Genomic DNA, 114,801 nt, shown 5'->3' on the forward strand with positions numbered 1-114,801 from the left:
CCACGGTCCCGGTATCTCTCGTGCACGGCACGGTCGCGGGGAACATCTGCACGTTGTCTTGCCCGACCTCCGAGTTCAAACGGCCGACCGGCTACCAGGCCAACCAGGGAGTCGCCGAGTGGCCGCTCTCGATGCTGGCGCTGCCGAACAACGGAAACGACCAGTTCTCGCTCGCGCTCACCTAACAACTGCCGCTCGATCGAGTGGCGGTGTCACCAAAGGCCGATCATCTGTCAGGAGGATTTGAAGCCATGTTCAAGATCTCGACCGGACGAACGTTCACCCACGACGTCAAGGTCCTCATGCCGTCCGACGTCGGCCATACCGAGGAGACGTTGCGAACGAAATTCGTCTATCTCGACGTCGACGAGATCAACAAGTTCGACCTCACCACCATGGACGGCACGAGCAAATTCCTCGACGCGGTGGTTGTGCGCTTCAATGACCTGACCGACGACGACGGCCAGTCGATCCAGTGCAACGACGAGATCCGTGAGCAGCTTCTGCGCAGCCCGAACGTCCGGCTCGCGCTGTCGAAGCACTATCTGCACGCGGTCACGAGGGCACCCGAGGGAAACTGAAATGGGCTGCCCGGCGCTGGGTCGGCGGCGCTCCGGCAGCCGCTTCGCAGGATCAAGAGCTGATCGAACAAGGCCAGCGCTCCGGCATGGACGCGGAGTCGCTGGATCATCTGCGCCGGGCGCTGATGGCGGACGATGCGGAGGCCACAGCAGCCCAGGAGTTCGACGGGCTGTGGCCAGAGAACGTGCCGGTGGTCGAGGCCTTCCTGGCCGTTGCCTCGCAGTGGAGGGTCGTGCCGCGGTCCGCCGGCGGGATGATCACGCCGGTCGGCGGCCACATCGCGCCGACCGTGCCGCTCGTGGTCGGGCTGGACTACGCGGGCGTACGGGCTGGGCTCGATGCGGAAGGAATTGCCGTCACGCCAACTCTCTGGCGTGGCCTGCGCGCGATGGAAGCCGCGGCTTGCGCCGCATTCAACGAGGTTAGCTAGCTGATGCGCGTCTCCCTGGTCATTGCAGGCGATGCCTCCGGCGCCAAGCAGGCGGCGCAGGAGACGAAGGCTGCGTTAACGGATCTCGGCGCCAAGACCGTCTCGACCTCGAAGGGCATCCAGGACTCGATCTCAAAGGCCACGGGCTCGCTCGGTAACCTCGGTGGCGCCGCGAACGGCGCCGGTGCCGCGAACGACAATCTGACCAAGCGCATGGGCCTGGCGCGGCACGAGATGATCAACCTGTCGCGCCAGGCGCAGGACATTGCCGTCTCGCTCGCTTCCGGCCAGTCGCCCTTCACGGTGTTGATGCAGCAAGGCACCCAGGTCGCGGACATCTTCTCGACCTCGAAAGGAACGCTCGGCGGCTTTGCGCAGCAGGTGCTCGGCCTGTTGACGCCGGCGCGGCTGCTCGGCGGCGTCGTCGGACTCGGCGCGGCTGCGTTCGCGGGCCTGGCAATGAGCGGCGTGAAGAGCAGCCTGGCGCTCGACGATCTCTCCCGCTCGACGGACACCACGCTCGCCAAGCTGCATGGTTTGCAGCAGGCCGCAGCATTCAAGGGCATCGACACCAAGTCTTTCGCGGAGGGAATGACGGGGTTCGCCGACCAGGTCGACCAGGCCAATAAGAATTTCGGCTCGCTCAACGGCCTGATGATCGCGAACGGCAAGAGCGCCAAGGATCTGCAAGGCTATCTCGGGTCGGTCGCGGATCTCGTGGCGCGTGCCACGAGCGACGTGCAGAAGCAGAAGATCCTGCGCGAGGCCGGGCTGCCGAACGATATGGCCTGGGTCCGCTTTATGGAGCAAGGTAGCCGCGGCATTCAGGCGGCGATCGACGCCTCGGTGCAGTTCAACACCTCGGCCGAGGCCAACCTGATCAAGAAGGCCCGCGACTTCGACGAAGCCTGGAACACGGCGACGACGAAGATGGTCAACTACATGAAGGCCGGCGTGATCGAGGTGATCGGCGCGCTGTCCAGCATCAAGGTGCCGGATTGGCTCGGCAAGATCGGCGCCGGCGCGGCCACCGCGGTATCGAGCGTGCCCGGCCTTGGCGGGCTCGCGGCGGCGGCGCGGCTCGCCGCGGGCGCCGCCAGCAGCAGCTCCGACTCCCCGGACTTTGCCGGCCGCTTCGGTTCGTTCCAGAAGGCGGCCAACGACAACGCGCTGTCGACCGCATACAGCGCCAAGGCGGCGCAGCTGCGCGGAGAGACCGCGCCGAAGACGAGCCAGGAGCTGCTCGTTGCCAACCAACAGGCGCAGCAGCGCATCGGCCTGCTGGGCCAGCTTGCGACAGTCGAGGACCAGGTCCGATCGAAGCAGCTCGAGCTCGATGCGGCCGCGCTGCAGGGCGTTGGCGTGTCGCGCCAGCAGCGCGATGCGATCCTCAACGTCGTGCGGGCGCAGGCGGAGATGGCGCGGGTCAGCCAGCAAGCGTCGATCGGCATCTTCGACCAGGCGAAGGCGCAGCAGGCGGCCAATGATCAGCTGAGGGCGTGGATCGACCAGAAACTGGTCGATCCCACCAACACACAGCAAATGACGGCCGCGCAGACCGCGCTCGGCAAGGCGATGCGGGACGTCGCCGATTCGGCGAAGGTCGCGGGCTCGGCGCTGCCGGGGCTTCAACAGGCTTTGAACGAGATCGGCAACGCCAACAAGCAGGTCGACTCCTTCCTGCTTGAGACGCGCAGCACGTTCAGCGGCGCCTGGGTCGAGATCGGCCAGGGCATCCGCAACGGCGCCTCGGCGATGGATGCGTTCGGCAAGGCCGGGCTGAACGCGCTCGGCAAGATCGCGGACAAGCTGATGAGCATGGCGGCCGACCAGCTGTGGTCCGCGGCGCTGGGCGGCGGCTCGGGGGGCGGCCTGCTGTCGCTGCTCGGCCTTGGCGGCAGCGGCGGCGCCGCGACGGGCTCGCTCGCGATCGGTGACTACATCATGCCGACGGTCGGCTTCGACGCCGGCGGCTACACCGGGCCCGGCGGCAAGTACGACCCTGCCGGCATCGTTCATCGCGACGAATTCGTCTTCAACAAGGAAGCCGTGGCGCGTGTTGGCTTGCCGACCTTGAGGCGGCTGCAGCGAGGCTTTGCCGACGGCGGCTTCACCGGCGATGGCGTGACGCAGTCGGGCGGTCAGATGGCGCCGATGAGCTTCACCTATGCGCCACAGATCGATGCGCGCGGCGCCGATGCGGCGGCCGTCGCGCGGCTTTCGGCGGCGCAGGAGTCCGACCGCAAGAACCTGAAGAAGTACGTGCAGGCGATCTTCGTCGACATGAAGCTCAACACGCCGGGGCTGTTCAGATGAGCACGATCTTCACATATCCGCCGGAGTGGTACCAGTTCTCACGGATTTCGTTCAAGCTGCTCCCGGCGTCGCAGACTTCGCCGCGGCCTTGGGCCGGTGGCAACTCCGCCTATGGTCCGCACGCGCAATTGTTCATGCCGAAGTTCACCGTTGGCACCGTGCACGACCCGCGGGTGTGGCGCGAGATGGACGCGTTCTTTTCGCGCCTCGGCGGCCAGTCCGGGCTGATGCGAATCGGCGACTTCTCGCGGCGACAGCCGGCCTACAATCTCGACGTCGCCACATCGAAGGCGAAGTTCTCGGACGGGTCAGGCTTCTCGGACGGCAGCGGATTCGTCAGCGGCCTGCTGCCGCCCACGGCCTATCTGACTCAGGACGGGGCGCGCGGCGACGACTCGATCGTGATCGGCGGCCTGCCGGCATCGACCGCGCGTGTACTCAATCGCGGCGACCTGGTCGAGATCCGGCCAGCCGGCATCGCTGCCGACTTCCCGCACCTGTATCAGGTCATGGTTCCCAGCGGGACGGACGCGAGCGGCGCCGCCGGCGTCGAGATCCGGCCGCGGCTGCGCCGTGGCGTTGCGGCCGGCGACATGGTGGTCCTCACCGATCCCACGTCGGTCTTCCATCTCGTCGACGACAACCAGGGCGAGATGGGCATCACGTCGCCGATGCGGTCCGACTTCGGCTTCTCGCTGGTCGAAGCGATCGAGAGGACGGCATGATGGCGCGGCTTCTCTCAGAAGGAATGGCGCAGGCGTTGCGGGATCGCAAGCCGCTGGTTCTGCTGGCCGAGATCGAGCATCCCGACGGCACCGCGCGCATGTGGACCGGCGTCGGGCCGCTGTTCTGGAACGGCTACGTTTGGACCGGGACCTCGCAGCTCGGCACCATCACGCCGATCAAGAACACCAGCGACCTCATCATCCAGGAGATCAAGTTCACGCTCGTCGGCGCCGATCCCGAGGTGGTCGCGACGCTGAACGACAACGTTCGCAACCGGAGCGGCAACGTGTGGCTTGGTTGCCTCGAAGACAACGGCACGGTCGTGCCAGACGCCTTCCAGGTGGTCGACGCCACGCTCGACTATCAGTCGTTCTCGGCCAGCGAAGACGGCACCGTCGCGGTCACGATCGCGGCCCGCACCGGCTTCTACACGCTCGATCGAGCACTCGACGAAGCCTGGACCAGCGAAGAACACAGGCTGGAGTATCCGGACGATTCCGGCTTCGACCTGATCTCCGGCCTGCAAAACCAGACGCTGCAATGGACCCAGAGCTGATGGCGCGGGAACGGCTGGAAACCTCGGTGTTGGCGGCGATGGCTCGGGACGAGCCGATGGCCTGGGGCGTCGACGACTGTGCACTGTGGTGCGCCAACATCCTCCGCGAGGCGCTCGGCTACGACGCCGCCGCCAGCTATCGCGGGCGTTACAAGACGCGGCGCGGCGCGCTGCGCGTGCTCGGCCGCGGCGGGCTGGAAGCGGCGATCGAGCGCGCCGCAGCGTTGCACGGCTGGCAGCCCGTCGTTCGAGGCGCCGAGCGAACCGGAGACATCGGCATCATCGTCAACGAGGGCATCACCTCCACCGTGATCTGCCGGGCTCCCGGATGGTTCGTCGGCCGCAACGAACATGGTTGGAGCGCCGTCAAGGCCGAGGCCGTGAAGTCGATGTGGAGCGTGGCATGATCCCGGCTCACGTTGCCGCCTGGGCGATCGAGCGGCTCGATCGAGAACCACGGCTGGCGGCCATGGCGGCCCGCGAGGTCGTGCGCCAGACGCGCGGTCCCGGCGAGCGCGTGATAAAGGCCGAACCGATCACGATCGGCACAGCGATCCTGTCAGTGATCGGCATCACGAGCACCTCTGCGGTCGTCGCCGGTGCCGTCGGAGCCGCAGTCTTGATCGGCGCATCGATCGCCGTCAACTACGCGATCTCGGCGCTGACCCAGAAGCCCCGCGGCACCGGCGCGATCGATAGCGGTGCCGGCATCTCGTCGGTCGAGTCCTTTGGTGGCGCGTTGACGCCGCAGGCCATGCAGGTGGTCGAGCGGCAGCCGATCCCGCGCAAGCGCATCATCTTCGGCACGGCGCTGGTGTCTGGGCCGTTGTTCTTCGAGGCGGTGAAACCTCCTTACCTGTACCAGGGGCTCCTGCTGTGCGCGAAGAGGATCACGCGCTTCCGCTCGATGCAGGTCGGGGCGCAGCAGCTCGTCTTCTCCGAGCTCAAGCCGAACGCCATCCTGGCGCCGATCGGCCGCGCCGGGCAGCCCGACTATCCGACCCGCCTGCGCGCGTCGCTGCGTCTCGGCGACGTCGACCAGGCGATCGACCCGTTGCTGGCGCAGGACTTCACCAGCCTGGACTCCGGATTCCGCCAGCGAGGAACCGCGACCGCAGTGGTGCGCTACGACTACGGCGCCGACATCGATGAATACACCGCGCTGTGGGGCCAGGTGGCGCGGCCCAACCCGATCTTTCTGGTCGACGGCGTGGCCGTGCCGGACCCGCGCAATCCCGCGCATATCCTGCAGTACAACCCATCCGATCCGGACGAGACCGCGGCGGCGGAAGCGAGCTGGAGCTACAGCAACACGGCAGCGCTCGTTCAGACCTACTACCTCATTCAGCGCTTCGGCGGCCGAATCCTGCCGTCGCGTATCGACTGGGACAAGGTGGCGCGCGCGGCCGATTGGGACGAAGGTGCGATCGTCTGCGCCGACGGCACCTCGATCAAGCGCCACACCATCGATGGCGTCATCACGCTCAACCAAAGCCCCGCGACCGTGCTGTCGAGCATGATCAGCGCCAACCGCGGATTCGTGCTGTCGAGCGCCGGCCGCGTCTGGCCGTCATCGTCCTATCCGCGCGATCCTGTGGCCACCGTCTATGACGGCATTCTTACCGGCGGTGTCGACTATCGCGCGGCCAAGCCGAAGCGCGACTTGGTGAACCGGTTGAAGGTGCGTTTTGTGGCAGCCGACCGCGAGTATCAGCAGGTCGACGGCCCGGTGCTGGTGCGCTCGGACCTTCGCACCGCAGACGGCGAGCTGCTCGACGCAACGCTTGACCTGCCGTTCACGATGGACCACCGCCGCGCGCAGCGGCTGCAGAAGGCGTTCCTGGGCAATGCAAGACTCGGCCGGCAGCTCACCGTCACCTGCGACGTGGTGCTGCTTGCCGATTGCTCTGACGATCCGATCGGCAATCCGATCCGCTTCGACAGCGTGCTGTTCGCGAAGGCGAACGGGATCTATCTCTGCCTCGACTGGAGCTTCACCGACAACTTCTCATCCGTGATGCTGTCGCTGGTCGAATACGATCCGTCGATCGAGACCGACTACACCGCAGCCACCGACGAGCAGCCGTTCGTGCTGACAGACCTGGACCTGAGTTGAGCCGATGACAGTCAATCACGCCGCGGTCGCGGCGCTCCCGACCTCAGGAGACACCAACAAGGGCGCGTTGCGCAACCTGCTGGTCGCGCGGATGGCCTATGTGCTCGCCGACGTCGAGGACTCGCGGGACCTGGTCGCGGTCGATCCGTCGACGGGTGCAACCATCATCGATCTCGTGCTGTTCGGCCGCTACTTCCACCTCGACGCGACGGACACCACGACGGCGCACGATGGGACCAGCTGTCTCGTGAGTTCGGATGGATTGCGATACAAGCTGGCGGCCGGTACCGACGTCTTCGCCTATTCGGTGCTCGACAACACGCTGTCGGCTCCGCCGGGATCTCCGACGCGCGGCGATGCGTATCTGGTTGCAGCCGGCGCGAGCGGGGCCTGGGCCGGGAAGAGCAACCAGATCACGGTCTACACCAGGCGCGGCTGGGAGTTCATCAACTTCGGCATCGGCCGCTTCATCTACGTGAGGTCGATCGACACGTACTATCACAAGAACGCCGGCGGCTCGTGGGTGGTCGGGCTCGGCAACCAGACGTTTGCAGCCAACTCCGTCCCGCTGTCCGCCGCGATCAATTTCGGCCGGCGCATGATCGTCGAAAACCAGACGACCACAGTGCCGCCGGCGAGCCCAAGCGTCGGCACCGCCTACATCATTGCTCCGTCGGCAACCGGTGCATGGGCCGGGGCCGACGGCAAGCTGGCGATCTGCGAGATCGCCGGCACCTTCACGCTGTACACGCCAGGACCGGGATGGCTCGCCTTCGACAAGGCGCAAGGTGTCGAGTTCCGCTTCGACGGCACGAGCTGGGTGTCGACCTCCAACCCCGTCAAACGTATCAACTCCGCCACAGATCCAGTCTACAACGTCACGAGCGCCGACAACGGCCTGACACTCAGCTTCTATGGCGGCGCGTTTGCCGTGGTCCTGTTCCCGTCGGCGACGGCGCTCCCGGTCGGCTTCAAATGCACGATCCACAACGAGGAGACTGGCTCAGTCGGCAAGGGTGTCGGAGGCACAAATGTCGGCAGCTTCACGCTGTATCCGACCCAGAGCTATGACGTCGAGCGGATCGCGACGACGGTCACCCTCATGGGCGGTCTGCGGCCGTGGATGAGGAACGGCGTACAGCTCTACGTTCATGCTACCAACGGCAGCGACGACCCACTCGTTGCCGACGGCCTCGCAGATTCCGCGCGGGCCTTCAAAACTGAGGCCGCCGCCTGGCAGGCACTGAACAAGAACTTCCTGCACTGTGGTGGCCAATCGACCGTCACATTGACGGGAGACTTCCCGGCCCATCACGAATTCCACGGCCAGCCACCGGGCTGCCAAGCGTTCTACTGGGTCGGCGCTGCGCCCGGAGCCTTCACCAAGACCTATACGTCGGGAGGGTCGTGCTGGACCATCGGTGACGGCTGCTGCATGTTGTTTGGCAACGTGACGTTCTTCGGCGGCGGCGCCAATGTCAAAGCGATTCAGCAGCATCAGAAGTCGATCGTCGATCAGCTTGGCGGCGTCGTCTTCGACAACTTCGGTTCCGGTACTGGTGCACATTACTCAAGCGACGGCTCCGGTTGGACGTACAATCAGAATGCGAGCTACACGATCGCAAACGGTGGCAACGCCGGAAGTCACATCGCCGCTCTCGGCTCTGGTGTCGTCAATGTCGTGGGGGGCATTACGGTCTCGATCAACGGGCCGACCTCCGCAGTGTTCGGGAGTTTCTACAACGCTTCGGGCCCGGTCCTAATCAACCTTGGTGGTGCCATCACGTATGGGACGACCGGGAGCGGGACGAAACAGTGGACCGTCGCACCGGGGGCCTATTTAAGCCGCAACGGCAATACGATCCCGGGCAACCTTCCGGGGACACCAGCTGCGGGTTCAGCGCCAGGTGCAGGATCAGGATGGGTGAGCTAGATGCCGATCTACAAGATCTCCAAAGACGATCGTTGCAAGCTCTTCAACCTCTCACCTGATCTGTACGACCAGGCGCAGCGGCTGATCGCCGAACGCGACAACGAAATCGAGAGCGCATTGGCCGAGCAGCGCCGGCTGGACGCGGCTGGAGTTCCTCAACAAGAGTGGCCGCAGGTGCCTTCCTTTCTGTCGTGGTACGACGCCTGTCGAGCTATCGACCCGAATGTCAACTTCGGCCGATGGCACTTCTTCGTCGACTGCGCCAGCGGTGACCAGGGTGGGCACCTGACGATCGCGCTGCCGGAGATTTCCGCCACAATGCTGCAGCGAGAGCTCGGCATCGAACTTGAGTACGTGCACAAGGTTCACCACCGTCCGCAGGACCATCCCGAATGAGTGCGAACCCCATCGATAGTGTCGCGGGACTGGCCTCGGCGGCAGACGTGTCGAAGTCCGATTTCCGAACCTGGGCGAAAGGCCGCGTCTCCCAGGTGTTCGCCGACGCGACCGAAATTCGCAACACCACCCTTGCTGGCCAGTCGGCCATCTGTCTGAAGACGACCGGCAAGGACTACTATCTCGACGGCACCGACACGACTACGGCCGACGACGGGCTCACCTGCATCATCTCCAACGACGGCAAGCGGTTCAAGCTGGCGTCTGGTCAGTTCGTTCTCGATACGGACGCGGCACTCGGTGCCAACAGCGACGCCCGCGTTGCCTCGCAGAAAGCGGTGAAGTCGTACGTCGATCAGATCGTCGGCGCAGCCGACGCGATGGTCTTTAAAGGGGTCATCAACTGCTCGGCAAGCCCGAATTATCCGGCCGCCGATCGCGGCTGGACCTACAAGGTGTCGGCCGCCGGCAAGATCGGCGGAGCATCGGGGACCAACGTTGAGGTCGGAGACACGCTGTTCTGCATCACCGATGGCACGGCCTCGGGCACGCAAGCTGGCGTGGGAGCGAGCTGGAATATCATCCAGGCCAATATGGATGGTGGCGTGACAGGGCCAGCAACCGCGGTGGGCGACAACGTAGCCGCATTCAATGGCACGAGCGGCAAGATCGTGAAGGACAGCGGTAAGCCGCTTGCCGCGCTGCCCTCGGCTGTCGGCCAGCTGCCGGGGACGACCACGAACGACAACGCATCAGCGGGCAACGTCGGGGAGTTCCTCTCGTCGTCGGGGACCGGCGTCGCCTTGACGCCAGGCGGCAGCGTCAACATCGCGTCCCGTTCGTTGCCGCCTGGCGACTGGGACGTCGAGGGCATCATTGCATTCGGAAACAGCGGAGCCACCACCTATACGGCCGTGCTGGCGTCGGTGAGCACGACGAGCGCGACGCGTGGCTCGCTGGAGGCTGGCGGCAACGTCAACATCGCCGGCGCGACTCACAACCTCATTGCACCACGAACGCGGCTATCGCTTGCGTCGACGACGACGGTCTACCTGGTGGCATTCAGCCAGTCATCGGGCGGCTCGCCGACCGGCGCTGGAACCATATCGGCACGTCGTGTGCGTTAGCTCAATGGAGCCGACGATGCCCGGTCATCCGCAAGCGGCAGGAACTCAGGCGGCCGGCGAGCTGTCGACGACCGTGAATCGGTCATCATCTCGTCCAGCCAATAGCCGACGCGGCGCGACACGCGTACGGCGCTCACGTCTACTACTGGAGTTAGGAGAACTGACGAACCCAGGCAGACGAGCAGAACGACGGGCAGGCCGATCGCAGCAGCGGTCGCGTTGCCGGCCGTCGCGAGTTCCACGATCAGCCAGGCGCCAAGGCTACAGAGGATCGGGACATGGATCAGGTAGAGCGTGAAGCTGATTCTGCCGAGGCTTTTCGCCACCGGCGACGCCAGGATCTGTTGAGCAGAAGAGGACGTCAGCACACCCCCGAGCAAAAGCGTCGCGCCAATGGAGTGCCAGATCCGGGTATTGTCGAAGCTGAATTTCGGCAGCGGGTAGACCAGCTCAAGCTTCCCACCGGTGACGTCCGGGAGAGTGCAAAGATAGAGGCCGAAAAGGCAGAGTGCCGCAGGCAACCAAGGCATCCGTCCAAGGCGGTGAACTTCGACTTCATACTCTCGCAGGAGGGCACCGACCGCAAAGAGAGGAAGATAGTCGAACAGGTGCACAGCTATAAGGCAGCCATACAGCGCGGTGCGCCATCTCCTTGTTGCTGGGATGGCGTTGATCAGAAGGATGTAGAACGATCCAACCATCTCCGGATGCATGGTCCACAGGTTCGAATTGTAGGCGTTGGATCCTGTGGCAAATGTGCCAACGAGCGCCTCGTATGTCATCGCTGTGAACGAAGCATCGAACTGGTACCACGCGCCGGCCCACTCTCCGAAGATGCGGGCCGACTCGGCATTGCGGAAGAGACCGAATCGAAGCAGGCAATAAGCAAAAGTCGAGGTGATCAGGATCGGGATGGCGAGCCGAAGATACCGGCGCACAACCTGAGCCGGAAAGCTAATCGTCGCTCCGCGAGCGAAGTCGGCCAACACGAAACCGCTGAGCAGAAAGAAGATGCAAACCGCGGAGTTGCCGTTCGCCACAAGGCCCACGACCTTGAGGAGCATAGCCGGAATGGCTGCCACGCCGTCGCCCGACGAATAGCTGGAGATCGGTTGGCTGAACATCATCCAGGAATGACCGATCAGGACCACCAGGGCGGCAACGCCGCGCAGACCGTCCAGATACTCGACGCGACGAGTGTCCCCAAGCCGTTTCACATTCATAGCCGCCCCCCGACTGCCCACCCTTGCCCGACCGTATCCATGTGGAACAAAGGTGGCAACCGCTGGGGGATGACCACCTTAGAGGGATTTAAAGCGGGACGCGTCAAAGCCTGGTTCCGGGTGGTTCCCGGAGCTTCTTTTTGGGGGGTGACATTTGAAGTTGCGCGGGGTGACATTTGAAATTGCGCGCTACACGACGCTGAGGTCAAGTCGGCGGACGATGACGCTGACGACGGGGGCAAGAACGCCGGTCCCCGGGGAGATCACGTATAAGCCGTAAGCCCATTGCGCAGGGAAGGCCGGCGTGTCGCGGCCAATCCTGTGGTGACTGCCGCCTGCTTTTCTTTCTGCAGGCGGGCCATGGGTGCGGCCTGCACCCGGCCTTCCCTGTGCCCTCTCTGGTTTCGAGGGCCTTCAACTGGCAAAGCTCGGGCAGATGCTGCCGCGAGAACGATGAGACTTGTCATGCGTGAACGCCCCTCCTCCCGCCTCCTCATCGTCGATCCCGACGACCGGCTCCTGCTGTTCAAGTTCGTGCATCTGGCGGGCGCGCTGAAAGGGCAGCAGTTCTGGGCGACGCCGGGCGGCGGGGTCGATCCCGGCGAGAGCTACGCGGCCGCGGCCTGCCGCGAGATGTTCGAGGAGACCGGCATCCGCATCAGCGATCCCGGCCCCGAGATCGCGCAGCGTTCGGTGACCTTCACCCTGGTCGACGGCGAGGAGGTCAGCTCGGACGAGCGCTACTTCCTCGTCAGGGTCGCGCATCCGGATCTAAGTTCGGTGAACTGGACCGAGCTGGAGCGCGCCGCCATTGCCGCGCAGCATTGGTGGCGGCGGGCCGAACTTACGGCCACGGGGGAGACGGTCTACCCCGAGGACATCGTGGAGATGCTGGCCCGTGCGGGCGTGTGGTGAGGCGCTGCGCGGCTTACAGCCGTCCGCCCGCCAGCGCCGCGGCGCGGGGACGACCGACATCCTCGAGCACGTCAGGCATCGGCGAGACCGGAAACACCGCGTTGATCTGGCCGGTGCCCGACGACGGGAAGAAGGGCGTGACCACCTCGACGCCGCGGTCGTAATGATTCCAGCCGAGGGCGCCGAGCAGCATTGCGGTGTCGTGCATGAAGCCCTCGCCATGGCCCTTGCTGGCGTATTCCGGCAGCATGTCGCAGAAATCCGGCCACTCGCCCTGCTCCCACATCTGGATCACCTCGTGGTCGAGACGCTCCAGGAACGGGCTGAACATCTTGTCGCGATACTCGTCCGCGGTGCCGTTCTGCGCGAAACGGTGGCTGAGCGAGCCCGAGGCGAAGAACGCGACCGTGCCGTCGTAATGCTCCTCGACCGCGCGGCGGAACGCCCAGCCGAGCCTGGCGCTGTCGGCGAGATAATGCGAGGTGCACAGCGCCGACACCGACACGACCTTGAAGTGGCGATCAGCGTTCATGTAGCGCATCGGAACGAGCGTGCCGTATTCCAGGGCCAGCGAGGTCGCATCATGCGCCATGGTCGCGACGCCATGCGCGTTAGCGCCCTTGGCCAGGATGTGGCCAAGCTCCGGATTGCCGTCGTACTCGTAGGTCATGTTGGCGATGAAGTGCGGCAGCTCGTTCGAGGTGTAGAGCCCCTGGAAATGCGGCGCGCAGTTGATGTGGTAGCCGGCATTGACCAGCCAATGGGTGTCGAACACCACGATGGTGTCGACGCCGGCCTCGCGGCAGCGCCGCCCGATCTCGAGATGTCCGTCGATCGCCGACTGGCGCTTGCCCTTGGCCGGGCCATCCAGCTCGCTGAGATACATCGACGGCACATGCGTGATCTTGGCCGCCAGTGCGAGCTTGCCCATTGCTTCGTCTCCCATCCCATGCTTGTCCGGCCCGTATCGCCGGCCGCTTGCTTGCGATGCAGATTAGCCCCGCGGCCGCTCGAAAAAAAGGGCCGCGGATGCGGCCCTTCAGCGGGAATCGAATTCATCCGCCGTCCCATGGCCGGGAACGGCTGTTCGCGGTCAGGCCGCCTTGATGTCGATGGTCTTGGCCGCCTTCTGCGCCTCCGGCTTCTTCGGCAGGGTCACCTTGAGCACACCCTGCTTGAACACCGCCTCGATCTTGTCGGTGTCGACGCCGTCGGGGATCTGGAACGAGCGCTCGAAGGCGCCGAAGCTGCGCTCGCGGACATAATAGTCCTTCTTCTTCTCTTCCTTGTCCTCCTGCTTCTCGCCCTTGATCGACAGCACGCCGCCCGCGACCTTCACCTCGACGTTCTTCTCGTCGAGCCCCGGCAGTTCCGCCGAGACCTCGTAGGCATTGTCGTGCTCGGCGACATCGACCGCCGGCGCGACCGCGAAGGACCTCGTGCGCGCCAGGCCCGGCAGTTGATCGAACAGCGACGGCGTGCGCCAAAGTCCGCCGTGGAAGTCCTCGAACACGCGATCGATCTCGCGCCTGAGATTGTCGAACGGCCGCCATCCTTGCAACGACGGCGCGTTCGCAGTCTCGGTGTTCACAGGCAGCTTGGTGGGTTCAGCCATGATGTCATCCTCCTGCTTCACGCGAGGATCGGCTCTTCAGCGGCACATGCGCGACCGGCACGCTCGATGAGACCGGCAGGCATCCGCTCCCTCGCGCTCGACGGGAAGACCATACCGGGCTCGCCCGTGTTCCCTCTTGATCGCGATCAAATTCGCTTGCCGGAGGCGGCGTCACGCCGCGCCATGCTGACGCGCCTGCAAGCACGAACGGGCATGCGGCCGACCATCGATCCTGGCGCCGCCGCCGAACTAACATGGCTTATGCCGAGCCGTGGACATGGTGAACCGAGAGTTAATTCCACCAGCTCGCGCAACGCTTGAGGACAGGATGCAGAAACCTTTGTGCCACAAGGCGTTATGCCAGGTTTGGGAACCGGCGTCAGAGCGCTCGGCCACGCGCCTCGCCGCCACGAAAAAGCACCGGCCCGATCGCAAGTGTGGCCCGCTTAACAAATTCTCCAGTCACTGCGGAGAAGGTGTCGGCTCAAACAATTTCACCACAGGTTTCATGACCGTGACATCCTTTGGACGTGTGATCTCGGTGCGCGGCTCCCAGGCTCGCGTCGGCATTCTGTCGACGCAGCAGATGACCGTCTCCGACATCCGCGCCACTGTCGGCCGCTTCATCAGCATCCGCTGCCCCAACGCCACGATCATTGCCATCATCACCGAGGTCACCAGCGAAGACCTCTCGCAGGCCAACGAGTACGTCGCCACGGCCTCGGTCGACCTGCTCGGCGAGATCCTTGGGCCCGCCGACAAGCCGAAGTTCCAGCGCGGCGTCACCCACTATCCGACCATCGGCGACGCCGTCGACATGATCACCAGCCAGGAGCTGCGTACGATCTACACGCCGACCGCCGGCGATCACATCGACATCGGCGCCCTGCAGCAGGACCCGTCCGTGCGCGCCTGCGTCAATGTCGAGGAAATGCTGTCGAAGCACTTCGCGGTGCTCGGTTCGACCGGCGTCGGTAAGTCGACCGGCGTGTCGCTGCTGCTCAACGAGATCCTCAAAGCCCGCCCGAACCTGCGCATCTTCCTGCTCGACGTCCACAACGAATATGGCCGCTGCTTCGGCGAGCGCGCGCTGGTGCTCAACCCGCGCAATCTGAAGCTGCCGTTCTGGCTGTTCAATTTCGAGGAGATCGTCGACGTCCTGTTCGGCGGCCGCCCCGGCGTGCCGGAGGAGCTCGACATTCTCGCCGAGGTGATCCCGCTGGCGAAGGGCATCTACACCCAGTACCAGAACACGGACCGCATCGGCCTCAAGCGCATCGATCCGAAGACGATCGGCTACACCGTCGATACGCCGGTGCCGTATCGCCTCGTCGACCTGATCAATCTGATCGACGAGCGCATGGGCAAGCTCGAGAACCGTTCCTCGCGCATCATCTATCACAAGCTGATCTCGCGCATCGAGACCGTGCGCAACGACCCGCGCTACGCCTTCATGTTCGACAATGCCAATGTCGGCGGCGACACCATGGCCGAGGTCATCAGCCATCTGTTCCGCCTGCCAGCCAACGGCCGGCCGATGACGGTGATGCAGCTCGCCGGCTTTCCGGCCGAGGTGGTCGATTCCGTCGTCTCGGTGGTCTGCCGCATGGCGTTCGACTTCGGCCTGTGGAGCGACGGCGTCTCGCCGCTGCTGTTCGTCTGCGAGGAGGCGCACCGCTACGCCTCGGCCGACCGCTCGATCGGCTTCGGGCCGACCCGCAAGGCGATCTCGCGCATCGCCAAGGAAGGCCGCAAATATGGTGTCTATCTCGGCCTGATCACGCAGCGTCCCGCCGAGCTCGACGCCACCATCATCTCCCAGTGCAACACGCTGTTCACGATGCGTCTCGCCAACGAGCGCGACCAGTCGCTGCTGCGCTCGGCGGTGTCGGACGCCGCCGCCAACCTGCTGTCCTTCGTTCCCTCGCTCGGCACCCGCGAGGTGCTGGCCTTCGGTGAAGGCGTCGCGCTGCCGACCCGGCTGCGCTTCAAGGAGGTGCCGCCGCATCAGATGCCGCGCAGCGAGGCGACGATTGCCACGGTGCGCTCGGTCAACGCCGGGCACGACATGCATTTCGTCAGCGCGGTGCTGGAGCGCTGGCGCGGCGCGACCTCGAGCCGCGACGCGTCGAATGGCGACGGCGGCATCAGCGCGAGCAGCGATCGCGGCAGCCTGCCGAACTCGCTGGATGCCCCGATGCTGCAGCCCTCGATGGGCCTCGATCCCGACCGGTTCTCGCTGTTGAAGAAGCCGCTGCGCTGAGGAACCGGTAAAATCCAATCTGGCGCGGGTTCCAGTCGGCGCCAGCGAAACAAAAGGAAGATCAAGCCGCCTGTTTCTCGGCCAAATAGATTGCAACCTATCAATTTTATTCCTATCTAAATTGCATGTCACTTCCCCAGAGTACCATCCAATCGGAAATCGGCCTCCTGATCGCCCGCGTCGCGCGGTTGTGGCGGCGCGAGGCCGACCAGGCCCTGGCCAACCACGGCCTGTCCCAAGCCACCGCGCACCCGCTGCGGGCGTTGGCGCGGCACGGCACAGGCGAGACCGGCGGCATCCGCCAGGGAGCGCTGGCCGAGGAGGTCGGCATCGAGGGCCCCTCGCTGGTCCGGCTGATCGACCTGCTGCAAACCGAAAAGCTGGTCGAGCGCCGGGAAGACCGCACCGACCGCCGCGCCAAGACGCTGCATCTGACCGCCAAGGGCGCGGCCAAGGCCACGGAGATCGAGGCGGTCCTGGGGCGGGTGCGGAGCGTTCTGCTCGCGGACATCGCGCCCGAGGACCTCGCAGTCACCTACGACGTTTTGCATCGCATCGAGCAGCGCATGACGCGCCTGACCGACGCCGTCCCCTCCAGGCCTGGCCCCTGATGCGAACCATGCCCACCTTCCCCCTCCGCGGCGCCGACCTGGCCTTCTCGGTGAAGACGTTCGCCGCCGCCGTGCTGGCGCTGCTGATCGCGCTGTGGATCGACCTGCCGCGGCCCTATTGGGCGATGGCCACCGTCTACATCACCTCGCAGCCGCTCGCCGGCGCCACCGCCTCCAAGGCTCTCTACCGGGTGCTGGGGACGCTCGCGGGCGCGGCAGCGGCCGTTGCGATCGTGCCGAGCTTCGTCAACTCGCCCGAACTGCTCAGTCTCGTCATCGCGCTGTGGACCGGCGCCTGCCTCTACGTCTCGCTGCTCGACCGCACCCCGCGCGGCTACCTGTTCATGCTGGCTGGCTACACGCTGGCCTTGATCGGCTTTCCGGCGGTGACAGATCCCGGCAGCATCTTCGATGTCGCGGTCTCGCGCGCCCAGGAGATCACGCTCGGCATCATCTGCGCGACACTGGTCTCCACCATCGTGCTTCCGCGCAGCGTCGCGCCTGTGGTGGCCGCCAAGGTCGAGCGCTGGCTCAGCGATGCGCGCGGCCTCAGCCGTGACGTCCTGCTCGGTGGCGGCGGCAGCGACGCCGATCGTGCCCACCGCCTCCGGCTCGCCGCCGAAGCGCTGGAGATCGATGCGCTCGCCACCCACCTCGCCTTCGATCGGCAGGCCGACCATCATGCGGTCGAAGGGCTCCGCGCCTTGCGGCTGCACATGCAGTTGCTGCTGCCGCTGCTCGGCTCGATCCACGACCGCCTCGCAGCGCTCGACGGCCATGTCGGAGGCGAGCTCCGCGCTCTCCTGCGACACCTCGCCGACTGGGTGATCGCGGCAGACGACCGCGAACCGGCCGACCGCCTGCGCACCGACATCGACGCGCTTCGCCCGTCGCTTCAAGGCAACTCCTCGTGGCACCAGATCATGACCACGAGCCTGCTGATCCGGCTGCGCGAGCTCGTCGATATCGCCGAGGATTGCCGGGCGCTGAATGCGGCCATTGCGGCCGGCACTGACACGTCCAGGGTGCCGCTCGCCTTCCGCACCGAGCAGGGCATCGCGCCGGCGCGGCATCGCGATCCTGCGCTGGCGCTATGGTCGGCGGCCGGCGTCGTGATCGCGATTCTGGTCTGCTGCGCGTTCTGGATCGCGACCGGCTGGGCCGATGGGGCCTCGGCGCCCATGATGGCGGCGGTCGCCTGCTCCTTCTTCGCCACGCAGGACGATCCCGCGCCGAGCATCGTCCGCTTCGCGGCCTGGTCGCTGGTCGCGATCGCCGTCGACGCGGTCTATCTCTTCGCGATCATTCCGGCGATCTCCGACGTCGAGCTGCTGATTGCCGCGCTGGCGCCGGCTTTCCTGCTGTTCGGGGTTCTGATCGCACGTCCCCAGACCACGCCGATCGGCATGGCGCTGGGCGCCAACGGCGCGACCTTGCTGGCGCTGCAATCGACCTACAGCGCCGATTTCCAGAGCTACGCCAATTCGTCGATCGCCTTCATGGTCGGGATGGTCGCGGCCGTCGTGCTGACGCGGCTGGTTCGCTCGGTGCGCGCCGAATGGATTGCGCAGCGATTGCTGCGCACGAGCTGGGACACGCTCGCTTTGACCGCCGAGCGGCGCGGCCACCACGATCGCGGCGCCTTCGTCGGCCTCATGCTCGACCGCCTGGGACTGCTCGCGCAACGTTTTGCTGCGATTCCGGAGGACGACCGCCGCGAGCTCGACAATCTGAGCCATCTCCGGGTCGGCCTCAACATCATCGATCTCCGCCGCGCACGCCATGGACTGACGGAGACTGCGCTCGGCGCCATCGAGACGATGCTCGACCGTCTCGCCGCCGCGTGCCGCGGCCGGGGCATCGGGACCGGCGCGATGCCTGCCCATCTCTTGTCCGCGATCGACGTGGCCTTGCTGAAGACGCTGGACGAGCCGGTGGCGGCAGCGAAGGAAGATGCGCTGATCGGGCTGGTCGGCATCCGCACTGGCCTTTTTCCAGACGCGCCAGCCTATCGTGCCGACAGTGCCGCTCGACGGAGCCTCGTCGCATGAAGCACGACATCGACATCGCCGGCGTGCTGGTGCCCTCGCTGCTGCTCTGGCTGATCATCGCCTATGGCTGCATCGCCGTGCTGCGCGTCCTGCTGCGCCGGCTCGGCGTCTACCGCCTAGTGTGGCACCCCGCGCTGTTCGACTTCGCGCTGTACGTCTGCGCGCTCAGCGGCATCGTCTATCTCGCTTCGGAGTTCCTGTCGTGAAAGGCATCTTTCCTCTGCTTGGCCGCGTCGCGGTGACGGCCGCCGCCGTCGCCGCGGTGATCCTGGTCGGCACTTATCTGTGGGGCTACTACATGAAGGCGCCGTGGACGCGCGACGGCCGCGTGCGCGCCGACATCGTCCAGATCGCGCCTGACGTCTCCGGCTTCGTCACCGAGGTGCTGGTGCGCGACAATCAGCCGGTGCATCAGGGGGACGTGATCTTCCGCATCGATCGCGCCCGCTTCAAGCTCGCGCTGCAGCAGGCCGACGCGGTCGTGGCCGGCCGGCTCGCGACGCTCAACCAGGCGAATGCCGACCTCGACCGCTACCGTTCGCTGACAACCGAGGCCGTGTCACAGCAGAAGCAGGAGCAGGTGCTCGCCACCCAGCAGCAGGCGCAGGCGTCCTATGACCAGGCTCTGGCCGACCAGGCCGTCGCCAAGCTCAATCTGGAGCGCAGCGAGGTGCATGCGCCGGTCAGCGGCGTCATCACCAACATGGACCTGCGGCCCGGAACCTATGTCGGCGCCGGGAAAGGCGTGATGGCGCTGGTCGACAGCGACACGCTGCATGTCGAGGGCTATTTCGAGGAGACCAAGCTGCCGCGCATCCGTGTCGGCGCACCCGTCCGCATCCGCCTGATGGGCGCCGGCGAGGTGCTGACCGGCAAGGTCGAGAGCATCGCCGCGGGCATCGAGGACCGCGACCGCGCCGAGGGCGCGAGCCTGCTCGCCAACATCAATCCGACCTTCAACTGGGTGCGACTGGCGCAGCGCATCCCCGTGCGCATCGCGCTCGACGACATTTCGCGGCGGAGCGAGCTGGTCGCCGGACGCTCCGCCACCGTGGAGGTCCTGAACTGAGCCTGAGCCGTTGCGCCCCCTCCGCGATCGACTAAGGTTCGCACCCCAACGCCACGCCGGACCCATCGCCCATGACCCAGCCCGCCATCAGCCGCTTCCCCGTCCCCGCGATCGACGCGCTGCCGGAGGACATCCGCACCCGCCTGTTAGGGGTGCAGGAGAAGAGCGGCTTCGTGCCCAACGTGTTCCTCACCCTGGCGCACCGGCCCGACGAGTTCCGCGCCTTCTTCGCCTATCACGACGCGCTCATGGACAAGGACGGCGGCCTGACCAAGGCCGAGCGCGAGATGATCGTGGTGGCGACGTCGAGCGCCAACCAGTGCCAGTATTGCGTGATCGCGCACGGCGCGATCCTGCGCATCCGCGCCAAGAATCCCCTGATCGCCGACCAGATCGCGATCAACTACCGCAAGGCGGATATCACTCCGCGCCAGCGCGCGATGCTCGATTTCGCGATGAAGGTCGCGCTTCAGGCGCAGACCGTCGGCGATGCCGACTTCAAGGCGCTTGCGGAGCAGGGCTTCAGCGACGACGACATCTGGGACATCGCCGCGATCGCGGCCTTCTTCGCGCTGTCGAACCGGCTGGCCAACGTCACGGGCATGCGCCCCAATGACGAGTTCTACCTGATGGGGAGGCTGCCGAAGGCGAAGTGATCGATCAGTCGTCCGCGGCCGGGCCGCACCAGCCCGGCAGGTAGACCGCGTCATGGCTCTTGGCGAACGCCAGCGCGTGCTCCATGGCCGCCTCGAAGCGCTCCTCGACGGTCTTGCGCTTGACCTTGCGGCGCAGGAAATCCGCCCACAGGAACTCGCTGAACGGCGTGGTGTCCTTGGCAAAGCCGCCGGCGCGGCGCAACTCGCCGGCGAGGCTGCGGTACGGATCGTCCTTCAGGTCCGCCACGCTCTTCGGCAAGTCCTTGAATGGCCGCCGCTCGCCCTTGGCGTCATAGGGATAGACCCAGCGCTTGTTGTCCATCACGTTCCAGAAGCCGTCGGGATCGACCATCGAGAGGTCGCCGATCACGGTGACGAGCACGTCCTTGACGCCCTCGTCGTGCAGCGCGCGGGTCAGATGATGATGGTCGACGACGTAGTGCCGCCTGTCCGGCCCGAGCACGACCGGGATCATGTGCTTGCCGAGCAGCTCGGCCCTCTTCTTGGCCTTGTGCGCGCGCCAGCGCTCCCGCTTCTCCATCACCTCGCGCATGCCGACCGTCATCTGCGTCGGCCGCAGCGACAGGATTGGAATGGGATGCAGCAGCGGCTCTCTCATATTCGCCATGCGTCAGCTCCGATGAACGACCGGCAATATGCCACGTCCGCCCTGGCCTTGCAGCGCCTCCTGCGAAGCAATTCCCGACTGGTTCCAGGGATCGCATCTACAGAGTGAGAGGCTTTGCTGATGCAGCTCAATCGTGGCAAAGTTTCTTTGTGAGAGGTTGTGCCCGCGTGCTAAGAAACAGCATCGGAGTCGAGGCATGAAGTCCCAGCGCCCCATTGCAGCGGAGGAAGAGCATCGCGTGGTGCCGTTCCGGCCCCGCAATGGCCCGGCGCGGCGCGTCGCCGAGGGCGGCAGTCCGCCCATGAATCCCCCCGTGCCGCTGCGGCGGCCCGAACCGGCTGCCCTCGACCTGTCCCGCTACGAGCGGCCCCGCGAGGAGCCGGACGATTTCCGCCATCGCATCCTGGCCAATATCGCCGCTATCGCCTTCACCATCGCGCTGACCGCGATCGGAATCTGGCTGGCGATGAGCATCGCCGATCTGCGCAAGACCCAGGACTGCCTGCTCACCGGACGGCGCGACTGCGCCCGGATCATCACCGAGACCTACACGCCCTGACGGGCGCCTCCGACCTCCCGACAGGGCATCACAATCCCGCCACAACCCGCGCGCCCGGCTCCATTGAACTCACCGCGGCGCTCCGATATACGGGCACACGACTCCTGGGCGACGGGGGTAAAAGGGCTCGCATCAGACGCCCCCGGGGCGGTGTCCCCTCGTTGCCCTTCTCCGGATTAGCTCCAAAATATCAAAGGCTTAGTGATGTCCTCAACATTCGATCAGGTCGCCACGATCATCGCTGAAACCTGCGACATCCCGCGCGACACGATCACGCCGGATAGCCACGCCATCGACGATCTGGGCATCGACAGCCTCGATTTCCTCGACATCGCCTTCGCGATCGACAAGGCCTTCGGCATCAAGCTGCCGCTCGAGAAGTGGACGCAGGAAGTCAACGACGGCAAGGCCAGCACCGAGCAGTATTTCGTGCTCAAGAACCTGTGCGCCCGCATCGACGAGCTGGTCGCCGCCAAGGGCGCCTGAGCGCCCGCCATGCAGATCGAATACTTCCTGCTGATCGACCGCATTCTCGACCTCAAGCTGGACGAGAAGACCATCACCGTCGAAGCCAAGGTTCCCACCGAGAGCACGATCTTCGAAGGGCATTTTCCGGGCTATCCGATCATGCCCGGCGTTCTGCTGATCGAGTCGATGGCGCAGACCTCCGGCTGGCTGTTGCTCGCGCTGATGAAGTTCGAGCGGATGCCGTTCCTTGCCGCGGTGAAGGAAGCCAAGATGCGCGGCTTCGTGCAGCCGGGCGAGGTGCTGACCGTCGAGGCCAACGTGCTGCATGAGGGCTCCGGCTACGCCATCACCGAGGCGCGCGTGAAGGTCGGCGGCAAGCTGCGCTCGAACGCGACCATCACGTTCAGCCACGTCCCCTTCCCCAATCCGGAGCTGCGCGGACACATGGACGCCGTCGCCGAGCGCGTCGGTTTTCCGCAACAGATCCTGCAGCGATGAGTGAGACGCCTTCCGTGACATCAGCCCCCGTCGAAGTCTGGATCACCGGCATCGGCCTTGCGACCTCGCTCGGCGAGGGCCTCGATGCGAACTGGGAGGCTCTCAACGCCGGCCAGATCAATGTCGATGAGAAGGGCTTCGCGCCCTACATCGTGCATCCCTGGGCGAAAGTGAATCTCGAGGCGCAGATTCCCAAGAAGGAACAGCGCCAGATGGAGGCGTGGCAGCGCATCGGCACCTACGCCGCCGGGCTCGCGCTGGATTCGGCTGGCCTCAAGGGCAACAAGGACATCCTGTCCCGGATGGACATGATCGTCGCCGCCGGCGGCGGCGAGCGCGACATCTCGGTCGACACCGCAATTCTCAACGCCGAGGCGGAAGGCAACTGCACGCCGGGCTTCCTCAACGACCGGCTGATGAGCGATCTGCGCCCGACGCTGTTCCTGGCGCAGCTCTCCAACCTGCTCGCCGGCAATATCGCGATCTCGCACGGCGTCTGCGGGACGTCGCGCACCTTCATGGGCGAGGAAGTCGCTGGTGTCGACGCGTTCAAGATCGCGCTGGCCCGCATCGCGGGCGGCCAGAGCGACATCGCGCTGGTTGGCGGCTCGCATAATGGCGAGCGCAAGGACCTGCTCGTGCTCTACGAGTTCGGCGACTACAATCTCAAGAACGAGTTCAAGCCGGTGTGGGCGCGCCAGGAGCATCCGGGTTTCGCGCTCGGCTCGGCCGGCGCCTTCCTGGTGCTCGAGTCCAAGCCGCATGCCGAAGCCCGTGGCGCCAAGCCGCTGGCGCGGCTGAGCAAGGTCGTCGCCGACCGCGCCCGCCGCAAGGAAGCTGGCGCCGTGACCGGCACGCTCGACCGTCTCTGGTCGGCGCTCGACGTGCACGACGCGCCCGGCGCGATCATCACCGGCGCCACCGGCGCCGAGCCCGTGACGTCTGAGGAGCGTGCGTTCCTCGATCATCACAAGGCCTTCGCCGTGCGATCGAGCGGCACCCGCTTCGGCCATACGATGGAGGCGCATTTCGCGCTCGATCTGGCGCTCGCCGCTTTGTCGATCTCGCGCGGCGCGCTGTTCGCGCCCGGCGACACGTCCGGCGTCGAGAGCGAGATGAAGGAGGCTCCGACCCAGATCGTGGTGGTCGGCGCCGGCCATTACCGCGGCGAAGGCATGGCCTTGGTCGAAGCTGTCAAGTGAACGCGGCGCGCGGCTGACGACGCGACGGGGGACATCATGAGTGTACGCGACAAGTTTGGACGCCCCGTCGTGGTCGTGACGGGCATGGGCATCGTCACCTCGCTGGGTGCGGGCAAGTCCGACAATTGGACCAAGCTGGTGGCCGGCGAGTCCGGCATCCGCACCATCACCCGCTTTCCCATCGACGGGCTGAAGACGACGATGGCCGGCACGGTCGACTTCGTGCCGGTGGCGCCGTTCACCTCGACCGGCCTGTCCGAGCGGCTCGGCCACATGGCCGTCGAGGAAGCGATCGCGCAGGCCGGCATCGGCTCGAAGGGCGACTTCCCGGGCCCGCTGTTTCTCGCCGTCGCGCCGGTCGAAATCGAGTGGCCTCAGCGCCTCGAGCTCGCGCATGAGGTCGGCGGCACGCAGTTCACCTATGACGACCTCCTGAAGGTCTGCGGCGGCGGCAAGTTCGTCAACTATCACCACCGCTTCCTGTTCGGCTCGGTGGCGGATTCGCTGTCGGACACGTTCGGCACCAAGGGCTCGCCGATCTCGCTGTCGACCGCCTGCGCCTCCGGCGCCACCGCGATCCAGCTCGGCGTCGAGGCCATCCGCCGCGGCGAGACCGACGTGGCGCTGTGCGCGGCCACCGAAGGCTCGGTCAATCCGGAAGGCCTGGTGCGCTTCTCGCTGCTGTCGGCGCTGTCGACGCAGAACGATCCGCCGCAGGCCGCCTCCAAGCCGTTCTCCAAGAACCGCGACGGCTTCGTCATGGCCGAAGGCGCCGGTGCGCTGGTGCTGGAGAGCTACGATGCGGCCGTGGCGCGTGGCGCCAAGATCCTCGGCGTCGTCGCCGGCTGCGGCGAGCTCACCGACTCGTTCCACCGCACCCGCTCGTCGCCGGACGGCAAGCCGATCATCGGCTGCATCCGCAAGGCGCTGGCCGACGCCGGCATGGCGCCGGAGCAGATCGACCACATCAACGCCCACGGCACCGCGACGCCCGAGAACGACAAGATGGAATATGTCGGCGTCTCCGCCGTGTTCGGCGAGCACACCGGCAAGATCCCGGTGTCGTCCAACAAGTCGATGGTGGGTCACACCATTTCGGCCGCCGGCGCCGTCGAGGCGATCATCTCGCTGCTCACGCTCGAGCATCAACTGATCCCGCCGACCATCAACTACGACATCCCGGACCCCGCGATCCTGTTCGACGTCGTCGGCAACAAGGCCCGCGAGGCGCGGGTCACCGCCGTGATGTCGAACTCGTTCGGCTTCGGCGGCCAGAACGCCTCGCTGATTTTGACCCGCGAACCGGCCTGATCCGCCTGTCGCATCGATGAGTCTCATTCCCCTCCGGACCAAGCTCGTCATCCGCCAGAAGGTGAAGTCGCTCGGGTCCTCGGCCGTCGGCGCGCTGACGGTCGGCATGCTCAAGACCACGCGCTATTTCGATCCGCAGAAGACGGCCGACCGCTTCGCACGCATCGCGCAGTGGATCGGCCCGAAGCTTCGCGAGCAGCGCATCGGCCGCGACAATCTCACCAAGGCCTTCCCCGAGAAATCGCCCGAGGAGATCGAGCGGATTCTCGCTGGCGTCTGGGACAATCTCGGCCGCGTCGGCGCCGAGTTCGCGCATCTCGACAAGATCTGGGACTACGACGAGGAGCATCCCGAGCGCAGCCGCATCGAGCTGACGCCGCGCACCCACGAGCTGTTTCATCAGCTCCGCCTCGACGGCAAGCCGGCGCTGATCTTTGCGAGCCACCTCGCCAATTGGGAAATGCCGGCGCTCGCCGCCGTCGCCCACAAGCTCGACACCGCGATCCTCTATCGCCGCCCGAACATCGCCGCCGCCGATCGCATCATTCAGGAAATGCGCCAGGTGAAGATGGGCACGCTGATCCCCGCCGGCCGCGACGCGCCGCTGCGGCTGGGCCAGGCGCTGAAGAACGGGCAGCACGTCGCGATGCTGGTCGATCAGTACCTGACCGGCGGCGTCGAGGTGACGTTCTTCGGCCGCAAGACCCGCGCCAACCCGATGCTGGCCCGCCTGTTGCGCCAGGTCGAATGTCCCGTGCATGGCGTGCGCATTATCCGCCTGCCGAGCAATCGCTTTCAAGCCGAGCTGTCGGAGGAAGTGAAGCCGGTGCGCGATGCGAATGGGCAGATCGACATTCAGGGCATGACACAGGCCGTGACCAACGTCGTCGAGAGCTGGGTGCGCGAATATCCGGAGCAATGGCTCTGGCTGCACCGCCGCTGGCGGTAAGCCCCCTCGCAGTGAAATTCCACCGCAAGGAAGAAGATCGGTAGTACGATCTTCCGTCAACAAGCCATCTGAAGAAAACTCTTACCTCATGAAGCGACGCTCGCTACCTTGGCGCCGTATCCGACACGCTGTTCGGAATCTCCAGGGAGGATAAGCGCTGATGTTTTCGCACATCATGATCGGCACCAACGACCTCGACAAGGCCAAGGCCTTCTACGACAAGCTGCTGGGGACGCTCGGCGTCCGCCCCGCGAAGGTCGACGGCCACCGGATTTTCTACATCACCCCGACCGGCGTCTTCTCGGTCTCCAAGCCGATCAATGGTCAGCCGGCGACGCCGGCCAACGGCGGCACCATCGGCTATGCCTGCAGTTCGTCCGAGCAAGTCGATGCCTGGCACGCAGCGGGCCTGGAAGCCGGCGGCACCACCTGCGAGGATCCGCCCGGCGTCCGTCAAGGATCGACTGGCAAGCTGTATCTCGCTTACTTGCGCGATCTCGACGGCAACAAGCTGTGTGCGATGCACCGGCTGGCGTAATCTCGCCGGCGTCATTGCGAGGAGCAACGCGACGAAGCAATCCAGAGTCGGGGTCTCCGCCCTGGATTGCTTCGCTTCGCTTCGCTCGCAATGACGATAGTGACGACTACCGTCCCGTCTTCACCTTGGTCCAGAGCCGATTGATGATCCGCTGCGTGGCCGGCTCGCGGGCAGTGATGACGAACAGCTTCTTCAAGGTCGCCTCGTCCGGATAGATGTTCTTGTCGCCGAGGATCTTCGGGTCGATCAGCTTCTGGCTGGCCAGATTGCCGTTGGCGTAGGACAGGAAATCCGAGTTCTTGGCGGCGACCTCCGGCCGGTAGAGATAGTTGATCAGCGCATAGGCTTCGGGCACGTGCTGGGCGTCGGCGGGGATCGCAAAATTGTCGAAGAACATCTGCGCGCCCTCTCTCGGGATCGCGTAGCCGATCTCGATGCCGTTCTTCGCTTCCTCGGCGCGGCTCCTGGCCTGCATGATGTCGCCGGACCAGCCGACGACCAGGCAGATCTCGCCGGTGGCGAGCGCGCTTAAGTATTCCGACGAATGAAACTTCCGCACGGAGGACGCGACCTTGCCGACCACCTCGGCCGCCTTTTCCAGATCCGCCTGCTTGGTCGAGTTCGGGTCGAAACCGAGGTAGTTCAGGGCCGCCGGAAAGATGTCGTCGGCAGAGTCCAGCATGTGGACGCCGCAATCCTTGAACTTGGCGAGGTTCTCCGGCTTGAACACCATGTCCCAGCTGTCGATCCGCGCGCCAGGTCCTAGGATCTTCTCGATCGTCTTGACGTTGTAGCCGATGCCGGTCGTGCCCCACATGTAGTTGGCGGCGAACTGGTTGCCGGGATCGTAGACGGCCAGACGCTCGGTGACGACCGGCCAGGCATTGGCGAGGTTCGGCAGCTTCGACTTGTCGAGCGGCTGGAAGATCTTGGCCTTGATCTGGCGCTGCAGGAAATACGCGGTGGGAACGACCACGTCGTAGCCGGACTTGCCGGCGAGCAGCCGCGTCTCCAGGGTCTCGTTGGCATCGAACGTGTCGTAGACGACCTTGATCCCGGTCTCTTTGGTGAAGGCGTCGAGGACCCCCGGCGCCATGTAGTTCGACCAGTTGTAGAAGTTGACGACGCGCTCTTCGGCGCGGCTGGCCGCAACCGAAAACGTCAGCGCGGCCAGAGCCAACACGATACGAATGCGGCCGCGCATCATGTCTTTCGTCTCCTAGCGGCGGTGAATGGCGTCGGACAGGCGCTCCAGCGCCGTGTCGAGCGTGGCATCCTTCTTGGCGAAGCAGAACCGGACGACGGAGGTGACCGCATCCTTCTCGTAGAACGCCGACACAGGAATCGCCGCCACCTTGTAGTCGTGAACGATACGTCGGCAGAATTGCTCGTCGGTTTCGTTGAGGCCGAGCGGCGACAGGTCGACCGTGAGGAAGTACGTGCCTTGCGCCTTCAGCACGGGAAAGCCGAGGCTCTCGAGCCCGGCCGTGAGCCGGTCGCGGCTGCGCGACAGCTCGGCGCGCATGTTGACGAAGTAGTCGTCGGACTTGCCGAGGCCGTAGGCCACCGCCATCTGCAGGTTCGGCGCGGTCGTGAAGGTCAGGAACTGATGCACCTTGGCGGCGACGCGCAGCAGCTGCGGCGCGGCGCAGACGAAGCCGATCTTCCACCCCGTGAGCGAGAAGATCTTGCCTGCCGAGCCGACCTTGATGGTGCGGTCGCGCATGCCGGGAATGGTGATCAGCGGGATGTGCTCGCGGCCGTCGAACACCACGTGCTCCCAGACCTCGTCGCAGATCGCGACCGCATCGAACTCCTGGCAGAAGCGCGCCAGCAGCTCGAGATCCTCGCGCGGATAGACCACCGCCGCCGGGTTGAGCGGGTTGTTGAACAGCACTGCCTTGGTCTTCGGCGAGAATGCGGAGCGCAGCATCTCCTCCGACAGCCGCCAATGCGGCGGCTCCAGCCGCAGCAGCTTCGGGATGCCGCCGGCCTGGCGGATGATCGGCAGATAGGAGTCGTACACCGGCTGGAAGCAGATGACTTCATCACCCGGCTCCACCACCGACAGGATCGCCGAGGTCAGCGCCTCGGTCCCGCCCGAGGTGACCATGACCTCGCTCATCGGGTCGAGATCGAGCTTGTGCCAGTGCTTGTAGTGCGCGGCGATGGCCTGGCGCAGCTCCGGCAGGCCCATCATCGACGGGTACTGGTTGTAGCCGTTCAGGACGGCGTCCGCGGCGGCGCGGCGGATGTCCTCCGGGCCCGGATCGTCGGGAAAGCCCTGCCCCAGATTGATGGCGTCGTTGTCGCGCGCGAGCTGCGACATCTGCTCGAAAATGGTGACCGGCAGGTCGGCGAAGACCTTGTTCTGCGAGACCATGATCGCGCGTCAGCCGCCGGTCTTGCTTGGCAGACCGGCCGCCTTCCAGCCCAGCATCCCGCCCTGAAGGTGCTTGTCATAGGGCAGCCCGGCCGCCTGCGCGGCGAGCGAGGCTGTCACCGAGCGCTTGCCCGAGCGGCAGGCGAACACGACGTCCTTGCCTTGGGGGTCCGGGATGAGCTTCGGGTCGAAGGCCGACAGGGGAACGACGACACCGTCGGGATAGGCTTCCGCAGCAACTTCGTTCGGCTCGCGCACGTCGACCAGAAGAATTCGCCCTTCGGCGATCCCCTTGGCCACGTCCTGCGGGGTCAAATCGTGCACAACAGCCACGCCCATCCTCCAAGCCTTCGAGGGAGCCGCACACGGCTCCGAACAGGCGCCAAACTCACCCCAGACGCCGCGAAAATCAAGCGGTTCGGCAGCCGTCCCGCGCACGCGCCAGCCGCCGAGCCGGGAGCGATCCGGTCAGATCGTGACCTGTCAGATCGTGACCTGGGTGCCGACCTCGACCACGCGCCCGCTCGGGATCTGGAAATAGTCCGTCGCGTCGTTGGCGGAACGGCTCATCGAGATGAACAGGTGATCCTGCCAGCGCGGCATGCCGGAATGCGCCGCCGGCTTCAGCGCGCGGCGCGACAGGAAGAACGAGGTCGACATGATGTCGAACTGCCAGCCGAGCTTGCGCGCGATCGCCAGCGCCCGCGGCACGTTCGGCGACTCCATGAAGCCGAAGCGCAGGGTGACCTTGGAGAAGGTCGGGCTGATCTGCTCCAGGCGGACCCGCTCCGAGGGATCGATGCGCGGCGTCGGCGCGGTCTCGATCGTCAGGATCACGTTTTTCTCGTGCAGCACCTTGTAGTGCTTCAGGCTGTGCATCAGCGCGGTCGGCGCGCTCAGCGGATCGGAGGTCAGGAACACGGCAGTACCGGGCACGCGCTGCGGCGGGCGCTTCTCGAGCATCGCGACCAGGTCGGCGAGCGGGAATTCCAGCTTGCGCGACTTGTCGAACAGCAGCCGGCTGCCGCGACGCCACGTGTACATCAAGGTCATCACGAAACCGCCGAGCGCCAGCGGCACCCAGCCGCCTTCGAACACCTTCAGAAGGTTCGCCGACAGGAACGTCAGATCCAGGAACAGGAATGGCGCGATCAGCGCGGCCGCCGCGAACGGCGACCATTTCCAGACCTTCCAGATCACGACGAAGCCCATCATCGCCGTCACCACCATGGTGCCGGTGACCGAGATGCCGTAGGCGGAGGCCAGCGCGCTCGACGATTTGAACAGCAGCACCAGCAACACCACCGACAGCAGCAGCAGCTTGTTGATGCGGGGGATGTAAATCTGGCCGGAATGCGCCTCCGAGGTGTGGCGGATCTCGAAGCGCGGCAGCAGGCCGAGCTGGATCGCCTGCCGGGTCAGCGAATAGGCGCCGGTGATCACGGCCTGGCTGGCGATGACGGTCGCCACCGTCGCGAGCGCCACCATCGGGATCAGGGCCCAGTCCGGGAACATCAGGAAGAACGGATTCTCGATCGCCTTGGAATCGGCGATCACCAGCGCGCCCTGCCCCAGATAGTTCAGCGCCAGCGACGGCAGCACGATAAACAGCCAGGCCGTCTGGATCGGCCGCTTGCCGAAATGGCCGAGGTCGGCATAGAGCGCCTCGGCGCCGGTGACAGCCAGGAAGACTGCGCCGAGCGTGATGAAGCCGATGACGCCGTGATGCAGCATGAAGGTCACGGCGTTGAGCGGGTTGATCGCCCAGAGCACTTCGGGATGGCGCATGATCGGCGGCAAGGCGGCGATGCCGATGATCAGGAACCAGGCCAGCATGATGGGGCCGAAGAACGCCGCCACCTTGGCGGTGCCGCGCACCTGGACGGCGAACAGCGCGACCAGGATGACGATGGTCAGCGGCACGACGTAAGGATCGAACGCCGCGGTGACGAGCTTGATGCCTTCGATGGCCGACAGCACGGACAGCGCCGGCGTGATGACGGCGTCGCCATAGAACAATGCGCCGCTGATGATGCCGAGCAGCACGATGACACTGGCGCCGCGCGCGACGCCGCGCTGGGCCAACGCCATCAGCGCCAGCGTACCGCCCTCGCCATTGTTGTCCGCCCGCAACAGAATGACCACGTATTTGAGCGTCACCACCACCACGAGCGCCCACAGGATCAGCGAGATCACGCCCATGACGGCGTGCGGCGCTGGATCGCCGCTGCTGCTGGCTGCCGCAACGGCCTCGCGGAGCGCGTAGAGCGGGCTGGTTCCAATATCGCCATAGACGACGCCGATGCTGCCAAGCGTGAGTGCGCTGAAGCTGGCGGTCGAATGGGTCTCGCCATGACCGTTGGTCGCCGGCGTTTCCGCGGGCGTAGCTGCGGCTTCAACTGTCATGGGTAGCCCCCTCGAGGACTTGTTAATGCTTCACTGCACAACTGGCAGAGCGCGCGGCTTATAGCGACAAGCTTTGACAGCGGACCGGACGAGATTGCGGATCAGCCATGCAATCCAGCATACATTGTCCGAAGTCCATGCGCCAACAGCTCAGATCGTTACCTGAGTACCAACCTCCACGACCCGTCCCGTCGGAATCTGGAAGTAGTCCGTGGCATCGTTGGCGGAGCGGCTCAATCCGATGAACAGGTGATCCTGCCACGCCGGCATGCCGGATTGCGATGACGGCTTCAGCGAACGGCGCGAGACGAAGAACGACGTCGACATGATGTCGAACTGCCAGCCGAGCTTGCGCGCCACCGCGAGCGCGCGCGGCACGTTCGGCGACTCCATGAAGCCGAAGCGCAGCCGCACCTTGGAGAACTTCTCGCTGATCTTCTCCATGCGCACCCGCTCCGACACGTCGACTCGCGGCGTCTGGGCGGTCTCGATGGTCAGGATCACGTTGTGCTCATGCAGCACCTTGTTGTGCTTGAGGTTGTGCAGCAAGGCGGTCGGCACGGAGGTCGGGTCGCTGGTGAGGAACACCGCCGTGCCCTTGACGATGTGCGGCGGCCGCTTCTCCAGGCTCGCAACGAGGTCGTCGAGCGGGACCTCGATCTTGCGGGTTTTCTGGATCAGGATCGCCGAGCCGCGCCGCCAGGTCCAGATCGTCACCGCCATCACGACTCCGAACAGCAACGGCACCCAGGCGCCTTCAAAGAGCTTGAGCAGGTTCGCGGCGAAGAAGCTGGTGTCGACCACGACGAAGGGGACGATGATCGCGGCCGCAACGGCGGCGCGCAGGTTCCACAGCTTCCAGATCACGACGAAGCCCATGATGCCGTCGGCCACCATGGTGGTGGAGACCGCGATGCCATAGGCGGAGGCGAGATTGCTGGACGTCCTGAACAGCAGCACCAGCAGCATCACGCCGATCAGCAGCAGCCGGTTGACGCGCGGCAGATAGATCTGCCCGGCGTGGCTCTCGGAGGTGTAACGCACTTCGAAGCGGGGCAGCAGGCCGAGCTGGACCGCCTGGCTCACCAGCGAATAGGCGCCAGTGATGACGGCCTGGCTCGCGATGACCGTCGCGGCGGTGGCGAGCACCACCAGCGGCAGCAGCAGGATCTCGGGCACCATGCGATAGAAGGAGTTCTCGATCGCGCTGGGATCCGACAGCACCAGCGCGCCCTGCCCGAAATAATTGATCAGCAGGGCCGGCAAGACGAAGAACAACCAGGCCGACTGGATCGGCTTGCGGCCGAAATGACCGAGATCGGCATACAGCGCTTCGCCACCGGTGACGGCGAGAAAGACCGCCCCCAGCGTGACCAGGCCGACGGTGCCATGCGAAAGCAGGAACTGCACCGCGTAGTAGGGATTGATCGCGGCGAGCACGGACGGGTCATCGCTGATGTGGACGAGACCCATCACCGCAAGGCACGTGAACCACGTGACCATGACGGGACCGAAGGCGGAGGCCACCCGCGCCGTCCCCTTGCTCTGCACCGCGAACAGCACGACCAGGATCATGACGGTGAGCGGCACGACATAGTGCTCGAGCGCCGGCGCCGCGAGCTTGAGGCCTTCCACCGCTGACAGCACCGAGATCGCAGGCGTGATCATCGAATCGCCGATGAACATCGAGGCGCCCACGACGCCGAGCGACAGCAGGAACAGGCTGCGCCTGCCAAGCGCGCGCTGGCCGAGCGCCATCAGCGACAGCGTTCCGCCCTCGCCATTGTTGTCCGCCCGCAACAGCAGCAGCACATATTTCGCGGTCACAACGATGAAGAGGGACCAGAGGATCAGGGAGAGCACGCCGAGCACGATCATGCGCGACACCGGCTGCCCGTGAGCAGCGCCATGTGCCGCCTCGCGGAACGCGTAGAGCGGCGAGGTGCCGATGTCACCGAAGACGACGCCGATGCTGCCCAGCGTCAGCCCCCAGAACCCCGACGTGCTCGCGGTTTCCTGTCCTTCGGTCGGTGTCGTGGTGGCCGTCATGTCGCTTGGAACGCATCTTTCCCGTTTGGCCCGGCGCGTGTGGACGCAGACCGACCGCAGGTCAAGTCTCTACCGTAGCAGACCTTCGTTCCAGGGCCGCACGCGAAGCGACCGCTACACAGATGTCTTTTGACGCAGCGCGGCCTGTTGATCGGCAGGACAAGGTTGCCGGAGCCAATGTCGGGTCCGCTGGCGGCGAATCAAGGGCGCGCCGGCCGGCTGTCTGTCCCGGCTGCCCGGCCGGGCGCGGTGCGGCTACGGCTTGAGGTCCGGCGGCAATGGCGGATCTTCCCGCATCAAGGTGATCGTGACCCGACGATTGGCGGCCAGCGAGGGGTCGTCAGGGAACAGCGGCTGGGTGTCCGACTTGCCGGACACCGCATAGATGTGGCTCGGCGGCAGCCCTTCCCGCTCGAGGATCTGGCGGACGGCATTGGCACGATCGGCCGACAGGTCGAAGCCGCCGTAATCGCTGCGGGACGGGACGAAGCCGGCAGCAGTATGTCCGGTAATCTGCACACGCAGCGGCGTTGCCTTGAGCGGCGCCGCCAGCTTCTCGATCAGGCGCCGGGTGCGATCATACGGCACCTTGGAGCCGTCGGCGAACATCGAGCGGCCATCCTGGTCGACGATCTCGAGGTTCAGACCCTGCTTGGTCTCCTCGAACATGATGTGCTTGGAGATTTCGGTCATCTCCGGCATGTCCTGCAGCGCCTGGCGCAGCGAGGCGGAGGCCAGCGCGAACTGCCGGTCGGTCTTGAGCCTGGCGCCGTTGGTATGCTGGCGCTCCTCCTGCTCGGGGCTCGGATCGCGCGCGGTTTCTTCCGGCGAGATATGGGCGGCGTTCTTCAGCTTCGGGCGCGTCGGCAAGCCGTCGGATTCAACGATGCCCGAGTAGCGCGACTCGGTCTGCATGCCGAAGGCGTCGCGCATCGAACCGGCGACGACTTTCAGCTTGTTGTTGTCCATGGTCGAGAACGCGACCAGCATGACGAAGAAGGCGAGCAGCAGCCCCATCAGGTCGGCGAAGGTCACGAACCAGCCGTGACCGCCACCATGCGCATCGCCTCGTTTCTTCTTGGCCATCGTTCACCCCGCCCCGGAACACCCCCTGCCCGCCGATCAGGCCGGCACGGGCTCGCCTTCGGCATGGCGATGCTTCTCCGGCAGATAGGCCAGCAGCATTTCGCGCACGAGCGCCGGGCTCTTGGAGTCGCGGATCATCAGGATGCCGTCGATGATCAGCGTGCGGTTGGTCTCTTCGTCGAGCAGCTTGCCGTGCAGCTTGTCGGCGATCGGCAGACAGATCAGGTTGGCGACCAGCGCGCCGTACAGCGTCGCGAGCAGCGCGGTCGCCATGAACGGGCCGAGCTTCGAGGGGTCGGTCATGTTGGCGAACATCTGCACCATGCCGATGAGCGTGCCGATCATGCCGAAGGCCGGGGCGCAGTCGCCGACGGCGCGATAGATCTTGCTGCCCTCGTCGAGATGCATCAGGAAATTGTCGCGGTCACGCTCGAGATTGTCGCGGATAAATTCGAGGTCGTAGCCGTCGGCCACGTAGCGGATGCCTTTGGCGAGGAATGGCTCGTCGGTCTCGACCTTTTCCAGGCCGACCGGGCCCTGCTTGCGGGCGATCTCGGCGATGCGGGCGAGCTCGTCGACGAGCTCGCGGGCCGACAGCCGGCTCATCGTGAACACGAACTTCATGCCGAGCGGGACGCCATGGGCGATCGCACCGAGCGGAAAGCGGATCATGGTGGCGGCGGTGGAGCCGCCGAAGATGATGATCGCAGCGTGATCGCTGACGAACATGCCGAAATCGCCGCCCAGCAGCATCATCACGGCGATGACGATCACGCCGACCACGAGCCCTGCGCCCGTCATGATATCCATGAGCTTACTCCACCCGCATACGCGAACAACCGGCCATCCTGGACGGGCGCGCGGCCCTGCCCCACGCGCAATTTAGATTAGATGCGCGCCATTAAGGACGGGTTACCGAATTTGGTAGGCATAATGAGAGGTAAACAGACGAAGAGAAGCGATGCGCATCTCTACGCGCGCTGCACTCAGGCCGCGGCCGCGCCCGACTTGAGCAGATTCGCCTCGGCGAACAGGACCGCCTGTTCGAACGATTTCTCCATCTTATGCACCATCTCCAGCATCTGCGCCGGCTCCATCGTCGCCGAGCCCGCTTCGAGCTCGCGCGACAGCCGCGACAGCGCCGAGAAGCCGAACGTCGCCGACGAACTCTTGATGGAATGCGCCTCGCGCCTGAGCTCCTGGCGATCCTCGAACTTGGAGGCCAGCTTGCCGAACTTGCTGGAGGTGTCGTCCAGGAAGGTCCTGAGCACCTCGAGCGCGTCTTCCTCACCTAGCTCGGAGATCAGGATCTGGTAGACGGTTTCATCGAATTGCACCAGGTCGGTCATGCGACAAGCCTTTCCTTGTTCGTGGCAGCGGCCGCGCGGAGCAGAGCGGCGTTCAGTCGATCCCGCGTGACCGGCTTGGTCACGAAGTCGTTCATGCCGGCATCGGTGCAAGCCAGGTGATCCTGGCTGGTGGCGTTGGCCGTCAGAGCGATGATGTAGATGTCCTGGGCGGGCGGCGGCAGCGAGCGGATCATCCGCGTCGCGGTGAGGCCGTCCATCTCCGGCATCATCATGTCCATCAGGATGAGATCGTAGGTCTGCTTCTGCACCGCCGCGATGGCCTGGGTGCCGTTCTCGACGATGTCGTAGGCGTGGCCGAGCTTGTCCAGCAGCTTCTTGATCACGAACTGATTGGTCAGATTGTCCTCGGCCACGAGGACCTTCAGCGGCTCGGCGCCGGCCGGCCGCTCCTCGGAGATGGTCGCCGCGCTAGCCGGCGCGATCGTCGCCTCGGGAGCGCTCACATGCTCGACATCGGGGTGCGGCTGCGGCTGCACCTCGATGGAGAAGGTGAAGGTACTGCCCTCGCCCACCTTGCTCTGCACCTTGATGTCGCCGCCCATGCAGGTGACCAGGCGCTTGCAGATCGCGAGCCCAAGGCCCGTGCCGCCGAACCGGCGCGAGATGGAATTGTCGACCTGCGAGAACTGCTTGAACAGGCGGCCGACGGCCTCCGCAGGGATGCCGACGCCGGTATCCGCCACCGAAAACACCAACGTGAGATTTTGGCCGGTCAGGCCCTCGGCCCGCACGTCGACATGCACGCTGCCGGCCTCGGTGAATTTGAGCGCATTGCCGACGAGGTTGAACAGCACCTGACGCAGTCGCGCGGGATCGCCGACCACATAGTTCGGCACGTCGGGCGCGATCGAGGTGGTGAGCTGCAGGCCCTTCTCCTTGGCCCGCGACACCAGCAGTTCGGCGGTGGCGGTCACCGAACGATGCAGATCGAACTCGATGTGCTCGATCTCCAGGCGATCGGCATCGAGCTTGGAAAAATCGAGGACGTCATTGAGGAGTTGCAGCAGATAGTCCGCCGATTCACGCAATGTCATGGCGATCTTGCGCTGCTCCGGCGCCAGATCGGCAGACAGCAGCAGATCGGCCAGGCCGATGACGCCGTTCATAGGCGTGCGAATTTCGTGGCTCATCATCGCCAGAAATTCCGACCGCGCCCGCGTGCCCGCCTCGGCCGCGTCGCGCGAGGCGGCAAGACCTGCCTGATAGCGCGCGATGAGGATCGTGACGATCCCGATGATCACCGTCAACAGCGCCCCGACCAGGAAATCACGATCGCGATCGCGCTTGAACGCGGCGAAGACCTCCTCGGTGGCCTGACCGACGACGACGACCAGCGGGTGACCCTTCACCCGCTGAAACGAATAGATCCTGGCGATGCCGTCGACCTGGCTGCGCGCCGTGTAGGAGCCGCTGCTCTTGTTCTGAATGGCCGACATGATCGGGCTGCCGGCAAGAGAGGTGCCTACGCCGCTCGAGGCGGCCGAGGCCCGCGCGCGGATGATGCCATCCAGACCCGCAAGCGTCACATTGCCCTGCTTGCCGAGATCGACCGAATTGTAGAAGCTCGAGAGATAGGCGGGATCGAGCGATACGACGACGACGCCTCCGAACGAGTTGTCCGGCATGATGATCCGGCGCGTCAGCTGGATCGACCATTTATTCGAGACGCGTCCGAAGATCGGCTTGCTGATGAACAGGACGTCGTCCTTGCCGTCAGCATGGACGCGGAAGTGTTCGCGGTCATGCAGGTCGAGACCGCGCATCTTCGGATCGATGTTGCTGGACAGCATGATGCCGTCCTTGCCGATCACGACCACCTGGAACGAGAAGTCGGACAGGAACTGACTGTGCTTCGCCCACAGCGACATGTCGAAATTCTGCGGGTCCTTGGCGTAGGTATCCCGCACATAGAGCAGCGTTTGATCCGCGGCGCGGATCGAGCGGATGATCTGCTCCTCGAACGCGCGCGCGAGATTGGCGCCGTTCTTCAAGGCCGACTGCTCGGTGCGTGAATACTCTTCGGAAACCGTGTAGAAGATGCCGGCCCAGACCACCGCGATCGCCGACAGGCCGATGACGGCGCTGCCGAAATGTCCAACCAGCCGCACGATCCTGTCGACGGTCTGGTCGAGCCACTCGAACAACGGCATCGATTTGGAGATCAGCCTGCGCATGTCTTTCGCCCTCGAGCGACATGCCTATCCGTCCAGGCTCGCCATCAGGTAAAGCTTGATGGATAAAATCTTCTGAACGCGCCGTCATCGCTTAACTCTCGGCCCTTCCGGCCCGTTTGCAGGTAATAGGCGACCACGATCGATCAATACCTCGATGGGCAAGGCTCGCCCCCCGTAGTCATCCGGACAAGCTCGGATACGATCCTGCGGCCGAAGGCGGCGATCGTTCGTGATGATCGAAGCCCGCACCGAGTCCACGCGAACCAGCGATCCGCCGACCGTCCGGCAAGCCCGGTCTTATTTCAGCTTGATCTTGGGGATGGTCGATTGGCTCAGCCGTTCCATCGACGGCAGGCGATAGACCTCCAGGACGGTGTCCTGATCCCGCTGATAGAGCAGTAGCATCTTGTCATCCGCAACCTGCTCGACAGCATCCAGGCGACCGACGCCGTCCAGCAGCTTGCGGTAGTTGGCCCCGCTGATGTCGCTGACGGCCACCGAGACGGCATCCTTCTCGGTCAGCCGTCCATCGCCATTGGTATCCTTCTCGACGACGGTGTAGACCATCCCGACCGCTTCGCGCTGGTCTGCGCCGAGCCGTAGCTTGTTGAGCATCAGCTGGGTAGAAACGATCAGTTGGGCCCCGGTGTCGAACAGCCATCGCGGCTGGTTGATCGCCGGATCCAGGAACAGATAGTTCACGACGTTCCTGTCGCTTGTCTTGTCGTAATAGGAGGCCGCGCCATAGGTCTGGCTCCGGTACAGCGGAATGCGGACATAGCGCGTGCCGTCGACGACGATCGCGCGGCCCAGGAGGAGATCCTCGGAGATCCGGTCCTGGCCACTGACATTCACGACATTGGTGACGCGGCGCTCGCGCGTCTCGTCCTTGAAGATCCGCAGCGCCGCATAGGCGCCGACCGCGATGAGCAAAATGGCGGCCACAGCGATTGCCAGCGCATTGAAGCGCCAGACATACCTGAAGAACACCCGGCCGCCCCGGCCCGCGATCCGTTCCATCGCCCATCACCTCGAAGACCAGCCCTCACGCCCGCGCGTGAGGGCTCATGTTTGCGCCGCGCGCCTCAATGAATCTCTGCCGAGCGCTTGAGCGCGGCCTTGAGCTTCTCCAGCGAGAAATCGGCAGACCGCGCGATCTCCAGGATCGGCGTCTCGCGCCGGGCACACAGTTCGGCCGCCTCTGGCAGGCTGGCGGCGATGTCGTGGGGGATCACGATCGCGCCGTGGCGGTCGGAGTGGATCAGGTCATCCGAACGCACCGTCATGCCGGCGACACGGACCTCGCCGCCAAAGCTCTCGGCATGCACCCAGGCATGCGACGGGCCGATCGAGCCGGCCAGCGCCTGGAAGCCCGGTGCCCATTGCGGGATGTCGCGGATCGAGCCGTCCGTGATCACGCCGAGGCAGCCGAGCGCCTTGTGCACGTTGCTCTGCACCTCGCCCCAAAAGGCGCCATAGCCGATATCGGGGCCGTCGATGTCCTGGATCACCACGATACGCGGACCGTGACCGGTGCCGACATATTCGTAATAGTCGGTACGCCGCCGTGCCTGCTCTTCGGCCGGCAGGCCGGACTTGACCACGGAGCGGATCGTCGCGGTCCGCGCATAGCCGACCATGGGCGGCAGATCGGGAAACGGACAGACCAGCGGCTTGGTGGTGTAGCCGATCAGGCGGCGATCAGGCGCCACGATCTCCATGGCGTTGCAGATGGTCGGCGTGTCATAGCGCGCGAGCGCCTCGAGAACGGATGGAGCGACCGGCGCGGCGGAATTGGTCAAGGCGTTGTCTCCGGATGTGAGGGACGGATCTCACGTCCGTCCTTGCACCCGGTATAACTGACGCGCCCCGAGCCGGCAAAGCGCGGGGCCATGTGCTGAGGTCAATGCAGCCGCTCAGGCGGATGCTGCTCCTGCTCGGCAGAAGGTGGCGGCGGCGCAAAGGCGGGGCTCGACGTAGCAGCGGCCTGAGGCGCCGCCGAGGCGCCAAGCGCCGCGGCATGCCGCGCGGCCTGCTGGCGATACAGCCGCCAGCCGAACGGCAGGCTCAGGATGTAGAGGATCGAGCCCGCCGACAGGATGTGCCAGGGATAGACCACCAGCAGCGCCACGAAGAACACCACCGAGGCGAACACCGGCAGCACCAGCTCGGGCGAGACGCGCATTCGCGTGGTCTTGCCGGAGAACACCGGCAGCCGTGACACCATCAGGAAGGCGATCAGCAGCGTGTAGAAGGCCGTCACCAGGGCGGGCGGCTTGGGCAGATCGAGGAAGGCGAGATAGACCGGCAGCAGCACCGTGATGGCGCCGAGCGGCGCCGGCACGCCGGTAAAGAAGTTCGCAGCGAAGGGCGGCTTGTTGGGATCGTCGATGCTGGCATTGAAGCGCGCCAGCCGCAGGCCGCCGCTGATGGCGTACATCATGGCCGCGATCCAGCCGCCGTCGCGCAGCTCGTGCAACTGCCAGAAGTACAGGATCAGGCCCGGCGCAACGCCGAAATTGACGAAATCGGCGAGGCTGTCGAGCTCCGCGCCGAACTTCGACTGCCCCTTGATCATGCGGGCGATGCGGCCGTCGATGCCGTCGAGGAAGGCGGCAAACACGATCGCACCGACCGCGAGCTCCATCCGGCCCTCGGTCGACAGCCGGATCGCGGTCAGGCCGGCACAGATCGCCAGCAGCGTGATCATGTTCGGGACCAGCAACCGCACCGGGATCGGCCGGAAACGCCGGCGGCGCAGTTCGGGAGAGTTCGGATCGAAGCTCATGATCACACCAGGGATGGTTTTGCCGGAACCTTGTGCCTGAACTTGGCTCAAGGCCTCCTTAATGGGTCGTCATCGGGCGAGGACGGTTCACTGGCTTCGGAACGTCAGGCCCGGCACCGGAACGTCGAAATCGGCCAGGATGGTTTCACCGGCGATGGCCGTCTGTCCTTCCGAGACCAGAACCTCGGTGCCATCGGGGAAATAGACGTCGAGCCGCGACCCGAAGCGGATCAGCCCGAAGCGCTCGCCTGCGCCGATCGTCTGCCCTTCCCGCACGAACGACACGATCCGGCGCGCCACGAGGCCGGCGATCTGGACCACGCCGATCCGGCCATGCGGCGTCGAGATCGCGAGCGAGTTGCGCTCATTGTCCTCGCTCGCCTTGTCGAGCTCGGCATTGATGAAGGCCCCCGGGCGATAAGCGATCTTCTCGATCCGCCCGGCCACCGGAGCCCGGTTCACATGGACGTTGAACACGCTCATGAAGATCGAGACCCGCAACAGCGGGCGGTCGCCGAGGCCGAGCTCCGCCGGCGGCAGCGCGCGGGTGATCATCGAGATCTTCCCGTCGGCCGGCGCCACCACCAGCCCTTCCCGCTGTGGCGTCACGCGGATGGGGTCGCGGAAGAACAGCGCGCACCAGACGGTGAGCAGCGTGCCGATCCAGCCGAGCGGGGTGAAGATCCAGAACAGGATCAGGCTGACGAGGGCAAATCCGCCGATGAAGGGGTAACCCTCGGGATGGATCGGCGGGATCTGGGCACGGATGGAATTGCTGATCGACATGGCCTGCTTCGTTGAGATGATGTCCCTCTGACCTCAGAGCGGACCGCCGCCTTGACTAGGTCGCCGGACGGCGAAGGTCAAAATGAATCCTTAACGAGTCCTTGCGTTCGGATCACGGCAACCGCCGAGAATTCACTCGGCCGCACTGGCAACGGACCCGGGCAGTTCGGGTCCGCTCATGTCGGGCTCGCCCCGCGCCGGCGGATTGCGGTTGGGCGCGGCGGCGTCGTCGCCGATCTTGGCCAGCTTTTCGCGCGCCTCCTCGGCCTCGCGCTGCCGGTTCCACATGCTGGCATACAGCCCGCCTCTGGCCAACAGCTCGCCGTGGGTGCCGCGCTCGGCGATCCGGCCGCGGTCGAGCACAATGATCTCATCGGCCGCGACGATGGTCGAGAGCCGGTGCGCGATGACGAGGGAGGTGCGGTTGCGCGACACGCGGTCGAGCGCATCCTGGATCTCCTGCTCGGTATGGCTGTCGAGCGCCGAGGTTGCCTCATCGAGCACCAGGATCGGCGGCCCCTTGAGGATGGTGCGGGCGATGGCCACGCGCTGCTTCTCGCCGCCGGACAGCTTGAGACCGCGCTCGCCGACCTGGGTTTCGTAGCCCTTCGGCGCCATCTTGATCAGCCCGTCGATCTGGGCGAGGCGCGCCGCTTCCTCGACGGCGGCATCGTCCGCGTCCCAGCGCCCGTAGCGGATGTTGTAGCGGATGGTGTCGTTGAACAGCACGGTATCCTGCGGGACCATGCCGATCTGCGCGCGCAGCGAGACTTGGCTGACCGCGCGGATGTCCTGCCCGTCGATCAGGATGCGGCCGCCGGAGACGTCGTAAAGCCGGAACAGCAGCCGGGAAATCGTCGACTTGCCGGCACCGGAAGGGCCGACGATGGCGACCGTCTTGCCGGCCGGCACCTCGAAGCTCAGCCCCTGCAGGATCGGCCGATCCGGCTCATAGGCGAAACGGACGTCCTCGAAGCGCACCGCGCCCGAGCTCACGACCAGCGGCCTGGCGCCCGGCGCGTCTTTCACCTCGGCATCCCGGGTGAGCACGCCGAACATCTTCTCGATGTCGATGATCGCCTGCTTGATCTCGCGATACACCATGCCCATGAAATTCAAGGGCTGGTAGAGCTGGATCATCATGCTGTTGATCATGACGAAATCGCCGACCGTGTTGCGGCCCTCGCGGACGCCATGGGCGCACATCAGCATCGCGACCGTCAGCCCGATCGTGAAGATCACCGCCTGCCCGGCATTGAGCACCGCGAGCGAGGTATAGGTCTTCACGCTGGCACGCTCGTAACGCTCCATCGAGCGGTCGTAACGTTCGGCCTCGCGCGCCTCGGCGCCGAAATATTTCACGGTCTCATAGTTGAGCAGCGAGTCGATCGCCTTGGTATTGGCCTCGGTATCGGAATCGTTCATCCGCCGACGGATCTCGATCCGCCACTCGGTCGCGATATAGGTGTAGTACAGATAGGCAGCGACCATCGTCAGCGTAACCAGCACGTAGCGCCAGTCGAACTGCCACAGCAGCACCGCGGTCAGCAGCGACACCTCGACGATGGTCGGGATGAGCTGCAGGATCACCATGCGAACGATGGTCTCGATCGCATTGCGCCCGCGTTCGAGCACGCGGGTCAGGCCGCCGGTCTTGCGCTCCAAATGAAAGCGCAGTGACAATTCGTGCATGTGGACGAAGGTGATGGTCGCGAGCTTGCGCACCGCATGCATGGCGACGCGGGCAAAGATGCCGTCGCGCCATTGCGTCAGCACTGCCATCAGCACGCGCATGCCGCCATAGCTCGCGGTCATCACGATTGGCGAGGCCACCAGCCAGAACGCCCAATTGTCGGGTTGGACCGGTGCGGTGTTGGCGCCCGTCAGCGCGTCGGTGGCCCATTTGAAGGTGAAGGGCAGCACCAGGGTCGCGACCTTGGCGGCGAGCAGCAGCACCACCGACCACAGCACGCGCATCTTCAGATCGGCGCGATCACTCGGCCAGATGAAGGGCCACAGGTGCCGCAGCGTGCCGGCCAACGTTCCCTGCTCCAGGGAGGCGGGAGACTCGGCGGCGCCGTGATGAGGAGACGAATCGGGAGGCATCAAGCGATCTGGAACAGCGGCGGTGTTGGCCTGTTATGAGGCGGGGCAGCCCGCTCCATATAGAGTGTTCGACCGCCAGATGCACCCGTGCGTCGACGGAATCCGTTGCGGCGGCGCAGTAATTGCATAACTTGATTCAGATCGGTTGGATTGCCCGTAAATCCCCGCGAACCACCCGGTCCGCCCTCGTCTTGACGCCTTTCAGCTGCAGTGTCACATCCATCATATGACTGAAATCCGCACCGTCTGTGTCTATTGCGGCTCCGGCCCGGGCACCAATCCCAGCTTCATCGAATCGGCGAAAACCCTCGGCAAGGCGCTCGCCGAGAACGGCGTCAGGCTCGTCTATGGCGGCGGCTCCATCGGCATGATGGGCGCAGTCGCCAAGGCAGTGCTCGACCATGGCGGCGACGTCACGGGCATCATTCCGGACTTCCTGGTGAAGAAGGAGGTCATGATGCCGCTCAAGGACCTCATCGTCACGCCCGACATGCATGAGCGCAAGCGGCTGATGTTCGAGCACTCGGACGCGTTCGTCGCGCTGCCCGGCGGCATCGGCACGCTCGAGGAACTGGTCGAGCAGCTCACCTGGAAGCAGCTCGGGCGCCACGCCAAGCCTGTCCTGATGGCCAATATCGACGGCTTCTGGGAGCCGCTGTTTTCGTTGCTCGCCCACATGCGCGAGACCGAGTTCATTCGGCCGGGCTTCCAGATCGAACTGCTCAAGGCCGACCGCGCCGAGGACATCCTGCCGCGCCTACGCGAAGCGGCCGCCCGCGTCGCCAAGGAAGAGACCGAGATGGTACCGGAGATCGCCAAGCGGCTCTGAGCTCCTATTCGCTCGGAAATGTGACGGCCTCGATCCGGTTGCCATCGGGATCGAGCACGAAGGCGGCATAGTAGCGCACGCGATCATGCGGCCGCAGCCCCGGCGCGCCATCGGAGATACCGCCTACGTCAACGGCTGCCGCGTGGAACGCATCGACCTCCGCGGTGGTTCTGGCGCGGAAGCAGAGATGCGAGCCGGTGTCGTGAGGCACCCGGGACATGCTGGCGCGCCAATTGATCCAGAGCTCCGGATAGGTTTTGCCGAAGCCGATGGTCTTGGGCCGCTCGACCAGGCGGCTCATGCCGAGCGGCGCCAACGTGCGCTCGTAGAAGCGCGCGCTGCGGGCGAGGTCGCTGACGCCGACGGAGACGTGGTCGATCATGCGTTGGCTCCCCGCTCTCTCCATTCGTCATTGCGAGGAGCGAAGCGACGAAGCAATCCAGGGTCGCGCATGCCGCCCTGGATTGCTTCGCTTCGCTCGCAATAACGATGCATCACCTCATCCCGCCGCGCCTGACTTCACCAGCTTGTAGAACACCGAATCCATCAGCGCCTGGAACGAGGCGTCGATGATGTTGGGCGACACGCCGACCGTGGTCCAGCGCTCGCCGGTCTCGTCCTCGCTCTCGATCAGCACGCGCGTCACCGCCTCTGTGCCGCCATTGAGGATGCGGACGCGGTAGTCGATCAGCTTGAGGCCGTCGATGAAGCCCTGGTACTTGCCGAGATCCTTGCGCAAGGCGACGTCGAGCGCGTTCACCGGACCATTGCCTTCGGCGGCCGAGATCAGCCGTTCGCCGGCCACGTCGACCTTGACGACGGCGAGCGCCACCGTGACTCGCTCGCCGAGCGCGTTGTAGCGCTGCTCGACATTGACGTCGAACTGCTCGACCCGGAAATACTCCGGCACCGAGCCCAGGGTGCGCCGCGCCAGCAACTCGAACGAGGCGTTCGCGGACTCATAGGCATAGCCCATGGCCTCGCGCTCCTTCAGCTCCTCGACGAGCCGCGTCAGCTTCGGATCGCTCTTGCTGAACGGGATGCCGCCGCGCTCCAGCGCCGCGATCACGTTGGAGCGGCCGGCCTGGTCTGACACCAGCACTTTGCGATGATTGCCGACACTCTCGGGCAGCACATGCTCGTAGGTGTGCGGATCTTTCAGCACGGCCGAGGCATGGATGCCGGTCTTGGTCACGAAGGCGCTCTCGCCGACATAGGGCGCATGCCGGTTCGGCGCGCGGTTCAGCATGTCGTCGAGCGTACGCGACACCTTCATCAGCCCGCCGAGCTGCTGGTCGGAGACGCCGATTTCGAAGCGATCGGAAAACTCGGTCTTCAGCTTCAACGTCGGGATCAGCGAGCACAGATTGGCGTTACCGCAGCGCTCGCCGAGGCCGTTCAAAGTGCCCTGGATCTGGCGAACGCCGGCCCGCACCGCCGCGAGCGAATTCGCCACCGCCTGCTCGGTGTCGTTATGGGCGTGAATGCCGAGGTGATCGCCGGGCACGTGCTTGATCACCTCGCCGACGATCGCCTCGATCTCGTGCGGCATCGTGCCGCCATTGGTGTCGCACAGCACAACCCAGCGCGCGCCGGCCTCATAGGCGGCACGCGCGCAAGCCAGCGCGAACTCCGCGTTTTCCTTGAAGCCGTCGAAGAAATGCTCGCAGTCGAGCATCACCTCGCGCCCCGCGGCCTTGGCCGCCGTGACGCTGTCGCGGATAGAGGCGAGGTTCTCCTCGTTGGTGGTCTCCAGCGCCACGCGCACCTGATAGGCCGAGGATTTGGCGACGAAGCAGATCGCATCCGCCTTCGCATCCAGCAGCGCGGCGACACCGGGATCATTGGAGACCGAGCGCCCCGCGCGCCGGGTCATGCCGAAGGCGGTGAAGCGGGCGTGGCCCAGCTTCGGCCGCGCGGCGAAGAATTCCGTGTCGAGCGGATTGGCGCCGGGATAGCCGCCCTCGACATAGTCGATGCCGAGATCGTCGAGCAGGCGCGCGATGACCTGCTTGTCAGCGAGCGTGAAGTCGACGCCGTTGGTCTGCGCGCCGTCACGCAGGGTCGTGTCGAACAAATAGAGGCGTTCTCTGCTCATGCCTGCGCCTCTGCCCCGAGCGTCTTCTTCATCGTGGTGTTGGCGAGCCACTCGCCATTGATCGAGACGCTGTTGCGCTGCTGCGCGACGTAGCCGCGCTTGCGGAAGAAATCGACCGCGGTGTCGCTGGCATCGACGGAAAGGCCTGTCGTGCCGCGCGCCCCCGCCAGCTTCTCCAGCGCGTCGCACAGCATGGCGCCGACGCCCTGCCCGACCGCGCTCGGATGCACGTAGAGCATATCGATATGGTCATTGCCCTTGAGCGCAGCGAAGCCGACCGGCGAGCCCTGCAAGGTCGCGATCAGAGTCAGCTCCGACGCCAGCTTCTTGCCGAAGCTCGCCTCGTTCTCGGCGGCGGCGGCCCAGGCCTCCTGCTGCTCCTCGCTGTAGTCGTCCGAGGTCAGCTCCTGGATGCTGGCGACGAAGATCGCGGCGAGCAGCGGCGTGTCGGTGGGGAGAAACGGCCGCAGCGCGGCCTTCGGAATTGCCTGTCCCATGTCCGTCACCACATGCCGTAGAGCTTCGTGACCAGCGCCACTGCGCCGGCGATCAGCACCAGCTTCAGTCCGATGTAGTACAGCCAGTGTCTGGGGAATGGCGTGTCGGGCCTGCTCATCGCGCGATCTCCCAGGTCGTCACCGGCTTGCCGTCGGCGCTTTTGCCATCCTTCAGCACCACGCCCATCGCGGCGAGTTCGTCACGGATGCGGTCGGATTCCTTGAAGTCCTTGCGCCCACGCGCCGCAGCGCGCTCGGCAATCAGCCCTTCAACTTTGGCGGCATCGACGCCCTTGGCCTGCTGCTTGCGGGCTTCCCACTGCGCAGCCGTGTCGGACAGGAAACCGGCAAAGCGCAGTGAGCCCGAGAACGCCGCGCGTTCGGCCTCGCCTCCGGCCGCAGCGCGCCCGCGCAACGCATGCAGTTCGGCGATCATCAGCGGCGTGTTGAGATCGTCCAGCAGGGCAGCGATCACCGCGGGGTCCGGCTGCTCGCCCGGTGCGTCGGCCGCTACGCGGTACCAGTCGTCGAGCGTCTTGGCGCTCTCCTCGAGGTTCTTGAGCGTCCAGTCGGCCGGCGAGCGGTAGTGCATCTTGAGCATGTTGAGGCGCAGCACCTCGCCGGGCCAATCCGCGAGCAGGTCACGGATGGTCACGAAGTTGCCGAGACTCTTCGACATCTTGGCGCCCTCGACCTGCACGAATTCGTTGTGCAGCCAGTAGTTCGCCATGACAGACGTGCCGTGGGCGCAGCGCGACTGCGCGATCTCGTTCTCATGATGCGGGAAGATCAGGTCGAGCCCGCCGCCATGGATGTCAAAGACCTCGCCGAGATAGGCGGCGCTCATCGCCGAGCACTCGATGTGCCATCCGGGGCGGCCGCGGCCCCACGGGCTATCCCAGCCCGGCTCGTCGGCCGAGGACTGCTTCCACAGCACGAAGTCGGCCGGGTTCTTCTTGTGCGCGTCAACCGCGACACGCGCGCCGGCGAGCTGCTCGTCGAGCTTGCGGCCCGACAGCGCGCCGTAATCCGGCATCGACGACGTGTCGAACAGCACCTCGCCGCCGGCCTCATAGGCGTGGCCGCGCGCGATCAGTTGCCGGATCAGCGTCACCATGTCCGCCTTGCCGTCGGGGCGCGGCAGCACGAATTCGGTGGCGCGCGGCTCGAAGGTCGGCGGCAGGCTGCCGAGCGCCGCCGCGTCGCTGTGGAACTGGTTCGCGGTCACCTCGGTGACCTTGCGGATCGCCTCGTTCAGCGGCAGCCCGGGAAAGTCGCGCGCGGCGCGCGCATTGATCTTGTCATCGACGTCCGTGATGTTGCGGACGTAGGTGACGTGATCCTTGCCGTAGATGTGCCGCAGCAGCCGGAACAGCACGTCGAAGACGATGACCGGGCGCGCATTGCCGATATGGGCAAAGTCATAGACCGTCGGTCCGCAGACATACATGCGGACATTGTCGGGATCGAGCGGCACGAAGGGGCGCTTCTCCCGCGACGCGGTGTCGTACAAACGCAATTCCATGGTCCGTCCCCGAATGCCCTTGCTCGCGTCTCGCCAAGGCGAGACGTCACGGATGCCCCCTACGCCAGCCGACGGTCCGCAGGCGGACCAGCCACGGCAAATTCACGCCTCCGACCTGCCGGCCGGGCGTCCTGATCATCTCTGTTGAGAAAAGACGGCCTCAGCCAGCGAATCGCTAGCGAATAATCTCGCGGCAAATGCAGCAGATGGCGAGGAAACCGTTCATGGGTTTCACCATGATGCAGCGGGATGTTGCCGTCAAGAGCCGCAAAACGGCCGCTTTCGCCGCCCAAATCCACGCGCCCTGCCTCATGGTTAATCATTGTTAACCTTTTTGGCCTAACCATGGGTTGTCTCCTCCATCGACCGGTGCACCATGCGATTCTCTTCGGCGCTGCTCGCCTGCTCTGTCCTCCTTGCCGTCGCGAGCACCGCTCGCGCGGAGAGCCGCATCTTCATCATCGCCAACGAGTCCGACGGCTATGGCGTCGACCAGTGCCTGGCCAAGGGCGACCGATGCGGCGCCTCGGCGGCGCGCTCCTACTGCCAATCACGCGATTTTGCGCAGGCCTCCTCCTACCGTCGTGTCGACCCCGAGGAAATCACCGGATCGGTGCCGAAAGCGGCTGGAAATTGCGCCCGCGGCGCCTGCAGCGACTATGTCGCGATCACCTGCCAGCGCTGAGGCCCGCGGGAACAGCCGCTTCCGCCTTCCGCCCGCCCCGGAATCGACGTGACGCTGCCCGACAAAGCGGCTATGGGAAGCCCGCCGCTGCCGCGATTTTTCCGAATTCTGTGCTAGCTCCGCGGCAGCACCCATGGACCGGAATACCGCATCTTGATCGCATCCCTGTCTCCGCGCCTGCTGGCCTTCACTGCGCTGCTCGGACTGTCCCTGACCGGCTCGCACGCCCTGGCGCAATCCAGTTCCGATTCTTATGCGCAGATGCCGCCCGGACCGCCTGGTGCACAGGCCGGCGTGAACCCGATCTGCCCCCGGCTCGAGGCGCAGCTCGCCTCGATCGAGCGCGGCGGCGGTGGCGGCGATCCCGGACGCGAGGACCAGATCCGGCGCTATCAGGACGCGGCCGCCAAGCAGCAGGCCGAACTCGATCGCGTCAGCACGCAGGCCAAGCGGATGGGCTGCGACAGCCCCGGCTTCTTCTCGATCTTCAACGGCCGCGCGGCCGAGTGCCAGCCGGTCAACAACCAGCTGCAGCAGATGCGCGCCAATCTCGACCAGATCACCGGCAGCCTGGAGCGGCTGCGCGGCGGCGGTTTCGGCGGTGAGCGCGACAACCAGCGCCGCTCGGTGCTGGCCGCGCTCGGCCAGAACAATTGCGGCCCGCAGTATCAGCAATATGCGAATCGCGGCGGCGGAGGTGGCGGCGGCAACTTCCTGACCAATCTGTTCGGCGGCGGCGGCGAGACCAACCCGGCCGCCTCGCTGCCGCCCCCCAGCGCCGATCTCGCCGCACCGCAGGGCACCTACCGGACCGTCTGCGTGCGCACCTGCGACGGCGCCTATTTCCCGATCTCGTTCGCCACCGTTCCCGGCCGCTTCGCCGATGACGAGCGCGCCTGCAAGGCGCAATGCCCCGCCGCCGAGGCGACCTTGTTCACCTATCGCAATCCCGGCGAGGACATGAACCAGGCGGTCTCGGTCAATGGCCAGTCGTACACTGCCCTGCCGAACGCGTTCAAATATCGCACCGAGTTCAACCCGACCTGCTCCTGCAAGGCGCCGGGTCAGACCTGGGCCGACGCACTGAAGTCGATCGACGAGCGAGCCTCGGCGGCCGAACAGGGCGACATCATCGTCACCGAGGAGAGCGCCAAGCGGATGCAGCAGCGCCAGAGCGGCAAGCCGCCGGCCACCGCTGCCAAGAAGGGCGCCGCTCCTGCCGAGACCGCGGCGCAGACCACGACCGCCGACACCACGACCGGCGCGGGCGGCGACAAGCAGATCCGCACGGTCGGACCGACCTTCATCCCGGCGCGTTGAGCAGTCTCGCCGGGTCATCTGCATCATCCTTCCATCCCGGCGCGGGCGATGAGATCGGGCGAGATCACCTCGCCTGATCGCCCTAGCGCATCCGCGGGTGTCCAGCGATTTCGCAGCGCGGCCAGACGAACCATCTGCGCCGGGGTGATGCCGCCGAGCGCAGCGACGATGCCGCCTCGGCCGGCGATCTCGCCGCTGGCATCAACGGCAAGCGCGCCCGCATGATTCGCCAGCGCCGTCAGCAACGTGCTGCGAACCCGCGCCAGCAGATCACGATGGGCGTCGTCCGGCAGCGGGCCGGGCAGGATCTTTTCGACACCCTCGATGGCCGCCGCAATCGGCACGATCTCGGCGGGGACGCCGAGCCGTGCCGCGGATGCCATCGCCTCGTCCGGCAGCCGCGTGTCCGGCCCGGACAGCAGCACGGCGCGAACCTTGTCGGCGCCGAGGGCATCGACAGCCAGGCCCAGTGACAGCGCGGGCTCGATGCCTGCCGCCAGGCCGAATACCACGCCGTTCAAGCCTGCCTTGCCGACGCGGTCGCGCAGGCGGAGCATGTGAGCGGCGTAGTCCGCCTCGTCGCCCTCGGTCAGCTTGGCGATCGGCCCGCTGCACTGCCAGCCGTCATCTCCCCTGTGCCATGTCAGCGTGGTCACATCCTCGACGAAGCCCGGCAACTGCGCCGCGATCGAGAGATCGGCGTTGAGCGCAAAGGATGCGCCGTCGAACACCTCGCCGTCGTGACCGCCGGTCTGATTGAGCCAGAGCAGCGGCAGGTCGCTTTCGGTGACGCGCGCTACGGCCGCCGACAGCCGACGGTCGCCATCGCCGCGGATGTAACGCGCGGCGGCCGCGACCACGATCAGTTCGGCGCCGGTCTCGGCCAGCGTCTCGACGACGTTCTCGTCTGCAGTCTGCTCGGGCCAGATGTCTTCGCCGATCGCGACGCCGATGCGCATGCCGCGCACGCTGACCGGGCCGGCCGCGGGGCCGCGCGTGAACAGGCGCTGCTGATCACCCGGCAGGTTGGTCTTGAAGCGCGTCGCGGCGATGCGCCCGCCGTCGAGCAGTGCGACGGCGTTGGAGAGCTTGCCGTTCTCGTCCCACGGCGTGCCGATCAGCACCGCCGGCCCGCCATCGGCGGTCTCGCGCGCCAGCGTCTCGATCGCGGCGCGGCTGTCGGCCCGCACACTCGGCATCGCGTCTCGTGTGAGACCACCCGCAATGAACAGCTCAGGCAGCACCACGAGATCGGCGCCATCCGCCGCCGCCCTCGCTCGCGCCTCCCGGGCCTTCGCGACGTTACCCGCGATGTCCCCCACCGTGGGATTGAGCTGGGCCAGCGTGATCCGGAAGATATCAGCGGCCATCGCTCACCCCGTTCACAACCATCCGAGCCGCTCGGCGATCGCGAACAGCCAGAAGCCGCCGGACATCAGCAGCGCGACGCCGACCGCAGCCGAGCCGAGATCCTTGACCTGGCCGATCTTCGGATCATGGTCGGTGGTGAGGCGGTCGGCGAGCTTCTCGATCGCGGTGTTCAAGAGCTCGACCACGAGCACCAGCAGCACGGCGCAGACCAGTTCGACGCTGCGCATCGGCGTCGCGCCGATCACATAGGCGAGCGGCAGCGACAGGATCAGCGCGATCACCTCCTCGCGCACCGCCTGCTCGGAGCGGAGCGCGAAGGCGAGGCCATTGCGCGAGTTGAGCGTCGCGCGCCAGAAGCGCAGCATCAGAAGCCCGCGACCGCCGGCATCGGGGTGGATTTCCCGCCGCGCTGCTGCTTCAGCAGCTCGGCGATCAGGAACGCCATGTCGATCGACTGCTCGGCGTTCAGCCGGGGATCGCACACCGTGTGATAGCGGTCGTTGAGATCCTCGTCCGAGATCGCGCGCGCGCCGCCGATGCATTCGGTAACGTCCTTGCCGGTCATCTCCAGATGGATGCCGCCGGCATGGGTGCCCTCGGCCGCATGCACCGCGAAGAACGCCCGCACTTCCGAGATGATGCGGTCGAACGGCCGGGTCTTGTAGCCCGAATTCGAGGTGATGGTGTTGCCGTGCATCGGATCGCACGACCACACCACCTTGCGCCCTTCCCGCAGCACCGCGCGGATCAGACCCGGCAGGTGATCGCCGACCTTGTCGGCGCCGAAGCGGTTGATCAGTGTCAGCCGTCCCGGCTCGTTGTCGGGATTGAGGATGTCGATCAACTTGATCAGCTCGTCCGGCTTCAGCGACGGCCCGCATTTCAGGCCGATCGGGTTCTTGATGCCGCGGAAATATTCGACATGGCCATGTTCGAGCTGGCGGGTGCGGTCGCCGATCCAGATGAAATGGCCTGACGTGGCGTACCAGTCGCCCGTCGTCGAATCGACGCGGGTGAAGGCCTGCTCGTAGCCGAGCAGCAGCGCCTCGTGGCTGGTGTAGAAGTCGGTGGCGCGCAGCTCGGGATGGCTCTCGAGATCGAGGCCGCAGGCGCGCATGAAGTTGAGCGCCTCCGAGATGCGGTCGGCCAGCTCCTTGTAGCGCCGCGACTGCGGGCTATCCTTGACGAAGCCGAGCATCCACTGGTGCACGCTGCCGAGATTGGCGAAGCCGCCGGTGGCAAACGCGCGCAACAGGTTCAACGTCGCCGCCGACTGCCGGTAGGCGTCGAGCTGGCGCTGCGGGTTGGGGATGCGCGCCTCGGGCGTGAAGGCGGTGTCGTTGACGATGTCGCCGCGATAGCTCGGCAGCTCCACGCCGTTGACCTTCTCGGTCGGCGACGAGCGCGGCTTGGCGAACTGGCCGGCGATGCGGCCGACCTTCACCACCGGCACCGCGCCGGCATAGGTCATGACCACGGCCATCTGCAGCAGCACGCGGAAGAAGTCGCGGATGTTGTTGGCGCCATGCTCGGCGAAGCTCTCGGCGCAGTCGCCGCCCTGCAGCAGGAACGCCTCGCCGGCCGCGACCCGCGCCAGCGATTTCTTCAGGTTGCGCGCCTCGCCGGCGAACACCAGCGGCGGGAAGGTCGACAGCTGCGCCTCGACCTCGGCCAGCGCCTTCTGGTCGGGATAATCAGGCACCTGCTGCACCGGCTTGGACCGCCAGCTCTCCGGGCTCCAGCGCTCCGTCATGGCTCTCTACTCCCTCTCGGCAACCGCACGCCTGTTCCCCCGCCGCGGCGCGCGCCTTATACACAGCCTGCCCGGCAACTGCCATCCGGAATTTAGGTTGTCCGACCAAGCCGTTGCGGCTGCGAGGGATTTCAGGCCTGGCTTGAGACTCCAGATCGAGCTCCCTGCTCTGCCTTCGGTTGCTGCGCTCGGCGCCTCCACACCCACCGCCGTCATCCCGGCGAACGCCGGGATCCATAGCCACCGTCCCATGTCGTGACACGAGGATGGACTTGCGCCAACCAGCGGCTGGTCTGGGACGACAGCGGAGTGTGACGCAAAAGACGGGATCGGCCGACGCGCGTTCTCGATCCCGCGACACGAATGCCCGAGGTCTCATGGAGCGGCTCACCCTCCAACATCGGAGGGCGCAGGGAATGCCGGACGATGGCCTCGCCCATGGCCCGCCTGCGGAAAAAAGTGCAGGCGGCAGGTACCACAGGTTCAGCCGATCATTCCGGCATTCCCTGCGCGACGGTCTTAACGCTTATACGCAGTCTGCCTGGTGCGCCGGGCTTGTTGGCCACCATTGCCCGCGCGGCGCGCAAGCGCCGTCACGAACGTAGCACCAGCATCGGGGTGCCAGCACGCTGCGACTTCACGTCCGCGCCGAGCCGTTCGTCCGCGCACCCTCTCGGACACGCTGCGGCTCAAACGCGGCCATCGCTCCCCGCCTCGCGTGTCGTGACGATCGCGCGCAACGCCCCTTCCGAGTGAGGCGGGATGCATGCAGTAGAGCACAGATTCCGATATTCGTAAAGTGATATTTTTGAATATCCGAACATTGAGCCCTGCGATCAATTTGGCCGCGGTCGCGCGCTGGTCACCTCTCCGGGCATCAATCAGACCACCAGCAGCAGCCCCGACAGCAGCAGAATCCCCAAAATGATCTTCCTGAACAGCGCATCGTTGACCTTGCGGAAGGCGAACACGCCGAGGGCCGTTCCCGCGAGCAGCGCCGGGATGCTCAGGGCGAGGTCGATGACCACCTTGGACGACAGGTCCTGACGCGCCAGCATCATCGTGAGCGAGGCGATCTGCATGACGGCGATGAAGGGCTGAACGAGGCCGCGCTGTTCGGTCTTCGGCAGGCCATGCATCTCGCACCAGATCGTCGGCAAGGCGCCGGGCATCGCTGTGAGGCCGCCGATCAGGCCGCCACCGAAGCCGATGATGGCGGTGCGGCTTCGGCTCATCGGCTGAAGACTGCCCAGCGCCGGCTTGCACAGCATGGTGCCGGCGTAGATCGCGATGGTGAGGCCGAAGATCTGCTGGAACACACGTGTCTCTGCATTGTGCAGCAGCCACAGCGCCAGGGGCACGCCGAGCAGCCCGCCGATGATCAGGACGACGCTCTCCTTCCAGCGGATGCTGGCGCGCAGCGCCCAGAGGTTCGTTGCCTGCACGCCGACGCTGCACGCCATCATCAGCGGCACGGCTTCCAGGGGCTGCAGCATGTGCAGGAGGATGGCGCCGGCGACCGCTGAAAATGCGAACCCTGCAAGACCGGACACGAAGGCGCCGAAGAAAACGGCGGCGCTGAGCAGCAAGAATGATCCGAGCCCGGGCATGACAATTCTCCGGCTGATGAAAATGGAAATGAGTGATCGTCAATCAGTGGTCTGGACCGTCGTAACCGGACTTGCCTCCACGCGGTCGGGCGTGTCCGCCTTTCGCAGAATCGCGATCGCGACGATGTGCAGGATCAGGAAGAATGCGAGAACGACGGCGCCGAGGCATTCCTTCGAAACAAATGGCTTCGAGGTGAATGGCTTCGACGTGACTGGCTGCGATGTGATGGGCGCGAGCCGCGGCGGAACCTGATGGGCATGCATGTCCGGTGTCTCCAGCAAGGTATCGGATTGCTAGCAGCCCAGCGTCCCCTCAGCGTCCCCCGATAGGAGTATGGCGCGGCATTCAATAGGAGCGCCGCCCGACGCCTCGGCCAGCCTCCGCTGCCTCGTTCCGTGTACGACGCAAGTGCGGGTCACGCCCGTGATCGCGCTCACGCGGACGAATGGCCGCCGCCGCACGCTGCGTGACGTCGATCTTCGATGCGGGGCCGTGACAACCTGGGCTGGCACGCGTCCGCACGACACGTGCCACGCAGAACATCCATCGATCCGTCATCACGGCGACACGCGGCAGATGCTATCGCGCCGCCGCTTTCGGACACGATCGAGGGGATCGACAATGAGACTTCACCACATCGCCGGCGCGATCGCAGCCGGCTGCGCCGCTCTGCTGGCCGGCCCGCTGCATGCGGACAGCGGCACCTTCAACACCCTGACCTATAACGTCGCGGAAACGCCGACCGCCTACAACGGCGGCAGCGACGCGCATTCGCGCGTGATCAGCTGCTATCTGCGCCAGTTCGGCATCGTCAACGTGCAGGAGGATTTTCTCTGGCACGCCGCGCTCTACGACACCTGCGACAACCATCCCTATCGCACGCCGACCTCGGGCACGGCCGGAATCGGCGACGGCCTCAACACGCTCAGCACCTATTCGTTCGATGATCTCGACCGCGTGACCTGGACCAAGCGCGCGGATTCCGACGCGCTGACCCCGAAGGGCTTCTCGCTGGTCCGCACGCGGCTGGCCGAGGGCGTCTATCTCGACTTCTACAACCTGCACGCCCAGTCCGGCACGTCCTCCACCGATCTCGCCTATAGCGAGTCCGACGTGGCGCAGATCCTGAGCTATATCGAGGCGAATTCCGCCGGCAATGCCGTCATGGTGATGGGCGACACCAACACGCGCTACACGCGCGCCGGCCAGAACATGTGGGAGTTCCTGCATCACGGTTTCAGCGACGCCTGGGTCGAGACCGTGCGCGGCGGCAGCGTGCCGCCGATCGGCGATCCGCTGGTCTGCGGCGATACGCAGACGGCCCGGCCGGACTGCGAGATCGTCGACAAGGTGCTGTGGCGCAATAACGGCTTTTTGAACCTGCAGGCGTCTGGCTATGTCGACCGCCAGGATGCGCTGGACTCGAACGGCGCGCAGCTCTCCGATCACCACCCCGTCGAGGTCGACTGGAGCTGGGCCACCGCATCGAACCGCAAGCTCAGCGACCAGTTCGGCGGCCCGCACGGCACGAGCTACAACGACGTCTCCGCGCTGCCGGCCAATCCCGTGGTCAGCAAGCTGACCATCCGCACCGGCAACCGGGTCGACGCCGTCGAGCTGACGCTTTCGAACGGCTTTGTCTACAGCCATGGCGGCAGCGGCGGCACGGCTCAGAGCCTGACGCTCGGCGGCGGCGAATATCTCACCTCGGTCAATCTGTGCAGCGACCAGTATCAGGGGCACACGCGCATCTTCCGGATCGCGTTCGGCACCAGCGCGGGCCGTACCCTGTCGGGCGGCACGTCGACGTCGAGCTGCACCAGCTACACCGCCCCGAGCGGCTGGCAGATCACCGGCTTCCACGGCCGCTCCGGCGACGGCATCGACAAGCTCGGCGTCGTCTACGCGCCGGTCTCCACGAGCGCGGCACCATCGCGCCAGCCGGTCCGCATCGTCAACCGCACGTCGGCGCTGTGCATGGATGTCAGCGGCGGCACCATGGCCGACGGCACGGCCGTGATCCAGTGGAACTGCACCGGCACCGCCAACCAGACCTGGAGCTACGACGAGACGACCGGCATGATCCGCAGCATGCAGGACCCGCACTACTGCCTGGACAACAACGGCACCTATGGCGACGGCGCGCAGCTGATCATCTGGACCTGCACCGGCAACAACAACCAGCGCTTCCGCTATGACGCTGCGGCCGGCACGATCGCGCTGCGCAGCTATCCGGTCGAAGTGATGAGCCAGAACGGCACCTCCCTCGGCAATCAGCTGCTGACCGCGACCGCCTCGGCCGCCCGCTCGCAGCAATGGACGTTGACGCCCTGATCCGCGGTCCACGACAGGTGATCCGGACGGCGCCGCCGTCCGGATCACGCACAGCGCCGAGGGGCTGATCATCGCGCTGGCGCCGGATCGGCAGCGCTGCCCTTGCCAATTCATAACCATGAGGTTATGGATATACCCATAACCATCGAGTTATGGATTGAATGCCCCGCTCTCCCGACCTGCTGTTCCGCACGCTTGCCGATCCGACCCGGCGCGCGATCTTCGAGGGGCTGTGCCGCCACGGCGAGCAGACCGTCGGCGCGCTGACCGCCAAGGCCGGCGTGTCGCAGCCGGCGGTGTCAAAGCATCTCGGCCTGCTCAAGCAGGCAGGCCTGGTACGCGAGCGTCACGAAGGCCGCCTGACGCATTATCGCGCCCAGCCGAAGGCGCTCGCACCCCTGCTCGACTGGACCAGCCGCATGGCCGCATTCTGGGAGAGTCGCTTCGACGACCTCGACAATCTGCTCAACAGGATGGACCAATGACAGACATTGCGCCGGAGACCCGCACCGTCGTCGTCGAACGCGAGTTCGCGCATCCGCCGGAAAAGCTCTGGCGCGCGCTGACGCAGCCGCATCTGATCGCGGAGTGGCTGATGGCCAATGACTTCCTGCCGTCGGTCGACCATCGCTTCAAGCTGAAGGCGGACTGGGGCGTCGTCGACTGCCAGGTGCTGACGATCGAGCCGAACAGGACGCTGTCCTACAGCTGGGCCGCACTCGGCCTCGACAGCGTCGTGACCTGGACGCTGACGCCGACCGCGACAGGAACCCATCTGCGCATGGAGCAGACCGGCTTCGCCGCCGACCAGACCCGCGCCTATCAGGGCGCACGCTACGGCTGGCCGAAATTCTTCGACGGATTGGAGCAGACGTTGGCGCGGCTCGACTGAGCTGGGCCTCTGCTACGCTCGGTTGTCATTCCGGGGCGGCGCGCAAAGCGCGGCGAGCCCGGAATCCATCGGGCCGCGAGAACTGCCGCGCAATGGATTCCGGCTCGTGCTTCGCACGCCCCGGAATGACGGCGGAGAGATTTCCGCACTTTCATCGGCATTGTCACAATGGGGAGGAGCCAATGAACTGGTCCAATACGATCCGACAAGTCCACCGATGGGTCTCGATCGCCTTCACGGTCGGTGTCATCATCAACATCGCGGCGATGACGCAGACGCAGCAGCCCGCCGCGTGGGTCGGTCTGCTGGCGTTGCTCCCGCTGATCGTGCTGCTCGCCACGGGGCTCTACATGTTCGCGTTGCCGTACCTCGCAAGACGGCGCAGCGCACAGCATGTGAGTTGAGGTGACGCTCGAGCTCCAGACTTCTTCGTCATTGCGAGCGCAGCGAAGCAATCCGGGGCCAAGCCAAGGACTCTGGATTGCTTCGCTGCGCTCGCAATGACGGCGGGTTGGTGGACGGTCCCTACCTGCATTCTACACTCTGAGCGCGCGAGGCCGCCTACTCCAGCCCGTTCGACGACACCCAGCCGACGACGCCGTTCCACACTGCGCGGCATGACGCGAACCGGCTGACACCGTCGCCGGGCATCACGCAGCCGCCGACCATCGCGGTCTCGCCGGCGGGGATGCGGGTGAGGATCTCCGACTTCTGCCCGGGCTCCCGGCGCAGGTTGAGATAGCCCTGCGAGACGTTGCGCTTGACCGTGCGCGGCACGAGATGCGGGTTGGGAAGGATCGCCTGCGCACGCTCGATCGGCGTTTCAGCCGGACGTGCCGCGGTCTGACTTGTCTTCAGCTCCTCGATCCGCGCCCGCGCCATCGAGCCATAGGGCGTGCCGCCGAACTGCCGCACGAAATCCTCGAGCACCGCGATGCTGGTGGTGTTCTGCGTCACCGCCCAGGCGCGCTCGGCGGGATCGGGGGATGCCGCGGAGGCCAGCGGCGCTGTCGAAGCGGGCGCGACCGGCTGGCCGGCGAAGAAGAAGTCGCCGTCGACCGGCGAGCTCGACACCCAGGGCTGCTGGGTGCCGCCGGTGGCGCGCTTCACCTCCAGGCCGACCTGGTTGAAGGTCTTGAAGATGTCGAGGCCAGGCCGCTTGATCGTGTCGGCGAGCGCCTTCGTGAACGGGCTGTTGCCGTCGCGGCCGTCGAGCGCGACGTTGCCGGGCTGGGTCGCGAACGAGATCAGCGTGCCCTCCGGCGCGCGCATCTGCGCCAGGCCGCTGCCGCCGTCGCGCAAGCCGCGGCCGCCGAACGGATTGTTGCGGCAGGCGTCGAGGATCACGAGGTTCAGCTTGGTGCCAGCGCTCTCCATCTGGCGCAACACGACGTTGACGTCGAGCATCTGGAAATCGACATCGGCCTCGCGCGCCGGGTTGGCGTCGACCGGCACCAGATAGTTGGCGCCGCGCACCTGCACGCCGTGGCCGGCATAATAGACCAGCGCGACGTCGGCGCCGCGCGCCTTGGCGCCGAACTCCTGTACCGCGCGGCGCATCGTGGCCTCGTCGAGATCGAGCCGCGCACTGCCGCCGACCAACGTGAAACCAAGGCCCTGAAGAGTCTCGGCCATCAGCGCCGCATCATGCTTGGGATTCTCGAGGCGGCTGACGCTGCGATAGGCCGAGTTGCCGATGACGAGCGCGATGCGGGCATCGGCGAGCGCCGGGCTGAAAAAGCCGAGCAGGCTCCATCCGGCCAGCGCCAGCATCATCCATCGCCGCATCGACTCTCCCCGTCCTTGCTTGACGGCGGAAGTCTATACGCGGCCGGACGAAGCGGAAAGGCGCAGCGCCCTACTCCGCCGCCTGCCGGACGTGGCGCTCGGTCACCGTGCGCATCGTCACCAGTTCCTCCGCCGCAGACGGATGCAGCGCGACGGTGGCGTCGAAATCGGCCTTGGTGGCCTTCATCTTGATGGCAATGGCGACGGCCTGGGTGATCTCGGCGGCCATGTCGCCGACGATATGGCAGCCGAGCACGCGGTCGCTGGTGCCGTCGACCACGAGCTTCATCAGCACGCGGGTGTCGCGGCCGGACATAGTCGCCTTGATCGGGCGGAACGTGGTCTTGTAGATGTCGACGCGATCGTACATCTCGCGCGCCTGGGTCTCGGTGAGACCCACCGTGCCGACCTCGGGCTGGCAGAACACGGCGGTCGGAATGTCGGCGTGATCGACGCGCACGCTCTTGCCGCCGAACACGTTGTCGGCAAAGGCATGACCCTCGCGGATCGCGACCGGCGTCAGGTTGAAGCGATGGGTGACGTCGCCGACGGCGTAGATGCTCGGCACCGAGCTCTGCGAGAACGCGTCGACCGCGATGCCGCCATTGCGCGGATTGATGGCGACGCCGGCCTTCTCCAGGCCGAGATTGGCGACCGCCGGATGACGGCCGATCGCGAACATCACCTTGTCGGAGGCGATGCTGGAGCCGTTCGACAGATGGGTCGTGTAGTCTTTGCCGTGCTTGTCGACACTCTTGATCGTGCAGCCGGTCAGGATGGTGATGCCTTCCTTCTCCATCTCCGAGCGGACGTGCTTGCGCACGTCCTCGTCGAAGCCGCGCAGGATGTTGTCGCCGCGATAGACGACGGTGACGTCGGAGCCGAAATTGGCGAAGATGCAGGCAAATTCCAGCGCGATATAGCCGCCGCCCTGGATCACGATGCGGCGCGGCAGCTCCTCCAGGTGAAACGCCTCGTTGGAGGAGATGACGTGCTCGATGCCGGGAATCGGGGTGCCGTGATTGGGCGCGCCGCCGGTCGCGATCAGGATGTATTTGGCGGTGACCTTCTCGCCTGTGCCGAGGCGCACGGTATGGGCGTCCTCCAGCACGGCGCGGGTTTTGACGATCCTGGCGCCGGACTTCTCGACGTTGGTGGCGTAGGCCGCCTCCAGACGCGCGATCTCCTTGTCCTTGTTGGCGATCAGCGTCTTCCAGTCGAACGTCGCGGTCGGGATCGTCCAGCCGAAGCCTTCGGCATCAGCGATCTCCTGGCGGACATGCGAGCCGATGACGAACAACTTCTTGGGCACGCAGCCGCGGATCACGCAGGTGCCGCCCATGCGGTATTCCTCGGCGACCATCACGCGGGCGCCATAGCCCGCCGCGATGCGGGCGGCGCGCACGCCCCCCGAGCCGCCACCGATCACGAACAGGTCGACGTCGAATTCAGCCATCTCTCCCCCGACCTGTCCTTGCAACCCGCCTCAGATCGGCTTGTTGCGCTTGCGCATCTCGGCGCGGAACTGCGCGGTGACCGTGTCGGAGAACTCCGCCGCCCACCCGTTCATCGCCTGCATGCTCATCTGGATCGCCTTCGGCTCGGCCGCAAGCAGCTTCTGGCCGATGGCAGACTTGTAGAAAGTGACGAGGTTGGCGATCTCCTGGTCGGAGAACTCGTTGCAGTAGATCTGCGCCATCTTCTCGCCGATCTCCTTCTCCTTGCCGGCATAGGTCTGCGCGACGGAGACGGCGACCTCGTCGAGGTCCTTCTGGTAGTTGAGGTTGGACTGCAGCAGCGCCTGCTTGGTCTGCTGCACGATGCCCGGGACGGCATTGGCGTACATCGCAGCCGCGTTCTTCATCGACAGAATCTCGCGCGCACCGGCCATGCAGGCGGGCGAGGCCGGCTTCAGCGCCGGCGCCTGGCCCTGCGCGGCAGCGGGGCTCGCCGAAGCCAGGGCCAGCACGATTCCGGCGGCCGGCAAGATTCTGAACACGCTCTTCATTCCAAGTCTCCTGTGAGATTGCGGCCCAAAGCGCAGATCGTGCTGCGCTCAAGGCCGCTGGATAACGCGAATACCCTGTGCGCCTGCCAGGATCGCCGTGCTGCCGAGGCCAATGAACAGCCCGTGCTCGACCACTCCCGGAATTGCGCTCAAAAGACCCGCCAGGCGCGGGGGATCCTCGATCTCCCCAAGGCGGACATCGACAATCCAGTGGCCGCCATCGGTGACGAAAACGTGGCCATCTGCGGACTTACGCAAGCCCATCGCTCCGGAGACACCGGCCTTGGCGAACGCCTTGCCGATCTCGCGCTGCGTCGCGGCGAGCCCGAACGGGATCACCTCGATCGGCAGCGGAAAGCGGCCGAGCTTTCCGACCCATTTGCTCTCGTCGGCGATCACGATCATGCGATCCGAGGCGCTGGCGACGATCTTCTCGCGCAGCAGCGCGCCGCCGCCGCCCTTGATCAGGTCGAGCGCCGGGTTGATCTCGTCGGCACCGTCGATGGTGAGGTCGAGATGGTCGATCTCGTCGAGCGTGGTCAGCGGCACACCGCAGGCCTGCGCCTGCGCCCGTGTCGCCTCCGAGGTCGGCACGCCCACGACCTTGAGGCCGGCGCGGACCTTCTCAGCCAGCAGATCGACGAAATGCTTGGCCGTCGAGCCGGTGCCGAGGCCGAGCTTCATCCCGCTCTCGACCTCTTCCAGCGCCCGCGCCGCCGCCTGCCGCTTCAATGCTTCCATGTCGACCAAGGAACCGTCCTCACCCCCAGGCCCCTAGGGGCCGAAAACCGGCGCATATCTAGCGGTGTTTTGACGCGGGGCCTAGCTCTGACCGGTCACGAAATCGGACAAAAAGCCGTGGCGAGCCCCTTGCGGGGGCGCGGGCCTGCCGGTAGCCAATACCGATGGCCATCTCCAGCACCATCGTCTTCGATCTCGACGGCACCCTGGTCGACACGGCGCCGGATCTCATCAACGCGCTCAACCACATCCTCAAGCGCGAGGGGCTGCGGCCACTGCCGCTGGCCTCGGCGCGCAAGATGATCGGGCATGGCGCCCGCAAGCTGCTTGAGCGCGGGCTGGAGGCGGAAGGCCGCTTTGCCAGCCCGGCCGAGATGGAGCAGCTCACGGTCGATTTCATCGATTTCTACGCCGAGAACATCGCGGTCGAATCGCGCCCCTTCGAGGGGCTGGAGGCGGCGCTCGACGAGCTCGCCGGACGCGGCTGCCAGTTCGCGGTGTGCACCAACAAGCTGGAATGGCTGTCGAAGCGGCTGCTCGACCAGCTCGGCCTGTCCTCGCGCTTTGCCGCGATCTGTGGCGCCGACACCTTCGGCGTGGCCAAGCCGGATCCGGCGATCCTGCGCCAGACCATCGCGCAGGCCGGCGGCGAGATCGGAGCCGCGATCATGGTTGGCGATGCCGGCACCGATGTCGGCGCCGCCCGCCGCGCCGGCGTTCCCGTCATCGGCTGCACCTTCGGCTATACCGACGTGCCGATCGCGGAGCTCAATCCGGACCACCTGATCGATCACATGCGCGAGCTGCCGGCCGCGGTGCTGGCGCTCGGCCCCGCCCTCAAGAATGCCTGACAGCGCTGTGATCCACTCGCGGGATTGCGGCCTAACCCCCTGCCCGATCGCCTGAATCCTCAACGAACGAAACCCGAAGGTTCTGTTGAGAATGGGGTTGACCGCAGTTGCGCCGCTGTCCTGACACTCCTATGGTCGCGCTGGGATTGCGGCCGATGGCCGCAGGGGTTGTGGGGCGGACATCATGATTCGGCGGGTCATCGCGATTGCGCTTACGGGAGCCGGTCTGGCCGGCTGCTCGTCCTTCTCCATGGACAGCTTCAAGATGTCGGCGCCGGAGGTGCCCGTGCAGCTCGAATCGGTGCCGCCGGGCGCCGACGCCAAGACCTCGCTCGGACCGGGCTGCCGGACGCCCTGCACCGTGTCGGTGCCCGCGCCGGACGCCGGCTTCAGCGTCACCTTCACGATGGACAAGTATCAGCCGGCGACCGTTCCGGTGCAGGTCATCCGCAACTCCGGCGATTTCAACAGCTCGCCCCCGGTCGTGATGGACCCGAGCCCTGTGGTCGCCGAGCTGCAGCCGATGCCGGGCGCGCCGCCGAAGGCGGTGAAGCACATGCGCCCGAAAAAGCCGAAGCCGCAGAAATCGGCCGCTTCTGCCGCCGCGCCGGCGCCCGCGACCACCGGTTCCGCCTTCCCGGCCCCACCGCCGCGGCAATAATCGGATCGCAACGGCCATCGCCTCTCGCAGCAGCGAAGCTGCGATGCAGCATCGGCGCCTCGTCAGGTCACCATTCCTCGGTATGAGTGCTCGGCGATTGTGAGCCGCGCCGATCGTGATTAGATTGCTTTGAACCGGCAGCCGGCCGCGTCTCGCGCGGCCACTGTCTGGCGCAGCCGCTCATGGCACCGCCGCCATGACCGTCGTGACAAGGCCTTCCATGACCGCTGAGACGTTGAGTGAAACAGCCCTGACGCGCCCGATGACCGACCCGTTCGGCCGTCGCATCAGCTATCTGCGCGTCTCGGTGACCGACCGCTGCGACCTCCGCTGCTTCTATTGCATGGCGGAGGACATGACGTTCCTGCCCAAGGCCGACCTGCTGACCCTGGAGGAGCTCGACCGGCTGTGCTCGGCCTTCATCCACAAGGGCGTGAAGAAGCTCCGGCTCACCGGCGGCGAGCCGCTGGTCCGCCGCAACGTCATGGGCCTGGTGCGCTCGCTGTCGCGGCACCTGAAGAGCGGCGCGCTCAATGAGCTGACGATGACGACCAATGCGACGCAACTCGCGAAATATGCCTCCGAGCTCGCCGATTGCGGCGTCCGCCGCATCAACGTCTCGCTCGACACGCTCGACGCCGACAAGTTCCGCACCATCACCCGCTGGGGCGATCTGGATCGCGTGCTCGCCGGCATCGACGCGGCGCAGGCCGCCGGCATCGCGGTGAAGATCAACGCGGTCGCGCTCAAGAACATGAACGAGGACGAGATCCCGTCGCTGATCGACTGGGCGCATGGCAAGGGCATGGCGCTAACGCTCATCGAGGTGATGCCGATGGGCGAGATCGGCGAAGGCCGCATCGACCAGTATCTGCCGCTGTCGCTGCTGCGCAGCCGTCTGGCGCAGAAATACACGATGACCGATCTCGACGAGACCACCGGCGGCCCCGCTCGCTACGTCCGCGTCGCCGAGACCGGCGGCACGATCGGCTTCATCACTCCGATGACGCATAATTTCTGCGAGAGCTGCAACCGCGTGCGCGTCACCTGCACCGGCACCTTGCACACCTGCCTCGGCCACGAGGATGCTTCCGATCTGCGCAAGCCGTTGCGAGCCTCGGCCAGCGACGAGCAGCTCAGCGACGCGATCGACCGCGCCATCGGCCTGAAGCCGAAGGGCCACGACTTCATCATCGACCGCCGCCACAACCGCCCGAGCGTCAGCCGGCACATGAGCGTCACCGGCGGCTGATCCTCTGCCGACGCACTGGACGTTACGCTCAGTGTGCAGCGGATGGCCTTGCTGATCGATCAGAGACTAGGGCGCAAGACGTCCAGCCCTCAGCGGCCGCGAAAATAAAGCTGCACTTCGGCGAGGGCCTGTTCCGGGGTATCGAAGGAAAAGCCGGCAAAACTCTTCATCGGGCTCCAATGCGGCCCCTCCGGCGCGATCTCGCAGCGGCCGCTGAAATCACGAATGATCCGGCCGATGACCTGATCCTGCTCGACCCATTTCAGCCACCGGATGTGACCGTGAACGTTGTCCGGATCGAGTCGAATGGTCGCCATGCCCTGCCCCGATCAGTTCGCGAACTCATCGACAATGACCTGACGAGGGCAACGTTCCTACGGCGCCGGGAACCATTGGCTGTTCGCTGACTTCACCCCATTGCTGTCAGCCCCATGCACCGGAGAACGAGCCATTCTAGCCCGTAGCGAGCCAGCGCGTCACGATAACCGAACTCTGCTCGATCGCGCGCAGCGGTTCGCTGGCCTGATGTTCGATGCCGCCGCCGAGACGGACGAGCACGCCTTCATCGGTGATCACCTGTGGACGGCGTTTCGCCGGTCCGGCCTCGCGATGTCGCCCTTCCCCCGGGATCTCGGCGGCGACGACCTCTGCGGGCCCGAGCGCAGCGGCGAGCTGTGCACGGTCCTGCGCCTGCTCGGATCTGCGGATCTGTCGATCGCCCGGCTGTTCGAAGGTCACGTCAATGCGGTGTCCCTGGTCACTCGCTACGGCGAGCGGGATCAGCTGCGCGCGCTGGCCGCGCGCATCGCCGCCGGTGGCCTCTCGGCCGTGTGGGGCGCCAATGATGCCAGGGGTCTGCACGTCGCCGGCGAAGGTGGCGGCACCTTGCAGGGCCGGAAGGTCCTGTCGTCCGGCGCGGGCTTCGTTACCGATCCCCTCGTGACCGCGACGGCGCCGGACGGTCAGGTTCTCTGCCTGTTGCGCCTGACCATGGACGAGCCGATCGATCTGTCGGGCTGGCAGGCGCAGGGCATGCGGTCGACGGCCACCGGCGCGATCGATTTCTCCGGGACTGTCGTGACGTCAGAGAACATGATCGGCGAGCCCGGCGACTTCATGCGCCAGCCGTTCTTCTCGGGCGGCGCATGGCGGTTCTGCGCAGCCCATTGCGGCGCGACCGAACGTCTCGTCGATCTGTTCAAGACCCATCTCCTGACGACGAAACGCGGCGAAGATCCGTATCAGCTGCAGCGCCTCGCGCAGGCGATGGCAGCCGCCAAGACCGCGCGCTATTTCGTCGAGGACGCCGCGCAGCGGCTCGCCTCGGATGAGATGCCTGGCGAACAGGTCGTGGGCTTCGCCAATCTCACGCGAATGGTCACCGAGCGCTGCGCGCTCGACGTCATGGAGACCGTGCAGCGTGGCGTCGGCCTTTCGTCGTTCGTTCGCCCGCATCCGATCGAGCGCGTGTCGCGCGACCTCGCGACCTATCTGCGCCAACCCGTGCCCGACCTCGCGATGAGCGACGGTGCGAGAGCATTCCTGAGCTCGTCTCAGTCCGTCGGAGGTTTCTGACGTGCGCGCCGATCGATTTCTCGACGCGCTGAGCACCAGTCCGGTTGTCACGGTGGATGAGCTCGTCCACGGACGCCCGCTGGTGGTGCTCTCGCCCCATCCGGACGACGAGTCGCTTGGCGCGGGAGGCCTGATTGCGGAATCCCGTGCTGCAGGACATGAGGTCAATGTCATCGTCGTGACCGACGGCTCGGGCTCGCATCCCCGTTCCAGGCAGTATCCGCGACAGAAACTGGTCGCGCTGAGATACGCCGAGGTGCATGCAGCCGGCCGGGTTCTCGGGGTGCAGCCGGACCATGTCACGTTCCTCGGACTGCCGGATACGAGGGCGCCGATGTCGGGCCCGGACTTCGATGCGGCCGTTGAAACGACGCTGAAGGTGGTCCGACGGTCCGGAGCCGGCGCCCTGTTCGTCACATGGGAGGGCGATCCGCATTGCGATCACCAGGCGTCCGCGGCGCTGGCGAAGGCCGTTCGCCGAGCGAGCCCCGGCCTGAAGCTCTGGGCGTATCCGGTCTGGGGATGGCACCTCGCGGCTGATGTCGAGACGCAGCAGCCGCCGCTGAGCGCGGTCCGGATCGACATCTCATCGCAGCGTGGTCGCAAGCGGGCGGCGATCGATGCCCACGCGTCGCAGATGACAGACCTCATCAGCGACGATCCGGATGGCTTCCGTTTCGACGACGCGTCCCTGGCGCCGTTCCTCGGACCCTATGAGTATTTCATCGAGGTGCCGTCGTGACCAGAAAAGCTGCAACCCTTCCCCCGGACTATTTCGAAGCCAAATATAAGGCTGACATCGACCCCTGGCGGTTTCGAAGCAGCCGCTACGAGCAGGACAAGTATCAGGCCACGATCGCCTCTCTCACCCGGGCGCCCTACGCGCAGGCGCTCGAAGTCGGCTGCTCGATCGGCGTATTGACACAACTTCTCAGCGCGCATTGTGCTCAGCTGCTCGCCATCGACGCATCCGCCACGGCGCTCGAGGTCGCAAGGTCGGTCAGCGGGTCGAACGTCAGCTTTCGCGTCGCGACCATTCCGGCCGACTTTCCCAAGGGGCCATTCGACCTGATCGTGCTGTCGGAGGTTCTGTACTATTTCGCCAAGCCCGACCTGCAGCGCGTCACGCAGGAATGTATCGCGGAGATCGCGCCTGGCGGCGAGATCGTGCTGTGCCACTGGCTCGGCGAGACGAACTATCCGCTCACGGGGATCGAGGCCAGCGAGCTGTTTGCCGATGGCATCAAGCCGGCACTGCCGGTTCGCACGATCCTTCACGATGAGACATATCGCCTGGAGCGCTTCTCGGCGGCCTGACCGGCGGTCTCAGATGCCGCACGATCATCCTGGCGATGGCGATCTGGCGCGGCAGGTCAGACGGGCGCAGCGGTGCGCCGCGCTTCAATGCCTGGCTCATGCCGCACACCGCATCCCAGGCGTCTTCGAACGAGCAAGTGGCCAAACCGTCGAAGGCGCGGATGATCTCACGCGACGGTCCCAGAGCGGCAGGCCAGCGGCGCGCGGCCGGCCCTCGGCTCCAGCGATCGCGCAACATCCCCTTGCAGAGCGCGCGTCGCGTGGCCTGCAGCGCGGGCTCGAGATCATCGTCGCAGGGCGCATCGGGATGTCCGTGGCGATGGCGCATCGTGTCGGCAGCGCCGCCGCTCGCCCGCCCTTCGAACCGGCAGGAGGTGGCCACGCACACGTCCATGGCGTGGCGCACCTTCAGCCCGGCACGGTCGAGCGCCGCCGTCAGCGCGACGTCCTCCCCGACCGGGCGCGGCGGCAGACCGCCGATCGCTGCATAGGCGGCGGCTGTCACCGCCAGGCTGGCCCCAGACGAGACCCGATGGGTCGGCCAGGGATCGTGCGGCCGCGGGTCGCAGCGCGCGTTGATTTCGGCGATGTAGCGCAGATAGGCATCTTCGAGCCGGCCGCGTACCACGAACTGATCACCAAGAGCGACATACTCGCTCGGGATCGCATCGATGTAGCCGGCGACGCAGTCGACACCTTCGTCGAAGGCGCGAAGCGTGGCGGCAAACCATGTCGGCGACACCCGGCTGTCGGCATCGGTGGTCATGATGAGGCCGTGCAGCAGAGCCGCCTCGGCAAGCCGGATTGCAGCCAGGTCCATCGCGCGCTTGCGCGCCCACCCGGCATTTCGCTGCCCCTCGGGCAGATCCTCTTCGACCACCACGACCGGGTGCGGGATCGAACGCGCCGCCTGCCGGGCGATTGCGGCGGTGTCGTCGGTGCAGCTGTTGGCGAAGACGAGGATCTCCAGGCTGCCCCGTGCGATCGGGGCTCCCTCTTCGTCCCGCTGCATGGCCAGGGCCGCAAGACAGCCGGCGATTTCGGATGCTTCGTTCTGGGCAGGGATGGCGACGACCGAGAGCCGCGTTTGCGAAAGAAGAGATAGTTTCATCGGTAATCCGCAATCGCCTTTGATGCCGCGCCCCCTCCTCAATCACCAGGGGACTGCTGGGTTCCGCGAGCGTCGCGCTGCCATCGGCCGCACCGTCGGGCAGAACGTCCTCCGTCATTGTGGTAAGCAGGCGAATCCGTTGCCGGCAGGACAGCGGCGATCATGACCTCCGTCGGTCCGACGAACGCCTGCCGGACCCCGCTTTCAAGACGAGATGAGACCCGCGTGATTCCCTGGAAGCTGATCGACACCGCAGACGTGCCCGGCGGCGGCGAGCCGCTGCGGTTGATGCAGCGTGGCAAGGAGTTCAGCATCAAGCTGGGCCAGAACGAGCTGATGAGCAGTCGCCTCTACGGCTCGGAGGAAGCGCTGGCGACCCTGAGCTGCGCCCGCCTCAAGGACCGCCCCGCCCCGACTCTGCTGATCGGCGGCCTCGGCATGGGCTTCACCCTGCGCGCGGCCCTGAAGGTGCTGGGGCCGCAGGCGCGCGTCACCGTCGCCGAGCTGGTGCCGGCCGTAATCGCCTGGGCGCGCGGGCCGATGGCCGAACTCTCCGGCGACAGCCTGGCCGATCCGCGCGTCGAGATCCGCGAGGGCGACGTGGTGCGGCTGATCACGGCCGCGCGCGGCAGCTATGATGCGATCCTGCTCGACGTTGACAACGGCCCGCAGGGACTGACCCGGGAGTCCAACGACGCACTGTATGATCCCTCGGGCCTGCGCGCCGCCTTCACCGCGCTACGCCCCGGCGGCCTGCTGGCCGTGTGGTCCTCCCACCCCGACGACCGCTTCGCGCCGCGGCTGCGCAAGGCCGGCTTCGCCGCCGAGGAGATCAAGATCCGCGCCACCGGCCGCGGTGGCGGGGGCGCGCGTCACGTGATCTGGATCGCGACGCGGCCGGCCTGACCGGCCGGCATCTCGGTCCGGCATGCAGGCTCTTCCCGGAGAACCCCGACCACTGAACCGTCCCGCAACATCTGCCGCTACTTCCGACTGATCGGCCGCTATCTCAGATTGCTTTCTCCATCCCACGCACTACCCTCTCCGCTTTCAATCATGAATTTCGAGCGGGGGCGTATTCATGGCGAGTCCGAAGATCATCATCCTGTCGGATGGCACCGGCAACGCCGCCTCGAGCGTGTGGCGCACCAATGTCTGGCGCATGTTTCAGGCGCTGGACCTGCAAGGCAACACCCAGGCCGCCAAATATGACGACGGCGTCGGCACCTCCTCCTTCGTCCCGCTGGCGATCCTCGGCGGCGTCTTCGGCTTCGGCCTCAAGCGCAATATCCTGGACACCTACAAGTTCATCTGCCGCAACTACGATCACGGCAACGGCTCGAAGATCTATCTGTTCGGCTTCAGCCGCGGCGCCTTCACGGTCCGTGTTCTCGCGGCGTTGATTCTCGATCAGGGGCTGGTCGTGGCCGGCACCGAAGCGGAATTGCATGACGGCGCGGCCAAGGCGTACCGGGCCTATCGGGCCAAGGGATATCATTCGGTGTGGCGGATCGAGGTGCCGTTCCGCGCCTTGCGCGACCATGTGCTCACGCCGCTGATGGACCGCATCCGCGGCAGGAAGCCGTACGCTCGCATCGCGCGCAAGGACATTCCGTCGATCGAATTCATCGGCGTCTGGGACACCGTCGCGGCCTATGGACTTCCCATCGACGAGATGACGCGGGGCATCTCCAGCTGGGTCTGGCCGCTCGAGCTTCCGAACCGCGTTCTCAACCCGCGCGTCAACTGCGCGCGCCATGCACTCGCGCTGGACGATGAGAGAACCACGTTCCATCCGGTGCTCTGGACCGAAGAGGGAGAGACCAAGCCGGACGATCCCAAGACGATCGACGACGAACGGCTGGTGCAGGTCTGGTTCGTCGGCATGCACGCCAATGTCGGCGGCGGCTATCCGGACGATTCGGTCTCCTATGTGCCGCTGACCTGGCTCGTGGACGAGGCGGTCAAGCGCGGCCTGATCTTCAAATCCGCGCCGGTGGCCGATCCGGATTCGATCAAGTCGATCGTCACCTCGCAGGACAAGGACGGGCGCCTCTACGATTCGCGCGCCGGGCTCGGCTCGTACTATCGCTATGGCCCGCGCAAGGTGTCGGATCTGTGCAACGATCCGGCGGTGGGCGTCCACGTCGGCGTGGCCAAGATTCACGAGAGCGTTTTCGACCGCATCGACAGCGGCTGCAATGCCTACGCTCCCATCGGGCTGCCCGCCAACTACCTCATCGTGCGGCGAAGCGGCGCGCTGACGCCGCTCGGTCCGACGAGCTTCGAGACGCCGGACGGAGCAGCCGCACGCTTCGCGGCCCAGGAGAAGCTGTGGAATTTCGTCTGGATGCGGCGGCTGCTCTACTTCGCGACCCTGGCCGCCTCCCTCCACCTCGCGGCATTCTGGCTGTTTCACGACCTCAATCGCGCACACGAATACGAGTCCCCCATCCGGATGGTCTCCGAAGCGGTCCGCCTGGTCGAATCGTTCCTGCCGCAATCGCTGCATTGGTGGACGGACTGGTACGCGGCCAATCCCGAATGGTTCGCCGGCGGCATCATCGCCGTGGCGCTGCTGATGCTCCTCGGCTCGATGCTCAGCGCCCGCATCAGCGACGCCATGCGCGTGATCTGGCGCGAACGTGCCTCACCGCCGGTTCTGTCCGGCCCCCTGCACCGCGCCATCTATGCCTTTCGAAACCACCCCGCCTATCTGTTCGTCATCAAGACCGGCAAACGGCACGTCCTGCCCGTCTTCCTTGCGCTGTTGACCGTATGGTTCGCCGCCACGCTGACGAGCCACTTCCTGTTCAACGCCGCAGACTCCACGGGCGCCTTCTGCCATGGCACACCGCGGCAGGAGCTCGTTGCCGTCGACAAAGGCATTCCGCAGGATGCCAAGGAGTTCTCGACGAACGCCATCTGCGCTCCCACCGGATTGAGTGTCCGCTCCGGCTTCAGGTACGAGATCATCGTCACGATGAGCGAGCCATGGGACGATGCCGGGCATCCGGTCACGCCGGCCGGATATCGCACATCCACAGTTCAGGGTTCTGCACGCTTGAAGTTCTATGCCGCCATCCTGCTGCGCCGCGTTCTCTTCCGCCCCTGGTATCGCCTGATCGCCCGGATCGGAGAGACCGGCGTCGACGAGTATTTTCTCGATCCCATTCCGGTCCCCAGCACGACGCCGCAAGCCTACAAGGCGACGTTCAAGGCCAGTCGAGGCGGCGAACTGTTCCTCTATGTCAACGACGCGGTGATCGGCCTGCCCTGGGTGTACGACGCCTTCTATCCGAACAACGCCGGCAAGGCGAAGGTGACCGTGAAGCTGCTGTAGCGCTGCTGGGCCAGCCGAAACCGTTCTCTTCTCCTGCGCCATTGGACGAGACCTGCCGACATGACCGTCGATCTCTTGAAGGACACCAAGACCTATCCGCGGATGACGCGCTGGTTCAATCCGCTGCTGCTGATCAAGCTGCTCAACAACGTCGTCACGTCGGCGATGTTCGGGCAGTATGCCGACCGGCGGCTGATGGTCGCCGCGCTGGACACGGTGACGTCAGACGAGCACATGACGCGCGCGACGGCGTTCGCCCGGAGCCAAAGCCCTGCGACGAAGGGGCCGGTCTGGATCGACTTCGTCGCCGATCTCGGCGACGGTTTTGACAGCACCTATGCGGTCGCCTGCCTGCTCGCCCGCGAGACGCTGGAGCTCGACGGCCAAGTGCTGCCACGCGGCGAGATGCTGATCATGGGCGGCGACGAAGTCTACCCGCTCGCTAATGCGCAGACCTACAGGAATCAGTTGCGACGGCCGTATCAATGGGCCTCTCCCGATCACGACAAGACGGATGATGGCGGAGTGCCGCTGTTCGCGATTCCCGGCAACCATGATTGGTATGACGGGCTGGTACAGTTCCTCGCCTATTTCACCCGGCCGGCGCCGACCCATTTCGGCTCGTGGCGGACGCAGCAGAAGCGCAGCTATTTCGCGATCCAGCTCACCGAAAGCTGGTGGCTGTGGGGAATGGATATCCAGCTCGCCGAGAACATGGACCAGCCGCAGGCGGACTATTTCAAGCTCGTCGCCCAGTCGGACCAGCTCAAGCCGGGGTCGAAGATCATCCTCTGCACCGCGGAGCCCGGCTGGCTCTATACCGACACCAACATGAGATCGTGGGAGATCGTCGACTACGTCCTCGGCATTGCGAAGAAGGCGGACAAGGCCCTGACGATCCCCTTGCTGCTGTCCGGGGACACCCATCACTACAGCCGCTACCAGGCCGAGGACGGCACGCAGTTCGTGACCTCGGGCGGCGGTGGCGCCTTCCTGCACCCGACCCACCAATTGGAGAAGACCGTCAGCGTGCGCTGGACCGGCACCAAGCTGCCGCTGACGCTCGCCGACAAGGAGGGCGGCAGGGAGCCCGCGGCCTACCCTTCGATGCCGATCAGCCGCGAATTGCTCTGGCGCAATCTGTGGTTCGCGGTCACGAACTGGGATTTCTCGATCTTCATGGGGCTGGTGTATTTCGTCGTCGGCGTCCTGGTCGGCCTGCGCAACGAGCCCGACATTGCCATCCTCGTGGCGGTGGCGTTCGGCGCCGGCATCATCGGCTATACCACCCGGCAGGAGCACGTCTCGCTCACCGATATCTTCAACAAATGGCGACGCCGTCACATCGGGACGGAGTTCGACGACATCGATCGCGAAAACGTGCCGATCCAGTTCAAGAAGGCGCTGGTCGTCATCGGCACCAGCGTGATTCACACGGCCGCCCATGTCTGCACGGCGCTCGGCGCCGCCACCGTCTTCAGCCAGATGAACGGCGACCCCTTCCCCGCCGGTCATCCCTGGTACAGCGTCTGGACCTGGCTCGGCCGGCTCGCGTTGGAGATGGGCGCGGTCGGCTTCGTGCTCGGCAGCACCTATTTCGGCCTCAACATGCTGATCACCTGCCGCTGGCTGCGCATGAACCGCAACGACGCCTTCAGCGCGCTGCGCATCGGCCACTATAACAATTTCCTGCGGCTGCGCATCGAAGGCGACGATGTCCAGGTCCACGCCATCGGCCTCGACCGCGTGCCTGACCGCCACGAGTGGCGGGAGAACCTGCAATTCCGGGAAGGCCAGCCGCAGCAGCCCCGCTTCGCCCCCGCGACACCGTTGGCGCCGCACCTCATCGAGACGTTCGTCGTCTCCGGCAAAGCGGGTCCAGCCGCACGTCCGACCTAACGATTGGCGTCCGATGGCGATCGCGACGACCCCCGCCGCGCCGGCTTGCGATCCTCGGCGCAGCCGAAGCCGCACTCCTTGGTCCTGGAGAAGCCCGGTGCATCCTTGACGTCGGCGTAGAAGATCCAGCCCGTCATGCCGTTGGCGCATCTGAGCTGGAGCCACTCGTGGTCGTCGTCCTCCGGGCGGGCGGCCGGCTCGCCAGCGACCTCCGTCGACGCGTCGAAGATGTCCTGATAGCCCTGATAGACCTCGGTGCCGATGCGCATCAGGAAGAAGCCTTCCGCTCCCGGACCGACCGCAGACCACCGGTCGCCGGCCTTCAACGTAACCTTGACCTCCTCGCCCTTCGGCCATCTCGGCAGCGCGGACGAGTAATCGCGTGTGAGCTGATACGTCCTGATCCGGCTGAACGTCACGAAGCGCAAGCGGTCCGCTTTGACCCGTTTGGTATTCCAGGGATGATAGGTCGCGCCTCTCCTGAGCAGGCAGGAAACTGATTTCGGCGCGCCGATCTCGGGCTCCGTTCGGACGGCGAGCGTGATGTCCTTGTCCACGGTGAACCCGTCCGGCCATTCGCGGCCCCAAAAGTCGTTCTTGAACCACACAGCCGGATCGTAGGTGGCCGGACCAGCGCGACCGGTCTGCGCCAGATCCGGCGGCGTCGCCGGCGCGACCGCCGGCCGCTCGACACCTTGCGCGCTGGCGAGGCATCCGCCGAGGGCGGCGGCCAGACCGAATGTCGGCACAGATGCCAGCAGCCTGGCGACCTTGTTCATCATGACTCCTCACCTCCGCGCCCTCATCGCTCAACACTTACGATGCGTCCTCCGACTGGTCGAGGCCGCCGGCGTTGCCCTAACAATGGCGCGCCGCCTCCCGCGAAGGCCGTCCCAGGTTTCATCGTCATCGACGGCACACATCGTCCTCATCACCTGACGCGCGCTGGCGTCCATCGCGGCGGACAGTGCATCGCATCAACACGCAGCTTCTCCGGCTAGCCGGAACTGCCGCCGCGCGAGCGAGTTGCTCAGCCGCTGAGAGGACACCGTGATGGCATTGGCATCGCGTCGTCCTGACTTCGAGCATGCATCTATCAGATAGACGGAGGCGACAATGAAAGCATCCCTTCTTCTTGCTGGCGCTGTGATCGTCGGATCCATCGCTCCGGCGCTTGCTGACGAGTACTACGTGGTGCAGGGACCGAGCCATCGCTGCACCATCACCACCACCCGCCCCGCGGATCGCGAGGTGGTCACGCAGATCGGCCCGATGGCGTTTACGAGCCGCGTGGAGGCCGAGGATCGGATCAGGCAGACCAAGGTCTGCGAGGATGCGGGGACCGTCGGAAGCACCGGCACCAGCACCACCACGATCATCCGCGAGAAGTAGCCGGTGCCAGACGTTCAGGCGGGACGCCGCCAAGGCCCGGGGGCCGTGCTCATCGCAATGGGCACGGCCCTTCGCTTGACCGCTCCAGTGAGGTCGCGATCCCCGCGCGACGGCGCGGCCGCCATTGTTCCTCCTGCCATCCGCTCGCAGCAACGGACGTTGCGTTCCACCCCTGTCTTGAGTACCCCATCGTTTCGTCGGGATCAGGACAACATGCCCTCACAATCCATCACGCTCGCCATCGGCAGCCTCGTTGTCGGGACGATCGTCCTGGGCCTCAAATATCTGGCCTACTGGATCACCGGCTCGGTCGCGCTCTATTCCGATGCGGTGGAGAGCATCGTGAACGTCGTGACGGCGGCGGTCGCGCTGCTGGCGGTGCGGATCTCCGCCAAGCCCGCCGACGCCAACCATCCGTTCGGTCACCACAAGGTCGAATATTTCAGCGCGGTCATCGAAGGCGTCATGATCGTCGTCGCGGCGCTGCTCATCATCCACGAGGCCTACGGCAATTTCCTCAACCCGCGGCCGTTCTCGGCGCCGCTCGAAGGCCTCGTCGTGAACGGAGGGGCGAGCGCGCTCAATGCCGTCTGGTGCTGGATGCTGATCAGCCGCGGCAAGCGGCTGCGGTCGCCGGCGCTGGTCGCGGACGGACGGCATCTGCTGACGGATGTCATTTCCTCCGGCGGCGTCGTGATCGGCCTGGGCCTCGCGGTGATACTGCAGCTGCCCGTGCTCGATCCGGCGCTGGCGCTGCTGGTCGCCGTCAACATCCTGTGGTCGGGCTGGCAGGTGCTGAAGGAATCGACCAGCGGGCTGATGGACGAGGCCGTGCCGGAGGCGACGCTGGCGCGCATCCGCCAGATCATCGGCCAGCATGCCGGCGGCGCGCTCGAGGCTCATGACGTGCGGACACGCCATGCCGGCAAGCTGACCTTCATCGAGTTTCATCTCGTCGTGCCCGGCGAGATGTCCGTCCGTCAGGCACACGACATCTGCGACCGGATCGAAGCCGCGCTACGCGAGGACGACGAGCATAGCTGGATCACCATCCACGTCGAGCCGGAGGACAAGGCCAAGCATTCCGGCGTGGTCGTACTGTAGCCCGGCCGAGCACGAGACGTACGGCGATCCAATATGGCTGGAACCCGATACCGGGCACGCTCCGGCATGCCCACGGGAGGAAGCGTTGCGGGCCGCACGATGGGCGGATGCTGAGAAGCATCGCCGCGGGACGAGTGTCGAACCCGGACCCGCATCGCCGCGGCTATACGCCCCTTTTAATCCTGGACGGCGTACTGCTTCGAAAGGTGATCCCCGATCTGCACCAGCATGGCCACACATTCCGGGTAGCCGGGCTTGCTGATCGTGGCCCTGTCCGCGCTGGCGCGAAACTCCCAGGAGTTCCCGTCGCGCACAATGAAGATCTCAATTCCCTCGGGGCAATCCACGTGAGCCTTCAGCTCAGCGCGCGCCATCGCAATCAGCTCGGCTTCGGACTTGCCCGGCTTGCTCATCTCGTGGATTTCCCAGCTAGTTCTTCGGCGAATCGAAGTTGAGCGGTGGCAGGTCGATCTGCGGCACCTCGATCTTGACCTTGTCGATATCCACCTTGCTCGGTCCATCCAACAGCCCTGTCACCGTGATCGGAAATGCAATCACGAGAGCGACCATGACCATCTGCAGGCCGATCCACGGCATGGCTCCCCAATAGATGTCGGAGCTCTTGACCTCCTTGGGGGCGACGCCGCGCAGATAGAACAGGGCAAAGCCGAAGGGTGGATGCAGGAAGGAGGTCTGCATGTTCACGCACAACATGACGCCGAACCAGATCAGCGCAGCATCCGCTCCGACCACCGGCGCCAGGATCTTCTGGGCGATGGGCGCAATCATCGGCAGGATGATGAAGGCGATCTCGAAGAAATCGAGGAAGAAGGCCAGGAAGAAAATGAAAATATTGATGAAGATGAGGAAGCCCCAGACGCCGCCCGGGAGCGAAGTCAGCAGATGCTCGAGCCAGACACCGCCATTGCAGCCGAGGAACACGACCGAGAAGCAGGTCGAACCAATCAGAATGAACGTGACCATGCACGTGATACGCATCGTGGTCTCGTAACCCTGCCTGATCAAGCCGCGAAGATCCGTGATCTTGGCCGCCTCGACACAGACCCACGCCAAAGCGAGGTAGGCGATCGCGAAGCTCAGCCGGAAAACCAGATTCTCGGCGACGAAGATCGCGACGATGGTACCGATCCCTCCGGCAACCACTCCAATGATGAGGATGTTGCGCCCGTAGGAGCTGAAATCCTTGTGGTGAATGACCGCAAGGACAATCGCGCCAACCGCACCCATGGCGCCTGCTTCGGTCGGGGTCGCAAGGCCGAGCATCATGGTGCCGAGCACCACGAAGATCAGAACGGCCGAAGGAATGATGCCGAGCAGACATTTGCGCCAAAGCGGCCAGCCGGTGAGCGTCCGCGCCTCTTTCGGAACGGGCGGGACATGTTCGGGCTTGATCAGGCCGAGAACGAATGTGTAGCCGGCGAACAGCACGATCTGGAAGATCGAGGGCCCCCAGGCGCCGAGATACATGTCACCGACGGACTTGCCGAGCTGGTCGGCAAGGACGATCAGCACCAGAGAGGGCGGCACCAGCTGGGTGATGGTGCCCGACGCCGCCAGGACACCGGTGATGTAGCGCATGTTGTAGCCGTAGCGAATCATCACCGGCATCGAGATCAACGCCATGGCGATGACTTGCGCCGCGACAGTGCCCGTGATCGCTCCCAGGATGAATCCGACGATGATCACGGAATAGCCGAGTCCGCCACGGATCGGACCGAACAGCTGTCCCATCGAGTCCAGCATGTCCTCGGCGAGCCCGCAGCGTTCGAGGATCGAGCCCATGAACGTGAAAAACGGGATCGCCAGCAGCAGCTCATTCCCCAGCACGTTGCCGTAGACGCGCTCCGGAATGGCCTGCAGAAAGCTTAGCCCGAAGAAGCCTTCGTGGATCGCCAGGAAGCCAAATGACAAGCCGACAGCAGCGAGTGTGAAAGCGACCGGAAAGCCGATCAGCATGGCGACAACCAGGCCGCCGAACATCAGCGGCGGCATCATCTCGATGGTGATCATTGGGTCGGCCGCTCGTATTTTGCGTCGATGGTAAGCTCGCCCTTCAGTGCGGCGATACGCTTGATCACTTCAGAGACACCCTGGAGAGCGAGCAGGAAAAAGCCGGCGGGGAGCACCGCCTTGATCGGCCAGCGCAGCAGCCCTCCCGCGTTTCCCGAATACTCGCCGATGATGTAGGAGTTGTAGAACACCGGCCATGACAAATAGGCCAACAGCAGACAGACTGGGATCAGAAAGCACAGCGTGCCGACCAGATCGAGCCAGAGCTGCCCACGCTCAGAGAGCATCAAATAGAAGATCTCGACGCGCACATGCTCGTTGCGCTTGAACGTATAGGCGGCGCCGAGCATCACGATGATGGCAAACATATACCACTGCGCTTCGAGCCAGCCATTCGAGCTGTAGCTGAAGGCGTACCGGATCATCGCGTTCACCGCGCTCACGATGCAGGCCGCGAGCACCAGCAAGTTGCAGACGTAGCCGATCTTCTCGTTCAGCCAATCGATCGCGGCGCTGACCGCCAGCAATGCGCGCATGCCTCCCCCTATCGTATTCTCGGCGATGGCCGGCGCGCGACACGAAGCTCACGCCGACCTCACCACGCTGCCCAGTGCTGCGGCGGCGTATCCAGCTCGTCTTGACGACATCAGCGGGTGTCGCTGCCTTTGCAGGCCGCAAGCGTGGAAGGACGTTGCATGGCAAAGCGCTGGAACCGCGTCAACCCAAAAGTGGACATGTTGTCGCAGCCATCGCTGAGCAGCGCAGGAATCGTCCGACAGGTTGCCGATTCCGCCACACCTTCCACAATGAAGGCGGGCTACCTGCATCAATCTACTCGGCTAAGTAGAACACGCGCAGGCGCCATATCGACCGACACCGCCGCGCGCGGAATCTATGCCCCTCACTCCGCCGACGCCTAATGCGGTCTACTCGTCGGGCAAATCGCGGAACGGAATCTCCCACCCGTGAGACGTCGCGGAGCCGCGCAGGACGCGGTCGCAGCGAATCTGAGCCGCGCCAAAAAACTAATTTCGTCAGCTTGTCCAATCGACTGTCTGTTTCCGCCGCCATCCGCGGCGAAATTTCTGTTTCGCTTTATCGGAATTTGTGATTGACTGTCGCCATCCTGTATCCGCCGAGGGGCGCTTCGCGACCGTCACGAGACGTTGGATGTGGGATGCGGTGGGCGCGTCGGATCGCAGCGTGATCGTTCATGCGGACGAACGGGCTGATGCGCCGGTGAAGTCGTATGGTCCTGGCCTCCCGATGCTGAGGTCAAGTGGACGGTAATGATGATCCGTCCGTGACGGGGGCAAACAAGCCGGTCCCCGGGGAGAGTACGTATAAGCCGTCAAACCATCGCGCGGGGAATGCCGGGATGTCTCGGCTGAACCTGTGGTACCTGCCGCCTGCATTTTTTTCGCAGGCGGGCCATGGGTGCGGCCAGCGCCCGGCATTCCCCGTGCCCTCTTCGGGAAAAAGGGCACGCTCATCGGCAAAACTCGGACGCTGACAGCGCCGCGAGGCCAGCGTTGCATGGTCAGCAGAAATGAACGATAGGACAATCTGGACGTGCGAACGGAACGCCAAAGCTGGTGGAAGGCAGCCAAGCTGCTCGGGGACCGTCCGAAGCAGCTGCGCTGCGACATTCGGATGCTATCTACGCCTTACAAGTCATTGGTTCCGCAGTCAATTCCTCTACTTTCCGATTGACGGTACCACCACGCGCTGGAATGGTGATCCGGCTTGGCGCTTGCCGGGGATAGGCCGCTGTGCCGCATGCCGCGCAGCCAAGAGCGGGCCATGCGGGACGTCGCAAGACATTGGGGGAGGATTGCGTTGCAAGCGTTGCTGAAATTGAGCCGCGGGATCGATGCGTTCACGAGCTGGACCGGCAAGCGGCTGGCGTGGCTGATCCTGCTGGCGGTGATCATCTCGACCGTCAACGCCATTGTCCGCAAGACACTCGATACCTCGTCCAACTCATGGCTCGAGCTGCAATGGGTGCTGTTCGCGGCGGTTTTCCTGCTGTGCTCGCCCTGGACCCTGCTCGACAACGAGCACATCCGCATCGACATCGTGAACGCCATGTTGCCGAAATGGCTGCGTGACACCATCGACGTCGTCGGTCACGTGCTGTTCCTGATCCCGCTCTGCATCGTGATGATCATCACCAGCGTGCCGTTCTTCCTGCGCTCGGTCGAGATCAACGAGCAGTCCAGCAATGCCGGCGGCCTACCGCAATGGCCGGCGAAATCGCTGATCATGATCGGGTTCGTCTTCCTGCTCGTGCAGGCCATCTCCGAGCTGATCAAGCGCATCGCGGTGATGCGCGGACTCATCCCAGATCCCCACGCTTCGAAGTCCCACGGGATCGAGGCCGAGGTCGAGCACCTGGTCGAAGCGATCGAAAAGAAATAAACGGCGGGCTGGGGGGATACTTCAATGACTGCGTTTCTGATCGCCAATATGGCGCCGATCATGTTCGGCTCGCTGGTCGTCATGCTGCTGCTCGGCTATCCGGCGGCATTCTCGCTCGGCGCCGTCGGGCTGTTCTATGCCCTCGTCGGCATCGAGCTCGGTGAATTCCGGCCGGACTTTCTGCAGGCGCTCCCCGAACGCGTCTACGGCGTGATGAACAACGACACGCTGCTGGCGATTCCGTTCTTCACCTTCATGGGCCTGATCCTGGAACGATCCGGCATGGCGGAGGACCTGCTCGACACCATCGGGCAGCTGTTCGGCACCATCCGAGGCGGCCTCGCTTATGCGGTCATCTTCGTCGGCGCGCTGCTCGCCGCCACCACCGGTGTCGTCGCGGCCTCCGTGATCTCGATGGGCCTGATCTCGCTGCCGATCATGCTGCGCTACGGCTATGACCGCCGCCTCGCCTCGGGCGTCATCGCCGCCTCCGGCACGCTGGCGCAGATCATCCCGCCGTCGCTGGTCCTGATCGTGATGGCCGACCAGCTCGGCAAGTCGGTCGGCGACATGTATGAGGGCGCCTTTATTCCCGGCCTGGTACTGTCGGCGCTCTACGCCGGCTACGCCTTCCTGGTCAGCATGATCTTCCCGAAGGCCGCGCCGGGCCTGCCGCCCGAGGCGATCGGCTTCCGCGAGGATTCCGGCAGCCGCGGCCTCGGCTCGCTCGGCGTGCTGTTCCTGGCGTCCTGCGTGTTCGGCTGGTACGTGATGCGCGGCTCCACGTATCACGGCGCCGATTTCGTCGTGCTCTGCATGTTCTCCGGCATCGTGTTCGCCTTCGCGGTCGCGGTGGTGAACTGGGTGCTGGAGCGCACCACAGGATACCGCTTCCTGTCGCGCATGGCGCAGCAGACCACCTTCGTGATGGTGCCGCCGCTGTTCCTGATCTTCCTGGTGCTCGGCACGATCTTCATCGGCCTGGCAACGCCGACCGAAGGCGGTGCGATGGGCGCGGCCGGCGCGATCATCCTCGGCGCGATCAAGCGGCGGCTGAGCTTCGACCTGGTCCGCCAGGCGGTCGAGTCCACCGCCAAGCTGTCGGCCTTCGTGGTCTTCATCCTGGTCGGCGCGCGCGTGTTCTCGCTGACTTTCTACGGCGTCAACGGCCATGTCTGGGTCGAGCACCTCCTGACCTCCCTGCCCGGCGGCCAGATCGGCTTCCTGATCTTCGTCAACGCCTTCGTGTTCGTGCTGGCGTTCTTCCTCGACTTCTTCGAGCTGGCCTTCATCATCATCCCGCTGCTCGGACCCGCGGCCGAGAAGCTCGGCATCGACCTGATCTGGTTCGGCGTCATCCTCGGCGTCAACATGCAGACCTCGTTCATGCATCCGCCGTTCGGCTTCGCGCTGTTCTACCTGCGCTCGGTGGCACCGAAGGACTCCTATCTCGACCGCGTCACCGGCAAGCGGATGGAGCCGGTCACGACGGGCCAGATCTACTGGGGCGCGGTGCCGTTCGTGGTGATCCAGCTGATCATGGTGATGCTGGTGATCATCTTCCCCTCGATGGTCATGCACTACAAGGGCACCGCCTCGACCGTCGATCCGAACTCGATCAAGATCGACATCCCGCAGATCGACGCCCCGCCGCTCGACTTCGGGCCGCCGAAATTCGACACCGATCCGCCGAAGCAGTGATGCGGCGCTCGCGCGAGACAACGAAAAACCCCGGCGCAACGCGCCGGGGTTTTGTTTTGCGTCCGATCGCCCCGAAGGACGGACGGGTCAGCTCAGCGGATTGCGCGCCATGAAGGCGTCGTAGCCGATCTCCGCGACCTGGAACCAGGAGTAGCCATTGCCGGCGAAAGCCGACAGCGATTCGTAGGTCTTCTTGAAATCGGGGTTGCTGGCCGCGACCTCGCCGTGCAGCTCGCGCGCCGCCTTCAGGCAGGCCTGCATGATCTCGGGCGAGAAGGCATGCAGCTTGGCGCCGGCGGCGAGCAGACGGCGGAGCGCCGCCGGATTGCTCTGGTCGTACTTCGCCATCATCCAGTTGTTGGCGTAGTGACCGGCCTGCTCCAGGATCTTCTGGTAGTGCTTGGGCAGCGCATTCCAGCGATCCTGGTTGACGAAGGAGAGCAGCATCGGCCCGCCCTCCCACCAGCCCGGATAGTAGTAGTGCGGCGCGACCTTGACGAAGCCGAGCTTCTCGTCGTCATACGGGCCGACCCACTCGGCCGCATCGATCGTGCCCTTCTCCAGCGCCGGGTAGATGTCGCCACCGGCGATCTGCTGCGGCACCGCGCCGAGCTTCTGCAGCACGCGTCCGGCGAAGCCGCCGACGCGGAATTTGAGGCCCTTGAGATCGTTGACGCCAGTGAGCTCCTTGCGAAACCAGCCGCCCATCTGGCAGCCGGTATTACCGGCGAGCAGAGAGACCACATTGTACTTGGCGTAGAACTCGTTGAGGATCTCGCGACCGCCGCCGAGCATGTACCAGGCCTGGTTGATGCGCATGTTCGGGCCGAACGGCACCGACGAGCCGAAAGTGAAGGTCGGATCCTTGCCGAAATAGTAGTACGAGGCGGTATGGCCGATCTCCACGGTGCCGTTCTGCACCGCGTCGAGCACCTGCAGGCCGGGGACGATCTCGCCGGCCGCGAACGGCTGGATCTGGAATTTGTTGTCGGTGGCCTCACCGACGATCTTGGCCATCATCTCGGCGCCGCCATACAGCGTGTCGAGCGATTTCGGCCAGCTCGTCGGCATGCGCCATTTCAGCTCCGGCATAGACTGCGCAATGGCCGGCGCCGCGATCGCCGCCGCACCGGCCGCGCCGAGCCCGGTGACCTTGATGAAGTCTCTCCGCTTCATGATTTTCCCTCCCTAGGGTGATGTTTGTTCGTTCTCCGAGCCGCCTTCTTTGTGAGGCTTCAGTTCCAGTGTGGATCAAAGTGCGTCAGAGTGCCATTGCGAAACGTTGTCGCAACGCAATGCAAAAAGCCCGGCCTCTTGCGAGGCCGGGCTTGATGTCGATCCGCCGATCTGACGTTTGCGATCAGCCGCGGGTGCGCGAGCGGATCATGAAGCTGTCGTAGGTGTATTCGGCCACCTGCCACCACAGATATTCATCCGAGCGGTAGGCCTGCATCGCGTCGATCACCTTCTTGAAGTCGGCGTTCTTGGCCGAGATCTCGCCCCACAGCTCATTGGTCGCCTTGAGGCAGGCCTCGAGCACTTCGTTGGTGAACGGACGAAGCTGGGTGCCGCCAGCAACGAGGCGCTTCAGTGCCGCCGGGTTCACCTGATCGTAGCGCGCGGCCATCCAGGTGTTGGCGTTGACCGTCGCGTTGGTGAGGATCGACTGGTAGTGCTTCGGCAACTCGTTCCACTTGTCGAGATTGGCGAAGGCGTGAACGGTCGGACCGCCTTCCCAGAAGCCCGGGTAGTAGTAGTACTTCGCCACCTTCTGGAAGCCGAGCTTCTCGTCGTCATACGGACCGACCCACTCGGCGGCGTCGATGGTGCCCTTTTCCAGCGACGGATAGATGTCGCCGCCCGCGAGCTGCTGCGGCACGACGCCGAGCTTCTGCAGCACCTGGCCGGCGATGCCGCCGATGCGGAATTTCAAACCCGACAGATCGGCGACGGTCTTGATCTCCTTGCGGAACCAGCCGCCCATCTGGGTGCCGGTGTTGCCGCAGGGGAAGCCGATGACGTTGGACTTCTTGTAGAACTCGTTGGCGAGTTCGTTGCCGCCGCCCTGGTAGAGCCAGGAGTTCTGCTGCCGGGCATTGAGACCGAACGGCACCGAGGCGAAGATCGCGAAGGTCGGGTCCTTGCCGACGTAGTAGTAAGACACCGTGTGGCACATCTCGACGGTGTTCTTGGAGGTCGCGTCGAGCGCCTGCAGGCCGGGCACCAGCTCACCGGCCTGGAAGACCTGGATCTGGAACTTGTTGTCGGTCATCTCGGCGACCTGCTTCGCCATGTACTCGGCGCCGCCATAGATCGTGTCGAGCGACTTCGGGAAGCTCGAGGTCAACCGCCACTTGATCTCAGGCATCGACTGCGCAATCGCAGGCGAGGCCACCGCGGCCGACGCCGCGGCACCCGCAGCCGAAACCTTCAGAAAATCACGACGCTTCATATTAAGGCATCTCCTTGTTGGGGGCGTTTCCCGTTGAAAACTTTATCCGCCGACGCGATTGGCCGCGTCAGGTCGAAGGCGATCCGCGGCGGGCTTAGCACGGAACCGGTTAAGCGAAAACGCGACGTTGGGATGACGAACAGCCGAATGGTCGCACGCAAATTGCTGCAGCGCATCAAGCCGCAGCGATGGCGCCCTTGAGCTGATCGCGGACGGCGGACGCGATGGTCCGGTAGATCGCGGCGTGAGGTCCGTTCGGCTCGCTCTCGACGACCGGATTGCCGGCATCCGAGGTCGAGCGGATGTCCATGTGCAGCGGGATCTCGCCGAGGAACGGCACGCCGAGACGCTCGGCCTCGTGGCGCGCGCCGCCATGGCCGAAGATATCGGAACGCGTGCCGCATTGCGGGCACTGGAAGTAGCTCATGTTCTCGATGATGCCGAGCACGGGGACATTCACCTTGCGGAACATCGCAAGCCCGCGGCGCGCGTCGATCAGCGACAGGTCCTGGGGCGTCGAGACGATCACGGCGCCCTTCAACGGCACGTTCTGCGCCAGCGTGAGCTGGGCATCGCCGGTGCCGGGCGGCATGTCGACGACGAGGACGTCGAGCGTGCCCCAGGCGACGTCGCGCAGCATCTGGTTGATCGCCGACATCACCATCGGCCCGCGCCAGACCAGCGCGGAGTCCTCCTCGACCAGGAAGCCGATCGACATGATCGACAGGCCGAAGCGCGACAGCGGGATCATCTTCTTCTCGGGCGTGAGCTGCGGCTTCTCCTGCAGGCCCGTCAGGCGCGGCACCGAGGGACCGTAGATGTCGGCATCGAGCAGCCCGACCTTGAGGCCGAGATCGCGCAAGCCCAGCGCCAGATTGATCGCGGTGGTCGACTTGCCGACGCCGCCCTTGCCCGAGGCCACGGCGATGACGGCCGCGATGCCGGGAATCGGCGCCTGCCGGGACATCGGCGAATCGGAAGGATGCTGGTGCTGATGCGGACGATGCGCCGAGACCGGCTGCACGCCGCCCTGCCGCGGCGCGGGGGCCGGCGCTGCGCCGGCCTTGCGCTCGGCGGTCAGCGCGATCATCGCCATGGTCACGCCGGGAATGGCGCGCACGGCGGCCTCGGCCTGCGCACGGGTGGTCTCCCAGGCGCGGGCTTCGCTGGCCTCGACATTGATTGAGAAGAACACCTTGCCGTCATTGGCGGTGATCGGCGACAGCACGCCGGAATCGGGCAGCGCCACGCCGCGCGGCGAGCGGACCCGCTTGAGTGCCTCGACAACCTGCTCTTGCGTCACGCTCACGGCGCGTCTCCTGAATAAGTTCAGAACGCGCCACATCATCGCGTCCTATCGTCTTGGCCGGACGCGATCTTCCGCACGAGCGAAAGGGATCGCTCCAGCCTTCTGTTGCGCTGCTTCATAAGCCCGGCCGGCTCAAAACGCCACCATGGTTCCGATATCCGCAGCGGTCTCGTCAGGCGCATCTTCGGCCTGCTCTTTCGCTGCCTCGTAATTGAGCTCGATCATCACGCCGTTAGGGTCGCGGACGAAGATCTGCCACAGCTCGCCGCCCGGCACCTGCCGCGCCTCGAACGGCATGCCCTTGGCCGCGAGCCGGGCCTTCATCCCCGCGAAGCCGCGGCTGACGAAGGCGACGTGATGGACGACGCCGGAGTCCGGCTTCTGGGCCTCCGATGTCGGCGAGATATCGACGAGATGCACCACGGGGCGGCCCTCGCTGTACATCCAGGCGCCGGGAAAGGCGAAGTTCGGCCGGGCGCCGTTCTCCAGCCCGAGCACGTCTTCATAGAAGCGCACCGTCTCCTGGAGGTTGCGGGTCCGGATGTTGAAATGATCGAGCACGCCGACGCTGACGCCCATGCGAGACACTCCCTGGCTGGTTGATATCTTCGGATTTCGTTGCCCGATGACGGCTTTGCAAGCCGTCATGATGATGCCTCTTTAGCACGGCCGCGCGCTTTCGCATCCGTCACGAAGCCGTTGCCCCTGCCCGACAAGCCGTTATGGTGCGGCGTCCAGCAGGCCGCCGCGATCCGCGCCGGATGCTGATGTGTTCCTTCCAAGAACAGCCCGGCCCGTTCAAGGCCGTCGGCAGAACCCCAAGGTCAAGGTAGCTCACATGGCTAAAGTCGCTTTCATCGGTCTCGGCGTCATGGGTTTCCCCATGGCGGGACATCTCGTGAAGAAGGGTGGTCACGAGGTCACGGTCTACAACCGCACCGCGGCCAAGGCGAAGGAATGGGCCGACAAGTTCGGCGGCAAGACCGCCGCGACGCCGAAGCAGGCCGCCGAGGGCCAGGATTTCGTGATGTGCTGCGTCGGCAACGACAACGACCTGCGCTCGGTCACCATCGGCCCGGATGGCGCCTTCGCTGGCATGACCAAGGGCGCGACCTTCGTCGACCACACCACCGCGTCGGCTGAAGTGGCACGTGAACTCGACGCCGCAGCCACCAAGGCCGGCTTCAAATTCATCGACGCACCAGTCTCCGGCGGTCAGGCGGGCGCTGAGAACGGTGTGCTGACCGTGATGTGCGGCGGCACGGCCGACGCCTATGCCGGCGCCGAGCCGGTCATCGCCGCCTATGCCCGCATGTGCAAGCTGCTGGGACCGGCCGGCTCCGGCCAGCTGACCAAGATGGTCAACCAGATCTGCATCGCCGGCCTCGTGCAGGGCCTGTCCGAAGGCATCCATTTCGCCAAGAAGTCGGGCCTCGATGTTCCCGCCGTGATCGAGACCATCTCCAAGGGCGCCGCCCAGTCCTGGCAGATGGAGAACCGCTACAAGACCATGAACGACGGCAAATATGACTTTGGTTTTGCGGTGGAATGGATGCGCAAGGACCTGTCGATCTGCCTGTCCGAAGCCCGCCGCAACGGCGCCCATCTGCCGGTGACCGCGCTGGTCGATCAGTTCTACTCCGAGGTCGAGAAGCTCGGCGGCAAGCGCTGGGACACGTCGAGCCTGCTGGCCCGGCTGGAGAAGTAAACCGTCGTCGCGACGGCCCTCCCTGTCGCCGCCGCTTCGGGCGGCGGCAGGATCATCGCTGCCCGCCACGATCTCCGGCATCGCCGATCCCGCGCGCGACCTGTCCGCGCGCTTCCCGCCAGTGTCGCGTGATTGCACGCCCCACAACGCGCTGATACCTGTTCCAATCGCTAGCCGTTCGCATGTGTTGCCAGATCGAGACACGCCGCAGCAGAATGCCAAATATGTAATGTTATAACATTACATATTGGCGGAGTTGGGCTAACGCTTGGACTGTCATCGTGAACGCAAGGGGACGCGGCGTCCGGCACGATCGGGAGCCGCGATGGGAATCGACATGAGCGTGCGGAGTTTGTGGGGATCAGTATCGTTGGCGGCACTGGTGGCGGCGGGCTGCTCCGCGACCACTAGCGCCGGCGCGCAGCAGGCGTTCGAGCCGGGTCGCAGGGCAGCGGCCGACACGGTGCTGCCGGACGTCACCGTTGACGCTCCCCGACAGCGGCCGACCGCCGGCCGGACCCCGTCGCCAGCGAGGAACACCGCTCCAGCGGTACGCCGGGCGGCATCCCGGCGCGTCACGGCGCCGTCGCAGGCTACCCAACCGACCGTCCCCTCCTCCGCCACGGCGGTGGCGACGCCGCTCAACGGCAATGCACCGGCCGCCGCCGGCAGCCGCCTCGGTCTCACCGCGCGCGAGGTGCCGGCGACCGTCGAAGTGGTTGGCGCCGAGACGCTGCGCGAGCAGGGCTACCACACGACGGTGGACGCGGTGAAAGGCGCGACCGGCGTCAGCGCGGGCGATGCGCCGAATGATGTCGGCTTCGCGATGCGCGGCTTCCAGGGCAACCAGATCAGCGTCCTCTACAACGGCATCAATATCGGACCGACCGGCTTCACCGCGCTGACGATGGAGACGTACAACCTCGACCGCGTCGAGTTCCTCAAGGGCCCCTCCTCGCTGATCTCGGGCCAGGGCGCGGTCGGCGGCACCATCAACTTCGTAACCAAGGCGCCGCACACGGGCCCGGTGCATAACGAGGCGTTCGTCGGCTTCGACCAGCGCGGCACGTTCCGCAGCGGCTTCGGCTCCGGCGGCAGCACGACCGTCCCGGGGCTCGACTATCGTTTCGACATCAGCCGGACCAGGGAAGTCGGCTTCATCGACGACACCGAGTTCAAGAACGTCCACGTTTCCGGCCAGCTGAACTATCGCCTGTCGGACAGCTTCAGGACGTTCGTCGCCGCCGAGTTCAAGGACTACAAGGCCAAGCCCTATGAGGGCACGCCGCTGGTGCCGGCGGCCGACAGCGGCACCAATGCGACCGCCGGCATCGTCTCGGGCAGCAAGATATCCGCCTACAACAGCAGCAATCTCGACGCCGTGACGATCGACCGCCGCACGCTGTCGACCAATTATAATGTGGTCGACGGCCACAAGACGATCAAGGAGTCGTGGGTCCGCAGCGGCTTCGAGTGGGACCTGAACAATGCCGTCACCTTGCGGAGCCAGATCTACAACTACAATGCGAGCCGCGACTGGTACAATAACGAGATCTCGGCCTACAACTCGCTCACCAAACAAGTCGATCGGGAACGTTTCTTCGTCCACCACAATCACAACATCGTCGGCAACATCACTGACGTCACCTGGAACGGCAGCATCTTCGGTCTTGACAACCGCCTGGTCGGCTCGGTCGAGAGCTCCCATACCGACTTTACGCGCCCCGGCGCGGCAAACTTTCCCGGCGAGCCCGTTCCGCTGGTCGGCTTCGACCGCGGCTTTTATGGCGACTTGAGAACGCAGTTGCAGACGGCCACGATCGACAGCGTCGCGCTCAATCTCGAGGACCGGCTCAAGCTGACGAACACCTTCGCCCTGGTCGGCGGCCTGCGCTACAACCCGCTCACGCTCGATCGCAACTGGATCAGGAACGGCGCCGAGCGGCCCGGCTTCCCCTATTCGAAGAGCTGGCAGCCGGTCACGGGCCGCATCGGCTATACCTGGGAGGCGCTGCCGGGCACCATCTTCTACAGCCAATACGCGACGGCGAGCGATATTTCGGCCGACAGCATCTTTCTCTTGAGCCCGACGCAGAACCTGACCATGTCGGACTCGCGCAGCTACGAGACCGGCGTCAAGCAGCTCGCCTGGAACGGCCGCGCCGAATGGACCTTCTCGGCGTTCGACATCGAGCGCAACAATGTCTACAGCGCGCAGGCCGGCCAGCAGCTCAACTTGGCCGGCAAGGTCAAGTCGCAGGGCGTCGAGTTCTCAGCCGCGGTGCGGCCGACGCCGGAGAGCAGATTGTGGGGCAATGTCGCCTACGTCCGCGCCCGCTATGCCGACTATGACCTGGCTGACGGCAGCGCTTCGTTCTCCGGCAACACGCCGCCAAACATCCCCGCCGTGATCGTCAACGGCGGCGGCTCCTACCGCTTCCTCAATCCCGGCTGGTGGCCGGTCGAGCTCGGCTTCTCGGTGCGCCATGTCGGCGATCGCTGGAGCACCGATGCCAACACCGTGAAGCTGCTGGCCTACACCACGGCCGACCTGTTCGCCTTCGTCGACCTGCCGAAGGTGCCGCTGTTCGCCACCGCGACCAGCACCCGCCTCGCCTTCCGCGTCCGCAACGTCACCGACAAGCGCTACGCCGCCTGGAGCGATCCGTTCTATCCCGACCAGATCTTCCTGGGCGCGCCCCGCACCTACGAGGTCGAAGCCTCGTTCAAGTTCTAGCGCATGATCCGGGCGCTGATCCTCACGCATCGCTGGCTCAGCATTCCGCTCGGCCCGCTGTTCGTGCTGTGGTTCGCGACCGGCATCGTGATGCATTTCGTGCCGTTTCCGGCGCAGACGGAGAGCGAGCGGTTCGCCGGACTGGCGCCGCTCGATCTCGCGGCACCGCTGCGCAGCCCGGCAGAGGCGCTCGCTGCAAGCGGGATCGGCCAGCCCAACCGCATCCGGCTGGCGCAACGGCCGGACGGCCCTATCTATGTGATCTCCGCCGCCGGCCGCAGCATGGCCGTTCATGCCGACACGCTTGCGGCGGCCGATGTCACCTCGCCCGATCTCGCGCTGTCCGTTGCCAGCGCGGCCGCGCAACGCCGAGGGCTCGACACCACGAGCGCCGCGGTCGTCGCACGCGATGGCTACGATCAATGGACGGTGCCGAACCGGTTCGATCCGCACCGCCCGCTCTACCGGGTCGCGCTCAACGATGCCGAGGGCACCGAGCTCTACGTCTCCTCCCGGACCGGCGAGGTGATGCTCGACACGACGCGCTACGAACGCGGCTGGAACTACGTCGGCAGCGTCGTGCACTGGATCTATCCGACCGTGCTGCGCAAGGACTGGGCGGCGTGGAACGTCACCGTCTGGTGGCTCTCGCTGGCGGGCGTGATGGCCGCCCTGACCGGCGCCCTGCTCGGCCCGATCAGGCTGAAGCTGCGCCGGGCGCGGCTGTCGTCGCGTTACCGTGGCTGGCACCAGTGGCATCACTGGACGGGCCTCGTCTGCATGCAGTTCGTCTTGACCTGGATCGTCAGCGGCTGGCTGTCGATGGACCACGGCCGGCTGTTCACGACCGGTCGTCTGACCGACTCGGAACAGGCCGTCCTGGTCGGCACGCCGGACTGGCAGAGCCTCATGCCGGACACGCTGTCGGCGGTGCACGGTGATGTCCGCGAGGTCGACTGGTTCGCCTTCGGCGGCCGCCTGCATCAGCGCATCCGGCGCGCTGCCACGCAGCAGCAGATCGCGGTGATCGAGGGCCACTCGCCGCAGATCGTCGGCCGATTTCTACAGCCGGCCGAGGTGAATGAAGCGACGGCACGACTGGGCGCCGGTTGCGCGCGGTCCGCCGAGATCGAGGCCAGCGACGACTATCCGTTCACATCGAATGTGCCGGGGGCGCCGGTGTATCGCGCGGTGTGCGGCGACATTTGGTATCACATCGATGCCGCGTCCGGCGCCGTGCTCGAGAAGCTCGATCCCTCCCGACGCGCCTACCGCTGGCTCTACCAGGCGCTGCATACGTTGAACTTTCCGACGTTGCTCGCGCACAGGACGCTGCGCACTGTCCTCATCGTCGGTCTGTGCGCGGCAGGCTTTGCCTTCAGCATCACCGGCATCGTGATCGGCTGGCGACGGCTGCGTGTGCGTGGCGCCGTTGCTCGCCGCAATGGTTAATTTTAACGCCGGGTTAACGCAAATTTTTCGTTGTCTATAATCCGTCTTAAGGATTTCGAGCCAGTTATAGAGGATGCAGAAAGCAGCCCGTGCGGCCCCGGGCAGGATTTGTGTTGTTGATGAGTACACCCGCTGAAAAGCCCGAAGTCGTCGAGCTTCCGGCCGATCCGCCGGCGCTTGCACCGGCGGCCCAGCGCCGGGCCGCGCAGCAGCGGGTGCGCGAGGCGCGCGACCGGCTGACGTCGACCTCGGGCACGCGGCCCGCCTTCGATCGCGAGCTGCTGCGGCAATACGCGCAGACCCGCATCTCCGCGTCCTACATCGTCATTCTGCTGGTGGTCGCCACCGGCCTGATGCTGAGCGTCTGGCTGCATACGATCGCTGCCGGCGCCTGGACGCTCGGCGTGCTCTGCATCCACGCCGCCATCGTCCGCAACTGCAACAACTTCCTCGCCGACCAGCCGTCGCTGGCGGCGACGCGGCGCTGGCGCACGCGCTTCGTGCTGCTCGACCTGCTCTATGGCGTGTGCTGGATGGCGATCCTCATCCACCCCGCGCTTGCCGAGGTGTCGGGCACGCTGATGATGTTCCTGATGCTGCTGGTGATCGCCGTCTCCAGCATGCTCGCCGCCAACCTGCCGATCGCAGCCGTTGCGGTCACCGCGCCGGTGACGGTCGCGATCACGCTCAGCCTCGCGCTGTCAGGCACATTCGACAACTATCTCCTGGCCGGATTTGCTGTCGCGGCCGAAGGCTATTTCGTGCTGCTGGCGCACCAGCTGCACGCGACGACGCTCGCGACGCTCGAGGCGCGCGCCGAGAAGGACGCGCTGATCGGCGAGCTCGAACAGGCCAAGGCGATCTCCGACGAGGCACGCTACCGCGCCGAGGCCGCCAACGTCGCCAAGTCGCGCTTCCTCGCGCAGATGAGCCACGAGCTGCGCACGCCGCTGAACGCCATCCTCGGCTTCTCCGAGGTGATGAAGAGCGAGATCTTCGGCGCGCATGCGGTGCCGGTCTACAAGGAATATTCCGCCGACATTCACAACTCCGGCGTCCACCTGCTCAACCTGATCAACGAGATCCTCGATCTCTCGCGCATCGAGGCCGGCCGCTACGAGCTGAACGAGGAAGCCGTCGCGCTGGTGCACGTCATCGCCGACTGCCATCACCTGCTCAAGCTGCGCGCCTCCAGCCGTGGCCTCACCATCCACGAGGTGTTCGAGCAGAAGATGCCGCGGCTGTGGGCGGACGAGCGCGCCATCCGCCAAGTCGTTCTCAATCTGCTGTCCAACGCCATCAAGTTCACCCCGCAGGGCGGCGAGATCTGGCTGAAGGCCGGCTGGACGGCGTCGGGCGGGCAATATCTCAGCGTCAGGGACACCGGCTCAGGCATCCCCGAAAACGAGATTCCGATCGTGCTTGCCTCGTTCGGCCAGGGCTCGAACTCGATCAAATCGGCCGAACAGGGCGCGGGCCTCGGCCTGCCGATCGCCAAGAACCTGATCGAGATGCATGGCGGCACGTTCACGCTGAAATCCAAGGTCCGCATCGGCACCGAGGTGATCGTCACCTTCCCGCCGGAGCGGGTGATGTCCGCGCTGGCGCCGCTGTCCGACGAGGCGCCGCCGCTGCAACCTGACCCTGCCACCGCGCCCGCCCAGGAGAAGCGGCGACTGCTGCGCAAACCGATCATGAATGCCGGAACGGGACTGTGAGATGATGGCACTTGCAAAGCCGGACCAAACCCTCTTTGACTGGCGGAATGAGCCAGGACACCCCCTGCATCGCCGTCTGCATGATCGACCCGAAGACCAAGCTGTGCTTCGGCTGCGGCCGCACGCTGCCGGAGATCGCGCGATGGGGCAGCATGTCTCGCGACGAGAGGCTGGCGGTGATGGACGGGCTTGCCTCGCGCATGCACGACGCCGGCCTGCCTGCGATGGCCCGCAAGCGCGGCTGAGCGCCTCAGCCTCCGTCGGAGGCCGGGCATGAACAAGGTCGCATTGGTCCTCGTCACCATGGTGGTCACCGCGAGCGCCGTGATCGTCTACAAGGATCCCGAGCAGGCCGCGCTGGCCAGCGACACCGTCTCGGAGATGCTGCGCAGCCGGGCCTTGAGGGCAAAGGCGAGCCCTCCGACCAACGCCGTCGAGATCGAGCGGACCAGGGGCGGCGAGTTCGCGCTGCGCGCCAAGATCAATGGCGTCACCGCGCCGATGGTGGTCGACACCGGCGCGACCTCGGTGGTGCTGACCTGGGAGACCGCCAAGGCCGCCGGACTGCCGCTCGAATTGCTGAACTACGACGTCGACGTCGAGACCGCGGGCGGCCACACCAAGGCGGCCCGGCTGACGCTCGATCGGCTCGCGATCGGCAAGCTCGTGGAGCGCTCCGTTCCCGCGCTGGTCGTGCCGCACGGCCAGATGAAGACCAACCTGCTCGGCATGAGCTTTCTCGACCGGCTCGAGCGCTTCGAGGTCCGCTCCGACCGGCTGATGCTGCACGGCTATCCCGATCGCAGCTGAGAGTGCGTCCGCAACGGCCACCGGCTTGCGGCGAGAGCGACTGTCGGCCTAGAGTCGCATCCCATGGCCGACACCCTGCCCCGCTATCCGATCCAGCTTTCGCTGCACGAAAACCCGTTCGGCCCTGCGCCCGCGGCTGTCGACGCCATCCGGGCCGATCTCGCCGGCCTGGCGCGCTACACCGGCCGCGAGGTCGACGATCTCACGGCCGCGATCGCCGCGCGCGACAACATCCCGGCGGATCAGATCGTGCTCGGCGAGAACCTCAACGTGCTCGGCCTGTATCTGTCCGCACAGGACGGTCCCGGCGGCAGCTTCGTCTATTCCGAGCCGGGCTACACCGCGCTGGTCGACGCGGTGGCGCCGGCCGGCGGACGCGTGGTCGGCGTGCCGCTGAACGCGCGGCTCGAGAACGACCTGCCGGCGATCGCCGCCGCCGTCGATGGCACCACGCGCGCCGTCTATCTCGTCAACCCGCATAATCCGTCGGGCACCGTCAGCGACGCCGCAGACTTCATCGCAGCCGTTCGCGCCTTGTCGACGCGCACGCTCGTGATCGTCGACGAGGCCTATCTCGAATTCCTGCCGGACTTCGCCGCGCGCACCGTCGCGCCGCTGCTGCGCGAGGGCGCCAATGTCGCCGTGTTCAGGACATTCTCGAAGATCTACGGACTGGCGAGCCTCGCCATCGGCGCCACGCTGGCGCCGAAGCCGCTGGCTGCAGGCCTGAAGCAGATGGGCATCGGCGCCTTCTTCGGCCTGAGCCGGTTGAGCCTCGTCGCCGCCATGGCCAGCCTGGATGATCGCAACTACGTGGACAATGTCCGGGCCCAGGTCGCAGCGGAGCGCGAGGCGTGGCACGCGCTGCTGCGCGGGCACGGCCGCCGCTTCAGCGCCTCGCAGGCCAACTTCGTGTTCTTCGATTGCGGCCGTCCACATGCCGAAGCTGCCGCGGCTCTCGCCGCTCGCGGCATCATCATCGGCCGCGCCCAGCCGCATTTCGACACCTGGCTGCGTATCTCGATCGGCCTGCCTGAGGAGAATGCGGTGGCGCGGCAGGCCGTGGCGGAGCTGCTGTCCGCCGACCTTTGACTCAAGCGAGCGCGGCGGCCGGCGTGCGCTCCTCGACCATCGCCACCGCCTCGCGCAGCACCTCGATGCCGGCCTCGGGCTTGACGCCGCGCTCGGCGAGATGACGGCGGAAGCCGCGGGCGCCAGGCACCGCGTGATAGGCACCAACGAGATGCCGCGTGATCGCGTGCAGCCGCGTGCCCTGCCCGAGCTGACGCGCGATATAGGGTTCGAGCGCGGCGAGCGCCTCCTTCATCGACGCATGCGGCGCGGCCTCGCCAAACAGCACGGGATCGACATCGAGCAGCCGCCACGGCTCCTGATAGGCCGCGCGCCCGAGCATCACGCCGTCGACATGCGCAAGATGCCGTTGCGCGGCCTCGATGCTGGTGATGCCTCCATTGATGATCACCGGCACCTGCGGCAGCCGCGCCTTCAACCGGTACACCCGGTCGTAGTCGAGCGGCGGGATGTCGCGGTTCTCCTTCGGCGACAGGCCGTTCAGCCAGGCCTTGCGCGCATGCACGACCAGGGCGTCGGCGCCGGCGTCCACCACGGCATCGGCGAGCGCATCGAGCGCGATCTCCGGATCCTGATCGTCGATGCCGATCCGGCACTTCACGGTGACGGGGATCGTCACCGCGCGCTTCATCGCCGCAACGCAGGCCGCGACCAGCGCAGGCTCGGCCATCAAGCACGCGCCGAAGCGACCGTCCTTCACCCGGTCCGACGGACAGCCGACATTGAGATTGATTTCGTCATAGCCGAAGTCCTCGCCGATCCTCGCCGAGGTGGCGAGATCCGCCGGATCGGAGCCGCCAAGCTGCAGCGCCACCGGATGCTCGCTGGCGTCGAAGCCGAGCAGACGCTTGCGGTCGCCGTGAATGACGGCGCCCGTCGTGACCATCTCGGTATAGAGCAGCGCCCGGCGCGTCAGCAGCCGATGGAACACCCGGCAATGCCGATCCGTCCAATCCATCATAGGCGCCACGGAAAATCTATGTGATTGATATCGCTTCATTTTTTAGCATATTCAATTCGTTGGGCCGCCTTGTGTGCACCCTATTCTACGCCACGGCGCGATGCTTTTTCCGGCTTTTCGCCGCCTCAGCGCACACGGAGCGCACACACGTGCAACATTCACCGGACTGAAGTCCGGCTCGTGGAGAGCCCAAGTCCGACGAAAGGGAAAATATGTCAACGGGACGTTTCTCCGCCGAGCGGGCGCCGACGAACGGGTCATCGATATCGCGCGGCGGATGACCGCCAAGACCGACCTCGCCGAGGAACCACCGATGACCGGCGGCATGATGAACCTGCGCACGCTGGTGGAGAAGACCCCGGACGCCGATCTGCCGCGCCAGATGATCGGTTTTGCGGCCCAGCGCCAGCTACTCCCAACGCCATTCAGCAGCTCATTGTTTCGCGATGGACTTCGTCACACCAACATCTTCCCGAACTGAGATAGAGAAATTCCCGATTCGAACAGCGTGTTCTGTCCTGACATGTAGTCGCGACTTCAGGCTTCACGCGCGAGTCCTGGCAGACGATCCTTCCTTCAATCATCATCTTTCCAAAACCCACCCCGGTCTCCGGCTCCCCAAGTGGCCGGGGCCTTTTCTGATTTCGGACCGCGCCAATCGGCTTCGGCGAGAATCGCCGGCGCGTTCATTCTCACCTGGAGCTCACACCCGCTGCTGGTGAGATTTATCCCGATCAACAGGCGATGCACTTCCCGACGGTGCCACGTCGTTTTCCCAGGCCATCTTCGACGATCCCGTATCACGCCAAGTCTTCAGGCTTTCTAATTTTTATTATTCGCGTGAAGCTTCCCACCAAACTTTACGATCAGTCTTGCTTCGTGCCCGGCTACAAATAGCTGCGCGAACAGGACATTCTCGAACGTCCGTCTGTTTCTTTGCCACGTCATTCATCATCAGAGACATCTCATCGACGGATCGGCAACGCGCCTCGAACGCCATACATCGCAATCATCTCTCGAATTTTTGCCACATAGGTCGATGAACTAACTGATCGACGAGACGTCGCAACAATGCGCCGTCATCAGACCGACTGGCGCTCTGACGAACGCCGCGACGTATTTCGGCCGAGAGCCGGAATACATGAAACCGCGAATGCTGCAGTCACGCACGTTCGACAACGGAACCAAAGGAGGCAGCGCATTTGGGACATGCACACCCACCGGACGAGCTGCGGGGCGCGCGCACTCTCTCCAAGCGTACGCTCGGCTATCAGGCTACGGCGCAGAAGCACCGCTGCGATTGGACGGTAAGACGACGGTGACCACGACCGGTGGGTAACGACCCCACACGACCGAGCGCTTTTCGCAACGGCCGGATCATGTCGGCCCGACATGACGCCTCTGAACGGGAAAGATCTGATGACAACGACCGACGCAGCCTCTCGGAATGCTCCGCGCATCGATCTCGCAGTCGACAGCGAGCTTTCGGCAACCGGCACCGTTCCGCTCTCTCCGTCGTCTCCCTCCGGCGAGACTGCCCCGGTCTACGCAACGCTGCCAGCGCCGGTCATCTCGAAACAGCCGCCCTCCGACGGCTCGAGCGCGGTCACGACGGCGGTCTCGACCGCCACGTCATCCACAGAGCCGCCTCCCACCGATGACCTGTTCGACGATCAATGGCATCTCGGCCTTCTCGGTGACATTCAGAAGATCTGGGAAGAATTCACGGGCAGCGGTGTCCACGTCGGCATCTACGACGACGGTATCGAGACGCAACATCCGGACCTTCAATCGAACTACGACGCCAGCCTGGAAGTCGTCGTCGGCGGCGAGCATCTCGACGCCAGCCTCCCTGTCACGCTGGGATACGGCGGTGCGCATGGCACGGCGGTCGCAGGATTGATCGCCGCTGCACGCGACGGCTTCGGCGCGGTCGGCGTGGCCTATGGCAGCAGCATCACCGGTGTCCCGATCTTCGGCGGAGCCGCCGACATCAACAGCAATTTCACGGGGTTCATCGAGGCACTTGGCCATGCCGGGCAATTCGACATCATCTCCAACAGCTGGGGCGCGCAGCCGATCTTCTACCAGGCGGCCAGCGCCTCGAACGCGCAGATCGTTGCGGGCTGGATGGCGGCGGTCGAGTCCGGCCGCGGCGGACTAGGAACGATCATTACCAAGGCGGCCGGCAACGACGATCTCAACGCCAACGGCGACGCCGCGGACACATCACGCGCGACGATCGTGGTTGGCGCCTATGATGCGACTGGCGACGCCGCCTGGTACTCCAATTTCGGCGCCAATCTGCTCGTCTCGGCGCCGTCGAGCGGCGATCGCCGCGGCTTCCTCGACCCGCCCGGCGTACACATCGATCCCGGCCTCGTCACGACCGACCTGCAAGGCGAGCTCGGATACAACATGAGCGGCGATGTCATCGTGCCGTCCGACTACACGAACCAGTTCGGCGGCACCTCCGGAGCAACGCCCATCGTCTCCGGCGTTGTCGCCCTGATGCTGGATGCCAACGCCGATCTCGGCTGGCGCGACGTGCAGACCATCCTCGCCTACTCGGCGCGGGAGATCGGAAGCGGTATCGGCGGCAATCGCACGGCGTCCGAGGATAACAGCTGGTTCTACAACAATGCCGGCAATTGGAACGGCGGCGGCCTGCACTTTTCGGCCGACTACGGCTTTGGCGCCATCGACGCCTACAACGCCGTGCGCATGGCCGAGGTGTGGGGCTTGTTTGCGGCGCCACAGGTCAGCGCCAACGAAACGTCGTTCTCGTCGACGTTCTCCACGGGCGCGGTGATCAACGACCTGACCAACACCGACATCACATTCGACTTCTCGGGCAATGAATTCGACGTCGAGTTCGTCAACATCGACCTCGACATTGCCCACAGTTCGGCGACGGCTTCGGTCGTGATCGACATCTTCGGCGGTGTCGAGGGTATCGGAACGAAGTATCTCGCAGACCTCAGCATCTCGCTGATATCTCCCGACGGGACGGTCGTCGAGCTCGCCGACTTCAACCGGGACTTCCTGTTCGACAACGCGACCGGTGGGGTGCATCTCGCACTCGGCGCAAACGCCTTCCGGGGAGAGGATGCCAACGGCGTCTGGACCTTGCGCATCACGGACGCCTGGTTCGGCAACGATCCGGGCCTTCTCAGCGCGGCCACGGTCACATTGCACGGCCGCGACGGCGCTTCCGGCGGCAACGATCTCGACAGCGACGTCTATCACTATACCAACGAGATCCTGACCACATTGGCCAAGGACGGCTCCCGCCAGACGTTGAGCGACGATGGGGGCAGCGCAGACTGGCTCGACATGGCCGCGATGTCCGGCAATCTCGTCATCTCGCTTGCGGAAGGCGCCACCTCGACCGTGAATGGAGCCGCATTCCTGACGCTGGCGGGTGGCACCGAGATCGAGAACGCCGTCACCGGAGATGGCAACGACGATATCGCGGGCAACGCCCTCGACAACCGGCTGTACGGCATGCGCGGCGGCGATACGCTGAGCGGCGGCGAAGGCAGCGACACCCTCTCGGGCGGTGCCGGCAATGATATTCTCGAGGGTGACGAGGGCGCCGACCACTTCCTGTTCGACCGCGCCCTGAACGCTGCGACCAATCTCGACATCATTCTCGATTTCGCCCATCACGTCGATACGATCTGGCTGGACTCGTCGATCTTCGCAGGGCTCGATCTCGGAACGCTCGATGCCGATGTCTTCTATGTCATCGGCCAGGGCGCGGAGACGGCTGCCGACCGCATCATCTACGACGCGGCAACCGGCGCCCTGTTCTTCGATGCCGACGGCAGTGGCAGCAGCGCTGCCGTGCAGTTCGCGCTGCTCGCCCAGACACCGGCGGACCTGTCGTTCGACGACATCGTCGTCGTCTCGTCCACTCCGCAACCCATCGTCAGCGCCGGCGATCGAACCGCCGATACAACAGCAACGGTCACCACCTCCGAGGCTGACCGCCAGGGCGCCGGGACCATCACCGGCACTGCCGCGAGCGAGACGCTCAGGGGCGATTTTGGAGACAATGAGATCTACGGTCTGGGCGGGGAAGACATCATCTTCACCGGCAGCGGCAACAATTTCGTCGACGGCGGCGCAGGTCTCGATACCATCATCGCCGGCGACGGCAACGATACGCTGATCGGCGGCGGCGCCTATCCGCTGCTGGGAGACTCCATCTTCGGCGGCGGCGGCAACGACCTGATCATCGGCAGCGACGATCAGACCAACGACGAAACCTGGAAATATCTCGGCGCCCACGGCGACACCCTGAATGGCGGATCCGGCAACGACAAGCTCTATGGCTTGAGCGGCGACGACCTCCTGGTCGGCGGTGACGGGAACGACCTCATCGTCGGCGGCTCCGGCAGCGATCAGCTCATCGGCGGCGACGGCAACGACCGGTTGCTGCCGGGCACCGGCGACGTCGACTACGTCTCCGGCGGAGAGGGCATCGATACGCTGGTGCTCGCCGGCGCGCGATCCGAATACCGCCTCTATATGCTCGACGCGGTCAACCCTGGGTTCAACAATCAGACAGTCTATTTCGAGAGAGTCGTCGATGGCGTTGTCGAGCGCACCGGCATCAAGTTCGACGATGTCGAGAAGATCGAGTTTGCGGACCGGACGACGGAACTTCCGAACCCGCTCGTCGACGTCATCCAGAACGCGTTCTTCCAGCCAAGCTACGATCCGATCGTGCGGCAATATGACGGCTACGAGATCGGCGCCGTCATCGATTGGGCGCAGGACGTCACCATTGCCGACCTCGGAACCGAGCACGGCGGGCGTGACATGCTGCAGACCGTCGGCATCGAGCACACCTATGGTTCAGTCGACATCGAGAGCGATGCGCTGACGCTGCTGAAGCTGACCTGGCTCGGATCCTACGCGCAGATTGACAACTATCTCAGCCAGGAGATGACGGAAACCGTGACGGTCCACGCTGCGGAGGGCGCGCGCGATCTCACATTGATGTCGTTCGGCCTGAACATGGGCGCCGACGCCAAGATCATCGACGACACGGCAACGAGCATCTATCTGATATCGGACTCGGTCGGCTCCGGCCTGCTGGCGGACAAATGGAACGGCGCCGCCGTCAACGACTTCAACCTGTCATTTGCGTCCGCGACATCGTTCACCTTTCAGAATGTCGCCGGAGGCGCCATCAAATGGTACATTCCGAACGTCACGACGATTGCCGCTCCGTTCGCAGGCTTCAGTCCGGTCGAGCACTTCTCCTATTACGGCCAGTCCGGAATTCTCACCATCGAGACGCCGCTGGACGATGCCATACTCGCCACCGCAGGGGGCAATGCCAACTACTCGTTCTCGGGCGGTTTCGGGAGCGAGTTGATCCGCTTCGGGAATCTCGGCGACGTCAACCTGTCGAATGACGGCACGCAAGGTGACGAGGCCGCCACGAATGCCGGCCGCGGGCTGCGCGGCAGCATCGATCTCGGCGCGGGCGACGATGAAGCCCGTATTCTGGGAAGTGGCGCGTTCCAGAATGGCGGCATGCTCGATGGCGGCGTCTCCACATTCACGCAGCCGGACTCCACGACGGTCGAGACCGAAGTGGCAGGTGACACGCTGCGCATGACCTTTGCAGTGGCCGCGGCCATTGGCGACATCAGTGACCGCATCCAGAATTTCGAGATCCTCCAGCTCGATGCGACGTCGCTGACCAACCAGGTCGTCGACGTTGCCGACTTCGACAGTCTCGCCAAGCTGCGATTCATCGGCGGTGCGTGCGCCGATGTCGACAACTCGGTCGTCGGCCTCGTCAACAACGCGGACGTGACCATTCGCTCCGTCTCCGATCCAGCGCAAAACGTCGACGGCCTCGGAGGCTATGTCTTCACGAGCTATGGGAATGCGTTCGGGACGCTCAACCTCGATCTCGCTGGCGACGCAGGGAACGATTCGATCACGCTCCGCTTCATCGGACTGGCGACGGATGGGGTGGACTATGGCACGATCCATGTGGCCGATGCCGAAACCGTCGCCATCACGACGGATTCGCGCGACGCTTCCTATCACGACGCGCCGTTCGATCCGAACATCGACCAGCCGCCTCTGTCCCAGCAGCCGACGGATGCGTTCGCGCAGGTGCTCGATCTGGACGCCACGACGACGCTGACGATCGCGGGAAACACCGGCTGGGATCTGACGGTCGACGGCACGGATATTGGCAAGTTGCGGACGCTCGACGCCTCGGGCGTCACCGGTGAAGGTGCCATCGGCGCCGTGAAGGCCATGGCACAGACCAGCGAGGCCGTCACTTTCACCGGCGGCATGGGCAATGACGCGCTCACAGGCAATGCCGGCGACGATACGCTCGCGGGTGGCGCCGGTGGGAACGACGTTCTCGATGGCGGCGCGGGGACGGACACGGCAGTGTTCGCCGGCAAGATCTCCGACTATACCATCAGCGTCGACGGCAACGTCGTGAGTGTCGCAAACCGCCATGACGGCAGCATCGACACCGTCACCGACGTCGAGCGGTTCCAGTTCGACGACGGAACGCTGACCGGCGAGGACATCGGGCTCCCCGCCGCCAACCAGGCGCCCAGCAGCGTCTCCCTCGCGAACCCATTGACGTCGATCGCCGAAGACACGGCAACCGACGTAAGGATCAAGGTCGCCGACATCGCGGTCACCGATGACGGCAAGGGCACGAACGCGATCGGCCTTGCCGGCGACGACAGCGGCTCGTTCGAGATCGACGGCAACGCGCTGTATCTCAAGGCCGGGACGGTGCTCGACTTCGAAGGCGGAAAGACGCAGTTCGACGTCGTCATCACCGTTGACGACGCCGCGGTCGGAGCCACGCCGGACGCCAGCGTCGCCTTGACCATCGCGGTCACCAACGTGAACGAGGCGCCGACCGGGATCGCGCTCGCGAGCAACCCGGTCGCGGAGAACGCGGCGGCAGGCACGGTGGTCGGCGTCCTGTCGGCAACCGATCCTGACAGCGGCGACGTCATCAGCTACGCGCTGACCGATGATGCCGGAGGACGCTTCGCGATCGTCGACGGCAAGCTCGTGCTGGCCCGGGGTGACGCGCTTGATTTCGAGACGGACGCATCGCACGAGATCACGGTGAAGGTGACCGATGCGGGCGGACTCAGCATCGACAGGACGATTGCGATCGACGTCGCCGACGTCAACGAGAAGGCCTCGATCTCGCTGACGCCGGTGCTCGCGTCGATTGCGGAAAACACGGCCGTCACCACCCCGCTCAAGGTGGCCGACATCGTCCTGAACGATCCCGACACGGCGAGCACCTTCCGGCAGAACACGCTGTCCCTGTCCGGCAGCCAAGCCGCCATGTTCGAGATCCTCACCATTGCAGGCGTCGCCGGGCTCTATCTGAAGGCCGGCGTTCAGCTCGATTACGAGCAGATGCAGCGCGTCGATGTGACGGTCGTCGTCGACGACGCGTCGCTGCCCGGCCGGCATGAGGATTCGGCGTCCTACACGCTCGCCATCGCCGATGTGGACGAGACGCCCGTCATCCACGGCACCTCCTGCAATGACAGGCTCATTGGCACCGACGGCAACGATCTGTTCGACGGCGGTGGCGGGCGCGACACCTTCATCGGCCGTGGTGGGGACGACACCTATCTTGTCGACAGCTGGAACGATAAGGTCATTGAACGCTGTCACGACGGCACCGACACGGTGAAAAGCGCGGCCATCAGCTATACGCTTGCGCACAATGTCGAGAACCTCGTGCTGCTCGACGGCGCCAAAACCGGCACCGGCAACTCCGAGGCCAACGAGATCACCGGCAATGCCGGCGACAACTATCTCTCCGGCCGCGCGGGCAATGACGTCATCGAGGGCGGTGCCGGCGATGACCATATGGACGGCGGCTCCGGCCTCGATACCGTCTCCTACGAGCATGCGACATCGGCCGTCACGGTCAGCCTTGCGCTGACAGAAGCGCAGGATACCGGCGAAGCTACCGGCGTCGATACGCTTCGAGGCTTCGAGAACCTGAAGGGGTCGGCCTTCGACGATCATCTCGAGGGCGATCGCAAGGCCAACGTCATCGATGGTGGCGCTGGCAATGATTTCATCGACGGCGGGGCAGGCAATGACGTCCTCACGGGAGGCGATGGCGCCGATGCCTTCGTGTTCAGCTCGAAGCTGTCATCGGACTGTCAGTGGAACGCCTGGAGTCACGATGGCGGCTGGAGCCATCGCGGAGCGGAGAACCGCGACACGATCACGGATTTCTCCGTTGCCGACGACACGATCTGGCTCGACCGCAACATCTTCACGGCGCTTCACGGCAAGGAGGGCGAGACCCTATCGGCCTGCGAATTCCGCATCGGGTCGAAGGCGCTCGATGCCGACGACCACATCATCTACAACGCGGAGACCGGCGTGCTGATCTATGACGCGAACGGCAGCAAGGCCGGTGGCGCGGTCGAGATCGCAATCCTCTCCAAGGGGCTCGCCATGACCAACGAGGATTTCCTCCTTGTGTAGCTGAAGGGCGCGGAAGCACATCCGATCAAGGACTCCGCCGATCGCCCTCCTGCGCGACGAGGGACGTGGCAAAACTCATGGAAGAGGAGAGATCGCAATGTTGTTCGGCAAAAGGAGCAGCGGCGACGACGCGGCCGCCCGTCCCACCAGCGCGGAGCGGATCAATGGAGCCTCCGTGACCGAGCCTGCATCCGCGGCCGCGCACGAAGGCAAGCCACCGCCCGTCCATGCGGCGTTGCCCCCCGAGGAGATCAGGAAGCGGATGATCGCGTCCAAACAGATGGCTGCGGCCTTCGGCGAGATCGTCACGCTTCTCATGCGCTCTCCGCGAGACAAGCATCAATCGCTGGCTGACCTCGAATGGCTGGTGGTGCCGGCGATCGTGCGCGGGCAGTACGCGCTCGCCGATGCCCAGTCGAAGGATACGGGGGCCACCGCTCCCGTCGCAGCCGTCCTGTGGGCGCTCGTCTCCGAGGAGGTCGATCAGCGCCTGTCAGATCTTTCGACACCGCTGCGCCTGAAACCGGACGAATGGCGATCGGGGAACGTTCCCTGGATCATCCACGCAGCCGGAGACGCGAAGGTGCTCGCCGGCCTGATCCAGAGGCTACCCAAAGCCGCGTTCGAGGGCCGCCAGCCCAAGATGCGGATGCGCGGAACTGACGGCAAGCTGTCCGTTGGCCATCTCGAGGTGAAGCAGACGGCGGCAGGCGCAGCGGAGCCGCCCCCGGCGCGGAAAATGGTCGATGCATGACGGTCGTGCGGCAGGCATGTTCGGCGGGCCGCTGCAACAGGCGCTTGCCCGCTGCAGCCCGATCTTTGCCGGCGTTGCGCTGTTCTCGGGCGCGATCAATCTGCTCGCACTGACCGGCTCGCTCTACATGCTCCAGGTCTATGACCGCGTTCTGCCGTCGCGGAGCGTGCCGACCCTCGTGGGACTGTCGCTGCTGATGGCCGGGCTCTATCTGGGCAACGGCTACCTCGACTTCATCCGCGGACGCGTGATGAGCAGGGTCGGCGTCAGGATTGACGACGCGCTGAGAGAGCGGGTGTTTGCCGTCGTCCAGCTGCTGCCGCTGAGATCACGGCCGTCCGGCGACGGACTGCAGCCGGTGCGCGACCTCGATCAGATCCGTTCGTATCTCTCCGGTCTCGGGCCGACCGCGCTGTTCGATCTTCCCTGGATCCCGATCTATCTCGCCGTGATCTTCCTGCTTCATCCCCTCCTCGGCCTGTTCAGTGTCGCGGGCGGGCTCGTCCTGGTGGCGCTGACCTTCGTCACGGAGATGAGGAGCAAGGGACCGTTGAAGGCCGCCGCACATTCGGCCTCGCGCCGACTCGCCTTCGGCGAGGCCGCGCGGCGCAACTCGGAGGTCGTGCGGGCGATGGGCCTCGGGCAGCGTCTTTCGCACCGCTGGAACGAGTTGAATGCCGTCCATATCGCCGATCAGCTGCAAGCGTCCGACGCAATCGGCGGCATCTCGTCCGTCTCGAAAGTGTTCAGGCTGCTCCTGCAATCCGGGATGCTGGGCCTCGGAGCCTATCTGGTCATCATCGGCGGCCTCTCCGCCGGCTCGATCATCGCGGCCTCCATCATCATGTCTCGATCGCTGGCCCCGATCGAGACATCGATCGCGCATTGGCGCGGGTTCGTGTCCGCGCGCCAGAGCTACCGGCGGCTATCGGAGCTCTTCATGGCGCTGCCATCCGAGCCGATCGCGAGCCTCCAATTGACGGCGCCCAGATCCTCGCTGACCGTCGAAAATCTCTCGGTCGCACCGCCCGGCGCGGCCAGGCCCGTTCTCCTCAACGTGGGCTTTGCGCTCAGCGCCGGCGAGGCGCTTGGGATCATCGGACCGAGCGCCTCGGGGAAGTCGAGCCTCGCGCGGGCCTTGGTCGGAGTCTGGCAGCCGCTGAGATCGAGCGGCAGCGGTGTCGGCGGCTGCGTGCGCCTCGACGGGGCGGCGCTCGACCAGTGGGCGCCTGCGCAGCTCGGACGGCACATCGGATATCTGCCTCAGTCGATCGAGCTCTTCGAAGGGACCGTGGCGGAGAACATCTGTCGTTTCGATGAGGCCGCAACGAGCGAACGGATCATTGCAGCCGCACGCGCCGCCGGCGTCCATGAACTCATCGTGCATCTTCCGGCGGGCTACGAGACCGAGGTCGGCGAAGGCGGCTGTGCACTATCGGCCGGCCAGCGTCAGAGAGTAGCCCTGGCGCGGGCGCTCTACGGCGACCCATTCCTCATCGTTCTCGACGAGCCCAACGCGAATCTCGACCACGCAGGGGATGTCGCGCTCACGCATGCCATACGCTCGGTGCGTGAGCGCGGCGGCATCGTCGTCGTGATCGCCCACCGGCCCTCGGCTCTCGCGGGGATCGACAAGGTGCTGGCCCTGATCGACGGGCGTGTCCAGGCCTTCGGTGCCAAGGAGGAGATCCTGCGGCGGATGCTGCAGCCTGCGTCGCCTGCTGCTCAACGCACGGCGGCCGCCGGAGCCGCCAATCTCAAGGTCGTCAACGACGTCACAGCGGAGGCCGCTTCATGAAGCCGCGCGAACGGCTCACGATCAGCGCCAACGGCCGGGTGCAAGGCTACATGCTGTCGGGCCTTGCCGCCCTGTTCCTGCTCTTCGGCGGGATCGGCGTGTGGGCGGCAAGCACCGACATCGCCGGCGCAGTGATCGCCTCGGGCCTCGTCGTGGTCGATAGCAGCGTGAAGAAGGTTCAGCATCCGACCGGCGGCGTCGTCGGCGACATCAAGGTGCGGGACGGCGCGAAGGTGAAGGAGGGAGAGCTCCTTCTTCGCCTCGATGAGACGGTGACGCGTGCAAACCTCGAGACGGTCACCAAGCAGCTCGACGAACTCATGGTGCGCGAAGCACGATTGAAGGCGGAGCGGGATGGCCTCGCCGAGGTCAGGCTGGCTGCGGCATTGGAGGCGCGCAAAGGTGAGCCTGCCATTGCCGAGCTGAGCAGTGCGGAACGAAGCCTGTTCGCGAGTCGTCGCGACTCGCGCGAAGGCCAGAAATCCCAGCTCAGGGAACGCGTGATCCAGCTCAATGAGGAGTTTCGGGGAGTCACGGGCCAGATCACCGCGAAGGCCAAGGAAATCGCGCTGATCGGCAAGGAGCTCGAAAGCCTGGCCGGCCTCGAAGTGCAGAAGCTCGTGACCAGCGCAAAGATGCTCGCGCTTCGGCGCGACGCCGCGCGTCTCGAGGGGGAATACGCGCAGTTGAAGGCCTCGGCCGCGCAGACAAAGGGCAAGGTGGCCGAGATCGAGCTGCAAATTCTGCGGATCGACCAGGATTTCAAGTCACAGGTGCTCCAGGAGCTGACCGAGAACCAGTCCAGGCAGGCCGGCCTCGTCGAGCGCCGCATCGCCGCCGAGGATCAGTTGAAGCGGATCGACATCCGCGCGCCTCAATCCGGCATCGTCCATCAGCTCAGTGTGCACACGGTCGGAGGGGTCATCAATGCCGGCGAGCCGGTGATGCTGATCGTGCCGGAAGGCGACAAGCTCGTCATCGAGGCCAAGGTCGCGCCGCACGACATCGATCAGGTTCTGCAAAGCCAGCAGGCCTTGGTCCGCTTCGCCGCCTTCAACCAGCGCCGAACGCCGGAGCTCGAAGGCCTCGTGCATTCGGTGGCGGCCGACCTCAGCAAGGACGAGCGGTCGGGCGAGCCGTACTTCACGGTGCGCGTCGAGATTCCCGAGTTCGAACTCGCCCGCCTCGACGGCAAGAAACTCGTCCCGGGCATGCCCGCGGAGATTCACATCCGCACCGGTGACCGCACGGCGCTGTCCTACCTCATCAAGCCGCTCGAGGACCAGCTTTCCAAGGCATTCCGAGAGAGATGATCCAGGCTGCCGCTGCGTGTCGCGCGCCGTCTGGGAGTTTCTGGTGCGGCAACGGCTGCATCACCATCTCCTCGCCTGTGTTGGTGCTGAACCAGGCCGACCGCCACGTTCACGTGGTGTTTGCACTCCGAGTTGCCTTGTGGCCCATGCCGGCACTGCCGAAAGTCCCGATCGAGGATTGCTTGCGCATCGACCTCACGTCTCCTCTCTTCTGATCCGGCTTGCCGCGGCATGGCATCGGCCTCGTCCGCCCCTGGGAAAGCCGACACGTTCCCGCTCAACGCCGAGCCGCTTGGAAACACGACGTTGGCGATCGCTGCGTCACGGCGATTTTCAGCAATATTCGAGCGGCTTCAAGTCATCCGGTGGCGCCATGTGCACACCCTCTCTATCGTGGCGCGACGCATTCTTCCGGCGTCTCGGCCCCATCGCGCACCCGCGTGGCAAACGCCGCCCGACTGGAGGTCAGCTTTTGGAAGCTCAGGTCCCGAAAGGGGAAAGATGTCAACGGGCCATTTCTTCGCCTGATGACGCAAAGGAATGGACGGTCAATGTAGCGCGGCGGGCCGGCCTATTCGGCCACATTCACCGCTTCGACCGGCTGCGAGGCGTAGTAGGCCGCGGCCTCGTCGATCTCCTCGGAGGTCATCGCCCGCGCGATGTTGCGCATCTGGGCGCTGATGTCGTTGCGGCGCTGACCGGACGCGAAGGCCTCGAGCTGGGCTTTCAGATAGACCGCCGACTGCCCTTCGAGCCACGGGCTGCCGGTCTTGTTGTCGAGGCTGCCGTGGCATGCACCGCAGGGTGCGATGCCGCGGGTCGGCGCGCCATAGACCACGATGCGCGTCGGCTGGCGCTGCGGCTCCGGGTGATAGGCCGGCAATCGCGGCAGATAGGCATAGTAGGCTGCGAGATCGACGATGTCCTGGTCGGACAGATGGGCCGCGAATGGCGACATCACCGCATTCACCCGCGCGCCGGAGCGGAAGTCCTCGAGCTGCTTGTAGATCACCGCGCCATATTGGCCCGCCAGATTGGGGAAATCAGCGCGGCTGATCCCGGTCGGGCCGTGGCACATGGCGCAACGCTGCGCCAGGGTTGCGCCGCGGCCGATCGATTGCGGGCTTGGCTTGGCCAGCGTCGCCGCGGTCAGCACCACCTTGGAGGTCGGCGCGGCCGGCTTGGCCGAGCCGGCCACTGTGTCCCGCGGCAGTCCGGCGGCGCGGCAGATCACGTCCCACAGGCCGGCGAATTCGAACTCGCGCTGCGCATAAGGCAGCACGATGAAGCCGACCAGCACCGTCAGCACCAGCAGCCCCAGCGTCAGCCCGACGCTGATCCCGACATGGCGATCGCGCAGCGACAGCACCTCACGCTCCGTCATCGCTGCGCTCCCACATAGACCGCAGGCACGGCCGTATCCGACCGCACCGCCAGGTTGAGGATCGGGACGCCATAATTGGTGATGGTCAGAACGATCATCAGCGCGATCCACAGCCCGTGGCTGTTGAGCACCACCGGAAGCCGCGTCGGCGGATGCAGAGCCCGGCTGAAGCGATAGGCGCCGGCATCCTGTTTCGGCGTCATCTGGCCCCGTGCGAGGATCACCAGGAACAATGCGCCGGAGACCAGGATGATGAGGGCCCCGACCACCGAGATGATCACCGACAGCGCTTCGGGCGCCAGCGCGGGGTGGCTGAAGTCGAAATAGGCCATGCGGCGGGGCATGCCGAGGATCCCGACATAGTGCCAGGGGAACGTCGTCACCACCATGCCGACGGTCCAAAGCCAGAGCTGAAGCCGCATCAGCCCGACATCGGCCAGCGCGCGCCCCGTCAGATGCGGCCAGAGATCATAGGCGATCGCGAAATACATGATGACGATGGCGCCGCCGAAGATGAGATGGAAGTGGCCGGTGATCCACTGCGTGTTGTGGATGGAAGCATCGAGCTGGTAGCTCATATTGATGATGCCGCCGGCGCCCCCGAAACCGAGCATGACGAAGGAAAAGGCGACCGCCAGCATCACCGGATTGTCCCAGGGCAGCGCCCTCACCCAGCCGAACAGGCCGCGGCCGCCGCGCAGCCGCGCCGCGATCTCGACCGAGGCGCAGATCGTAAACACCGTGAGAAGAGTCGGCAGCGCCACCAGCGCGGTGAAGGCGGAATGGATGAACTTGAATCCCGCGCCCACCATCGGATCCGCGAACACGTGATGGACGCCGATCGGCATCGCGACCACCAGGAACAGGATGAAGGATATCCGTGCCATGGTGTCGCTGTAGAGCAGTCCGCCGATGGCGCGCGGCACGATGGTGTAATAGGCGATGTAGCTCGGGATCAGCCAGAAATAGACGATCGCATGCAGCGTCCAGGAGAAGAAGACGCGCGAGAGCCCGGCGTCGATCGTCGACTTGAAGCCGAGCGCCACCGGAATGATCTGCAGCAGCAGCTCGAGCGCGGCTCCGACGGCCGTCCAGGCCCAGAGCGAAGCGCCGGCGACATTGGCGAACATCGCCAGCGGCACCGGCGCGCCCGGATTGGCCTTCTTCCAGACCCGCAGGTTGATCGCCATCAGCGCGACCCAGATCCAGGAGCCGACCACGATCAGCACGAGGCCGATGTAGTAAAGCGGACTGCCGATCAGCGGCGGATAGAAGGTGTAGAGCACCGAGGCGCGGCCGAGCGAGACCGGAACCATCGCCATGACCGCTCCCGCGACCACAAGGCCGAATCCCACCCACGCCCAGCGCGCGCCGACCAGGCGCTGCGACAGCGCTGATTCACTGATCGCATAGCCGAAGCCCATCGCCACCAGCGTCGGAAACACATAGGCCATGACGGTGCCATGCGCGGTCAGCGAGCGGTAGTACCATTCCGGGTTGGACAGCCAGATATGCAGCGGACTGCGGATGAACATCTGCCAGGCGCCGAGCAGCAGCGCCAGCGAGAACACCCCGAATGCCAGCCAGAAATGCGCGAGGATGAGCTTCCTATTCGCCAACACAGCTGAACCTCCCGCCACCCTTCGCACGCTCGGCAAATGCCGTCTTGTCGATCACCCTCACCTTGCCCCACATGCCCTCATGGCCGAAGCTGCAGAATTCCTGGCACGGCATCAGGTAGTCGCCGGTCCTGGTAAAGCGCATGGGCTGCTCCGAGATGTAGCCGGGCACGAGCATGGTATTGACGTTAGTGCCCTGGACCAGGATGCCGTGCACGACATCGGCGCTGGTGGCGCGCAACGTGATCGGCGTGTCCGTAGGCACCAGGATGCAGGCCGGCGTAAAAGAGTATTGCTGGCCGATCGCGCGCACGGTCACCGCGCCATCGGCGCCGAGCTCTGTGCCGAGATTGGACTCGACGAACTCGCCGGCGAGATGCAGCCGCGCAGGATCGATGGTCTGGACCTGGGCCTGCGGCATGGTCGCCCGATGCAGGCCGGCGCCGGCGGCGAGCCCCGTCATCACGACGATGATGACGACCGAGATCATCGCCCAATTGCGCTCGGTGCGCGCAGCGATCGCAGCCACGTCGCCCCTTTCCTCGACGCTCATTGCAGGGCTCCCCGGGGTAGAAAGACGAACAGATAAAACGCAAGCCAGAGCGCGACGACGATTGCGGTCGCGATGCCGGCGATGGTCAGCGCGCCATGCGGCCCCCTGGCAACGACGAGCGCGACCGCCTTCTCATCTGGGCCGTCTCGCTCGGAAGAGTCGGTGTTCAGCATGGTGCCTCTCAGTCGAGCGGTGCGGAGCGCAGCTCGTTGGCCTCGCGAGCGCTCACGGGCGTGCCGCGATTGCCCCAGGAGGTGCGGATATAGCTCACGACCGCCGCGATCTCGTTGTCGGACAAAAGGCCTGCGAAGGGCGGCATGCCGTACGGCCTGGGATTGCCCTTTGTCCCCGGCGGATAGCCGCCATTGAGCACCATACGGATCGGATTGACCGCGGATGCCATGTTGATCGACTGGTTGTTGGCCAGCGGCGGCCAGTGCGGCGGCCTGCCCTCGCCGTTCGTGCCGTGGCAGCTGGCGCAGCGCGCGTCGTAAACGGTCTTGCCGAGGCTGATCAGCAGGCTGCTCTCGGTTCCCGGCAGGCTCGACACCGGCGGCGCCTTCGGCGACGGCTCGGCGATGCCCTTCAGATAGACCGCCATCGCGCG

The 114,801-nt window shown here is 65.4% G+C and carries 103 protein-coding genes and 1 pseudogene (2 of these 104 only partly in view); 58 read left to right on the forward strand and 46 right to left on the reverse strand.

Features of this window, described 5'->3' with window-relative positions:
- The 11 genes from ACQR1L_RS08995 to ACQR1L_RS09045 form a co-directional block, all read left to right on the forward strand.
- On the forward strand, positions 1–185 hold the 3' portion of the coding sequence (locus tag ACQR1L_RS08995) for a phage tail tube protein (protein WP_434857595.1). It extends 748 nt beyond the left edge of the window; only the last 185 of its 933 coding nucleotides appear in the window; its start codon lies beyond the left edge, outside the window; it ends in the stop codon at positions 183–185.
- Positions 186–251: 66 nt separating this feature from the next.
- Positions 252–581: a hypothetical protein gene (locus ACQR1L_RS09000; protein WP_434857596.1), complete on the forward strand. Its 330-nt coding sequence runs from the start codon at positions 252–254 to the stop codon at positions 579–581.
- An 86-nt stretch (positions 582–667) separates the two neighbouring features.
- Positions 668–1,012: a DUF1799 domain-containing protein gene (locus ACQR1L_RS09005; protein ID WP_434857597.1), complete on the forward strand. Its 345-nt coding sequence runs from the start codon at positions 668–670 to the stop codon at positions 1,010–1,012.
- Between the two features lie 3 nt (positions 1,013–1,015).
- Entirely contained in the window at positions 1,016–3,328 is a 2,313-nt protein-coding gene (locus ACQR1L_RS09010; protein WP_434857598.1) for a phage tail length tape measure family protein, read from the forward strand.
- On the forward strand, positions 3,325–4,053 hold the full coding sequence (locus ACQR1L_RS09015; protein ID WP_434857599.1) for a hypothetical protein: 729 nt from the start codon (positions 3,325–3,327) through the stop codon (positions 4,051–4,053). The genes ACQR1L_RS09010 and ACQR1L_RS09015 overlap by 4 nt, the downstream gene beginning before the upstream one ends.
- A complete protein-coding gene (locus ACQR1L_RS09020) occupies positions 4,053–4,610 on the forward strand; it encodes a hypothetical protein (protein ID WP_434857600.1) in 558 nt (185 codons plus the stop codon). The genes ACQR1L_RS09015 and ACQR1L_RS09020 overlap by 1 nt, the downstream gene beginning before the upstream one ends.
- On the forward strand, positions 4,595–5,017 hold the full coding sequence (locus ACQR1L_RS09025) for a DUF6950 family protein (protein ID WP_434857601.1): 423 nt from the start codon (positions 4,595–4,597) through the stop codon (positions 5,015–5,017). The genes ACQR1L_RS09020 and ACQR1L_RS09025 overlap by 16 nt, the downstream gene beginning before the upstream one ends.
- The gene (locus ACQR1L_RS09030; protein ID WP_434857602.1) at positions 5,014–6,726 is read left to right on the forward strand and encodes a hypothetical protein; all 1,713 of its coding nucleotides are present in this window, start codon (positions 5,014–5,016) and stop codon (positions 6,724–6,726) included. Before ACQR1L_RS09025 ends, ACQR1L_RS09030 begins: the two co-directional genes overlap by 4 nt.
- Positions 6,727–6,730: 4 nt before the next feature.
- The gene (locus ACQR1L_RS09035) at positions 6,731–8,659 is read left to right on the forward strand and encodes a DUF2793 domain-containing protein (protein ID WP_434857603.1); all 1,929 of its coding nucleotides are present in this window, start codon (positions 6,731–6,733) and stop codon (positions 8,657–8,659) included.
- Positions 8,660–9,055, forward strand: a complete 396-nt coding sequence (locus ACQR1L_RS09040; RefSeq protein ID WP_434857604.1) for a hypothetical protein — start codon at positions 8,660–8,662, stop codon at positions 9,053–9,055.
- Positions 9,052–10,182, forward strand: a complete 1,131-nt coding sequence (locus ACQR1L_RS09045; protein WP_434857605.1) for a hypothetical protein — start codon at positions 9,052–9,054, stop codon at positions 10,180–10,182. Before ACQR1L_RS09040 ends, ACQR1L_RS09045 begins: the two co-directional genes overlap by 4 nt.
- Here ACQR1L_RS09045 and ACQR1L_RS09050 read toward each other — a convergent pair.
- On the reverse strand, positions 10,179–11,405 hold the full coding sequence (locus tag ACQR1L_RS09050) for an acyltransferase family protein (RefSeq protein ID WP_434857606.1): 1,227 nt from the start codon (positions 11,403–11,405) through the stop codon (positions 10,179–10,181). The two genes, ACQR1L_RS09045 and ACQR1L_RS09050, sit on opposite strands and share 4 nt — an antisense overlap.
- Before the next feature lie 465 nt (positions 11,406–11,870).
- On the opposite strand from ACQR1L_RS09050, the gene ACQR1L_RS09055 reads away from it, so the two are divergent.
- Positions 11,871–12,320, forward strand: coding sequence for an NUDIX hydrolase (locus ACQR1L_RS09055; protein ID WP_434857607.1), 450 nt, complete (start codon positions 11,871–11,873; stop codon positions 12,318–12,320).
- A 13-nt stretch (positions 12,321–12,333) separates the two neighbouring features.
- Here ACQR1L_RS09055 and hpaD read toward each other — a convergent pair whose 3' ends face one another.
- Together hpaD and ACQR1L_RS09065 are read right to left on the reverse strand one after the other, a co-directional pair.
- Positions 12,334–13,251, reverse strand: a complete 918-nt coding sequence (gene hpaD, locus ACQR1L_RS09060) for a 3,4-dihydroxyphenylacetate 2,3-dioxygenase (RefSeq protein WP_434857608.1) — start codon at positions 13,249–13,251, stop codon at positions 12,334–12,336.
- 162 nt (positions 13,252–13,413) lie between these two features.
- Positions 13,414–13,935 carry an Hsp20/alpha crystallin family protein gene (locus tag ACQR1L_RS09065; protein WP_434857609.1) on the reverse strand — a complete coding sequence of 174 codons (522 nt, stop codon included), beginning with the start codon at positions 13,933–13,935 and terminating at the stop codon, positions 13,414–13,416.
- 508 nt (positions 13,936–14,443) lie between these two features.
- Here ACQR1L_RS09065 and ACQR1L_RS09070 point away from each other — a divergent pair.
- The 6 genes from ACQR1L_RS09070 (at position 14,444) to ACQR1L_RS09095 (ending at position 20,585) form a co-directional block, all read left to right on the forward strand.
- Entirely contained in the window at positions 14,444–16,198 is a 1,755-nt protein-coding gene (locus tag ACQR1L_RS09070) for an ATP-binding protein (protein ID WP_434857610.1), read from the forward strand.
- Positions 16,199–16,323: 125 nt separating this feature from the next.
- Complete coding sequence (locus ACQR1L_RS09075; protein WP_434857611.1) at positions 16,324–16,809, forward strand: MarR family winged helix-turn-helix transcriptional regulator; 486 nt, start codon at positions 16,324–16,326, stop codon at positions 16,807–16,809.
- Positions 16,809–18,860: an FUSC family protein gene (locus tag ACQR1L_RS09080; RefSeq protein ID WP_434857612.1), complete on the forward strand. Its 2,052-nt coding sequence runs from the start codon at positions 16,809–16,811 to the stop codon at positions 18,858–18,860. The genes ACQR1L_RS09075 and ACQR1L_RS09080 overlap by 1 nt, the downstream gene beginning before the upstream one ends.
- Positions 18,857–19,066, forward strand: coding sequence for a DUF1656 domain-containing protein (locus ACQR1L_RS09085; protein WP_434857613.1), 210 nt, complete (start codon positions 18,857–18,859; stop codon positions 19,064–19,066). Before ACQR1L_RS09080 ends, ACQR1L_RS09085 begins: the two co-directional genes overlap by 4 nt.
- On the forward strand, positions 19,063–19,929 hold the full coding sequence (locus ACQR1L_RS09090; RefSeq protein WP_434857614.1) for an efflux RND transporter periplasmic adaptor subunit: 867 nt from the start codon (positions 19,063–19,065) through the stop codon (positions 19,927–19,929). The genes ACQR1L_RS09085 and ACQR1L_RS09090 overlap by 4 nt, the downstream gene beginning before the upstream one ends.
- Positions 19,930–20,000: 71 nt before the next feature.
- A complete protein-coding gene (locus ACQR1L_RS09095) occupies positions 20,001–20,585 on the forward strand; it encodes a peroxidase-related enzyme (RefSeq protein ID WP_434857615.1) in 585 nt (194 codons plus the stop codon).
- Between the two features lie 4 nt (positions 20,586–20,589).
- Here ACQR1L_RS09095 and ACQR1L_RS09100 read toward each other — a convergent pair whose 3' ends face one another.
- The gene (locus ACQR1L_RS09100) at positions 20,590–21,213 is read right to left on the reverse strand and encodes a ParB-like protein (protein ID WP_434857616.1); all 624 of its coding nucleotides are present in this window, start codon (positions 21,211–21,213) and stop codon (positions 20,590–20,592) included.
- A gap of 196 nt (positions 21,214–21,409) precedes the next feature.
- Between ACQR1L_RS09100 and ACQR1L_RS09105 the strand changes: the two genes are divergently transcribed.
- From ACQR1L_RS09105 to ACQR1L_RS09135, 7 genes are all read left to right on the forward strand, one after another.
- Positions 21,410–21,772 carry a hypothetical protein gene (locus ACQR1L_RS09105; RefSeq protein ID WP_434857617.1) on the forward strand — a complete coding sequence of 121 codons (363 nt, stop codon included), beginning with the start codon at positions 21,410–21,412 and terminating at the stop codon, positions 21,770–21,772.
- Positions 21,773–21,976: 204 nt separating this feature from the next.
- Positions 21,977–22,258, forward strand: a complete 282-nt coding sequence (locus tag ACQR1L_RS09110; RefSeq protein ID WP_006609130.1) for an acyl carrier protein — start codon at positions 21,977–21,979, stop codon at positions 22,256–22,258.
- 9 nt (positions 22,259–22,267) lie between these two features.
- Complete coding sequence (locus ACQR1L_RS09115; protein ID WP_009028705.1) at positions 22,268–22,738, forward strand: 3-hydroxyacyl-ACP dehydratase FabZ family protein; 471 nt, start codon at positions 22,268–22,270, stop codon at positions 22,736–22,738.
- Complete coding sequence (locus tag ACQR1L_RS09120; RefSeq protein ID WP_434857618.1) at positions 22,735–23,940, forward strand: beta-ketoacyl-ACP synthase; 1,206 nt, start codon at positions 22,735–22,737, stop codon at positions 23,938–23,940. Before ACQR1L_RS09115 ends, ACQR1L_RS09120 begins: the two co-directional genes overlap by 4 nt.
- 36 nt (positions 23,941–23,976) lie before the next feature.
- Positions 23,977–25,251: a beta-ketoacyl-ACP synthase gene (locus ACQR1L_RS09125; RefSeq protein ID WP_434857619.1), complete on the forward strand. Its 1,275-nt coding sequence runs from the start codon at positions 23,977–23,979 to the stop codon at positions 25,249–25,251.
- A gap of 16 nt (positions 25,252–25,267) precedes the next feature.
- The gene (locus tag ACQR1L_RS09130) at positions 25,268–26,200 is read left to right on the forward strand and encodes a lipid A biosynthesis lauroyl acyltransferase (protein ID WP_434857620.1); all 933 of its coding nucleotides are present in this window, start codon (positions 25,268–25,270) and stop codon (positions 26,198–26,200) included.
- A gap of 160 nt (positions 26,201–26,360) precedes the next feature.
- The gene (locus ACQR1L_RS09135) at positions 26,361–26,738 is read left to right on the forward strand and encodes a VOC family protein (RefSeq protein WP_434857621.1); all 378 of its coding nucleotides are present in this window, start codon (positions 26,361–26,363) and stop codon (positions 26,736–26,738) included.
- 106 nt (positions 26,739–26,844) lie between these two features.
- Here ACQR1L_RS09135 and ACQR1L_RS09140 read toward each other — a convergent pair whose 3' ends face one another.
- The 14 genes from ACQR1L_RS09140 to ACQR1L_RS09205 form a co-directional block, all read right to left on the reverse strand.
- Positions 26,845–27,945 (reverse strand): polyamine ABC transporter substrate-binding protein, encoded by a 1,101-nt coding sequence (locus tag ACQR1L_RS09140; protein ID WP_434857622.1) that lies wholly within the window; start codon positions 27,943–27,945, stop codon positions 26,845–26,847.
- 12 nt (positions 27,946–27,957) lie between these two features.
- Positions 27,958–29,121, reverse strand: a complete 1,164-nt coding sequence (locus ACQR1L_RS09145; RefSeq protein WP_434857623.1) for an aminotransferase — start codon at positions 29,119–29,121, stop codon at positions 27,958–27,960.
- Positions 29,122–29,130: 9 nt separating this feature from the next.
- Positions 29,131–29,460, reverse strand: coding sequence for a rhodanese-like domain-containing protein (locus ACQR1L_RS09150; RefSeq protein WP_315720728.1), 330 nt, complete (start codon positions 29,458–29,460; stop codon positions 29,131–29,133).
- 144 nt (positions 29,461–29,604) lie between these two features.
- Positions 29,605–31,527 (reverse strand): potassium transporter Kup, encoded by a 1,923-nt coding sequence (locus tag ACQR1L_RS09155; RefSeq protein ID WP_434857624.1) that lies wholly within the window; start codon positions 31,525–31,527, stop codon positions 29,605–29,607.
- A 150-nt stretch (positions 31,528–31,677) separates the two neighbouring features.
- Positions 31,678–33,576: a potassium transporter Kup gene (locus tag ACQR1L_RS09160; protein ID WP_434857625.1), complete on the reverse strand. Its 1,899-nt coding sequence runs from the start codon at positions 33,574–33,576 to the stop codon at positions 31,678–31,680.
- A 255-nt stretch (positions 33,577–33,831) separates the two neighbouring features.
- Positions 33,832–34,662: a flagellar motor protein MotB gene (locus ACQR1L_RS09165; protein WP_434857626.1), complete on the reverse strand. Its 831-nt coding sequence runs from the start codon at positions 34,660–34,662 to the stop codon at positions 33,832–33,834.
- A 36-nt stretch (positions 34,663–34,698) separates the two neighbouring features.
- Positions 34,699–35,472 (reverse strand): motility protein A, encoded by a 774-nt coding sequence (locus ACQR1L_RS09170; RefSeq protein ID WP_009028798.1) that lies wholly within the window; start codon positions 35,470–35,472, stop codon positions 34,699–34,701.
- 176 nt (positions 35,473–35,648) lie between these two features.
- Positions 35,649–36,011, reverse strand: a complete 363-nt coding sequence (locus ACQR1L_RS09175; RefSeq protein WP_434857627.1) for an Hpt domain-containing protein — start codon at positions 36,009–36,011, stop codon at positions 35,649–35,651.
- On the reverse strand, positions 36,008–38,206 hold the full coding sequence (locus tag ACQR1L_RS09180) for an ATP-binding protein (protein ID WP_434857628.1): 2,199 nt from the start codon (positions 38,204–38,206) through the stop codon (positions 36,008–36,010). Before ACQR1L_RS09180 ends, ACQR1L_RS09175 begins: the two co-directional genes overlap by 4 nt.
- 297 nt (positions 38,207–38,503) lie before the next feature.
- Positions 38,504–39,226: a hypothetical protein gene (locus ACQR1L_RS09185; RefSeq protein ID WP_434857629.1), complete on the reverse strand. Its 723-nt coding sequence runs from the start codon at positions 39,224–39,226 to the stop codon at positions 38,504–38,506.
- A 65-nt stretch (positions 39,227–39,291) separates the two neighbouring features.
- Complete coding sequence (locus tag ACQR1L_RS09190; RefSeq protein WP_434857807.1) at positions 39,292–39,927, reverse strand: RraA family protein; 636 nt, start codon at positions 39,925–39,927, stop codon at positions 39,292–39,294.
- A gap of 182 nt (positions 39,928–40,109) precedes the next feature.
- Positions 40,110–40,994 carry a CDP-alcohol phosphatidyltransferase family protein gene (locus ACQR1L_RS09195; RefSeq protein WP_434857630.1) on the reverse strand — a complete coding sequence of 295 codons (885 nt, stop codon included), beginning with the start codon at positions 40,992–40,994 and terminating at the stop codon, positions 40,110–40,112.
- A gap of 87 nt (positions 40,995–41,081) precedes the next feature.
- The gene (locus ACQR1L_RS09200) at positions 41,082–41,780 is read right to left on the reverse strand and encodes a phosphatidylserine decarboxylase (protein ID WP_434857631.1); all 699 of its coding nucleotides are present in this window, start codon (positions 41,778–41,780) and stop codon (positions 41,082–41,084) included.
- Positions 41,781–41,912: 132 nt separating this feature from the next.
- A complete protein-coding gene (locus ACQR1L_RS09205) occupies positions 41,913–43,886 on the reverse strand; it encodes an ABCB family ABC transporter ATP-binding protein/permease (RefSeq protein WP_434857632.1) in 1,974 nt (657 codons plus the stop codon).
- 226 nt (positions 43,887–44,112) lie between these two features.
- On the opposite strand from ACQR1L_RS09205, the gene ACQR1L_RS09210 reads away from it, so the two are divergent.
- Positions 44,113–44,715, forward strand: a complete 603-nt coding sequence (locus tag ACQR1L_RS09210; RefSeq protein ID WP_434857633.1) for a TIGR00730 family Rossman fold protein — start codon at positions 44,113–44,115, stop codon at positions 44,713–44,715.
- 4 nt (positions 44,716–44,719) lie between these two features.
- Here ACQR1L_RS09210 and ACQR1L_RS09215 read toward each other — a convergent pair whose 3' ends face one another.
- The 4 genes from ACQR1L_RS09215 to cysS form a co-directional block, all read right to left on the reverse strand.
- Positions 44,720–45,097, reverse strand: coding sequence for a VOC family protein (locus ACQR1L_RS09215; protein WP_434857634.1), 378 nt, complete (start codon positions 45,095–45,097; stop codon positions 44,720–44,722).
- Between the two features lie 117 nt (positions 45,098–45,214).
- On the reverse strand, positions 45,215–46,813 hold the full coding sequence (gene cimA, locus ACQR1L_RS09220) for a citramalate synthase (RefSeq protein WP_434857635.1): 1,599 nt from the start codon (positions 46,811–46,813) through the stop codon (positions 45,215–45,217).
- Positions 46,810–47,310 carry a GNAT family N-acetyltransferase gene (locus ACQR1L_RS09225; RefSeq protein WP_434857636.1) on the reverse strand — a complete coding sequence of 167 codons (501 nt, stop codon included), beginning with the start codon at positions 47,308–47,310 and terminating at the stop codon, positions 46,810–46,812. Before ACQR1L_RS09225 ends, cimA begins: the two co-directional genes overlap by 4 nt.
- 115 nt (positions 47,311–47,425) lie before the next feature.
- Positions 47,426–48,835: a cysteine--tRNA ligase gene (gene cysS, locus ACQR1L_RS09230; protein ID WP_434857637.1), complete on the reverse strand. Its 1,410-nt coding sequence runs from the start codon at positions 48,833–48,835 to the stop codon at positions 47,426–47,428.
- Positions 48,836–49,211: 376 nt separating this feature from the next.
- Between cysS and ACQR1L_RS09235 the strand changes: the two genes are divergently transcribed.
- Both ACQR1L_RS09235 and ACQR1L_RS09240 read left to right on the forward strand, forming a co-directional pair.
- The gene (locus ACQR1L_RS09235) at positions 49,212–49,520 is read left to right on the forward strand and encodes a hypothetical protein (protein WP_434857638.1); all 309 of its coding nucleotides are present in this window, start codon (positions 49,212–49,214) and stop codon (positions 49,518–49,520) included.
- Between the two features lie 153 nt (positions 49,521–49,673).
- On the forward strand, positions 49,674–50,840 hold the full coding sequence (locus ACQR1L_RS09240) for a DUF2865 domain-containing protein (RefSeq protein WP_434857639.1): 1,167 nt from the start codon (positions 49,674–49,676) through the stop codon (positions 50,838–50,840).
- A 23-nt stretch (positions 50,841–50,863) separates the two neighbouring features.
- Here the strand turns inward: ACQR1L_RS09240 and ACQR1L_RS09245 are convergent, their stop codons facing one another.
- The 4 genes from ACQR1L_RS09245 to ACQR1L_RS09260 all read right to left on the reverse strand — a co-directional run bounded on the left by ACQR1L_RS09245 (position 50,864) and on the right by ACQR1L_RS09260 (position 55,574).
- Complete coding sequence (locus ACQR1L_RS09245; protein ID WP_434857640.1) at positions 50,864–52,210, reverse strand: nitrilase-related carbon-nitrogen hydrolase; 1,347 nt, start codon at positions 52,208–52,210, stop codon at positions 50,864–50,866.
- A 12-nt stretch (positions 52,211–52,222) separates the two neighbouring features.
- Complete coding sequence (locus ACQR1L_RS09250; protein ID WP_434857641.1) at positions 52,223–52,576, reverse strand: diacylglycerol kinase; 354 nt, start codon at positions 52,574–52,576, stop codon at positions 52,223–52,225.
- Positions 52,576–53,964 (reverse strand): class II 3-deoxy-7-phosphoheptulonate synthase, encoded by a 1,389-nt coding sequence (locus ACQR1L_RS09255; RefSeq protein ID WP_434857642.1) that lies wholly within the window; start codon positions 53,962–53,964, stop codon positions 52,576–52,578. Before ACQR1L_RS09255 ends, ACQR1L_RS09250 begins: the two co-directional genes overlap by 1 nt.
- Before the next feature lie 881 nt (positions 53,965–54,845).
- Positions 54,846–55,574: a sulfite exporter TauE/SafE family protein gene (locus tag ACQR1L_RS09260; protein WP_434857643.1), complete on the reverse strand. Its 729-nt coding sequence runs from the start codon at positions 55,572–55,574 to the stop codon at positions 54,846–54,848.
- On the opposite strand from ACQR1L_RS09260, the gene ACQR1L_RS09265 reads away from it, so the two are divergent.
- From ACQR1L_RS09265 to ACQR1L_RS09285, 5 genes are all read left to right on the forward strand, one after another.
- Positions 55,573–55,827 carry a hypothetical protein gene (locus tag ACQR1L_RS09265; protein ID WP_434857644.1) on the forward strand — a complete coding sequence of 85 codons (255 nt, stop codon included), beginning with the start codon at positions 55,573–55,575 and terminating at the stop codon, positions 55,825–55,827. The two genes, ACQR1L_RS09260 and ACQR1L_RS09265, sit on opposite strands and share 2 nt — an antisense overlap.
- 369 nt (positions 55,828–56,196) lie before the next feature.
- Positions 56,197–57,909: a jacalin-like lectin gene (locus ACQR1L_RS09270; protein WP_434857645.1), complete on the forward strand. Its 1,713-nt coding sequence runs from the start codon at positions 56,197–56,199 to the stop codon at positions 57,907–57,909.
- Between the two features lie 161 nt (positions 57,910–58,070).
- Positions 58,071–58,394, forward strand: a complete 324-nt coding sequence (locus tag ACQR1L_RS09275; RefSeq protein WP_434857646.1) for an ArsR/SmtB family transcription factor — start codon at positions 58,071–58,073, stop codon at positions 58,392–58,394.
- Entirely contained in the window at positions 58,391–58,801 is a 411-nt protein-coding gene (locus tag ACQR1L_RS09280; RefSeq protein ID WP_434857647.1) for an SRPBCC family protein, read from the forward strand. The genes ACQR1L_RS09275 and ACQR1L_RS09280 overlap by 4 nt, the downstream gene beginning before the upstream one ends.
- Positions 58,802–58,983: 182 nt before the next feature.
- Positions 58,984–59,205, forward strand: a complete 222-nt coding sequence (locus tag ACQR1L_RS09285; RefSeq protein ID WP_434857648.1) for a hypothetical protein — start codon at positions 58,984–58,986, stop codon at positions 59,203–59,205.
- Positions 59,206–59,362: 157 nt separating this feature from the next.
- Here the strand turns inward: ACQR1L_RS09285 and ACQR1L_RS09290 are convergent, their stop codons facing one another.
- The 4 genes from ACQR1L_RS09290 to rpiA form a co-directional block, all read right to left on the reverse strand.
- The gene (locus ACQR1L_RS09290) at positions 59,363–60,589 is read right to left on the reverse strand and encodes a caspase family protein (protein ID WP_434857649.1); all 1,227 of its coding nucleotides are present in this window, start codon (positions 60,587–60,589) and stop codon (positions 59,363–59,365) included.
- A gap of 70 nt (positions 60,590–60,659) precedes the next feature.
- Positions 60,660–62,045 (reverse strand): glutathione-disulfide reductase, encoded by a 1,386-nt coding sequence (gene gor / locus ACQR1L_RS09295; RefSeq protein ID WP_434857650.1) that lies wholly within the window; start codon positions 62,043–62,045, stop codon positions 60,660–60,662.
- A 30-nt stretch (positions 62,046–62,075) separates the two neighbouring features.
- Positions 62,076–62,597 carry a DUF2059 domain-containing protein gene (locus ACQR1L_RS09300; protein ID WP_434857651.1) on the reverse strand — a complete coding sequence of 174 codons (522 nt, stop codon included), beginning with the start codon at positions 62,595–62,597 and terminating at the stop codon, positions 62,076–62,078.
- Between the two features lie 48 nt (positions 62,598–62,645).
- A complete protein-coding gene (rpiA, locus tag ACQR1L_RS09305) occupies positions 62,646–63,338 on the reverse strand; it encodes a ribose-5-phosphate isomerase RpiA (protein ID WP_434857808.1) in 693 nt (230 codons plus the stop codon).
- Between the two features lie 164 nt (positions 63,339–63,502).
- Here rpiA and ACQR1L_RS09310 point away from each other — a divergent pair, with 164 nt between their 5' ends.
- The 3 genes from ACQR1L_RS09310 to moaA all read left to right on the forward strand — a co-directional run bounded on the left by ACQR1L_RS09310 (position 63,503) and on the right by moaA (position 66,102).
- A complete protein-coding gene (locus ACQR1L_RS09310) occupies positions 63,503–64,189 on the forward strand; it encodes an HAD family hydrolase (protein WP_434857652.1) in 687 nt (228 codons plus the stop codon).
- Between the two features lie 265 nt (positions 64,190–64,454).
- Entirely contained in the window at positions 64,455–64,850 is a 396-nt protein-coding gene (locus ACQR1L_RS09315) for a hypothetical protein (RefSeq protein WP_434857809.1), read from the forward strand.
- Between the two features lie 220 nt (positions 64,851–65,070).
- Positions 65,071–66,102 carry a GTP 3',8-cyclase MoaA gene (gene moaA / locus ACQR1L_RS09320; RefSeq protein ID WP_434857653.1) on the forward strand — a complete coding sequence of 344 codons (1,032 nt, stop codon included), beginning with the start codon at positions 65,071–65,073 and terminating at the stop codon, positions 66,100–66,102.
- Between the two features lie 89 nt (positions 66,103–66,191).
- Here moaA and ACQR1L_RS09325 read toward each other — a convergent pair whose 3' ends face one another.
- Positions 66,192–66,419 carry a hypothetical protein gene (locus tag ACQR1L_RS09325; protein ID WP_434857654.1) on the reverse strand — a complete coding sequence of 76 codons (228 nt, stop codon included), beginning with the start codon at positions 66,417–66,419 and terminating at the stop codon, positions 66,192–66,194.
- 175 nt (positions 66,420–66,594) lie between these two features.
- Here ACQR1L_RS09325 and ACQR1L_RS09330 point away from each other — a divergent pair, with 175 nt between their 5' ends.
- Genes ACQR1L_RS09330 through ACQR1L_RS09340 form a run of 3 tightly spaced genes read left to right on the forward strand, consistent with a single transcriptional unit; the run spans position 66,595 to position 68,994 of the window.
- Entirely contained in the window at positions 66,595–67,677 is a 1,083-nt protein-coding gene (locus ACQR1L_RS09330; protein ID WP_434857810.1) for an acyl-CoA dehydrogenase family protein, read from the forward strand.
- Between the two features lies 1 nt (position 67,678).
- Positions 67,679–68,419: a PIG-L deacetylase family protein gene (locus ACQR1L_RS09335; RefSeq protein WP_434857655.1), complete on the forward strand. Its 741-nt coding sequence runs from the start codon at positions 67,679–67,681 to the stop codon at positions 68,417–68,419.
- Complete coding sequence (locus ACQR1L_RS09340) at positions 68,416–68,994, forward strand: class I SAM-dependent methyltransferase (RefSeq protein ID WP_434857656.1); 579 nt, start codon at positions 68,416–68,418, stop codon at positions 68,992–68,994. The genes ACQR1L_RS09335 and ACQR1L_RS09340 overlap by 4 nt, the downstream gene beginning before the upstream one ends.
- Here ACQR1L_RS09340 and ACQR1L_RS09345 read toward each other — a convergent pair.
- Entirely contained in the window at positions 68,921–70,105 is a 1,185-nt protein-coding gene (locus tag ACQR1L_RS09345) for a glycosyltransferase (protein ID WP_434857657.1), read from the reverse strand. The genes ACQR1L_RS09340 and ACQR1L_RS09345 overlap by 74 nt on opposite strands.
- A 225-nt stretch (positions 70,106–70,330) precedes the next feature.
- Between ACQR1L_RS09345 and ACQR1L_RS09350 the strand changes: the two genes are divergently transcribed.
- From ACQR1L_RS09350 to ACQR1L_RS09360, 3 genes are all read left to right on the forward strand, one after another.
- Positions 70,331–71,011 carry a spermidine synthase gene (locus ACQR1L_RS09350; RefSeq protein WP_434857658.1) on the forward strand — a complete coding sequence of 227 codons (681 nt, stop codon included), beginning with the start codon at positions 70,331–70,333 and terminating at the stop codon, positions 71,009–71,011.
- A 175-nt stretch (positions 71,012–71,186) separates the two neighbouring features.
- The gene (locus tag ACQR1L_RS09355; protein WP_434857659.1) at positions 71,187–73,448 is read left to right on the forward strand and encodes a DUF2235 domain-containing protein; all 2,262 of its coding nucleotides are present in this window, start codon (positions 71,187–71,189) and stop codon (positions 73,446–73,448) included.
- Positions 73,449–73,508: 60 nt separating this feature from the next.
- Complete coding sequence (locus tag ACQR1L_RS09360) at positions 73,509–75,347, forward strand: metallophosphoesterase (protein ID WP_434857660.1); 1,839 nt, start codon at positions 73,509–73,511, stop codon at positions 75,345–75,347.
- Here the strand turns inward: ACQR1L_RS09360 and ACQR1L_RS09365 are convergent.
- On the reverse strand, positions 75,344–76,129 hold the full coding sequence (locus tag ACQR1L_RS09365; RefSeq protein WP_434857661.1) for a hypothetical protein: 786 nt from the start codon (positions 76,127–76,129) through the stop codon (positions 75,344–75,346). The genes ACQR1L_RS09360 and ACQR1L_RS09365 overlap by 4 nt on opposite strands.
- A 334-nt stretch (positions 76,130–76,463) precedes the next feature.
- On the opposite strand from ACQR1L_RS09365, the gene ACQR1L_RS09370 reads away from it, so the two are divergent.
- Both ACQR1L_RS09370 and ACQR1L_RS09375 read left to right on the forward strand, forming a co-directional pair.
- Positions 76,464–76,739 carry a hypothetical protein gene (locus tag ACQR1L_RS09370; protein WP_434857662.1) on the forward strand — a complete coding sequence of 92 codons (276 nt, stop codon included), beginning with the start codon at positions 76,464–76,466 and terminating at the stop codon, positions 76,737–76,739.
- Positions 76,740–76,952: 213 nt separating this feature from the next.
- Complete coding sequence (locus ACQR1L_RS09375; RefSeq protein WP_434857663.1) at positions 76,953–77,843, forward strand: cation diffusion facilitator family transporter; 891 nt, start codon at positions 76,953–76,955, stop codon at positions 77,841–77,843.
- A gap of 176 nt (positions 77,844–78,019) precedes the next feature.
- On the opposite strand, the gene ACQR1L_RS09380 is transcribed toward ACQR1L_RS09375, so the two are convergent.
- From ACQR1L_RS09380 to ACQR1L_RS09390, 3 genes are read right to left on the reverse strand one after another with little or no spacing between them, the layout of a single operon-like run.
- Positions 78,020–78,256, reverse strand: coding sequence for a hypothetical protein (locus ACQR1L_RS09380; RefSeq protein WP_434857664.1), 237 nt, complete (start codon positions 78,254–78,256; stop codon positions 78,020–78,022).
- Positions 78,257–78,272: 16 nt separating this feature from the next.
- On the reverse strand, positions 78,273–79,874 hold the full coding sequence (locus tag ACQR1L_RS09385; protein WP_434857665.1) for a TRAP transporter large permease: 1,602 nt from the start codon (positions 79,872–79,874) through the stop codon (positions 78,273–78,275).
- Entirely contained in the window at positions 79,871–80,410 is a 540-nt protein-coding gene (locus tag ACQR1L_RS09390) for a TRAP transporter small permease subunit (RefSeq protein WP_434857666.1), read from the reverse strand. The genes ACQR1L_RS09385 and ACQR1L_RS09390 overlap by 4 nt, the downstream gene beginning before the upstream one ends.
- Positions 80,411–81,713: 1,303 nt before the next feature.
- Between ACQR1L_RS09390 and ACQR1L_RS09395 the strand changes: the two genes are divergently transcribed.
- Positions 81,714–82,295, forward strand: coding sequence for a TRAP transporter small permease subunit (locus ACQR1L_RS09395; protein ID WP_434857667.1), 582 nt, complete (start codon positions 81,714–81,716; stop codon positions 82,293–82,295).
- 24 nt (positions 82,296–82,319) lie between these two features.
- Positions 82,320–83,996 (forward strand): TRAP transporter large permease, encoded by a 1,677-nt coding sequence (locus ACQR1L_RS09400; RefSeq protein WP_434857668.1) that lies wholly within the window; start codon positions 82,320–82,322, stop codon positions 83,994–83,996.
- An 87-nt stretch (positions 83,997–84,083) separates the two neighbouring features.
- Here ACQR1L_RS09400 and ACQR1L_RS09405 read toward each other — a convergent pair whose 3' ends face one another.
- From ACQR1L_RS09405 to ACQR1L_RS09420, 4 genes are all read right to left on the reverse strand, one after another.
- A complete protein-coding gene (locus tag ACQR1L_RS09405) occupies positions 84,084–85,172 on the reverse strand; it encodes a TRAP transporter substrate-binding protein (RefSeq protein WP_434857669.1) in 1,089 nt (362 codons plus the stop codon).
- A gap of 184 nt (positions 85,173–85,356) precedes the next feature.
- On the reverse strand, positions 85,357–86,448 hold the full coding sequence (locus ACQR1L_RS09410) for a TRAP transporter substrate-binding protein (protein WP_434857670.1): 1,092 nt from the start codon (positions 86,446–86,448) through the stop codon (positions 85,357–85,359).
- A gap of 175 nt (positions 86,449–86,623) precedes the next feature.
- Positions 86,624–87,757, reverse strand: coding sequence for an Mrp/NBP35 family ATP-binding protein (locus tag ACQR1L_RS09415; RefSeq protein WP_434857671.1), 1,134 nt, complete (start codon positions 87,755–87,757; stop codon positions 86,624–86,626).
- 132 nt (positions 87,758–87,889) lie between these two features.
- Positions 87,890–88,336 (reverse strand): VOC family protein, encoded by a 447-nt coding sequence (locus tag ACQR1L_RS09420; RefSeq protein ID WP_434857672.1) that lies wholly within the window; start codon positions 88,334–88,336, stop codon positions 87,890–87,892.
- A gap of 259 nt (positions 88,337–88,595) precedes the next feature.
- Between ACQR1L_RS09420 and ACQR1L_RS09425 the strand changes: the two genes are divergently transcribed.
- The 7 genes from ACQR1L_RS09425 (at position 88,596) to ACQR1L_RS09455 (ending at position 97,274) form a co-directional block, all read left to right on the forward strand.
- A complete protein-coding gene (locus ACQR1L_RS09425; RefSeq protein ID WP_434857673.1) occupies positions 88,596–89,465 on the forward strand; it encodes an NAD(P)-dependent oxidoreductase in 870 nt (289 codons plus the stop codon).
- Between the two features lie 337 nt (positions 89,466–89,802).
- Entirely contained in the window at positions 89,803–92,202 is a 2,400-nt protein-coding gene (locus ACQR1L_RS09430; RefSeq protein WP_434857674.1) for a TonB-dependent receptor domain-containing protein, read from the forward strand.
- Between the two features lie 3 nt (positions 92,203–92,205).
- Positions 92,206–93,654 (forward strand): PepSY domain-containing protein, encoded by a 1,449-nt coding sequence (locus ACQR1L_RS09435; protein WP_434857675.1) that lies wholly within the window; start codon positions 92,206–92,208, stop codon positions 93,652–93,654.
- Positions 93,655–93,773: 119 nt separating this feature from the next.
- Entirely contained in the window at positions 93,774–95,372 is a 1,599-nt protein-coding gene (locus tag ACQR1L_RS09440) for a sensor histidine kinase (RefSeq protein WP_434857676.1), read from the forward strand.
- Positions 95,373–95,419: 47 nt separating this feature from the next.
- Positions 95,420–95,617 (forward strand): DUF1289 domain-containing protein, encoded by a 198-nt coding sequence (locus ACQR1L_RS09445; protein WP_434857677.1) that lies wholly within the window; start codon positions 95,420–95,422, stop codon positions 95,615–95,617.
- A gap of 28 nt (positions 95,618–95,645) precedes the next feature.
- The gene (locus ACQR1L_RS09450) at positions 95,646–96,182 is read left to right on the forward strand and encodes a TIGR02281 family clan AA aspartic protease (protein ID WP_434857678.1); all 537 of its coding nucleotides are present in this window, start codon (positions 95,646–95,648) and stop codon (positions 96,180–96,182) included.
- A 63-nt stretch (positions 96,183–96,245) separates the two neighbouring features.
- A complete protein-coding gene (locus ACQR1L_RS09455; RefSeq protein WP_434857679.1) occupies positions 96,246–97,274 on the forward strand; it encodes a pyridoxal phosphate-dependent aminotransferase in 1,029 nt (342 codons plus the stop codon).
- Position 97,275: 1 nt separating this feature from the next.
- Here the strand turns inward: ACQR1L_RS09455 and dusA are convergent, their stop codons facing one another.
- A complete protein-coding gene (dusA, locus tag ACQR1L_RS09460; protein ID WP_434857680.1) occupies positions 97,276–98,274 on the reverse strand; it encodes a tRNA dihydrouridine(20/20a) synthase DusA in 999 nt (332 codons plus the stop codon).
- A gap of 61 nt (positions 98,275–98,335) precedes the next feature.
- Between dusA and ACQR1L_RS09465 the strand changes: the two are divergent.
- From ACQR1L_RS09465 to ACQR1L_RS09485, 5 genes and pseudogenes are all read left to right on the forward strand, one after another.
- Positions 98,336–98,641, forward strand: a pseudogene (locus tag ACQR1L_RS09465) (hypothetical protein); the annotation flags it as partial.
- 1,013 nt (positions 98,642–99,654) lie between these two features.
- On the forward strand, positions 99,655–106,773 hold the full coding sequence (locus tag ACQR1L_RS09470) for a S8 family serine peptidase (RefSeq protein ID WP_434857681.1): 7,119 nt from the start codon (positions 99,655–99,657) through the stop codon (positions 106,771–106,773).
- 97 nt (positions 106,774–106,870) lie between these two features.
- Positions 106,871–107,527 carry a toxin-activating lysine-acyltransferase gene (locus tag ACQR1L_RS09475; RefSeq protein ID WP_434857682.1) on the forward strand — a complete coding sequence of 219 codons (657 nt, stop codon included), beginning with the start codon at positions 106,871–106,873 and terminating at the stop codon, positions 107,525–107,527.
- On the forward strand, positions 107,520–109,325 hold the full coding sequence (locus tag ACQR1L_RS09480; RefSeq protein ID WP_434857683.1) for a type I secretion system permease/ATPase: 1,806 nt from the start codon (positions 107,520–107,522) through the stop codon (positions 109,323–109,325). Before ACQR1L_RS09475 ends, ACQR1L_RS09480 begins: the two co-directional genes overlap by 8 nt.
- Entirely contained in the window at positions 109,322–110,638 is a 1,317-nt protein-coding gene (locus ACQR1L_RS09485; protein ID WP_434857684.1) for an HlyD family type I secretion periplasmic adaptor subunit, read from the forward strand. The genes ACQR1L_RS09480 and ACQR1L_RS09485 overlap by 4 nt, the downstream gene beginning before the upstream one ends.
- Before the next feature lie 571 nt (positions 110,639–111,209).
- Here ACQR1L_RS09485 and ACQR1L_RS09490 read toward each other — a convergent pair.
- The 5 genes in view from ACQR1L_RS09490 to ACQR1L_RS09510 are tightly spaced (at most 8 nt apart) and all read right to left on the reverse strand, a layout consistent with a single transcriptional unit that may run on beyond the window.
- Positions 111,210–112,022, reverse strand: a complete 813-nt coding sequence (locus ACQR1L_RS09490; RefSeq protein WP_434857685.1) for a c-type cytochrome — start codon at positions 112,020–112,022, stop codon at positions 111,210–111,212.
- The gene (locus ACQR1L_RS09495; protein ID WP_434857686.1) at positions 112,019–113,644 is read right to left on the reverse strand and encodes a b(o/a)3-type cytochrome-c oxidase subunit 1; all 1,626 of its coding nucleotides are present in this window, start codon (positions 113,642–113,644) and stop codon (positions 112,019–112,021) included. Before ACQR1L_RS09495 ends, ACQR1L_RS09490 begins: the two co-directional genes overlap by 4 nt.
- Positions 113,631–114,194, reverse strand: coding sequence for a cytochrome C oxidase subunit II (locus ACQR1L_RS09500; protein ID WP_434857687.1), 564 nt, complete (start codon positions 114,192–114,194; stop codon positions 113,631–113,633). Before ACQR1L_RS09500 ends, ACQR1L_RS09495 begins: the two co-directional genes overlap by 14 nt.
- Positions 114,191–114,367 carry a hypothetical protein gene (locus ACQR1L_RS09505; RefSeq protein WP_434857688.1) on the reverse strand — a complete coding sequence of 59 codons (177 nt, stop codon included), beginning with the start codon at positions 114,365–114,367 and terminating at the stop codon, positions 114,191–114,193. Before ACQR1L_RS09505 ends, ACQR1L_RS09500 begins: the two co-directional genes overlap by 4 nt.
- Before the next feature lie 8 nt (positions 114,368–114,375).
- On the reverse strand, positions 114,376–114,801 hold the 3' end of the coding sequence (locus ACQR1L_RS09510; protein ID WP_434857689.1) for a c-type cytochrome. Its footprint extends 831 nt past the window's final position; the window shows 426 of its 1,257 coding nt (coding positions 832–1,257); its start codon lies off the right edge, out of view — the gene reads right to left on this strand; the stop codon is at positions 114,376–114,378.

Source organism: Bradyrhizobium sp. HKCCYLR20261, from assembly GCF_051168435.1.
Taxonomy (GTDB): Bacteria; Pseudomonadota; Alphaproteobacteria; order Rhizobiales; family Xanthobacteraceae; genus Bradyrhizobium.

Coding starts and splice junctions, on each gene's coding strand:
- ACQR1L_RS09000 (WP_434857596.1), top strand. CDS start 252: ATGTTCAAGATCTCGACCGGACGAACGTTCACCCACGACGTCAAGGTC.
- ACQR1L_RS09005 (WP_434857597.1), top strand. CDS start 668: ATGGACGCGGAGTCGCTGGATCATCTGCGCCGGGCGCTGATGGCGGAC.
- ACQR1L_RS09010 (WP_434857598.1), top strand. CDS start 1,016: ATGCGCGTCTCCCTGGTCATTGCAGGCGATGCCTCCGGCGCCAAGCAG.
- ACQR1L_RS09015 (WP_434857599.1), top strand. CDS start 3,325: ATGAGCACGATCTTCACATATCCGCCGGAGTGGTACCAGTTCTCACGG.
- ACQR1L_RS09020 (WP_434857600.1), top strand. CDS start 4,053: ATGGCGCGGCTTCTCTCAGAAGGAATGGCGCAGGCGTTGCGGGATCGC.
- ACQR1L_RS09025 (WP_434857601.1), top strand. CDS start 4,595: ATGGACCCAGAGCTGATGGCGCGGGAACGGCTGGAAACCTCGGTGTTG.
- ACQR1L_RS09030 (WP_434857602.1), top strand. CDS start 5,014: ATGATCCCGGCTCACGTTGCCGCCTGGGCGATCGAGCGGCTCGATCGA.
- ACQR1L_RS09035 (WP_434857603.1), top strand. CDS start 6,731: ATGACAGTCAATCACGCCGCGGTCGCGGCGCTCCCGACCTCAGGAGAC.
- ACQR1L_RS09040 (WP_434857604.1), top strand. CDS start 8,660: ATGCCGATCTACAAGATCTCCAAAGACGATCGTTGCAAGCTCTTCAAC.
- ACQR1L_RS09045 (WP_434857605.1), top strand. CDS start 9,052: ATGAGTGCGAACCCCATCGATAGTGTCGCGGGACTGGCCTCGGCGGCA.
- ACQR1L_RS09050 (WP_434857606.1), bottom strand. CDS start 11,405: ATGAATGTGAAACGGCTTGGGGACACTCGTCGCGTCGAGTATCTGGAC.
- ACQR1L_RS09055 (WP_434857607.1), top strand. CDS start 11,871: ATGCGTGAACGCCCCTCCTCCCGCCTCCTCATCGTCGATCCCGACGAC.
- hpaD (WP_434857608.1), bottom strand. CDS start 13,251: ATGGGCAAGCTCGCACTGGCGGCCAAGATCACGCATGTGCCGTCGATG.
- ACQR1L_RS09065 (WP_434857609.1), bottom strand. CDS start 13,935: ATGGCTGAACCCACCAAGCTGCCTGTGAACACCGAGACTGCGAACGCG.
- ACQR1L_RS09070 (WP_434857610.1), top strand. CDS start 14,444: ATGACCGTGACATCCTTTGGACGTGTGATCTCGGTGCGCGGCTCCCAG.
- ACQR1L_RS09075 (WP_434857611.1), top strand. CDS start 16,324: ATGTCACTTCCCCAGAGTACCATCCAATCGGAAATCGGCCTCCTGATC.
- ACQR1L_RS09080 (WP_434857612.1), top strand. CDS start 16,809: ATGCGAACCATGCCCACCTTCCCCCTCCGCGGCGCCGACCTGGCCTTC.
- ACQR1L_RS09085 (WP_434857613.1), top strand. CDS start 18,857: ATGAAGCACGACATCGACATCGCCGGCGTGCTGGTGCCCTCGCTGCTG.
- ACQR1L_RS09095 (WP_434857615.1), top strand. CDS start 20,001: ATGACCCAGCCCGCCATCAGCCGCTTCCCCGTCCCCGCGATCGACGCG.
- ACQR1L_RS09100 (WP_434857616.1), bottom strand. CDS start 21,213: ATGGCGAATATGAGAGAGCCGCTGCTGCATCCCATTCCAATCCTGTCG.
- ACQR1L_RS09105 (WP_434857617.1), top strand. CDS start 21,410: ATGAAGTCCCAGCGCCCCATTGCAGCGGAGGAAGAGCATCGCGTGGTG.
- ACQR1L_RS09110 (WP_006609130.1), top strand. CDS start 21,977: ATGTCCTCAACATTCGATCAGGTCGCCACGATCATCGCTGAAACCTGC.
- ACQR1L_RS09115 (WP_009028705.1), top strand. CDS start 22,268: ATGCAGATCGAATACTTCCTGCTGATCGACCGCATTCTCGACCTCAAG.
- ACQR1L_RS09120 (WP_434857618.1), top strand. CDS start 22,735: ATGAGTGAGACGCCTTCCGTGACATCAGCCCCCGTCGAAGTCTGGATC.
- ACQR1L_RS09125 (WP_434857619.1), top strand. CDS start 23,977: ATGAGTGTACGCGACAAGTTTGGACGCCCCGTCGTGGTCGTGACGGGC.
- ACQR1L_RS09130 (WP_434857620.1), top strand. CDS start 25,268: ATGAGTCTCATTCCCCTCCGGACCAAGCTCGTCATCCGCCAGAAGGTG.
- ACQR1L_RS09135 (WP_434857621.1), top strand. CDS start 26,361: ATGTTTTCGCACATCATGATCGGCACCAACGACCTCGACAAGGCCAAG.
- ACQR1L_RS09140 (WP_434857622.1), bottom strand. CDS start 27,945: ATGATGCGCGGCCGCATTCGTATCGTGTTGGCTCTGGCCGCGCTGACG.
- ACQR1L_RS09145 (WP_434857623.1), bottom strand. CDS start 29,121: ATGGTCTCGCAGAACAAGGTCTTCGCCGACCTGCCGGTCACCATTTTC.
- ACQR1L_RS09150 (WP_315720728.1), bottom strand. CDS start 29,460: ATGGGCGTGGCTGTTGTGCACGATTTGACCCCGCAGGACGTGGCCAAG.
- ACQR1L_RS09155 (WP_434857624.1), bottom strand. CDS start 31,527: ATGACAGTTGAAGCCGCAGCTACGCCCGCGGAAACGCCGGCGACCAAC.
- ACQR1L_RS09160 (WP_434857625.1), bottom strand. CDS start 33,576: ATGACGGCCACCACGACACCGACCGAAGGACAGGAAACCGCGAGCACG.
- ACQR1L_RS09165 (WP_434857626.1), bottom strand. CDS start 34,662: ATGGCCAAGAAGAAACGAGGCGATGCGCATGGTGGCGGTCACGGCTGG.
- ACQR1L_RS09170 (WP_009028798.1), bottom strand. CDS start 35,472: ATGGATATCATGACGGGCGCAGGGCTCGTGGTCGGCGTGATCGTCATC.
- ACQR1L_RS09175 (WP_434857627.1), bottom strand. CDS start 36,011: ATGACCGACCTGGTGCAATTCGATGAAACCGTCTACCAGATCCTGATC.
- ACQR1L_RS09180 (WP_434857628.1), bottom strand. CDS start 38,206: ATGCGCAGGCTGATCTCCAAATCGATGCCGTTGTTCGAGTGGCTCGAC.
- ACQR1L_RS09185 (WP_434857629.1), bottom strand. CDS start 39,226: ATGGAACGGATCGCGGGCCGGGGCGGCCGGGTGTTCTTCAGGTATGTC.
- ACQR1L_RS09190 (WP_434857807.1), bottom strand. CDS start 39,927: ATGGAGATCGTGGCGCCTGATCGCCGCCTGATCGGCTACACCACCAAG.
- ACQR1L_RS09195 (WP_434857630.1), bottom strand. CDS start 40,994: ATGAGCTTCGATCCGAACTCTCCCGAACTGCGCCGCCGGCGTTTCCGG.
- ACQR1L_RS09200 (WP_434857631.1), bottom strand. CDS start 41,780: ATGTCGATCAGCAATTCCATCCGTGCCCAGATCCCGCCGATCCATCCC.
- ACQR1L_RS09205 (WP_434857632.1), bottom strand. CDS start 43,886: ATGCCTCCCGATTCGTCTCCTCATCACGGCGCCGCCGAGTCTCCCGCC.
- ACQR1L_RS09210 (WP_434857633.1), top strand. CDS start 44,113: ATGACTGAAATCCGCACCGTCTGTGTCTATTGCGGCTCCGGCCCGGGC.
- ACQR1L_RS09215 (WP_434857634.1), bottom strand. CDS start 45,097: ATGATCGACCACGTCTCCGTCGGCGTCAGCGACCTCGCCCGCAGCGCG.
- cimA (WP_434857635.1), bottom strand. CDS start 46,813: ATGAGCAGAGAACGCCTCTATTTGTTCGACACGACCCTGCGTGACGGC.
- ACQR1L_RS09225 (WP_434857636.1), bottom strand. CDS start 47,310: ATGGGACAGGCAATTCCGAAGGCCGCGCTGCGGCCGTTTCTCCCCACC.
- cysS (WP_434857637.1), bottom strand. CDS start 48,835: ATGGAATTGCGTTTGTACGACACCGCGTCGCGGGAGAAGCGCCCCTTC.
- ACQR1L_RS09235 (WP_434857638.1), top strand. CDS start 49,212: ATGCGATTCTCTTCGGCGCTGCTCGCCTGCTCTGTCCTCCTTGCCGTC.
- ACQR1L_RS09245 (WP_434857640.1), bottom strand. CDS start 52,210: ATGGCCGCTGATATCTTCCGGATCACGCTGGCCCAGCTCAATCCCACG.
- ACQR1L_RS09250 (WP_434857641.1), bottom strand. CDS start 52,576: ATGCTGCGCTTCTGGCGCGCGACGCTCAACTCGCGCAATGGCCTCGCC.
- ACQR1L_RS09255 (WP_434857642.1), bottom strand. CDS start 53,964: ATGACGGAGCGCTGGAGCCCGGAGAGCTGGCGGTCCAAGCCGGTGCAG.
- ACQR1L_RS09265 (WP_434857644.1), top strand. CDS start 55,573: ATGACAATTCTCCGGCTGATGAAAATGGAAATGAGTGATCGTCAATCA.
- ACQR1L_RS09260 (WP_434857643.1), bottom strand. CDS start 55,574: ATGCCCGGGCTCGGATCATTCTTGCTGCTCAGCGCCGCCGTTTTCTTC.
- ACQR1L_RS09270 (WP_434857645.1), top strand. CDS start 56,197: ATGAGACTTCACCACATCGCCGGCGCGATCGCAGCCGGCTGCGCCGCT.
- ACQR1L_RS09275 (WP_434857646.1), top strand. CDS start 58,071: ATGCCCCGCTCTCCCGACCTGCTGTTCCGCACGCTTGCCGATCCGACC.
- ACQR1L_RS09280 (WP_434857647.1), top strand. CDS start 58,391: ATGACAGACATTGCGCCGGAGACCCGCACCGTCGTCGTCGAACGCGAG.
- ACQR1L_RS09285 (WP_434857648.1), top strand. CDS start 58,984: ATGAACTGGTCCAATACGATCCGACAAGTCCACCGATGGGTCTCGATC.
- ACQR1L_RS09290 (WP_434857649.1), bottom strand. CDS start 60,589: ATGCGGCGATGGATGATGCTGGCGCTGGCCGGATGGAGCCTGCTCGGC.
- gor (WP_434857650.1), bottom strand. CDS start 62,045: ATGGCTGAATTCGACGTCGACCTGTTCGTGATCGGTGGCGGCTCGGGG.
- ACQR1L_RS09300 (WP_434857651.1), bottom strand. CDS start 62,597: ATGAAGAGCGTGTTCAGAATCTTGCCGGCCGCCGGAATCGTGCTGGCC.
- rpiA (WP_434857808.1), bottom strand. CDS start 63,338: ATGGAAGCATTGAAGCGGCAGGCGGCGGCGCGGGCGCTGGAAGAGGTC.
- ACQR1L_RS09310 (WP_434857652.1), top strand. CDS start 63,503: ATGGCCATCTCCAGCACCATCGTCTTCGATCTCGACGGCACCCTGGTC.
- ACQR1L_RS09315 (WP_434857809.1), top strand. CDS start 64,455: ATGTCGGCGCCGGAGGTGCCCGTGCAGCTCGAATCGGTGCCGCCGGGC.
- moaA (WP_434857653.1), top strand. CDS start 65,071: ATGACCGCTGAGACGTTGAGTGAAACAGCCCTGACGCGCCCGATGACC.
- ACQR1L_RS09325 (WP_434857654.1), bottom strand. CDS start 66,419: ATGGCGACCATTCGACTCGATCCGGACAACGTTCACGGTCACATCCGG.
- ACQR1L_RS09345 (WP_434857657.1), bottom strand. CDS start 70,105: ATGAAACTATCTCTTCTTTCGCAAACGCGGCTCTCGGTCGTCGCCATC.
- ACQR1L_RS09355 (WP_434857659.1), top strand. CDS start 71,187: ATGGCGAGTCCGAAGATCATCATCCTGTCGGATGGCACCGGCAACGCC.
- ACQR1L_RS09360 (WP_434857660.1), top strand. CDS start 73,509: ATGACCGTCGATCTCTTGAAGGACACCAAGACCTATCCGCGGATGACG.
- ACQR1L_RS09365 (WP_434857661.1), bottom strand. CDS start 76,129: ATGATGAACAAGGTCGCCAGGCTGCTGGCATCTGTGCCGACATTCGGT.
- ACQR1L_RS09370 (WP_434857662.1), top strand. CDS start 76,464: ATGAAAGCATCCCTTCTTCTTGCTGGCGCTGTGATCGTCGGATCCATC.
- ACQR1L_RS09375 (WP_434857663.1), top strand. CDS start 76,953: ATGCCCTCACAATCCATCACGCTCGCCATCGGCAGCCTCGTTGTCGGG.
- ACQR1L_RS09380 (WP_434857664.1), bottom strand. CDS start 78,256: ATGAGCAAGCCGGGCAAGTCCGAAGCCGAGCTGATTGCGATGGCGCGC.
- ACQR1L_RS09385 (WP_434857665.1), bottom strand. CDS start 79,874: ATGATCACCATCGAGATGATGCCGCCGCTGATGTTCGGCGGCCTGGTT.
- ACQR1L_RS09390 (WP_434857666.1), bottom strand. CDS start 80,410: ATGCGCGCATTGCTGGCGGTCAGCGCCGCGATCGATTGGCTGAACGAG.
- ACQR1L_RS09400 (WP_434857668.1), top strand. CDS start 82,320: ATGACTGCGTTTCTGATCGCCAATATGGCGCCGATCATGTTCGGCTCG.
- ACQR1L_RS09405 (WP_434857669.1), bottom strand. CDS start 85,172: ATGAAGCGGAGAGACTTCATCAAGGTCACCGGGCTCGGCGCGGCCGGT.
- ACQR1L_RS09410 (WP_434857670.1), bottom strand. CDS start 86,448: ATGAAGCGTCGTGATTTTCTGAAGGTTTCGGCTGCGGGTGCCGCGGCG.
- ACQR1L_RS09420 (WP_434857672.1), bottom strand. CDS start 88,336: ATGGGCGTCAGCGTCGGCGTGCTCGATCATTTCAACATCCGGACCCGC.
- ACQR1L_RS09425 (WP_434857673.1), top strand. CDS start 88,596: ATGGCTAAAGTCGCTTTCATCGGTCTCGGCGTCATGGGTTTCCCCATG.
- ACQR1L_RS09430 (WP_434857674.1), top strand. CDS start 89,803: ATGAGCGTGCGGAGTTTGTGGGGATCAGTATCGTTGGCGGCACTGGTG.
- ACQR1L_RS09435 (WP_434857675.1), top strand. CDS start 92,206: ATGATCCGGGCGCTGATCCTCACGCATCGCTGGCTCAGCATTCCGCTC.
- ACQR1L_RS09440 (WP_434857676.1), top strand. CDS start 93,774: ATGAGTACACCCGCTGAAAAGCCCGAAGTCGTCGAGCTTCCGGCCGAT.
- ACQR1L_RS09445 (WP_434857677.1), top strand. CDS start 95,420: ATGAGCCAGGACACCCCCTGCATCGCCGTCTGCATGATCGACCCGAAG.
- ACQR1L_RS09450 (WP_434857678.1), top strand. CDS start 95,646: ATGAACAAGGTCGCATTGGTCCTCGTCACCATGGTGGTCACCGCGAGC.
- ACQR1L_RS09455 (WP_434857679.1), top strand. CDS start 96,246: ATGGCCGACACCCTGCCCCGCTATCCGATCCAGCTTTCGCTGCACGAA.
- dusA (WP_434857680.1), bottom strand. CDS start 98,274: ATGAAGCGATATCAATCACATAGATTTTCCGTGGCGCCTATGATGGAT.
- ACQR1L_RS09470 (WP_434857681.1), top strand. CDS start 99,655: ATGACAACGACCGACGCAGCCTCTCGGAATGCTCCGCGCATCGATCTC.
- ACQR1L_RS09475 (WP_434857682.1), top strand. CDS start 106,871: ATGTTGTTCGGCAAAAGGAGCAGCGGCGACGACGCGGCCGCCCGTCCC.
- ACQR1L_RS09480 (WP_434857683.1), top strand. CDS start 107,520: ATGCATGACGGTCGTGCGGCAGGCATGTTCGGCGGGCCGCTGCAACAG.
- ACQR1L_RS09485 (WP_434857684.1), top strand. CDS start 109,322: ATGAAGCCGCGCGAACGGCTCACGATCAGCGCCAACGGCCGGGTGCAA.
- ACQR1L_RS09490 (WP_434857685.1), bottom strand. CDS start 112,022: ATGACGGAGCGTGAGGTGCTGTCGCTGCGCGATCGCCATGTCGGGATC.
- ACQR1L_RS09500 (WP_434857687.1), bottom strand. CDS start 114,194: ATGAGCGTCGAGGAAAGGGGCGACGTGGCTGCGATCGCTGCGCGCACC.
- ACQR1L_RS09505 (WP_434857688.1), bottom strand. CDS start 114,367: ATGCTGAACACCGACTCTTCCGAGCGAGACGGCCCAGATGAGAAGGCG.